Source organism: Bifidobacterium bombi DSM 19703, from assembly GCF_000737845.1.
In the GTDB taxonomy this organism is placed as follows: domain Bacteria; phylum Actinomycetota; class Actinomycetes; order Actinomycetales; family Bifidobacteriaceae; genus Bifidobacterium; species Bifidobacterium bombi.
In genome coordinates, this window is the sequence record NZ_ATLK01000001.1 from 115,344 (window position 1) to 230,686 (window position 115,343).

Genomic DNA, 115,343 nt, shown 5'->3' on the forward strand with positions numbered 1-115,343 from the left:
ATGCCAATCGCTGGGAGTTTCAGGCCTGTCCTCGGATTCTACACTTAGACATCGGTAACGCGTACCTCATGGGCTTGGGCTCTTCCTTTTGAAAGCTCATTCGGCATCTGCATTTGCGATGGAGTCTTTCGGAACCGGGGATTTCCTTCCCCTACAGATGATGAGAACCGCCGTAGGTTCTGTTGTAATCCGTTTGTCTGATTCTGCAGGCCCATCGAATGTGTGCTCACAGTCTGAAGTTTGGCAGGGTGCAACATGTGGGGGTTTGCGATATTGGTCCGTGGAATAAGGGGCATCCGTTCTGGTATCAGAGTGTCCGTATCATGGCATGACCCGATTCTGCTCTAGTTTTTTCACCCGGCGCTCTGCTTGATTGCTGTAACCGTCGCACAATGTGCACAGTGCATTTAAAGCCGCATATATGTTCTCCGTTCCCGGGTGCCGACAGGCCTTCCCCCCGTCCGAAATATTCCTTTTGGTGGAGTTGCATTCGACGCGAGAGATTGTTCAACTCGATGCGGGTATGCTCAAGCATCGCCATGCTTTGTACCAATCTAAGATGGCAGACGAGCACGGCTGCAAAATTGTTCAGCAGTAACAGGTCGAGCTGATGTTGAAGACTACCGCCTCTGGTACTTGGTCGCATCTGTTGCCCACACATCTTCAACGCTGCAGAAATCACTTCGGTATCAAGCCGTTTCGTCTTGCGTTTTGCTTCATAAGGACGAGCGATATTGGTCATGAGACAGTTCCCATGCGCTGCCGCGTTTCTCATCTGTCGTGTGATGAACAGCAGGTTGTGCTCATGGTTGGTTTTGCCCGTTATCTTGAAATACGCATCATATAGATCGGTTTGTTGCTTGAAGCTGAGCAGTTCCCATAGATGCCATATGCAGTAGCCGTGGGTATGACATCTCAATAGATCTTTCGTATAAGGGTTCCCACGAAGCGTTGTGTTTTTGTTGAGGCCGTCAGGAAAACATCTGTTTTTATACTGTGCACATCTTGCACTGACAGGGTGAAAAGCACTGATAAACGCCATCGTTGCAACGATAATAACCGTTGCAACGAAATTAATCCCCAAAACCGGTATTCTTGGGAATGGAAACGTACGACCGGGGTCAAGCTAACACATGGCTTGTAATTTTGTATTAGGGGTAGGAAATTGAGTAAAAATCTAAATATTCCAACAAGTACAGAGGGGCTTTTGCGCTCATTGGAATCTTTTTTGGACTCACTTGAAGATGAAACCACTCCAGCTACAAAACAATTTGTCAGAACTCTTATTACTAGAATCAAATTACAAGATTCCGATACTGATCCGACTTTTACATTAGAGACTTTAGCTTTAGATGTGGCTCAATCTCTTTACTACCTTGAAATTGCAAGGTTAAAATAAATTTAATTCTGTAAATTATTCGTGAGTTGTTCTCCAAGTCGTGTTATGGAAACAAATCACCCGACATTATCGAGGTTCCCATGTTCGGAACCAATGGAGGAACTGGCGCCGAAGACCAGTTCGCATGGAAGGTCATCATGCGGCTTGTGAATCAGCTGACACCCCGCAGGCGACGATGATTGTGTCCCCCTCGTCGTGGCCTTCTGGAGCGACGTGAAGCCGGGGCGCTTCATTGTTTTTCCGAGACCACCGCGTCGTCGTAGATGTGCTCCGGCGCGACGCCGGCATCGAGCAGCGCCTTCTTCTGGCTGTCCAGCGAGGTCCTCTCGTCTGCCTGGCGGGCCGTGGAGACCCTGATGTATCCGGACTTCATATCGTCCTTTCCGCATTCGAACGTTCGTCCGGATGTCATCTCTTATCTATCAATCGCCGATCGACGGCTTCCGGACATGTTGAAGATGGCTGAATGCCGCCGTCGGATGATGCCCGTCCTCTTAGTCATGGCTTTCGGACGATATTGGTTAGATGTTCATTGATTGCATTGGAAGGGCAGGTCTAGCTCCCGATCGGGGGGCGGACGCGCATCGGACTGGTGACCGGGTCTCCCGACGGATGATGCCCGGCTAGCGAGCAAGGCTCTATACAGCCAGCCCGGATGCGCGGCGACTAACAGCTTCGGCATGATGGGGGAAACGGCGGCGAGCTTAACAAGCGACCGCCCAAAGTGCCAGGATTTCGTATGCCGCCGGGGGACGCGGTCAAGGCTGGAGGTCAGCCGCGGCATTGCCGCGGTGCGCGCGATTGATGTCGATCGCGCGCTGCTCCAAGGTGCTGTGGGCCGTCACACGGGAGCGTGTGACGGATTATTGCCGAAGACAGGGCCCGGGGGCGCCTTAGCACAGGCAAAGGTGGAGGAGCGATGCCCACACCAGAATCGAGGTGGCGATAACGCCGGGCCTGAAGGACAACGACGTCTGGAGGGGGCGGGCGGAGCCCGTCGCCATTTGCATCGCCCGCCAGTCGCTTGGGGCTTTGAGAAGCCCCAAGCCGAGGGTAGGGCGCTTTATATCTAGTTAGTAGTAGCGGTGGTCACGCGCCGATTTTTTGAAAATCACCCTCCCGAGCAGCCTTGGCGACGATGCCGACGGCTCTCAGAATCGACGTCTTCAATAATCGCGGAGTCCATCGCGATTATTGACTATCGGTCGAGCCGTCGCGCTTTTTCCGCATTTCCGGCGGGGGCTGAGACAATGTCCGAATCGCGCCCAGAATCGGAATCATGCTTCTTCATTGAACCATTCATCGGTTGGAACATCATTATCTCGTAGCGCTGTCGCCGCCGTGTGCTGCTGCATGTAACGCTGGATTTCCCCGTGGAGTTGGGCGGTTGCTGCGGCCTGCGCGGACAACTGGGACTGGTAGTAGTGACGGTCCTCAATGGCGATGTTGTGGCCCATCATTGCCGCGACCAGATTTTCGTTGATGCCCGCGTCCCGTAGAAGCGTAACAGCGATGTGGCGGTTGAAGGCCATCGTCCAAGTGACTCGTTGCGATTCAAGGATGTCTTTCTGCGCCTCTGTTAGGACGCCGCGCCAAAGCTTCGAATCATCCTGTTGGCGCAGTGCTCTCCCGGTCTCGGATGTTAGGACAAGGTTCTCCATGCCCGGCTTCGGGTGCCACTGCCCGCTCTTCATCAGTTCATTGCGCCGGATCGACCATTGGAGGAATGCCGGCCACATGACATTGGGCATTTCCACAACTCGTGTCTGACCCGTCTTAGTCATCGGGACCAGCCTCAGCGTATGGCGGCGATAAAGCAGTTGGGCCCGGACTTCGAGATACGGCAGTAGAACGTATTTCAGACACCGAACGTTCGTCTCCATCTTGATGGATGTGGCTTGACGCGCTCGAGGCATGGGCGGGCGCTTCACCTTGGATAGGGTTTGCCTTGACCAAGTGATGTTCGAAGGCCCATTCGTAGAAACATATGCAGGTTCTTGTACAGAGTCCGCCGTGACTACGCGCTGGGCCGTGACGCTAGGAGTGTTTCAATATCTCCCTGTGACACCTTAGACACTGGCAAGTCGCCAAAATCACCTTGGATGTCGTTCTTGATGACGCTGCGCGTGCGGTCCATCGTGCCGTCGCTGACGTTCCACATCTCGTTCCACTTTGTCATCGCCTCGGACATGGTCGGTGCGGGTTTGGAGCGTTTCGCCTTCGGTATCGTTACCTCGGCGACGCCCCCGTATGCGCGCAGAACGGCTTTCTCGCGGGCCGCGATGGCTACTTCCGGTGTCGGGCCCGATCTCTCCTTGCCAATGTGCCTGCCTTCGATCGTTACGGTTCTCTTCGCCACACGTAATACGTGTGCGTGCCGCCGTCACGCAGGACCCGCTTCTTGGGATAGACCCCGCCGTTGCCTCGCATGAGGACAGTCTAGCTCGCGACCCACACAACTTGCCGTATGTGACCCACACAATCGAAAGCAGCCAGGAGACGGAAACGTCGGAACCACAATGATTCCGACCGGTTTGAGTGCCCCCCGTCGGACTCGAACCGACAACCCACGACTTAAAAGGACGCTGCTCTAACCATTGAGCCAGAGGGGCACAATCAACTATTATAGCGGATCCGTGGACGCGAACCACCGGTGTTTCGTTTTTCCTCATCGCAGTCGTTCAGCGTCCTTTCCAGATCCACTTATGGGTCGGAAAGGATATTCGCAAAGGAAATAAAGTCACGGGGATGTATGTTCGTAGGTGTATGAGCTCACTGAACCACAAGCCCTAAAATAATGGTGGTCGTCTCCGACCGTGTTCGCCGCATCGTCCGTTTATTGTAATTTGCACCCATTGCGAAGCGCGTTCGCCGAAAGCTCGATGCCCCAAAGCAACGTCTTTCGGACCCGCATCGCAATCCGCAGCATCAAGCCATTCTGAACTCTATTGTTGGACGTTCAGTCCTTGATCGGTACGCCGAGCTCGGTCAGTTTCGTCTTAAGGTCATTTGCGGATGGCTCCACTAGGAACGTTTCATCGGAAAACAGCACCACTGGGATGTGTTTCTGGCCGCTGATTTCGATGGCCCGTGCCTCGGCACCGTCCTCATGCTCGATGTCATGCCAGGCGTAGCTGACGCCGAAACGCTCCAGCGCGGCTTTGGCTCGTTTGCAGTCGCCGCACCAATCGGCACCGTAGATGTTCACTATCGCTTCGTTTTGCGTGTCCTGTGTGTTTTGCATTGGTTCTCCCTAGATAAGCCGCTTGCACCCTCGTGCTTGACGCGGTTGTTTTTGTTTTCTTCAATAGTATAGGTTAGGGGTTGCAATGTGACGGTGTTTGCGCGGTAGGGAATAACGGCGAGTCGTGGTAACTCAGTTAATCGGGCCAGGGTTAGGTAGAATACAGGCATGTCTTGCACAACGCTTCTTGTAGGGAAAAATGCCAGTTATGATGGTTCGACGCTCGTCGCGCGCAACGATGACAGTGGTGGCGGGCGTTATGACCCCAAGCGTTTTGTGGCGGTAAGCCCCGCTGACCAACCTCGGCATTACCGCAGCGTCATAAGCCATGTCGAGATGGATTTGCCGGACGATCCATGCGCCTACACCATCGCGCCGAACGCACTGCGAAACCGCGGGATTTTGGCCGAGGCTGGGATTTCGGAGCGTAACGTGGCGATGAGTGCCACGGAGACCATCGCCGTCAATGAACGCGTGCTTGGAGCTGATCCCTTGGTAGTGTTGCGTCCGGCGCGGGTGCGGGCCCAGCAGGCTGTCAAAAAAGTAGACGGCTTGGTTACAGACCATGTTCCGTCAGCAGTCGAGGTTTTCTGGAATGCGCACGGTGAACCCGAGGCGTACGATCCCGATGCGCTCGATACCGGGTTGAAGGTCGATGACTTGTTTGACGGCGTAACGAAAGAAGCGGAGAATGACGCCGGCAATGGCACCATTCCTGGTGGTGATCGTTGTGCCGCTGCCCAGCCAAAAGGGTGGGACATCCCTTCGGATACCGAAGCTCATGGCGAGGTGCCGGGAGGCATAGGGGAGGAGGACATCATTACATTGGTCCTTCCGTATGTGCACACCGCACGGGAGGCTGTAAGGCGTTTGGGGGAGCTGCTCCGGGTGTATGGCACGTATGAGGCAAACGGCGTCAGCATCAGCGATGGTGATGAGGTGTGGTATGTGGAGACCGTTGGTGGTCACCACTGGATTGCCCGGAGGGTTCCCGACGATTGCTATGCGGTCATTCCCAATCAGCTTGGCATTGACGATTTCGATCTCGTCGCGGCGCTCGCGGACGGCGAAGGGCAAGGCAACGAAGGTGATTACATGTGTTCCGCCGATTTGCGCGAATTCATCGAGACGAATCATCTTGACCGGTCGATGGATGAGTCGCAGGAGCACTGGCGTCATCTGAACCCACGCCAAGTGTTCGGGACGGCGACAGTTACCGATCACGTCTACAACACCCCACGCGCCTGGTATATGGAACGGTGCCTCAATCCAAGTGACGATTGGGATTCTCCCACTGCCAGTCACACTCCGCTTTCCGATGATATTCCGTGGTGCAGGGTGCCTGAAGGCAAGGTGAGTGTGGAGGATGTGCATCGTGTGCTCAGCTCGCATTATGAGGACACGCCGTATGATCCATACGGCCACGAGGGGACCGACGAGTCGCGTCACCGTTTCAGGCCCGTGGGCATAAGCCGCACCGGGCACTTGGCGATCATGCAAATTCGCCCATATATGCCGTATTCCTTCCGCTCCGTGATGTGGCTTGCGTTCGGCTCGCAACCGTTCACGGCACCCATGCCGTTCTACACTTCCGTGAGTGACACCCCTGCCTATCTGCGCGATACGACCGGAGAAGTCGATACGCACACCCTGTATTGGACCGCTCGGTTGATTGCCGTAATCGCTGATGCCCAGTACGATCTCAATGTCAGTGCAGTGGAAGCGTTTCATGAGGATGTGATGGGGCATGGCCATGCGTTTCTTGATCAAAGTGATGCCAGAGGCACGGAGCTTTTCCGACGGGCGTTGATCGGCGGTGCTGAATCGTCCGTGGATGCGGACGACGACGTACGGGCGGTGGCGGTGGAAACGACATCGGCAGATGGTTCCGTTGGGTGGTTTTCTGCTCCTTGTCCTCCCGCAGTATGCAAGGCGTTGCATGCACTGCTTGAGCGTGCGAACCAGCGTATGGCTGACTATTTGGAGCGCCGCAACAGGAGATTGCTTAGCCGTGTGCTGGATACTTCAAGCGATCACATGAAAAACTCGTTTGCTCTTTCCGACAGACCTCATTGACTTCGTTGAAGAAATTCAGGGCAAGGTCGCCGGTGTGTCCGATTCGATGACTGATCCAGCCATATGGCTGGCCTTGGTCGCAACAATGGTGTGCCTGATACGCACAACCCCGGCCAATGCGCGGATTTCGGCCTAATCGTCGGTTTGGCCGAAACCATCAGCCTGGGGTTCAGGGTCCTAATCGGTGGTTCCGGTGATGGTGTCTTCGTCAGGTTCGTCAGGTGCGGCAGCTTGCTTCTGTGCGGTTTCATCAGTTGCCTGAGCATCGTCCATATCCGCATTATGGCATTCCGCCGTCCCGTCGGCATCGTCGGCATCGTCGGTATCACCACCGGAGTGCGCCGTCTGCAATAGCCCGTCATGCCGTTCGCCTCCGGATTCCTTTCCTTCGAATCGTAGTTCCGGCTTTGCCTCAAGCCGGGAAAGCCCGTACCATGCAAGGTTGACGATGTGGGCGGCGAGCTGCTCTTTGCTGATTTTCGGGTGCCCCGCCCAGTATTGGCCCGTGAAGACGGTCATACCCACGAGCATTTGGGCGTAATATGGGGTGAATTTGACCGGTAGGTGGTGCTTTTTGAAGGCTTTGCCAAGTATCTCCTCGACGCGAAGACTGATGTCGCCCAGTAGTGAGTTGAACGAACCGGCGGGGTCGGTGCTGGGGGAGTCTCGCACCAACACTTGGAAGCCTTCCGCGTTGTTCTCGATGTATGTCAGTAGCTCCAACGCCGTGCGCTCGACGATTTGGCGGGGGTGCTCGTCTTCGTGAGAAAGTGCATTGATAAGCGTGTCTGTCAGTGCGCGCATTTCACGGTCCACCACCACTGCGTACAGACCTTCCTTGCCGCCGAAATGCTCATATACGATAGGCTTGCTTACCTTGGCCGCCGCGGCTATCTCCTCCACGCTCACCGCTTCGTATCCCTTAGCGGCAAACAGAGAGCGGCCAATTCTGATAAGCTGTTCGCGGCGTTGGTATGAAGTCATTCTCGAAGTGCTGGACATGCTACTAAGCTTAATACGGGGTGTGTTCGGTTTGCCGGTGTCAATGCTCACCCGCCATTGCCGCAGGGGCTGGACCGTTGGGTTTGAGCAGCGCTTTCGTTTTTTCTCATTCACACATTATTATTGATACAATTCGTGCCACTGATTGCGTGATTCATGCTGTTGCAACGGTGTGTGGGCGTTGTCGAAGGTATGGTCGAATTATCAGGAGCGATTGCACTCATGACTTATCGAGGAACAATGCAAGACAACGGCGAAGATGATGGTGTGGCAGCACAGAGGCTCGGGTGCCGAGTCGCCCACGATGGACATCCGAAGATATTGACGTTTGTGATACCGGCATTCAACATGAAGTCCTATCTTCCACGATGTGTGGATTCGATCACCGCCGTAGGTGGGGCTGATGTGGAAGCCATCATCGTTGACGACGGTTCCAATGACGGCACCGCACGACTGGCTGACGCGCTCGCTCACAATGCACATGGCCCGACCAGTGTGCGCGTGATCCACCAACAGAACAAGGGTCATGGCGGGGCAGTCAACACCGGTATCGCCGCGGCACGTGGGCAGTACATCAAGGTGGTGGATGCGGATGATTGGGTCGACTATGATGCGCTTGTGCGATTGCTGGGTGTACTGCGTGCACAACGTGCCCAGGGAAGCGATGTCAGGAAGGACATCAGATACAAAGAAAGTTGCGAGGCTGAACATCAAAGCCTATCGCCGGTGGATATGATCGTCACCAACTATGTGTACGACAAGGTGAACAAGCGTCGCAAGCATATAGTAAATTTCAGACGGGTTATGCGGCCGGGTGTGCGACTAGGTTGGGATGACTTAAAGCATTTTGGTATTGCGCAATATCTGATCATGCATGCACTCACCTTTCGGACCGAGGTGTTGCGTGAGGCTCGCACGAGGTTGCCCGAGCACACATTCTACGTGGACTTTCTATATGCCTACCAACCGCTGCCTTGGGTCAAGTCGTTGATGTATCTCGATGTGCCGCTGTATCACTATTTTATCGGTCGTGAAGGACAGAGCGTTCAGACCGACGTCATGATTCGCCGCGTAGACCAGCTGGTAAGGGTTAATCGGCTGATGTCGCAGGCGACGCCGGGGAAAGGGAGTGTGCCTACAGGCCTTTACCGTTACATGATTCATTTCCTTTCCATCAACTCTGTAGTTGCGAGTGTGTTCCTTATTCTTTCACGTCGGCCAACGAATTATCGGATCAAACGTGAACTGTGGCATAATCTGAGTGTCGATTCCCCAGTCAACGCCAGGTCCGTTCGGCGTCAGCTTCCCTCGCGGGCCATCAATCTGCCCGGGTCCGTTGGGCGTGCGATCATTCGCGCCGGTTATAGGGTCGCCGAGCATGTCATCGGTTTCAACTGAATGGAGTGGGGTTCTCTCCGTATTTCATCAGGGTTAATTCTCGCCCTGACCATGCCATGTCAAGGTAGGTACCGCAACTGCAATGTTCGTGTACTGGGTTCGCGGTCTTTTACATAGCGCAGGCCTATCGATTGATTTTGATTCTATGACGCGTTCGATGCCTGCCGATTGAGAGTAGGCAGCAGTCCACGATTTGGAAGAGTCTGAGCAGATTGTGAACGCATAGCAACAAGTTGTGGCAATTTTTCCGAGAGATGCCCCTTATCTTGCAAGAATGAGGGAAAATGCACAAAATGAAATCCAGTGCCGGCACTGATATGGCGGCGGGGTTTCAGGTACGTCAGACGGGCAGAGTCAGCCTTAGCTTGATGTTACGTCGATAATGGTTATCGGCCGTAGTGCTTAGTCTCGCACAGAGACAAGGGAGGAGACAAACCATGCTGCAGATTAACATGGCTGATGTCGTCAACGTCATAAAGTCACTGGTGCCTTATTTGGTGGTCATCGGTGCGCTTTTTGTCGCTGCGATCATCATCAGTGTTGCCGTCAACAAGAAGACGGTAAAAAATGAAGGTACACGCAAGTTGGTACGCAGTGAGACATGGCTGGTGGCGTTGATCGCCATCGTTGCCGCTGTTTCCGCCATGATGAGCGGACCGCTGTCCACATTGCTGAACAACGCAACGGCCAAGAAGTATGAGCTGCAAAGCTCAACGGTAAGCCGTGCGAATAAGCTTGCTGAGGACATCCAGGATGAGTCGGTCGTCATGCTGCAGAACGATGACTCCAACTTGCCGCTGGCTTCAAAAAAGGTCAATGTTTTCGGTTGGGGTTCAACAAACCCTGTATATGGCGGTACTGGATCGGGTTCCATGTCAAAGCAATATCCCATGGTCTCCATGCTGGAAGGTATGAAGAATGCCGGCCTGACTACGAACGCACGGTTGACGAAGCTGTATACGGACTACCGCAAGGACCGCCCGGATGTTTCTATGTTTAAGCAGGACTGGACGTTGCCTGAACTGCCTGCCAAGAATTACACTCCTGCGGTCATGAATCAGGCTAAGAGCTTTTCGGATCAGGCGGTGGTAGTAATTTCCCGTATCGGTGGCGAAGGTGCGGATTTGCCTCGCAACATGAAAGCCAAAGACGTCACGTATAAGGATAACTCCAAGGATTATCCTGATTTTCAAGAAGGTCAGTCCCTTCTGCAGATCGACAAGACCGAGCAAGATATGCTGGACACCGTCACCAAGAACTTCGAGAATGTGACGCTTGTCTACAACGGTGCGAACACATTGCAATTTGATTTCCTTAACAAATACCCTCAGATCAAGTCGGTGCTTTGGTGTCCGCCTGCAGGTCAGACAGGTTTCACTTCATTGGGGAAGGTCCTTGCGGGGTCCATCAATCCTTCGGGCAAGACATCCGACACGTTCCTCACTGATTTGAAGAAAGGCAACACCTACAATAACTCTGGCGATTTCAAATACGACAATGTTGAAGAATTCAAGCAGATGGTCACTGGTTTCACCGGAGAGACGTACCCGGTGAAGCCTACCTTCGTTAATTACACCGAAGGCATCTACATGGGTTACAAGTTCTATGAGACCGCCGCCAAGGAAGGGCTCATCAACTATGCCGACTATGTGAAGTATCCCTTTGGATATGGATTGAGCTACACCAAGTTCAACCAAAAGATGGGCGAGGTGTCCCGCAAAGATGGTCGAATTTCCTTCGATGTCATGGTGACGAACACTGGTACCAAGGCCGGCAAGGACACTGTGGAAGTCTATTATAACCCGCCTTACACCAATGGAGGCATTGAGAAAGCTTCGGCTAATCTTGTAAAGTTTGAGAAGTCCAAGCTTCTCAAGCCGGGTGAAACCCAGGCCGTGAAGGTGTCATTCAAGGAAGACGAAATGGCTTCTTATGATGAAAAAGGAGTGAAATCATATGTGCTTGAAGGCGGTGACTATGATGTTTCAATCAATTCCGATTCCCACACGGTGCTCGATCATAAGAATGTGAGCATTCACTCGACGATCACATACAATTCGAAGTCCAATACGCACAATGGAGACAAAGCTGTGGCGACAAACCGGTTTGACGATGCCAGGGGCGATGTCACTTATCTGTCTCGTGCGAACCATTTCGCAAATTATGAACAGGCCAATGCCGCTCCCTCTAACTTCAGCATGAGCGACAAGGCCAAATCCGAGTTCACCAACCTGGGCAACTACAAGGATAAGATCAAAGAGAGCCCTTCGGACAAGATGCCGACCACAGGCGCGAAGAACAACGTCAAGCTTGCCGATTTGCACGGAAAATCCTACAACGATCCGCAATGGGACAAGCTGCTTGATGAAATGAGCGTCAAGGACATGGACAACCTCATCGCTAATGGTGGTTACGGTACCGTCGCGGTTCCTTCCGTAGGTAAGGTTCAGATGACCGACGCTGATGGTCCGGCCGCGTTGAACAACAACTTCACCAAGGTCGGTTCCATAGGTTTCCCGTCATCGACGTCAGTTGCATGCACTTGGAACAAGGAGTTGGCGACCAAGTTCGGCGAACTCATAGGTGATATGGCGCACGATATGAACGTTGGAGGCTGGTACGCACCCTCGCAGGACATTCACCGCAGTCCGTTCTCCGGCCGTAACTTCGAGTATTTCTCTGAGGACGCCACGCTGTCCGGCACTATTGCCGCTGGTCAGATTGCCGGAGCGGAATCCAAGGGTGTGTATGCGTTCATGAAGCACTTCGCCTTGAACGATCAGGAAACCAACCGTATGAACATGCTGTGCACCTGGGCTGACGAGCAGGCCATAAGAGAGATTTACCTCAAGTCTTTCGAGATGAGCGTCAAGCAAGGGCACGCTTCGGCGGCCATGAGTGCATTCAACTACATAGGGCCTACTTGGTGTGGAGCTAATCCGGCTCTGCTTAAGAGCGTGTTGCGCGATGAATGGGGCTTCAAAGGCTTCGTCCTCACCGATTACTTCTCGGGGGCCGGCTTCATGAACGCCGATCAGGCTATTCGTGCGGGCAACGATGCCATGCTTGCCACTACAAAGACGAGCAATCATGTGAATGGCGAGTCGGCATCGACGGTTTTGGCGATGCGCCAGGCTTCAAAGAACATACTCTATGCGGCTGCGAACAGCTGGCTTTATGAGCATGGTGAGCCAAAGGCGGCAGTTCCTATCTGGAGGACCGCGATGTATGTTCTGTGGGTCCTTGCGGCGCTTCTCTTCGTTCTGCTCGAGTATGTTGCCATACGTCGTTTCATGCGGCGCCGTAAGGCAAGTAAAGTAGAGGCTGAAGCCAACGCAACGATCCAACCTGTTGGAGTGAATGAAAGCGTGGTATCGCAATCCGATTCGTCAGTACCACGGCGGTGAGGTTGCTCGATTCTAAGTGCTCGCCTATTTGAAGTTGAGCATGATGATGTACATGTGGGCGGTATACGGCTTCAGGGCCGCTGCCGCCCACTTTGCTGTCTTGAAGAAGCATTGTCCATTGTTTGTCATAGTGATCAATGTTGAGCTGTCGGTTGGGGTGGTATCTGGAAAAAATAAGGGATGCCTGATACTGGGAGACGAAGGTTTTTGGTCATTTTGGGTAAATTCTATAGATTTGTTGGATTTACTGGTCGGTCTCGTCAGGTTATGCATCAATTGATGCAGATTGGGGTTTTCCGAAGGGCTTCAAGTGCTTGAACCTGATTGCCTTGAATGAAGGCGGATTCCCGGATTGTTCAAGGCAGGCGGTCCGGAGACGTCTGAACGAATGAGCAAAACTTCCCAAGGAGGAGAACCAGATGCTCGGAATCAATATGGATGACGTCATCGCCGTCATCAAATCGATACGGGTGGAATTGATAGTGGTGGTGCTGGCATTGTTGCTTGCATTGGTCATCACTGTTGCCATCAATAAACATACTGTGTCCAATCGCAATGTGCGCAAGCTGACGCATTCGACGACCTGGGTCGTTGCGGCCGTGGCCATTGTGGCGGCCGTATCCACCATGCTGTCTGGTCCGTTGAGCAGTATGATCACGATGACGACTGCGCAGAAGCAGCATCTGTCGCAGCAAAGTATAGACAACACCAATAAATTGGCCGTCGAAATCGAGCGTGAGGGCATCACCATGCTCCAGAACAACAACCATATGCTGCCGTTGCGTACTTCGGGCGCTACCAGGAATCTGAATGTGTTCGGTTGGGCTTCCACCAATCCGGTCTACGGAGGTACCGGTTCAGGTGCTTTGGATACCACCTATCCGACGACTTCGCTGCTTGACAGCCTTCATCAAGCGGGGTACAGGACGAACACCGACCTGTCCAAGTTCTACACGGACTATTCCACTAAGCGCGGAGCCATCGAGGTGACAAAGGCTGATTGGACTCTGCCGGAACCTCCTGCAGCGCAATACTCCGATTCTCTTATGAGAGGTGCCAAGAAGTTCTCGAGCACCGCCATGGTCGTCATTTCGCGAATCGGCGGTGAAGGTACTGACCTCCCTACCGATATGAACGCCAAAAACATCACATACAAGAACAATTCCAAACAATATGCCGATTTCACCAAGGGCCAGCATTATTTGGAGCTTGATAAGAGCGAACACGACATGGTCGATCTCGTGGCCAAGAATTTTGAGAACGTCGTCCTCGTTTACAATGGCGCCAACGCCTTCAATCTGAGTTTCCTGCGCCAATACCCGCAGATAAAGTCAGCTCTTTGGGTGCCGCATCCCGGACAGGCCGGATTCAAGGCTTTGGGAGAAGTGCTTAATGGCTCGGTAAATCCCTCCGGCAAGACTTCGGACACGTTCCTTTATGATCTCAAAAACACTCCATCCTGGAACAATTTCGGAGATTTTGCCTACAACAACGTGAAGGAATTCGAGATCCAGTCCGCGAGAGGCCTCCGCTCGCCACGTTTCGTCAACTATGTCGAAGGCATCTACGTGGGCTATCGTTATTATGAGAGCGCAGCCGACGAAGGGGCAATCAATTACGACGATGTGGTTCAGTATCCCTTCGGCTATGGTCTGAGCTATACCAATTTCACTCAGCGGATGGGCGACATCAGCCGTTCGGGTGACAAGGTGTCGTTCGACGTGACCGTGACGAATTCGGGCAGCAGACCAGGCAAGGATGTGGTGGAGACGTATTCGACCCCTCCCTACACCGATGGTGGAGTGGAGAAGGCCACGGCCAATCTTGTGGCGTTCGACAAGACGAAGGAGCTTAAGCCCGGAGAGTCACAGAATATCCATGTCACGTTCAACACCGCCGACCTGGCTTCCTACGACTACCGCGGGGCAAAGTCCTATGTGCTCGACGCAGGTGACTATGGCATTTCCATTCGTTCCGACAGTCACCATGTCATAGCTTCTAGGAACCTGAGCGTCGCCCAGGCTGTCACGTACGACAAGGCGTCGAACACACATGATGGTGATAAGGTCGCGGCCACCAACCGCTTCGATGATGTGGCCGGCAACGTCACTTACCTCAGCCGTGCGAACAGGTTCGAAAACGAAAGGACGTCCACTGCTGCGCCTTCAGATTACGCCATGCCGGACAAGGTGAAGAGGACGTTCTACAACAACGGCAATTACGATCCGAAGAAGTTCGACAAGCCTGGCGACAAGATGCCGACGACCGATGCGAAGAACGGCATCCGACTCGCGCAGATGCGTGGCAAGTCCTATAACGACCCGATGTGGGACAAACTGCTTGACCAGCTGAGCATCAAGGAGATGGACGGCCTGATCGCCAACGGCGGCTATCAGAACGCTGCTGTGCCTTCAATCGGCAAGCCCAGGATGTCCGATGTGGACGGTCCGGCCGCTCTGAAGGACAACTTCACGGGAGTCGGGTCCATTGGTCTGCCCTCAAACGTGACGGTGGCGTGCACCTGGAACAAGGACATCGCCAGGAGGTTCGGTGACGCTATTGGCCGCATGGCTAGGGACATGCATATTTCAGGTTGGTATGCTCCTTCGGTCAACATCCACCGCTCGCCGTTCGGTGGGCGTAACTTCGAGTACTTCTCGGAAGATCCATTGCTCACCGGCGACATGGCAGCCGGCCAGGTGCTGGGTGCCGCCAAGCATGGCATCTACAGCTTCACCAAGCATTTCGCCCTCAATGAGCAGGAAGTGCAACGAAACGGACAATTGTGCACATGGTCGAATGAACAGGCTATGCGCGAGATCTACCTCAAGCCGTTCGAGATCGTCGTCAAGGCGTCTCTAGGCACGCCGCAGGCGATCATGGGGTCGTTCAATTACGTGGGCAACACCTATGCCAGCGGACTGAACAGCCTCAACGAGACGGTGCTGCGCAAGGAATGGGGTTTCCGTGGATTCATCGTCACGGACTACTTCTCGGGTCCCAACTATGGCTACCAGAACGCCGATCAACTGATCCGCGGCGGCACTGATGTGATGCTGGCCTCCACGCAGACGACCAACCACGTTACTGACCTGAGTGCCACCTCGGTGATCCAGATGCGTAGGGCGGCCAAGAACGTGCTGTACACGACCGTGAACAGCTGGATGTTCGAACATGGTGAACCTAGGGCGCAGACACCGACATGGAAGAAAGCCATGTATGTAGTTTGGGTGGTTGTCGCTGTGGTTTTGGTGGCGCTTGAAGCATTGGCCATACGTCGCTTTGCCCGGCGACGCAAAGAAGCCAGGAATGCGTTCGAATCCCGGTCACGGTGCTGAAGAGAGGGGCTTGGAGTCGGCTAAGTTTTGTGTGAACGAATGCAAGCTCCAGGCCCGTCGCTGCCGGCATTAACGTGAGGTGAAGCCGATCTAAGCCAACTGGGCAGTCAGGTTGGAATAGGAAGTGCTAAACGTTGGGGGCGCACCCATTCGTGCGTGTGAACCGACAAATTGCGCAGCTGCTTGGGAATATGCGTTTCTAGGCTGGTTAAATGAATGATAAATAGGTATGCGGTGCCATGGTGATGGTCTGTCTGTGGCCTTGATTGGCACCGCCTTGTTGTGACGACAAGCACAAAGGAGAGCGATGGGCGACGAAAAGACTATGAGGCTTGAGGATTTGTCGGTTGCACAGAAGGCGGCGTTGCTTTCCGGAGCATCTGAATGGGATTCTCGTGGTAGTAAGAAGGCCGACATTCCGAGCTTCGTGATGAGTGACGGGCCCCATGGCGTTCGTCGTCAGCTTGGATCAGGGGATCACTTGGGCCTGGGCAGCTCAAAGCCCGCCACATGTTTCCCGACTGCTGGAACGGTGGCGAATTCATGGGACCCTGCTTTGGCGGAGGCAATGGGAGAGGCCTTGGGGCGGGAGGCTCACGACCTTGATGTCAATGTTCTTCTCGGACCGGGTATGAACATCAAGCGCAATCCGCTTTGCGGCCGTAATTTCGAGTATTACTCGGAGGATCCCCAAGTGGCCGGACACATGGCCGCAGGTCTGATCAAGGGAGTGCAAAGCAACGGGGTAGCTTCCTGCCCCAAGCATTTCGCCGTGAACAGCCAGGAATTGCGTCGTCAGGCTTCCAATTCGGTTGTTGATGAACGAACCTTGCGAGAGCTTTACCTCACCGCCTTCGAAATCGCCGTACGTACGGCACGTCCGTGGGCAATCATGAGTTCCTACAACGAAGTCAATGGTGTTTACGCCCATGAGAACAAAAAACTTCTCACCGAAATTCTCCGTGATGAATGGGGATTTGACGGCGCCGTCATTTCCGATTGGGGCGGTTCGAATTCGGCGGTGGCTGCGGTGAAGGCCGGAGCTTCGTTGGAGATGCCTTCGCCAGGGTACACTTCCGTCCGTGAACTTGTCGCGGCCGTGCAAAGTGGTGATCTTTCCGAGGCTGATCTCACCGCACGTGCTGCCGAAGTCGCGAAGGTCGCGAAGCGTGCGCATGTCGATGGTGTTGGGCGTGATGACCTCCTGAGTGACGACATCATCAAGAAGCACCACGATGTCGCACGTCGTGTGGCCGAGGAATCCATCGTATTGTTGAAAAACGACCACGACGTTCTCCCACTCGCTTCTGGCACCAGGGTCGCGGTGGTTGGGGATATGGCACGAACGGCGAGATACCAAGGTTCTGGTTCCTCCAAAATCAATGCCACGAAAGTGGAGAATCTGCTTGACGAGCTGGACAAGGCGGATAGCGGCGTTGAGGTGTCGGGTTTTGCGCAAGGATATGATAGGCAAGGTGCGACGGATCAGGGTCTTATCGATGAGGCGGTGGCCCTTGTTTCATCCGCTGCCACTGATGTGGCAGTCGCTGTGGTAGGTCTTGATGAACGGAGCGAGTCCGAAGGCCTCGACCGCACTACAATGGCGATTCCGAAGCCTCAGAACGACCTTGTCAATGCCTTGGCGGCTACCGGAAAACCAATTGTGGTAGTGCTTGTGGCCGGTGCGCCTGTCGAGCTGCCGTGGTTTGACGGTATCGATGCCATGCTTTACATTGGGCTTTCTGGTCAAGCTGGCGCTTCGGCGACAAGCCGCGTGCTTTGCGGCAAGGTCAACCCTTCCGGACATCTTGCCGAGACCTGGCCTTTGAAGTACGAGGACTGCCCGAGTTCGCAGTGGTATCCCGCTTCCGGCCGCGATTCCATCTACCGCGAAGGTCCCTTTGTCGGATATCGATACTATGAGACGGTCGGGGTTCCAGTCCGTTTTCCCTTCGGATTCGGATTGAGCTACAGCGATTTCAGCTTGGCTGATCTTGCTCTTGACAGGCAGGGTGCTGCGTTCGTCGTAACCAACGAGTCCGATACACCAGGAAGTGCTGTGGTTCAGCTGTATGTTCATGGACCTAGAAACGGTGTGCTCAGGCCGGAGCGCGAGCTTAAAGGTTTTATCAAAGTGGCACTCGCGGCGCATGAGAGCAAAAAGGTCCGCATCGATTTCGACGAGACCACGTTCCGTCATTTCGATATCGATGAGGGGCGTTGGGGAATCCAATCAGGGGATTGGACCGTTCTTGTCGGGACAGATGTGGAGCATCTGCCTCTGAACGGACAGATTTCGATTGACGGCGACGACATATCCCGGCCCGTCGATCCGGCGTTCGGCCACTATCTCAAGGGCGACGTGAAGCATGTCACCGATGCCGAGGTGGCCCAGCTCTTCGGTCATACCGTCACGGCTGCCGTTGAGCCTACGGTGTTCGGCGCGAACGACCCCATTTCGTCATGGGTGCGTTCACCTGGCTGGACTGCACGTACCGTGGCCAGGTTCCTGAAAAAACGTGAGTTGAAGGTACGTGAGAAAACGGGTTCTCCTGACTTGAATACGCTTTTCATCCTCAACATGCCGCCTCGTGCCATGTGCAAGATGACCCAAGGGATGGTGGATCAGGATATGGTCAAGGCCGTGGTCGCCATCGCGAATGGGCATACCTTCAGAGGAATCGTCTCCCTCATTGCCGGATTCTTCCGTGGCAGGGGAGCGGAGCGACGTATGGCCAAGGAACTCGCTGACATGTGACCTATGTGCTTCCAACGTCCTTCGTGGTGACGACCGAACGATGCAATGAATGCAATAACGATGATAAGAATGGAGCGAAAATGAACGACCAACTCAACGATGATGAAAACAAGACCAGTGAGCCGACGGTGTCTACGGCCGGTACAGGTGGCGTGATGGGGACCATCCGTCTTTGGATTGATAAATATCCGAATCTTTGGGAATTCATCAAATTCAATGTACTTTCCAATATCTCGACAATCACCCGCTTCGTGTTCGTCTGGATATTCACTGCCGTGTTCGTCTCGGCCATGCATATGACCCAGCCGTTCAGCTTTCTCATTTTCAATTACAAGGATCCCCAGACCAATGGCTTAGGTGGATTCCTCACGTTCCTTATTGCAGAGATCGCTGCTCAGGCCGTCAACTTTGTCGTCCAGATGAAGTGGGTGTTCAAATCGGATTCCAGCTTCAAAGATGCTGCTTGGAAATATGTCATCCTCGCGGTCATCATCGTGGTGTGCAACCTCGTATTGCCTGGGTACATCACCAAGGTCTGCACCGGTTGGGGCTGGAACAACGCCATCTCCTCGACGATCTCGTCCGTTGTGAACACGCTTTTGGCGGTCATCATCAGCTATCCTCTTCTTAAATGGTGGATCATGCCGAAGAATAGCAAGTGATTGTCTTCTCAATGCCGTTGGTGTTCCGCCGGGCACTTCTAGAGCCCGGTTTTGAAATCACACAATGGTAAAAGCCAAACATAATATTGGGCGAAACATATCCTCGCGTTTTCGTTTCCGTATCCGGGATGAGCGGATGGTCGGCAGCATCGTCACGGCGTAGATCTGGGATTGGCGCTTGATTGGTGTGGGGTCGCGTCAACGCTTAATGGCGTAGGAGTGCGGGACTGTGGGTTGTGCGCGATTGCACAGCAGGCTTATTGGTTATTGGTCCTTGTCTCTCAGAACGGTTCGCTGCGGTCACAAGCTGGTCTGGGCCGTGTCCTGTGAGATCCATGGCCATGCACGGGGGATATGGACTGTTGTGGATTTCTTGGCTGTTTGTGCGATTTTCTATGGGAAACCTTGCCACAATCCTGGTGCGTTGTTTTAGCGGCGATCCAGGATTTCGGCCCATTCGTAAACTCGCCGGAAAGCATCGGTGCCAGGCCTTGATGACTCCTAGGTTGTGATTTGAGACTTGATCCCAACGCAGTCGTCATGGTTTTCTGGGCAGCAGTATCGTCACGGTGAACCAGTGGTTTTCCGCTTTGATGCTCATGCTGCCGCCATATTGCTGAGCGATGTGGCGAATCGATTTGACGCCGAAACCGTGGGAATGCTCATCGGTCTTCGTTGTGCGCAGATTGCCGCTCTCATCCTTTTTCAGTAACGAATCGTAATAGTTCTCCATCCGGATCACGGTTATATCGTTGTGTGCGTACAACGCCAACCTGATGAGCCGCCGTTGTGGATCCTCCAACTTCGCGGTAGCCTCGATTGCGTTGTCAAGCCCGTTGCCGAAGAGCGTCGCGATGTCCATCGAACTCATCGAATCCAGCAGTTTACCGTCCGCCACTGCCGTGAGTGTGATTGAATGACGTTGGCAGGTCTTCATCTTGGTGGTGAGAATGACATCAAGCACGGGGTTGCCGGTGTGTTGTTGCGCGCTGAGGGCGCTGACCGAGTTTTGCAGCTGTTCGAACCCCGCCGCTGCATGGTTTGGGTCAACTTCGGCGCGTAAAGCCATGATCTGGTGTTTAAGGTCATGTGCCATGCGGCCTAGTGATTCCACGTTTTCGCGAGACTGTAAGTATTCCTGATGTTCGCTGATGAGTTTCTGGTCGATGGAAGCCAGTTCCGTGCTTGCCTTGAGTGCCCGTAACTGTTCCTGTTGAGCGTACAGTATGGTATATCCGCACAGGTCCACAAGCGTTCGGATATAGAACACTTCCTGCCCTACTGTACCGGAAAAGGGCGTGTTGGTTGAGACGAAACTGAGGTTGCTCATGGCGAAGGTCGCCACGGTGATGGCTATCGTGCCGACTGTGGCGGATAGCGTGGGTAAAAATGTTTCAGTGTTGCTGAAATTTCGGCGTTCGATGGCCCATGCAATGGTGAAGCAAACAAGGTACACCAACAGCAGAAGGGCGTTATTGAATCCTGGAATGCTGTAGTCTTTCATGTCCGTACCGGCGAATGTCGCTATCTGCCAGTGCAGTGACGCGACGAGTTCGGCCAGGACGAAGGCACGCGCTGTGATATACAGTGATTCGCGTTTTGAGATTCCCGACCCTGCCATGATGATGGCGAACATCGATGCGAAGGCGAGCAGCATACCGAAGATCCAGAAGAACAGAGGGGCGATGCCATCAAGGTATTGTATGGCGATCATCAGCGCCAGCCCGAACGCCGCCGTCAGCATGGTGCGGCGTATTGACACTCGACGGTGAATGACGAGCAGGTAGACGATGCAAGCCGCCCACTCGCTTATCGCAGTGAACACACGAGGTATGTCGGGCAATGCGTTGGTGATGGTGCCGTTCATAGCGCACTGCCATTGATGTAGTCGCTCAGAGCGGTGGTGAACGCCTTTTTGCGAGGTCGGCTGATCCGCAGACGTTCGCCGTTGCTCATAACGCAGTCCTGCCCATCGATTCCGGCGACGTGCTGCAGATTGACCAGATAGCAGGAATTGGAACGGAAGAAGCCGTGTTCGGCCAGCTGAGCTTCGAGTTTCTTTAGGGTGGAGGTTATGGACACCTTGCCTCCGTTCGTATGGATGATGATGGTGTGCCGGATCGACTCTATATAGAGTATGTCACGCAATTCAAGACGAATCTGTCTGGTTCCCGTCTCCAGAAGAATGGACCTGTTCTCATTGCTCCTCGCCTGTTCGATCGAACGCGCCATCTCCTGGCTGAAAGCGAAGTAGGGAACCGGCTTGAGTAAATAGGAAAGCGCCTGCACTTCGTAGCCGTTGATGGCGTACTGCGAAGCCGCGGTAATGAAGACGATGACGACGCTTTTGTCGACGGTGCGGATGCGTCTGGCTGCCTCCATTCCATCCATATGCTTCATTTCGATGTCCATGAGGATGATGTCATATTCCGAATGGTAATTGTCAGCGATCTTCTCGCCGTCGTTGAAGGCGGATATCATGAAATCCTGCCCGTTCTCACTCTGGTAGCGTTGTAGATAGTCGAGAATCAGCGTGCAGGCTCCTGGATCGTCTTCCACCACCGCAATTCTGAGAGCGCCCATGCATCACTGCCCTTTCACTGATGTACGTCATTATGTATGAACTATCATAAACCATGATACTGTGGTTTCCTTGGTTCCTGTGAAGCATTTCGCTGCGTGTGAGGTCGGTGGCGGTTTCCATCGATGATGGCCTGTGCAATGATTCTGGAAACCGATGATGTGCATGGCGATGCAAGAGCGGCCGCATATCCGGTGCAGGTATAGTCCGGGAAACACCGACGAGCGTCAAGCGTATGTGGCCGCGAATCTGACGTAGATGTCGGATGGCGTCCATGACGTTGATTTCGAGTGTTCACGAAATTTACACGAGAAGTGTGCAATACATGTGCACGGTGGTCAGTCTCTGTTCTGTGGTGACCTCACAATGCGAATATTTGGCCTAGTGAATGATGAAGGACGTATCTTATATCGTTGTGAAGCGTTTTTGTCGAACTGCCGCGACGGGCCTCGAACGTGTAGGAGTGCGGAGGTGTTCCGTGGATGCCGGGAATCGGGTGCATGTCGTATGGCGGCGTTTGCGCCATGCCGGGCAAACGCCGCCATATACTGCAAATACATGCTGGAAAGTGGTCGTCCGTAAAGCCGGGCCATGTCGTTAAGTACTTCCCGTGGAAGGGGCGATGGTGGAAAGACTGGTACTGTGCCGAGGGCTCACGATCAAGAAGCGACTGATTCCTGGTCTGTCGCTTCGAGACTTTAGGCTGGTGACTATGGATACGAAAATAATGGTCGCTGTTCTGGTCTTGGTGCTTGTCGCAGCGGTTCTCATCGTCGCAGGAATATTAGTCGAGAGTGCGCACAAACGCAAGAACGTCGGGCAAACTGACTTAGATACGCGCGACAGCTCAGTCGGCCGGTCAGCGGGTCCGGGTTCGGTGGGGTCAGGTGCGGAGGATTACTCCCGATTGGATTCCGGAGATGTTGCAAAAGCCGGGGGTTTGAATGGTGCTGGTCAGGATGGTGGTGGCGCCGAAGGTTCTTCGGATGTGGTGCGGCCCCAAACCGGCTCTGTTTCCGGCGTAGAAGGTGCCTTGGACTCTCCGGAATCCTCGGATTCCCGCATCACGAGGCTTAAGTCACGCCTGAGCAAATCCTCGAACCCCTTCGGCCGCGTGCTGTTCAACATCCTGGCCAAGGACAAGCTCTCGGAGTCGGATTGGGAGGATGTGGAAGACACCCTGCTGCTTGCCGATGTCGGCGGCGAGGCGAGTGAGAACCTCGTCGAGGGATTGCGCAGCGATGCGCGAGTGGTCGGCACCTCCGAAGCGAAGGATGTGCGCGAGGCCCTGCGTTCGAGGCTTGTCGAACAGGTGAACTCCCAAAGCGACCGTGCGCTCAACGCCGAAAAACCCGGGGCATCCCGTCCCAGCGTCATCATCATGGTCGGCGTCAACGGTACCGGCAAGACGACTACCGCCGGCAAGCTCGCCCGTCTTTTCGTGGCCGAAGGCAAGTCGGTCATGCTGGCTGCGGCCGATACGTTCCGTGCGGCGGCTGCCGATCAGCTGGAGACGTGGGGCAGCAAGGTAGGGGTCCCTGTGGTCCGCGCCCAGAAGGACGGCGCTGATCCGGCATCGGTCGCGTTTGAGGCTTCAAAGCAGGCCAAGGAGAAGGACGTCGATGTGCTTATCATCGACACCGCGGGCCGTCTGCAGAACAAGTCGAATCTTATGGACGAGCTGGGCAAGATCCGCCGGGTCACCGAAAAGAACCTGCCCGTCAGCGAGGTGTTGTTGGTGCTTGACGCCACCACGGGGCAGAACGGCATGACCCAGGCTAAGGTGTTCGCCGACGCGATCGGCATCACCGGCGTGGTGCTTTCCAAGCTCGACGGGTCCGCTAAGGGCGGCATCGTGATTTCGGTGCAGAACGAGCTTGGGGTGCCGGTCAAATTGGTCGGTCTTGGTGAAGGGCCGGATGATTTGGCGCCATTCGACGCCGAGAGTTTCGTGGACGGCATTCTGGCCTGAGTGCGGCGTATGGTGGGACTCCCGGTCCGGAGTCCAATTGAGACATCGTATGCATGCTCCTGCTCCCCATTTATGCAGGAAGTTTTCTACGATGCAATCTTCCCCTTTGAATGACGCTCTGTATTTGAGTCTTCATGCGATTTTATAACGTAGGTCGTGCACAGCGGGCGTGTCCGTTCTGAGTGTCTGCTCTGAGTGTACGGGCCGGGCATGCAGAGGGGCACATGGCGTGTCCTCCACCTTGTTTGTTTATATATATTATATTCGATATATGCCGTGATCGTGTGGACGATGTGGTGATGGGAGGCTGCGGTGACCGGGAAACGTGTGATAGCACCAAGGAAGGTGGAGTTTGCCGACTTCTCCGTAAGATACGGGAAGCGTACGGTCCTGGACGTGCCTTCCGGCGGGTTCGACCTCAGCGGCCAGACCATCGGTCTTTTCGGGCCCAATGGTGCAGGCAAGACAACGATGATGCGTTCGATGGTGGGTCTCATCAACCGTTTTTCCGGTACGCTGAGTGCGCCCGATCTCGACTCCATTTCATATGTTCCCGATGTTCCGTATCTGTACCGGTTCTTGAATATCGGTGAGTGCATCAGGCTTTTCGTCTCCCGATATGCGGATTTCGATTCCGACAAGGCCGAACGTCTTGTCAACCACTTGGGGCTGCCGTTGGACCGTCCGCTGGGCTCGTTCTCGAAAGGCCAGTCCGAGCAGCTGCATCTGGTGCTGAGTTTTTCGCGCGATTGTAGCCTGTATGTACTTGACGAACCGCTTGCGGCCGTGGACCCGTATACCCGAGACGAGCTGCTTTCGGTGATCAAGCAATCGGCCGGTAAGGATTCCACCATTGTGATGAGTACACATATCATCTCCGAAGTGGATTCGATGTTTACGCACGTCATCATGATCAACGACGGGCGGATAGTGGCGAATGATTCCGTGGAGCGATTCAAGAAGGACTCCGGGTCGCTGGAACAGGCTTTCAAGGACAGGATGGCGAGGCGATGAAAACACGATCATGGTCGGGTATGTTTTTGCACGAAGTCGCAATTCAGATGCGCAGGTATCTGTATGTCAGCGTGACGGCGTTGATTGTATTGGTGGCTTGCGACGTATCCAGCATCCTGCTGGAAAAGAAGATGGTTGCCATGGAACTAATTTTGCTGATTCGTACGGTGGCTTGGTTTCTCGTGGTATGCTACCTTGCATTTGAGTTGTTCCACTACGGCAATGGGGAGAATGACTATCAATCGTTCACCATGCCGGGCAAGAAGGCGAACGGACTGGTGGTGAGAGCCGTGACGTTTTTCTGTATCCTGTTCGTCTACACCATCGTTGAAAGTCCTTTGCTGATTCATACGTTGTCCACGAGACTTAGTCATGCCGATATGTTCAAAGTCGTGTTGTTTGACAGGCTGTCACGGACCGCAGGGATAGCGGCGTTCATACTGATCTTTATGGTGTGCTCGTATGTGTCCTTCATTTCCAGCAATGTCGTCTTTTCCGCTATCATCGCAGTCGGTGTATATCTCATCGTAAGCATTGCGCAGGGGTGCGCCATCCTCATGCCGAAGTTGTTGCACAAGACCGGTATGGATTGGGCGTTCGGCGTCAACTTTTCATTCATCGGCAGCAGCCAGTTCGTTAACATCATACCTGTGATGGTATGGAGTAAGGGGAAAGCGGATGGCGCGTTGGCACTGAGCACGGTGTCCATTCCCACGTTGGTTATTAATGTTGCAACAATGGTCGTCTTCTACCTCATATGGAGAATAGTCAGTTCGCGCGTATCGGTGAACTATATCAAATAGGAGCGGATTGCCGACACCTGTGAGGACGACTGCGAGTGTGTTCGGGTGCGGTGTTGGGAAGGCCGGATACGCGTATCGCAGCGGTTCATATGACGGATGTCGGCGTGTGTCGAATGCATGTTTCGTTTTGAGTCAACCGCCGCCGGACGAAATGTCGCCGACGAATTCGACTTGAGTCGGTGAGGGACGGATGAGGTGTGCACCGGCTTGGACCGATTGCCGCTGTCGTCGATTGCCACTGGTTTCATCCTTGCTTCCCTTGCGCCGGTTCTTTGCTCGATGAACTTCATGGTCTACGGCTGGTGAGGGACGTGCGGATACACGTTGACGATCCGTATCCGCACGCCCTGCGGAACTCGGGGATTGGACTGGCGTGAAGACCTGCCTACTTCGCCAGTCCTGAGGCGCGCAGCGCTTCGAAACCACCCTTAAGGTCGGCGATGATGTCGTCGATGTGTTCGGTGCCGATGGACAGGCGGATGGTTCCCTCGTGGATGCCCTGGTCTTCAAGCTCCTCGGTCGTCTCCTGCGAGTGTGTGGTGGAGGCGGGATGGATCACGAGGCTCTTGACGTCTGCCACGTTGGCAAGCAGGCTGAACAGGTGCAGGTTGTCTATGAAGACGCGTGCCGCATCCTTGCCGCCTTTGATGTCGAAGGTGAAGATAGAACCGGCGCCGTTGGGGAAATACCTCTCGTACAACTCGTGATCCGACCGTCCCTCGATTGAGGGGTGTGAGACGGACTGCACCTCGGGTACGCTTTGAAGGTATTCGACGACCTTCAGGGCGTTGCTCACATGCTTGTCGACTCGTAGCGAAAGTGTTTCGGTTCCTTGCAGCAGCAGGAACGCCGCGAATGGGCTGATGCAGGCACCGGTGTCACGCAGGAGGATGGCCCGGGCACGGGTGACGAACGCGGTGCCGCCAAGCGCTTCATAGAAATTCATGCCGTGATAGGACGGGTCGGCCTCGGTGAGCGTGGGGAAGCGGCCTGGCACTTCGGCCCAATCGAACCGGCCGCCTTCCGCTATGATTCCTCCGAGGGCCGTGCCGTGGCCACCGATGAATTTGGTGGCGGATTCAATCACGATGTCTGCGCCGTGCTCCAGCGGGCGGAACAGGTACGGCGTGGCGAAGGTGTTGTCCACGAACACCGGCAGTTTATGGCGGTGTGCTATGCGGGAGATCGCTTCGAAGTCGGGCAGGTCGGCGTTTGGGTTGCCGAAAGTCTCGAAATAGACCAGTTTCGTGTTCGGCTGGATGGCGTCTTCGAAATTCTCGGGATCCGAAGGGTCCACGAACGTGGTCTGTATGCCGTCGCGTACCAAGGTGTGGGCGAAGAGGTTGAACGTACCGCCGTAAATACGTTTTGAAGAGACGATGTGGTCGCCTGCCTGGGTGATGTTGCGCACCGCATATTCTACGGCCGCCGCTCCAGAAGCCACGGCGAGTGCAGCTGTGGCGCCTTCCAGCGCGGCCATGCGTGTTTCCAAGGCGCCTTCCGTCGAGTTGGTGAGTCGTCCGTATATGTTGCCCGGATCCGCCAGACTGAAGCGTGCTTCGGCATGGTCGAAATCATGGAATACGTAGCTGGTGGTGGCGTAGATGGGCACCGCGCGCGAGTCGGTGACCGGATCGGCCTGCTCCTGTCCGGCGTGCAGCTCCAAAGTCTCGAAATGATAGTGTTGGGTGTTGTTGGCTGTGATGTCGTTAATGTCGTTCATGGTTTTTCCTTGCTCAACGTTGTGATGTATGCGGGGACCCGCTCATTGGTGACTCTAACGCTGTGCGGCGTTGTGACGCAAGCAGGTCATTATCGACATTTTCTATTGCCTCTTCAAAACCGTTGCCGTCCGTGCCTTGCATAGGAATAAGCGCTGCAGTAGTTGGGCGGGCAAGTGCATCGCGCAGCTCGGGTGTGTTTCAGAGGTACCTTTCTCAAAACCTTGTTCCTTATTCGTGCGCATAAGATGGCGCAGGTCTTCGTCATGCAGACGATATCGTTGGTGCGTGGGTTTTGCCGGTGCGCTTCTGCGGGTAAAGTGGTACGCATGCCCATGAGTCCAGAAGTCATTGCCAATCCCAAATCCGAGCGTGTGCGCCGCGTTGCGGGGCTCGATCGCCCCCAGCAACGCAGGAAGAGCGGCCGATTCCTGGTTGAGGGTCCACAGTCGGTGCGGGAATTGGTCAGATACCGACCGGACGCGGTGGTGGACTGTTACGCCCAGGTCGAGGGTCTGGAAGGATTTTCAAGTCCTACGGTGGCTTCGATTGTGGACGCGGCGCTACGACGGAAGCTGTATGTACACCGCGTCACCGCTGAAGTGATGCATAAGATGAGCACTGATTCCCAAGGGATCGTTGCGGTTGCCTCCATGGAGACCATGCGGTTCGCTGCGCCGTGTCTTGCCGGTGCCGGTGAGGTGCGCGATGGTGGTGCCTCGCCTTTGGTTGCGGCCTTTTGGCAGGTTCGGGATCCAGGCAACGCCGGCACGGTGATTCGTGCGGCCGATGCCGCCGGATGCCGTGCTGTGGTGTTCATCGATGACTGCGTCGACAGATTCAACCCGAAAGTGGTGCGTTCCACCGCCGGTTCATTGTTCCATGTACCGGTGCTCACCATGGGCACGGATGAGTTCTTCGCCTGGAGCACCTCAGCGTCCGTCGCGGTGATTGCCGCCGATGTCTACGGCACGCCGCAGGTGAGGCCCGAGTCGTTGGTGGATGTCATCAGAGACGATACAGACTCGTTAATCGCAACGGCGCACGGGAAAACGTCTTCCAATGCTGGTCCCGCCGGCACGGCTGTTCTTTTCGGCAACGAGGCGCGTGGTTTGCCTCAGGAGGTTCTGCGCCGGGTCTCACGTATCGTTTCTATACCGATCTATGGTAAGGCTGAGTCATTGAATTTGGCGACATCCAGCGCGGTCATGCTGTATGCGCTCGCCATGGCACGTTCCTGATCGGTCATGTCGAGTCGTATTGGAAGAATACGAAGCTAGAGAATACCTCGAATTTGGCGGTTTTGAGCACGCTGTCCAGGTGTTTGAACGCAAGCTTCGCAGAAAGGATACTCGTGGCAGAGGATGTGCTGTTCGATGCTGGTACGGTGACCGACGCGGTTGCCGAAGGCATCTATAAGATTAATCGTGCTTCCAATCTTGAAGAGCTGAAGGCGTTGAAAGCGCAGTACACCGGTGCGGGCTCGGCTATGGTCGCGGCGAGCAAGGCCGTGGGTTCGCTTCCCGGTGACCAGAGGAAGGGTGCGGGACAGCTGCTTGGTAAGCTCCGTGCTGATTTTGGCCGTGCCTACGGCATGGTGGAAAGCCAACTCAAGGCGGATGAGGAGGCGGCCCGGTTCGCCGACGAAACGGTGGACATGACCCTGCCTGTACGCCGCAAGCCCTTGGGAGCGCGTCATCCCTTGCCTAAACTGCTGGAGGATGTTGAGGATTTCTTCGTCTCCATGGGTTGGACCATTTCCTCAGGGCCTGAGGTGGAGAGCGAGTGGTATGACTTCGATGCCCTCAATTTTGGTCCGGATCATCCGGCGCGTCAAATGCAGGACACATTCTACGTCAAGGGAAACCAAGCCAGGGACGCCGCAGGGTTCGTCGGTTCCAACATGGTGCTGCGTACGCAGACTTCCTCCGACCAGGTCCGTGCGCTCATCTCCAAAGGCGTGCCCCTGTACATCGCTTCGCCGGGTCGGGTCTTTCGCACCGATGAGCTTGATGCCACCCACACGCCGGTGTTCCACCAGTGCGAGGCGTTGGCCGTCGATCGGCACCTGACCATGGGTGACCTTAAGGGTGTGCTCGACAAGCTCGCGGTCACCATGTTCGGTCCTGATGCCAAAAGTCGCATCCGTCCCAGCTATTTCCCATTCACCGAGCCGAGTGCCGAGATTGACCTGTGGTTCCCTGACAAGAAAGGCGGGCCTGGCTGGATAGAGTGGGGTGGCTCCGGGATGGTCAATCCGAATGTCCTTAAGTCCGCCGGTCTAGACCCGGATGAATATACCGGCTTTGCGTTCGGCGTGGGCATGGAGCGCACGCTGTTGCTGCGCCATGATATCAACGACATGCACGACCTTGTCGAAGGTGACGTGCGTTTCAGCGACCAATTTGTGATGGGGGAGTGAACGCTCATGCCAATGGTAGATATTGACTGGCTTAAGGATCATGTGGAAGTCCCGGCCGATTTGACTTATGAACGGCTTGCCGCCGATTTGGTGCGTGTAGGTCTTGAGGAGGAGCAGATCCATTCCTCGCAGGTCACCGGGCCGATCGTGGTGGGTTACGTGGTTTCGGCCGAACCCGAGCCGCAGAAGAACGGCAAGACCATCAACTGGTGCAAGGTCGACGTGGGGCCGGAATTCAATGACACCGACGATGATGGCAACAAGGTGCCGCGCGGCATTGTGTGTGGGGCACCGAACATGGCTGCCGGCGAGAAAGTCGTCGTGACTTTGCCTGGGGCGGTACTGCCCGGTGATTTTAAGATAGAGCCGCGCAAGACGTATGGACACATTTCGAATGGCATGTGCGCGTCTGAGCGTGAACTCGGTTTGGGTGATGACCATAATGGCATCATCCTGCTACGCAACTATGGATTCAGTGAAGATGAGTACGAGGCTCTTGAACCAGGCGATGATGCCATGTACCTGCTCCACCTTGATAAGCCCTTGCTGGAGATCAACATCACACCCGACCGAGGCTATGCCTTCTCTTATCGTGGTGTGGCTCGTGAATACCATCACTCCACCGGTGCAGCATATCGCGACCCGGTGTTGGAACTGGATTCGAATGCGCCGCGGGGTGCGGATGAAGCCGCGGTGACATCGAGGTCCGGATCGAGGACGATGCTCCGATTCATGGCGTTCAAGCGTGCGATAGATATTATGCCCGGGCCGTACCGGGGTTTCGACCCCGGGGCCCGTACGCCTAATTGGATGCGCCGCCGCCTGATTCGAGCCGGTATGCGCTCGATTTCGCTTGCGGTCGATGTGACCAACTACGTCATGCTCGATTTGGGCCAGCCCATGCATGCCTATGATCTCGACAAGCTCTCCGGGCCCATTGTGGTGCGTCGTGCCAAGCCCGGTGAAAAGCTGACCACCTTGGATGGTAAGGACCATGATCTGAGCGTCGAAGATCTATTGATTACAGATTCCCCGAATGGCGAGCCAGGTTCCCGCGTTCTTGGCTTGGCTGGCGTCATGGGCGGACTTTATGGCGAAGTGACTGCGGAGACCAAAAACGTGTTGCTTGAATCCGCGCATTTCGATCCAATCTCCATCGCGCGTTCGGCCCGTCGTCATAAGATTCCTTCAGAGGCTTCGCACCGTTTCGAACGCGGAGTGGACAGCGCCCTTCAGCCAGGTGCGGCCGAGATGGCCGCCGAGCTGCTGACGCGTTTCGGTGGGGGGCAGGCTTCCGAGAATCCGGTGGATGTGGATGATACCCGTCCGCGCCAACCCATCGACTTCAGATATTGCGAAGTCGCTCGTCTCACGGGGCTTGACACCGAGGATTCACGAATTCGCGATATCCTTACGGACATCGGATGTTCAGTGCATGAGGAAGGTGATGGCCGTGCCAGCGTGGTGCCGCCCACATGGCGCCCCGATTTGGCGGAGCCGTGTGATTTGGTAGAGGAGGTGGCCAGACTCGTCGGGTATGATGAGATTCCGACGACCGTTCCGCCGGCCCCGGTAAGCGGGGAAGTGGGCCTTACCATGAACCAGCTTCGGGAGCGTCAGGTGGCCGACGAGTTGGCGGAATACGGTTTGACCGAGTCGCTGAGCTATCCGTTCGTGGGACCGGCGGACTTCAAGGCATTCGGCTGCAATCCGGAGGAGATTGAACCGGTCAGCGTCGAGGTGGCCAACCCTCTCGCCGGTGACCGGCCTTATCTGCGCCGGACGATTCTGCCGACGCTTGCGCAGACCGTGCAGCGCAATATCAGGCGTGGTCTGGATAATGTGTCCCTCTACGAACTCGGGCATGTATATCTTTGGGACCCGCAGGCACCCGCTATTCCCTCCCTTCCGGGAGGCAGAAAACCATCCGATGAGCAGTTGAAGGCACTTGATGCCGGGCTTCCCGACCAGCCTCTCCATGTGGCGGCGTTGCTGACGGGCAAGGCAGAGGAGTCCGGGTGGCTCGGTGTGCACAGGGACGTCGATTGGAGCGATGCCGTCGAAGCGATGACCCGCGTCATGGATCGCCTTGGCGCAGATTTTCGTATTGATCAGCCTGAATCCGGCGATGTGCCGGCACAATGGCATCCTGGGCGTGCTGCCCGGGTGCAGGTTGGGGATGAGTTTGTGGGCATGGTCGGTGAGTTGCACCCCCATGTCTGCACGGCGCTGGGGCTTCCGAACCATAGTGCGGCATTCGAGCTGAACCTCACCGGATTGTTTGCACATCTGGACGGCCGGCCCGTTCAGGCCAAACCGATTTCGACGTTCCCGCCCGTAAAGCAGGATCTCGCGTTCACTGTGGATGAGTCCGTAAGTGACGCTAGATTGCAGTCGGTCATCGAGCAGGCAGCAGGCAGTGACCTTGAATCCATCGAGCTTTTCGATGTCTATGCCGGCGGGCAGCTTGGCGAGCATCAGAAGTCATTGGCGTATTCGGTCACCTTCCGTTCTTCCACCAAGACCTTGGCTCAGAGCGATACCGAAGCTTTGCGCGCCCGAATCGCGCAGGCGGCCGAGGGAATCGGCGCACATCTGCGGGCTTGAGCCGGTGATCCGGGTCGGTGTTCGTGGATATAAGGCATCGTAGAGGCGTGTCAAGAACTGCTGCTGAGTTGGTGATGGACACCAAGCCGCCGTGGTTGGCACGCTTTTGCCGTTTTGTGTCATATTTCACAGACCTTGTTTTCGGCTTCAATCCTTGTATCTTGAACACGAGTAAAGCTTTTCGGTGTTTTTTCAGAGAATATTGCCGACACACTCATAAACTATACATATTGTGCAGGTATGCTTAGTACGTTAGAGCTGAAGCGGTGTGTAGATGACTGCGAAACTTCTTTGTTCTGCTGTGAGACGAGGAGAATCGTGTATATGCATTTCGTGGATTAGAGTGAGTATCCTCATTACAGGAAAGCTGAATATATGGTATTCGCTTGAAGTTCTGACGGCAAGTGGATCAAGGAATGGTGAAATGAGCGATTCGGAAACGAAGGGCATGGCTTCACAGCAACAACCGCAGCAGCCTGGAGGCCTCGGGGTTGCCCAGCCTCAGTACGGCCAGTTCAAGGTGCCGGAGTACGGTGCCTTGGCGAGCCAGTTTCCTCCAGATTACAATCCTTACGTGTTCGGAGAACCGGAACCGGATACTAAGAACGACAAGGGGACGGGCAAGGAAAAGTCCTTGACCGCCGCCAATGGGCAGTCTGAAGGTGCTTTCCATGGTCAGAGGCAGAACGGCTTCCCGCCGTTTGCTGGAGGTTTTCCTTCTCCTGGGCGCAATGCGAATAATCGTGGTCCATATAACCAGAGTCCCCAATCAGGCGGTCAGCGGCCACAGAACAGTGGGGATGGCGGAACGGGTTACGGCGATCGGTACCCAGTCCAACCGGGGTCGAGCGGAAGGTTCGGAGCTCCCATGGGCAACGGGTCTGTGAATCCGAACAACGACGGACAATCTCATGAACCGGACATGGTCAATGGGGTGGATATGAACGACCCACAGCAGAACCCTTTATGGGGTCGTTGGAGTGCGTTGGCGGTCACCTCGTTCGTGCTTTCTCTGTGGAGTTTCGAGTTTCCTTTGTTGTTACTCGTAATGGGGTTGCTCGCGATGCGCCGCACCAAGGTCTTCCATATGAGAGGCCATGGCTTGGCGATTGCGACAGTAATGATCAGCATATTGGCGTTTATCGTCCAATTGTGGTTCCTGTTCCATCCTCAGGCTTTGCAAGGGATTTTGGATTCACTTTACACCATGTTGTTAGGAAGCCTGGGTGCAGGCAATGTCGGGGGTAATCCTTTGAGTGCTTGAAATGCTATGAAGAAAAGACAAATCATGATGAATCATGACTAAACAAACAATGGCACAGTGTAGACGGGTTGTTGCATGGAACCATTCACACCGTCGTTGGTACTAAAGAGTGGCACGGTGCAAAACTGGTTAGATTGTAAGGAGTAAATTTGGAAAACAATATAGATCAGATTGCCGCAGAACGTAATGTAGTTGAGTTTCAAGTCGGGGACACGAGTTATGTGAATGCTACGGAGTTGTCCGTCGACAATCGGGGTCAAGACGAAATCCGAGTCGAGAATGCGGATGAAGACGATGTCAAATCGACTGATGCCGAGGAAAGCAAGCCGGAAGGGAACGCCGACAGCACCAGAACCCGTCGTCCAAGCAACAGGGCCGCCCGTCTGAGCATGATTCAGGATTTGCTTGGCAGCACGCAGGTCGCGTCGCAGGCCCAGCTTTCCGATCTGCTTTCCGAGCGAGGTATCCACGTCACGCAGGCTACGCTCAGCCGTGATTTGGATGAAATGAACGCAACCAAAACGCGCATGAAGAATGGCAGGATAGCCTACACTCTTGGCATCGCCGCTTGGGAAGGTCAAGCGACAACCACGGAACGTATTGATAAGCAGCTTTCCCGTGGACTTTCTGGATTGATCACATCGGTGGCGGCCGCCCAGAATCTTCTGGTCGTTCATACGCCGGCAGGTGCGGCGCAATATATGGCCAGCGTCATCGACAGGCAGCCGATCGACGGCATCCTGGGTACGGTCGCGGGAGATGACACGGTGTTGCTTATCTGTGCGGATGATGACACTGCGAAGGATCGCAGCAGGTGGCTGCTTGATGTCGCTTCGAAACGCGAGGGGTAAGCGGGACGCTATAATCAATAGCGTGAAGTAAGGAACCGGACGACGCGGCGCATGAAGTTTCGATGCGCCGCGTCCGGTTATTTGTCGGTACGATTGGGGGCGGCTTCATATGGCGTTTGCGGTTGGCAGGCCATTGACTGTGATTGAGGCTTTATGGGCGCAACATCATATCCATCTTTCCGATCCACCCGGCGGTGAACCTTTTGGCGTCGAACGGCCAAGGAATGCCGAGACTTCTGATGACAGGCCGGTAACCCTGTGCGCCATCGGGGATTCGATGGTTGCCGGATGTGGCACCGACGATCAAAGCGAAGGCCTGATACCCTGTATCGCAAGGGAGCTGGCTTCATCTTGTGGCCGCTCGATACAGTGGCAGGCTCACGGCAAGCTCGGAGCCACTATGCGCAGGGTGCGCTACCGAATGATTCCTGAGGTCTCCGAGCGTTGCGACATTCTGCTGTTGTGTGCAGGCTCCAATGACATCATGGCCGGAAGGACGCTCGATGAATGGCGTGAAGACCTCGCCGCCTCGTTGGACGAGGCCGTCGGCCTTAGTGACTGCATCCTGGTTCTCAGCCCAGGACAGATGCAGAACGAAACCTCGCTGGGACGGACGCTGCGTGGCGAGCTTCTGAGGCAGATGGATGCCCAGGCGGAGGTGAGCCAGGAGGTGTGCATCGCGCACGGTGCACGATACGTCAATATGATCCACCGTGATGTGAAGGCCGATCTTCCTGATTTCTATTCGACCGATCATTTCCATCCAAGCGCTGTGGCGTACCGTAGGATGGCGGCGTCCATGGTTGAATTGCTTGGCTCGGATTTCGCCAGACAGGTCTCATCGATGTAAATCTTGCTGCTCGTGACCGCCGGGATGTTCGACGGACATCGGACTGGTGGTATGTCTGTATATGCTGGGATAATAAGGAGTTCGAACCATTTGATTTCAAGACTTGGCGTGTAGCGTTTCGTCATTGTTCAGACAGGTTTGCGGCACGTAGTTCGGCATGTACACAATCGAACAGGGAGAGATGTAGGGTATGGCTCAGGTCACGGATTACCGGCAGGCGGGTTTCGGGTCGTTATTTGAAGAGCTCACCTGGCGTGAACTGATTTCACAGTCGACCGATCGGGAACAGTTGGCGAACGCTCTGAACGGCGAGCCCGTGACGTACTACTGCGGTTTCGATCCCACGGCCGCGTCTCTACATATTGGCAACTTGGTGCAGCTCATCATCATGCGCCATCTTCAGGAAGCCGGACACCATCCCATTGCTTTGGTGGGCGGCGCCACTGGACTTATCGGAGATCCGCGCCAGAGTGGTGAACGGACATTGAATGCCAAGGAGACGGTGGCGGCGTGGGCAGGCCGCCTTAAACGGCAGATTGGCGGTATCCTCGAAGTCTCAGGCGACAATCCGGTGCGTTTTGTGTCCAACTACGACTGGACGGCACGCATGTCGGTAATCGACTTTCTGCGCGACGTCGGCAAGAACTTCCGTTTGGGGACCATGCTTTCGAAGGACATCGTCGCTCGGCGTCTGCAGTCCGATGAAGGCATTTCCTTCACGGAGTTCAGCTACCAGGTCCTGCAGGGCAATGACTTCCTCCACCTTTATGATGAGTTCGGCTGCACGCTGGAACTGGGTGGGTCCGATCAGTGGGGCAATCTCACCAGTGGGCTCGATCTCATACGCAAAGTGCGTGGTGAAGCGGTGAACGTGTTTACCAGTCCGATCATCACCGATGGGCAAGGAAAGAAGTTCGGCAAGTCGGAGGGTAATGCGCTTTGGCTTGACCCCTCGATGCTCAGCCCGTACAAGTTCTATCAGTTCTGGTTCAACCAGCCTGACGACCAGATGGAGAAGCTGCTTAAGGCCTTTACTTTCCTGCCGAAGAGCGAAATCGAAAGGCTCGTGCTTGAAACGCGGGACGATCCAGGAGCCCGTGAGGCCCAGAAGACATTGGCTTGGGAAGTCACAAGTTTCGTGCATGGCGAAGAGGCCACGAGGCAGGCTCTGGATGCGGCCGACGCCTTGTTCGGTCGTGGCGGCGATCTGGCTACGATTAGTGCTGAGATACTGGAATCAAGCATTGAAGGGCTTAAGGTCGATGATGGCGAAGGAGGCAAGTCATTCGCCACGGCCGCGCCGGGTGACCGAGTGGCTGAAGCGGGTGTGTCCGCAGGGTTGTTCCCTTCGGTTTCGACCGCCCGCAAGACCATCAAATCAGGTGGTGTCTACCTCAATAACGTACGGGTGGAGGATCAGGACCAACAGCTTGAGGCATCTGATTTTCTGTCAAATAGATTTGCATTGATCAGACGAGGAAAGAAGGCTCTGGGAGCGGTTCAGTTGCGCTGAGCGTGGCATGGATATCCATGAGGGCTTCGTGCGCAACGGGTCAGTGGTGGATATTCCTGCGGGAAGGTTCATGAGTGCGGGGACGTGGGGTCCCGGTACGTGGCGGCCGGTGCCGTGGCGATCGTGACGATCGGCTTGAGGTGCTCGGATGGAAGGCAAGGCTCGGGTAGAGATACCGGGGCGGTAATAGGGAAATAAGCATTACTTGTGGGATAACAGGTAAGGGAACGGATAAGGCTATCGATATGGCAGAAAATCAAGACAATTTACATTCCGGGAATTCGCGCGGCCGGGATTCGCGTTCCGGTGGGGACTTCCACGGAGGAAGGCCCTATGGAGGGCATGGCGGCGGCTTCCGTAAGTCCTCCGGAGGGCGTGAAGGCGGCGGGTACCGTGGTGGGTCTGGTTCGGATCGTGGCGGTTATCGTGGTCGTGATGACCGGCGTGACTTCCATCGTGATGGTGAGCGCGGTGGTTTCCATGGTCGTGATGACCGGCGTGACTTCCATCGTGATGACGATCGCGGAGGTTACCGCGGCAACGGCGGCGGGTACCGTGGTGGGTCTGGTTCGGATCGTGGCGGTTATCGTGGTCGTGATGACGCTCGTGGCAATGGTAGCTACCGGGGCAATGGTGGCTACCGGGGCAATGGCGATCGGCGTGACTTCCATCGTGATGGTGAGCGCGGTGGTTTCCATGGTCGTGATGACCGGCGTGACTTCCATCGCAATGATGGCTACCGGGGCAACAGCGGCGGACGTGACATGCGTAGGAACAATCGCGGCGGCATGCGCGACGATCGCAGAAACGGGGGCGTGGGTCCTTACCATCGCTCCGATCGCGACCATAATCATTCGAACGGGCGTGATGAGTTCATGGGTAAGGGGATTCGCCGCAATTCGGATGGCACGACCTCCTTCCCGTCGCAGAACCCCTATACGGATCGTCGGCCTGACGAGCCCAGGATGCCTCGCGGCATGGAGTGGTCCATGCTGTCCAAAGATGAGAAGGAACGTCTGAGGGGATTGTCCAAAGAGCATGCCGAGAACATTGGCCTGCATATCCTGGCGGCCTATTCGCTGGAGGAGAGCGATCCTCAAGCGGCCCTTGAACACGCGAAATGGGTGGCCCATCAGGCCTCACGCATCGATTTTGCGCGCGAGACCCTTGCCTTTGTTGCTTATCGGCAAGGGGATTACAAGCTGGCGTTGCGTGAGTTCCAGACAGCGCAGCGCATGAATGGGTTCATGGATTATCTGCCCTTCATTGCGGACTGTGAAAGAGGGTTGGGGGAACCGAAGAAAGCCATCAATATCGCCCTTGGCGAGGATGCGAAGCGTTTGCAGGGCGAGTCGAAGGCCGAGATGTTTCTGGTCTACGCGGGAGCCTTGGGCGATCTTGGTGCCTGGGATCAGGCTATCGCCGTGGTCCATAAGCTCGGTTCCTCCAATGGTTTGCCGGGAGAGTACCGTATGCGCGCGATTCAGGCGGAGCAGTATTTCCTCGAACAGGCCGGTCGCGGTGAGGAAGCCGCTGATCTAGACGTCGTTCTGGAGAAGCTGGAACTTAAGTATGCCGATGTGGATGAGGACGATGAGTCGGAGCAGCCCGTCATTGATTATGATCTCGAGGCGTTGCCCGATGAACTGATGGACGAGTTGGGTATCACTGAAGACGATGCCCAGTATGCGCCTGAAGAATACGATGAGGAATATGATGCCGGTGACTCCGCTCAGTTGGTTCGCGATGAATTGTCCGAGGTGAACGATGCGTCGGTGCGGAATGCCGATGATGAGGCTGAATCCGCCGCAGGAGAAGCCGCTCCTGAAGATGGTGTGGAGGTCATGTCTGAGGCGGAGGCGAAAGCAGAGGCTGAGGCGCACAATCCCGACGCTCCTGATGAGGATGACGAGAATCAGTTGCCAGCTGAATTGACTCAGGAGGGGGCTGGGGAAGCAGCGGAACCAGCACTGGCCGAGAAAGTTCGTGACGATGCCGACGTGACTGTGGACGCTGCCGAAAGCGACTATAGTGGTGGTATCGACGGTGACGATTCACAAGATAAAACAGACACGGAAAACACGGAGGATTGATCGGATTGCTCAGGGGCACTACGAAACCAATCAGTGAACTTTATTCCCTCGCGTTGCTCGACCTTGACGGCGTGGTGTACAGGGGCAAGGATCCTGTGCCGTACGCTTCACAGAGCATAGGGGATGCCGAGAAGCGCGGCATGGGAGTGGAGTACACGACCAATAACTCCGCACGCTTCCAGTCGACAGTAGCCAATCAGCTGCGTGGTTTCGGACTGGACGTACGTGCCGACCAAGTCATGACTTCGTCAGTCGTCGCCGCAAGGATGGTCGCACGTCAATTGCCGGCCGGTTCCAGGATATTGGTGATTGGCTCGGATCATCTGCGCGAGGAAGTTCAGAAGCAAGGTTTGACGTTGGTGGGTTCGGCTCAGGACGACCCCGATGCTGTCATCCAGGGATGGTACCCGCAGATCGCCTGGACGGATTTGGCCCAAGCGGCCTTTGCCGTGGAACGAGGTGCACGGTATTTCGTCACCAATCTCGATGCCACGATTCCGCGTGAACTCGGCATTGCGCCAGGCTGCGGGTCGATGATTCATGCCGTGGTGGCAGCCACCGGGGTGGAGCCCGAGGATTCGGCCGGCAAACCGGAATCGGCCATGTACGACGAAGCGTTGCTGCTCGCATCATCGAATGGTAGCCCCTTCGGCAAAGAACAGTGCCTGGCAGTGGGCGATCGGTTGGATACCGACATCGAGGCGGGCAATAGGGGTGGCTATGACTCCTTGGCTGTTCTCACCGGTGTTTGCGATGCCGAGCAATTGCTGTATGCACCGGCGTACCAGCGTCCTACATTCATTGCAAGTGATTTACGGGCTTTGAATGAGTCGATGCCGGAGCCGCGTCAGGTCGGCCCTCTCCAATTCAACTGTGGCCAGGCCACGGCCCGTTTGACCGAAACCGCTCTGGAGGTCAGTGACACCAGTGATATTAACGCCTTGCGTGCCGCGTGCAACCTGTTCTGGCAATATGATGAGCGCGAGGGTACGGACGCCACGGTCAAATTCGTGCTCCCGCAATTCAACCTGTGACGGAGGACGGACGGTGTCGAGCGTGAGTGAACGCTATCCGCAACTTAAGTATATGGATGGTGAAGTAGGCGATGAGCCGGGAGCCGACGCGGATGAGCAGGGACGGGCAGCGAAGGCTCTCGACGAAGCCGAGGAGCGTCGTCGAATCGAAGCGTTTCGCCTGGTCCTGAAGGATATGCGGAAAAACCTCGATCGCGAACGGGACTAGCAACGTGTCGTGGGCTACGAATAGGGCATATGGATCTGCGTTTGTTCAGTCCTCTGAACAATCAGAGCGTTATGAGCCCGTGTGGACATCGACCGGTTGCGGGGGCGATCGGGACGATGCCGCCGGAAACTGCACCGACACCGGAAGAAACCGCGAGCGTTTGGATGTCGCCTTGGTTAGGAAGGGGCTGGCTTCAAGCCGATCCAAGGCCCAGCGATTGATTCGTGAGGGGCGTGTCCTGATTGGTTCGTTGCCGGTTGACAAGCCCTCCGCGTTGGTAGACGAGCGTGCACGGCTGCGGTTGGTTGAGGGCGAGGATTATGTCTCGCGTGGAGCCTACAAGCTTCTTGGTGCGTTCGAGCGCTTTGCGCGGCTGGGACTGGGCTCTCCTGAAGGGCGAGAATGTCTGGACATCGGCGCCTCCACCGGTGGGTTCACGGATGTGCTGCTCAGGATGGGCGCCCGTCGTGTCGTGGCCTTGGATGTGGGCCACGGTCAGCTGGACCCGGTCATCGCGCGCGATCCACGAGTCGTGCAGATGAGTGGCGTCAACATACGTGACGTCACCGTGTCGGATCTGCCCTGCCCTCCTGAACTCGTGGTTTCGGATGTATCGTTCATTTCACTCACATATGTCATTCCAATAATCGCTTCCGTCGTGGCTCCGCATGCCGATGTGGTCCTGTTGGTCAAACCGCAGTTCGAAGTAGGTAGGGGCAATCTCGGTTCCGGTGGCATCGTGGAGAATCCCGAGTTGCGCATGCAAGCTTTACGGAAAGTATGCGATTGCGCTTCGGCTCATGGCCTTCGCGTCGTGTCAACGTGCGATTCTCCGATCACCGGCGCGCACGGCAACAGGGAGTATCTGCTTTATGCCTCGGCCCCGCGTGATTCCAAGAATGATTGATGTGCATTGGGATTGTCGCCTCGACCCTCCGGCCTATGTTCGGTTCTTGTCGTTCGTGGTCGTGGGTCGCCCCTCGGAGACCTTATGTCCGCTGACCTGCTTTTTCGGTATTCACGCCTGATGATGGCCGCGTACGAGGAGCTGTCGTAGCTTAGTGTATGTCGGTAATACACGCGTTTGGCATAGGCTCCTTTTTCGAGGGTCGCGGCACCGGCATAAATGGTTTGGCATGTGGTGGTCTGCATTCTGACGGTGTCAGCCCTGATTGTGGACACCGTGCTTCTTTGGGCGTAGTCATGCATGCCGAATCGAGGAAGCATCGTGGTCTGCAGTGCCGAAAGGGTGACGTGTTCGGCTTCCAGATATTGGGTCGAAACGTGCCCTGTGACGGTGATCGTCTCGTGGACCAGCACGCTGTCGGATTCCAGGCTGCCACGCACTGCGAGCGAGGTGTCGCAATCTATGGCATCGGCCTCGATGATGCCGGTAAAGTCCGCGAGCGACGCGCATTTGAGTGACCCATGCACCGAGAGTTTGCCGTACCCTGTGATGCGGCCGCAACGTAGGCTGCCCGGGCATCGTAATGAACCACCTCGAAAAATGACATCGCCTGCGTCGCCTCGGTTCACTTCGACTTCGCTTTTCACCACCAATGTGGCGAAGTCGGCCATCGTGCCGATTTGCGTCTGCCCGTGGGCGATGATGATATCATAGGTACCTGGAGGAATAATTCCCCCGTAACAATTCAGAATCATCGTTACCCCTTGCCTGGGACGTCTCAAGCATAAGATGATTATACACATATTCGTACTAATATTCATGTATGGCATGCATGTGGTGAGTAGTTACAAGGTGTCGGTGCCGAACGACTTGTAGGTGGTGTCCGATTAGGATTAGGACCATGGGTCGGGTTGTGTGAAAGGCGGGCGTATGGCTGTCAAACGGCATGTGGTGTTGGTGACGCATACGAGGCTGCGCGAGGACGGCGTTGTGGTTCGTGAGGCCATGGAGCAGTTGCGCCGAGCGGGTTTTGAAATCAGCGTCGTGGATGATCTGGTGGCACCGAAGTTCGGTCGGCCGGCTGCGAACAAGGTCGATGACGATACGGAGATGGTCGTGGTCCTTGGGGGGGACGGGACGATTCTTGGTGCCGCCGAGATGGTCTATGGGACGGACGTACCGGTACTCGGCATCAATCTGGGACATGTCGGTTTTTTGGCGGAATTCGAAAGCTTTCAGCTCAGTGAGGCGATTGGACGCATCGCAGATCGTGATTATTCTTTGGACGAGCGCATGCTCGCCGCGGTACGTGCCACTTACCCCGATGGACGGCAGTCGCAGGATTGGGCGCTCAACGATGTGACGGTGCGTGAGCCGGGTGGCGGGCGCATGGTGGAGGTGTCGGTGAGCGTGGACGATGTGGAGATGAGTTCGTTCAGTGGTGACGGGGTCGTGGTTTCCACGCCGACCGGTTCCACCGCCTATGCGTTTTCCGCGGGCGGTCCCATAATATGGCCTAACGTCAAGGCGCTGCAGCTTGTCCCACTCGCCGCCCATGCGCTCTTCGCGCGGCCGGTGATCATCGGATCGGGCTCGAAGTTCACCATCGAGGTGCTTGAGACGTCGGTGACGGATGGATGGATCTGCTGCGACGGAAGACGTAGCGACGAGTTGCCGCGAGGGACTGTCGTCGAGGTCACCGAACTTGACAACTCGCTGAAGCTTGCCCGTCTCTCCGGAGTGCCCTTTACCAATCGACTGGTGAAGAAATTTGACCTGCCAAGTGTCAGTTTGCGTACGCGGGCGATGCAGGAGGAGCGCGATAAGGAGCGCGACATAACGCAAGGCCCGCTCGTGGCGGAGCAACAGCCCGGGTGCACGGCTTGCAGGCAGCGGCCGGAGCCCGCCGTCGGACAAACGAGTGGCAGTGACCGAACGGATGCCGGTTCTTCGCATGGTCTCAAGGAGGATGACAGCGATGCTTGAGGAGCTTGAAGTTCGCAATCTTGGCCCGATTCGAGCGGCCAACCTGGCTCTTGGTCCCGGGATGACCGCCATCACGGGCGAGACGGGGGCAGGCAAGTCGATGTTGCTCAGTGCAATCCAACTCATCTCGGGGAGTGCAGCCAGCTCGGCGCGGGTGACTCCGGGAGCAGACGACGCTTGGGCGCAAGGGGTGTTCGAGGTCATGCTGAGTGGAAGGGCAGCTCGTATTTCGGGTGAGGCGGGATTGCCGCCGCAGGGTTCCGGTCGGGAGCAAGCATCGGTACATGGGCCGAGGAGGGTTGCCCTCCGGAGTGGCGCCAACCTCGATGTTGCTGACGATGCCGGCGTGGGTGAGGATACCACCGGTGAGCTGTTCCTTTCGCGTCAGGTCCCGGCTTCCGGTCGTTCCAGGGCCATACTTGACGGGCATACGGTTCCGCAGGCTCTGCTGGGTGAGGTCTCGGGCGAGCTTGTCACCATTCACGGTCAGGCCGACCAGATGCGTATGGCCTCGCCTGCGCGTCAGCGCGAGTTTTTGGACGCTGTTGCCGACTGCGAACGCGAATCGGAGGCTTATACGAAGGCCTGGGACGCGTTGCAGGCGGCGGATGCCCAGCTGAAGAAGATCATGACTCAGGAGTCTGGCGTCAGGGCGCGTGCGGATTATCTACGCGATTCCATCGCGCAGATTGATAAGGTCGACCCCAAGGCGGGGGAGGATGTGGAGCTGAAGGAACGTCGTTCTCGCATCGAAAACGCCGAAGAGATCGCGACGGGTGTCGGATCGGCTTTGATGGCGCTGGATTCTTCGCAAGTCGCTCTCGATTCCGATGGGGATGCGGATGGTGCCAGTGCCGTCGATCTGATTAACCGTGCGGTAGATTCGTTGCGCTCCATCCGTGTCGAAGGCGGTTTTGATGACGCGGCGGATCGGCTCGAATCAATCAACACCGACCTTGCGGATGTCGTATACACGCTTTCCGGTCGGATGAACGAAGTGGAGGATGCCGGGAGCCTGGATTCCATCAATTTGCGCATCCATGAGCTTGACGAGCTTATGCGCCGATGGGGGCCGGAGTTGAGCGATGTGATCACCTGGCGAGAAAAGGCCGGGTATGAGGTCGAGGATCTCGATGCGTCTCCACAGAAGGTCGAGGAGCTCAAGGCGAAACGTGCCGAACTTTTCGACGCGGCCGTAGAAGCGGCCGAGCAACTCAGTGTGAAACGTGCCGCCGCCGCTAGTGATCTGGCCGTATCGGTGACTCGTGAGTTGGGCCAGTTGGCTATGGGTGGTGCTCGGTTTGAGATTCGCGTGGTCAGGCGTCAGCACGGCGGTTCGGATGCACATTCACTGGCTGTCGACCCCGCTTCAACGGAGCCTGGATTGCGCAGGGAAGAAGGGGCGACCGGCTTCCGGCTCGATCCGCTTGACGCCCATGGCATGGACGACATCGAATTTCTGTTCACTCCGTTCCCGGGCTCGCCGCAACTGCCGATGGGCAAAAGCGCCTCCGGCGGCGAACTGAGCCGCCTTATGCTGGCGCTTGAGCTTTCCGCGGCATCGCGTCGGCAGGTCGTGAATACCGATATGACGTTCATTTTCGACGAAGTCGATGCCGGCGTCGGTGGCAAGGCAGCAGTGGAGTTGGGCAAACGGCTCGCTCAACTGGCGAGGACGTCTCAGGTCATCGTCGTCACTCATCTGCCGCAGGTCGCCTCGTGGGCGGACGCGCAATTCGTGGTGAGCAAAGGTGGCGTGCGGGAGCGTGGCGTCTCCGATTCCGGCGGGACGAATGCGGCCACTGAGACCGTCGTTCCTGCCGCCGAAGGTTCCGTTGGTCGCTCTGGTGTCGAGACGACCGTGACGAAAGTCGAAGGGGAGGCGCGTGTGCGTGAAATCGCGCGCATGCTTTCCGGAGCGGAGTCCAAGACTTCGCTTGACCATGCGCGCGAGCTGCTTGCAGCCAGCAACTTGTAGTGGAATGCGTCTTTTTGGTTTTTCGCTGTCCTGTCCGTACTGTAGACCATGGGCGGTCTTCGATGGAACCCCATCATATGAGGTGAAGTCGGGTGCGTTGCCGTTGCGGCAATGGGGCTGTACAACTTGGCCACGGTGAACGCCAGCCTGGCATTGTTCAGGTTGGATTCATCGCCGCATTCAATTCGTCGAACTGCAGCATACGGTGATGAGCAGGCGCCCTAACTGTTATATACTGTACTTGAACAGTGGATGAAGTGACTATTGTCTGCGGTCAAATATGAAGGAGTGATCATGTTCCACGGTAATGGAATGTCCGAATCTCGGTGCGACAGGAGCCGCGTCTTTTCCGGCTGCCTTGCCCTAATGGCGGCTGCAATCGGTCTTTTCATCGGTGTGGGAGGGCGTGTGTGGCACTTCGATATATGGGTTCTCTGTGTCGGTATCCTGTTGTGCTCGGTGCTGTTGTTCGTTTCTGGGATGTTCTTTGCGCGTCAGAAAGAGAGTTGTTTACGATGATGGGGCACCGGCGTGATTGCGGGCGACATGCCGCGTCGATCGAGTTGTGGAGTTGACTCAACTGTTATACTGTTATACATATCAGCAATTCAGCTGTCTGGCAAAACATGCCGGACTTATGGTTCGCTGACATCGCAGCGATGAAGAGAAAGGGACATTGATGAAACTGATCATCTCGTCCGTGTCCGGCAAACCGATCTACGAACAGATAAAAAGCCAGATTCGAGACGCCGTGCTTTCCGGTGAACTCCAACCCGGCGACCCGCTGCCTTCCCTGCGCACTCTGGCGCGTGAACTGCGTATCTCGGTGCTCACGGTCACCCGCTCCTACAACGAGCTTGCGGACGAGGGCATCGTGGAGAACCGGCAAGGCAAAGGCTCGTTCGTGGCCGAGCGAGGAGGGGAGAGGATGAGGCTCAATCTGGTGCAACAGGTTGAAGACCAACTCGACCAGACTGTCAAGGTCGCGATTGAGGCAGGAATCGGCCTTCCCGAGCTCACCGAATCCCTGCAGCAGGCGTATCGCGAACGCAGTGCCGCCAAGTGAGTCCGCGCCGATGCACGCGGCGGTCGGTTGGTGGCACTGCGGTTCGGGCGGAAGCGCCGGATTTGGTGGTACGAGGTCCGGTGCGCCGCGTCGATGCGCAATTGGTCTGTTTTGGTCGTGGAAACTATGAAAGGAGCATTGAAGATGAACGATTCACCTTCGATGTCCGATGCAATGACAAAAGTTGACGGATTCGATCCGTATGTTTCGCAGACGTCCAACGATGCCGGGTCGGGCCCCGATAGGGCGCCGGCCTTCACTGTCGGACGGGATGATGCCGACACGTCGTATGCATTGCGTGTGAGCGATGTGGGTAAGGCATACACATCAGGCTTCCGTCTGCACGACATCACCTTCGATCTGCCCAAGGGCTATATCATGGGGCTTATCGGCCCCAACGGCGCAGGCAAGTCCACGCTCATCAAGCTGATTCTCAATATGGTGCATCGCGATTGCGGCTCCGTCGAGGTTCTCGGCCTGGACTGCGTCGCTGATGAGATTGAGATCAAGCAGCAGCTAGGCATCGTCTTTGATACCAGCTATTTCCCTGAATACTGGAAGGTTGACACGGTTTGCGCGGCTTTCAGCAAGGTCTATGACGGTTTCGACCGTAGTGTGTTCGATGGTTATGTGCGCCGTTTCGACATCGATCCCAAGAAAAGAGTGAAGGACCTTTCCCGCGGAATGCAGATGAAGCTCATGCTTGCCGGGGCGCTGAGCCATGACGCGAAGCTGCTGATACTGGACGAGCCCACCAGCGGCCTTGATGTGCTCGCCCGTGACGAGCTGATGGACATCCTTTCGCAATACATCGGTGACGGAGAACGGTCGGTCCTGTTCAGCACGCATGTCACAAGCGATTTGGAGCGGTCTGCGGATTTCATCACCTATATTACCGATGGAACCATATTCTATTCCGGGCCGAAGGACGAGTTCACGGACGGGTTCTACTTGGTCAAAGGCGCGCCTGAAGATCTGGCGGGCATACAAGAGATGGCTCTCGGCGTGCACCCGCTACCCCACAGGCTTCGATGCCTTGGTGCAGGCGGAGCATATCAACCGCGTTCCTGGCTCCGGATACATCATCGAGCCGGTGAACATCGATGACATCATTCGTCTCACCAACCCACGCGGTGAGGGGAGCTTACGTGATGAGAGCTCACGCAGGGGAAACTCACTCAATGAGAGCTCACGCATCGGGAGCTCCTGCCGGGCATTCCCGGAGTCAGCAATACAGGAAAAATCAACGGAGAGGAGAGATGATGATGGTTCAGACACGCAAGGCTTTGTCCATTGATTGGTTGCGTTTGACAAATGCGGGCGGCAAAAGGTCCGGGCTCTGGTGGGGCCTGTTGATTTTCCTCATGCCGATGGTAATTATGGTAATCATACCCAACGTCTCGTCACCGTTGGCAGGCGGATTGGATGGGGGAGTTATGGGATTACTTTTCTCGATGAGCGTCATGGTGCCATATGCTCTCGCTTCGGTTACAGCCTCGGGTGAAGTCAGGAGATTCGACGGAGTCATTCCGATAAGCAAAAAAGCACAGGTGGAGGGGCGTTATCTTTTCGTGTTTCTCGCCTGCGTTCTGATCGTTATTGATTATTGCCTATGCATCGCCGTGCATATTACGTTCTCGCATCGATGGGGTGATGACTCCTATCTGTCCACCATCGTAAAAATCATATTCTGTTTTCTTGCCTTGAGCCTATTGATTAACGCCCTTCTACTGCCACTGTTATATCGTTTTACCAGCCAGCCTTTGATGAGCTTCGTGTTCTTCGGCTGCTTCTTCGGGGTCTTTCTGGTTGGCGTGTTGGTGAGCGCTGTTATACTGAAACTACCACCGTCATTCGTGCCCTGGGTCATGAGCCATACTTGGATCGATGCGCTGATAGTTGTTCTTATTGTGGTCGTGGCTTGGACGGTGTCGTTGTCCGTCTCGCTGCGTATCTACAAACGTCAGGAGCTGTGACGGGGATTGTCCACGTTTGAAGGCCGATATGTGAAGTCGGGAGTGTGCGAACCCGACGGTTCCGCGGTTGCGAGTTTGCGAACCTGGTGAGTTTCGGCATGTCCCATAGGATGCCTATGTGAGGGTGGTGAAAAGCTTCCCTTACATAGGCTTTCCCGTTACATAGATTTCCCCTTACAAAGGTCGTCTTTCGAGTAGCCGTTGCTCTCGGTGGACGGCGTTGTAATCAGGAGAGGGTATTCGCGGCGCGGATTACATATTGCGGCATCTCGGCTATGTCGATGACATCGGTGAAGCGCTCCGGCAGATCGCTCAGTCCTCGCAGCTGGTCGGGCGCCTCGGTCGAGGTGGCTTGGGCGAGGGCGTCCATGCATTCGAAATCTCCGTCCGGACAGTTAAGGCCGATGGACCGCCCGACCACACGTGGGAACTTGTAGGGGCTCGCGGTGCTCAGCAGCACCCGGGTCTTGGCGCTTCCATGTTCCTGAGTACGCTCGTGAGCTTGCTCCTGCATCCGCATGACGTGGTAGCCGCAGGCGGTGTGCGGGTCCATGAGGTAATGGTCGTGTTCCCAGCAGTCGTGGATGGCCCGGCTCACCTCGTCCTCGTCGGCCCATCCGCAGCCGAACAGCTCCTGGATTCGGGAAAGCAGCGCGGAGGGCACAGTGAAGGAGCCTCGGTGCTTCAGATCGCCCATCAATGAGTCCACCAGGTCGCTGTCGCCATCGGACATATAGTACAGCATCCGCTCCAGATTCGATGAGACGAGGATGTCCATGGAGGGCGAGGTGGTCTGGAAGAACGGGCGCTCGCGGTCGTACGTGCCGGTGGTGAGGAAGTCGTACAACACGTTGTTGCGGTCGCTGGCCACGGTGAGCCTGGCCACGGGAAGTCCGAGCCGTTTGGCGTAGTAGCCGGCAAGGATGTCCCCGAAGTTGCCGGTCGGCACCACGAACTCCACCTCGTCGCCTGCCGTGATGGCGTTGCGCTCCATGAGCTGCAGGTATGCGCAGAAGTAGTAGACCACCTGGGGCACGAGTCGGCCCACGTTGATGGAGTTGGCCGAGGAGAGCCTCACATGCGAGCCGCTCGCAAGATCCGCGGCGATCCGTTCGTCGCCGAAGATGCGTTTCACGGCGCTCTGCGCATCGTCGAAGTTGCCTCTGACCGCACACACATGTACGTTGCCGCCGCGTTGCGTGGTCATCTGCCTGCGCTGCACCTCGCTGACCTTGCCCTCAGGGTAGAAGACCGTGATGCCGGTGTCCGGGGCGTCGGCGAAGCCTTCCAATGCCGCCTTGCCTGTGTCTCCCGAAGTTGCAGTCAGAATCATGATGCGTTCACGGGCAGCCGATGCGGTTCGCATGCCGTCTTCGCGCGAGGCGTTCGCGTCGTCTGGAACGCCGTAGCCCGTTCGTGCCATGAGCCGTGGCAGCATCTGCAACGCCACGTCCTTGAAAGCGCAGGTCGGACCGTGGAACAGCTCAAGCACGTAGTCGTCACCGAGCTGTCGCAAAGGGGTTATGGAGGGGTCATCCCACTGCGAGCCGTACGCGGCATCGATGCATTCCCACAGTTCGGTGTCGTTGAAGTCGGGAAGCAGCGTTCCCAGAATCTGCCGCGCAATCCCTTGATAGTCCCCGCCTTGTAGGGACTCTACATCCACATGGCGGTTCCCCAGGTCATCCGTGACGAACAGACCGCCGTCATGCGCCAGCCCTTGCCGTATGGCTTGCTTTGAAGTCAGCATGTCCGCGTTCCCGCGTGTGCTATGGAAATAGGTTGGCATAGGAACCTCGCGCTTTGATGTTCAGGCCGGACGTCATCCGGGTTCATAACGTCATTGTAGCGGTAACGTGTGGCGTAGGGAGATCCGTATCTCATCGTGGACCGAACGTGGGCTTACAATACTCCATAGAGCAACATTCGGAAGGCCATGTTGGATGGGAATCCTGCATGGCGGCGATGGGAAGGGTGTCTACCGTGATGGACGAGGGTAATGCGCATACCGGTTCAAGGGGCCCATGGGCAGTGGTCAAGACGATGGCGAGCCGAATGATGGGGTGCGTGACATGGCTTCCGACACCGTGCCGGCGAGGGATGCTTCTCTCGGATCCGGTACGGCGGCGTCCGATGCCGCCCCAGAGGAGCGGGTCACCGAGGCGGTTCATGTGGATCTTGATCTGGCGCGTAGTCGCGGCATCGATGTGGACGACCCCTTCATCGGTCTGAAGATAGCGGCCGAACGGTTGAGCATCGTGCGCTATGTGTTTCTCGTGCAGGTAGAGGACGGCATCGCCGTTGCGGGTCATCGCGCTGCCCTGGAGTATGCCGATGCCGTGCTCATTGGTTGGCCGGAGGTGGGCGACAAGGAAATCGTCACTCTCAGTGAGCCGAACTATAGGATGATGTTGGATCTTTTGGAGGGTATGGAGCAATGCATCACCGATTTCCGCGAGCAGGAGGCGGACGGGGAGGTGGATGCCATGTCCGATTCGCTGATACGAGCCACAGGACGCGTCTCGCAGATACGCCACATGTATCAGCCAGACTTCCCTCTGCCGACCTTTGCTGAAATCCGTCGCGTCGTTCAGGACGAGTGGGAGGAGGATGTAGGCAACATCGATCCTGAGGAATCCGGCGGCACGGTGGAGGCGATTGAGCAACAGACTGAACAGGCGGATGAACAGCGTCAGGAGAACCCGGAGGCGGGGCATTCAGGGAATCAGGCATGAAACAGGCAGATCACAAGGATTCATTGCAAGCATTAGGTGTTCCGGCAGTGCCGGATTGCAGCGCGGATTCGATAGGCAACGGTCAGGCAGCCAAGGCCCGCGAGATGTCGGGGCTCTCGTCACACGGTCACCGAAGAGCGAAGGATGACCGTGCGTCAGGTCCGTCGTGTGCGGTTTCAGACGGACGTCGCCAAAGAATCGGCATCATGGGTGGCACCTTCGATCCGATCCACAACGGGCATTTGGTCGCGGCCTCAGAAGTGGCCTCGGTCTACGAACTCGACCAGGTGATTTTCGTCCCTACGGGTCGGCCTCACTTCAAACTCGACAAGAAAGTCAGCAACGCCGAGGACCGCTATTTGATGACGGTCATCGCCACTGCCTCCAATCCTAAATTCACGGTGTCGCGAGTCGATATCGACCGCCCCGGCGTAACGTATACCATCGATACTTTGCGTGACATGCGTGCTCTGTATCCTGATGCCGATCTGTTCTTCATCACGGGCGCGGATGCGGTGGCTGAGATACTCAGATGGAAGGACGCGGACCAGATGTGGTCCCTGGCCAGGTTCATCGCAGTCACGAGGCCTGGCTACTCGAATCCCGATCGGCCGAAAATCAAGGCCCAGGTCGATATGCTTGAGATTCCGGCGCTTTCGATTTCTTCGACGGATGTGCGTCAGCGTTCAGCGAAAGGCAAGCCGGTGTGGTATCTGGTTCCGGACGGCGTGGTTCAGTACATCGCCAAGCATGGCCTGTATTCCTGAATCATGCGTTCCCTGGTTCTTGGCCCGTGGTCGGCTTGTCCGTCGTGCTTAGCGGATAGAATGAAGGCAACCTAAACGTCAGACAATGTTTGGAGACATGGTGAGCACGATTCTGAGTTGCAATCCTGAAAAAAACCTTATTTTGGTGACTGGCAGGGCTCACCCCCAGCTAGCCAGTGATGTCGCCCATCAGTTGGGAATCGACGTGTTGAAGACGACGGCGTACGATTTCGCGAACGGTGAGATGTATGTGCGGTACACCGAATCGGTGCGAGGCGCCGATGTATTCGTCCTTCAGAGTCACGCCGGGGATGTGAACAAAGCCATTATGGAGCAGCTCATCATGATTGATGCCCTCAAGCGTGCTTCAGCTCGTTCCATAACCGCGGTTTGCCCGCTGTTGGGCTATTCCCGCCAAGACAAGAAGCATCTCGGACGTGAGCCCATCTCCTGCCGGTTGATCTTCGACCTGCTCAAGACGGCCGGCGCTGACCGAGTGATGAGTGTGGATTTGCATGCCGCGCAGTCGCAGGGATTCTTCGACGGCCCTGTCGACCATCTGATCGCCATGCCTGTTCTGGTTGATTATATCCGTGATCGCTTTGACGGTCGCCTGGACAACGTCGCCGTGGTCTCTCCCGATGCCGGGCGTATTCGCGTGGCGGAACAGTGGGCGCAGCGTCTGGGCGGTGGCCCGCTTGCGTTCGTGCATAAGACGCGCGACATCACACGGGCCAACTATGCCGTTGCGAATCGTGTCGTCGGGGACGTCAATGGGAAAGATTGCGTGCTTGTCGACGACCTCATTGATACAGGAGGCACCATTGTCGAGGCTTGCAAGGTGCTTAAGGAGGCCGGTGCCTCTTCCATAACGGTGGTGGCGACGCATGGTGTTCTCTCAGGTGCCGCCGTGGAGAATCTCAAGAATTCCGGTGCACGGGAGGTTGTCCTCACCGACACCGTTCCGATCAACGAATCGAAACGCTGGGACGGGTTGACTGTGCTTTCCATCGCCCCATTGCTGGCAAGTGCCATCAAGGCCGTCTTTGAAGGCGGGTCCGTCGCCAAGCTGTTTGACACGTATCCTGAGCATCACGGGCAAGGCTTCCTCTTCGCCTGATTGTTCCGTCGTATATGGCCATCTCGATTCGGACTGATGCCGTGAGGCGGATTTTCGCAAGGGTGTTTGCCCGGCGGTCCCGTGTACACACTCGATCGCTTGTGATTTCGCCGAGTGTCGCGTCAATCTAGAGTATATGGCATAATTGAGATTTGGGTTCGGTTCGTACCGTGCCCGGTCCTCCATGGTGTAATGGCAGCACACGGGTCTTTGGAACCCTTAGTCTTGGTTCGAGTCCAGGTGGAGGAACGCAAAGGCGGCCGACGAACTGGTAAAATGGTTCGTCGGCCGTTGTTGTTTGCAGTTTTGCTGATGACTTATCAGGCAAAGGAAACCGGTTTTTGCCACGCGCGGTGTGCATGGCGTAAAAGGGAAGTGACGGCTATGGCATTATCCGCAGCAATCATTTTGGCGGCAGGTGAGGGGACACGCATGCGTTCCACTAAGCCGAAGGTGCTTCACGAACTTGCTGGGAAGACGTTCCTCAATCGCGTCATGACTTCGGTGGCTGGGTTGCATCCTGACACCCTGGCGGTCGTGGTCCGCTATCAGGCCGATCGTGTGGCGCGTATGGCGCGTTCATACAATCCCGATGTCACCATCGTGAATCAGGATGACAAGCCGGGAACCGGGCGGGCTGTCCAGTGCGCCATGCACCAGCTTGATGCCGAAGGCGGGTTGACAGGCCAGGTGCTCATTGCGGCGAGTGATATGCCTTTGCTTGACACTGATACGTTGTCCCAGCTGTTGGATTTTCATCGGAGTTCCGGCAACGGAGCGACCGTTCTGACGACGCAACTCGACGATCCGACGGGATACGGGCGCATCATCCGTGCAGGTGACGGCAGCGTGCTGCGAATCGTCGAACAACGTGACGCCAACAGCAGTGAGCTGGCAGTGCACGAGATCAATACATCGGTTTATGTCTTCGAAGCCAACGTGCTGACGCGAGCGATCTCCGGTCTGAGTTCACAGAACGCCCAGGATGAGTTCTACTTGACCGATGCGTTGGAGGCTGCCAGCGAATTCAGTACGATTGGAGCCTATGCGGCCAAGGACGCCTTGTGTGTCGAAGGAGTCAATGATCGTGTCCAGTTGGCCGCACTGTCCCGCAAGCACAATGCACGCTTATGCGAGCACTGGATGCGTGAGGGCGTCACGATTCTCGACCCGTCATCCACATGGATCGAAGATGACGCACTACTTGAATCAGACGTCACCATACTTCCAGGTTGCTTCATTCAGGGGGATAGTCATGTGGGCCATGATGCGGTCATAGGGCCGTATACCACGCTCATCGATGCCGAAGTCGAACCCGGTGCGGTCGTCGAGCGTTCCCGTGTTCAGGATTCGCGTATCGGTCGGAATGCGAATATCGGTCCCTGGACCTATCTGCGAGCCGGCAATGAGCTCGACGAGGACAGCAAGGCAGGGGCGTTCGTGGAGATGAAGAAGGCCCATATCGGTGCGCATACGAAGGTGCCGCATCTCAGTTACGTCGGAGATGCGGATTTGGGTGAGCATACGAACGTCGGCGGCGGTTCCATCACAGCGAACTATGACGGGGTACACAAGAACCACACGACAATCGGTTCGAATGTGCACGTTGGGGCGGGTAACCTCTTCGTCGCTCCGGTGCGTGTGGGCGATGGCGTGACGACCGGTGCCGGATCGGTAATCCGTCATGATGTGGACGAGGACTCCATGGTGTATTCTGAGAACTCCCAACATGCCGTCCCGGGCTGGAAACCGGTTTGGGAACGGAACGAAGAAAGGAAAGCCTGATGCCGGCACTGCAAAGTTCAATAGACGCCTTGCGCATCGCCGCAGCCGCGGCCGATCGCATGAAGGCAACGGATATCGTGGCGTTTGATGTAACCGAGCCCATAGCCATCACCGATGCCATGCTCATCGCCACGGCCGCGAACGAGCGTCAGGTGCTTGCGGTGGCTGAGGAAGTGGAGAAGGATCTGTACCTCAAGGCTGGCAATCTTCAGCCACGAAGCAGGGAGGGCCTTGAGGAGGCACGCTGGGTGCTGCTTGATTATGGTGATTTCGTCATTCATATCATGCATGAGGAAGATCGCGCCTTTTACGATTTGGAACGGTTGTGGAAGGATTGCCCGCATATCGACTTGCGATTGCCTCTCCAAGATGAGCGGACCACAGGTGCAACGGCGGCTAAAGCGCACTGACACCTTCTCAGAAGGCTATATGGAGTGGTTCCATGATGTTGTCACTGCGGGTTCGTGTCTGCTGAGAACGTTGGCTGGTCTTGAACGCTTGAGTATGTCTCGGTAGCCGGTACCTTTATCCGGCTGCGTTCTGGACACGGTAGTTCAGTGCGAGGCCACAGACTCCGGTGATGATGACGTGCCTTCGGTACATATGAGTTGCGGGAGACACCAAGGAAAGGTGCTCCCGCAATTATTGATGTCCAACTCGGTGAGGCTTCATATGCGAAACCGCGACTGAGGAATCATGACCGATCGTTTACCAGACCAGTGGACCCGTGCTTGGCGGTTGGTTCCGGGCTGCTGAAGCGACGGCTTCGAAAGTGGGCATCAGTCTTTCGCGATGACGGTTCCGGCCTTCGGTCCGGCGGTGAGGTCATCGATCTCCGTGATCTCAAGAACCGGGATGCAAGCGGGCTTCTTCGTTCCGTTCTTCTCCGCAACCTTGACCTGTTCGTCGTAAATCGCGTCATCGGTGTGCAGTTTCACGTTCCCACGGAAACGGTAGCCGGTCTTGCTCTCGAGGTTTGCGCATCCGATGACCAGATCGCTTCCATCCAGAAGATTGCGGTAATGCTGTCCCGCGGTGCGCTCATGGTAAGCCAGGTGATTGTCGTCCAGAACGAACATGGACATCTTGGGGCCGATGTCGAGCTTTCCGTCTTTGCTTGAGGTGACGATCCACGACAGGTTCTTGTTCAGAAACTCTTTCATCTCTGCTGTTAATGTGGCCATAATGGCTCCTTTCGCTGTTATGCAACTTGAAGACAAGTCTACTCCGCAACGATGGTGTTCACTCAGGTGATGATGTGAAAAAAGTCACCGGATGAGCGAGTTCAATCCCACGAGGTTCCATGGGCGCGCCTTAAGGAAGGGGAGGCGGTAAATTAGCGATATACGTTTCGTAGTTCGCGCTTGCGTTGAAGGATGCGGTAAACGGTGACCGTTGTATTGCAAGAAAGGTGCTGTAGTGGACGATCAAGTTGTGTTGCCGACGGACGAGAGGGAGCCTGAAAAAAACGGCGCTCGATCAGGAACTTCGATTTCTGGCAGGGGGCTTTCGCCCGATATCGCACGAGTGATGCTGCTTGCATGCGCGGCTCTGTGGGGTGCGAGCTATCTTGTGGCGAAAGATGTCATCAGCGTCATCCCTCCACAATGGCTTATGACGATACGAACCGGTGGGGCTTGTCTGATCATGCTCTTGATATTTCACAAGCAGATCATTCCGAGTCTGAAGCCCACCATCGTCGTCCCAGCATTGGTCGTTGGTGCGACGTATTACGCCACGATGGTACTGCAGACGAACGGTCTGCGGACCATCGATTCGGGACGCAGTGCATTTCTGACGGCCTCGTATTGCGTGCTCACGCCGTTCGCCGCGTGGTTGGCCCTGCGTCAAAGGCCGGGATTGCTCAATGTCGTGGCAGCTGTGATCTGTCTGATTGGCGTGGGATTGGTCTCATTGAAGCCTGGGACGTCGTCGGTATCCCTGTCGCAGGGCGATGTCATGACCTTGCTCTGCGCCGTCATTTTCGCGATCAACCTGACCTATCTGGGGGTGTATTCCAAACGCTTCAACGCGTTGGCCGTGACTTTTGTGCAGTTCGCCGTGGCGTTCGTCTGTTTTCTCATAGGCGCTTTGTTCACTGAACCTCGTCCGACCGGGGCGTGGCTTGATGCCCCGGTGGTCACTGGCGTCCTTTATCTGTTGCTGGGGGCCACCACGTTGGGGCAGATCATGCAGAATACCGGTCTGAAATATCTCAGTGCGACAAACGCCTCGATTCTCATGTGCACGGAAAGTCTGTTCGCCCAGCTTTTTTCGTCGGTGTTCGGCGGCGAGCGCATCGGCGGCGTCACCATATTGGGCTTTGCCTTCATTTTTGCTGCGGTTCTGCTTTCGGTAGTGGGACGTGAAGCGGTGCTTAGACTGCTGCATGGCTATAGCAAACGTAAATGGCATCATTGGATGTGACGATTATGTGAAGTATTGTGCGAAACGGGTTCGCACCCAGCGAGTTCGCAGATGTGACGGCTATCATGGCAAGCATGAAGAATTTTTTCAAGGGCATATCATGGAAGCAGATAGTGGCAGGTTCTTTGGCCGCGGTCACCTCGTTCCTATTGTCCGCGAAAATCGGGGTTGCTGGTTCAGTCATCGGTGTCGCCGTCGGTTCCATAGTATCGGCCGTGGCATCTCAGATTTACCAAAACGTGTTGAACGAGTCGGGCCGGAAACTCCAGGACGCCGTGCCGTTCGGTGGGAATGACGATGGGGCTTCGCAAACTACGGACACTGATGGCAACGGTGGACGGGAACGCCGGGAAGACCGCTCTGAAACTCACTCGGATTCGGATCATGGCGCGGTTACGGTTCTTATTCCCAGCGCTGGTAGCCCGAGTCTCTCGACATTGGCTGGAGGTACTCGCAAGGGTGTTTCTGAACATGATGCATCGGCAGAGAACGGTGATAAGACTCGGATAATGAATCCCGTACGTGCCGGAGATGAGACGGGCTCCACAGCCAACATGCCTGCAATTACCAAGGCACGCTCAGCATCTTCTCAAGTAGGGGTACACCCTCATGCCGAAGCAAGTGGCATTCTCGCTCAGTCGAGAATGAAACGGGAGCAGTCGAAGCACAAACGTATGTTGATTATCATTTCAGTGGTCAGTGCGCTTTTCGCCGTGGGATTGACCGCAGGCATCATCACCCTGGCTACGGGTGGGCAAGGCACCGACGGTGTGGCGCGGAATCTGATCGAGAATTCGAGATCGCAAGATTCGAGCAACAAGGACGATGGCAATGGTACCGGTGCTGACGACTCCACCACTGACAACAAGGGTGGTCAGTCCGGCAATCAGGATTCATCCCGCACCGGAGGTACGGATTCAGGAAAGAGCGATACCGGCAATGGAGGCAGCTCATCAGGCAATGACTCGGACTCCAATAAACCCGGTGATTCCAATAAACCCGGTGATTCCAATGGCACTGGAACTGCGGGCAATGGCGGCGGTTCGACGGGCTCCAATAATTCAGGCAATTCAAATGGGTCTGCCGGCTCCAGTTCCAGTGGTGGGGCGGAAGGATCGAACGGATCGCCGTCCTCAGGAACGAATACCCCCGGTTCCTCGAATCCCGGTTCGTCTTCGCCTGGAGGAACCAATGGTGGCACTGCAGGAGGTACCGGTGGTACGAACACCGGTGGTAACGGCTGACTGCGATGCATGTCGTGCTAGATACGGGGGTCTGGAAGCCCGTTGCATCCATCGGTCATAGCGTCCGACACGCCGACTTGGTGATGGAGAAGTTATGCGCTACACTTACTAAGGCTTCGCAAGGAGCTGATAAGTAAACAAGACCGGGGCTATGGCGCAGCTGGTAGCGCATCTCCATGGCATGGAGGGGGTCGGGAGTTCGAATCTCCCTAGCTCCACGGATAGGGTTCCAAGGCATTGTCTTGGAACCCTTTTGCGTTTGTTTGATGCTTTTTGTATTTGCCTGGGGCGAGCGCGGAAATCCGGCATCGTTCACAGTTTCATGCTGGGGATATGTGTCAAAATGTGTGTCCGTTAGTCGGTGTTGTTGGGTTATGGGTTGGGGGTGTGGAGTTCGTTCCAGTCGATGGCGGTGCCGCCGTGGTGTTCCGGCATGCCGGTGGTCTCGCGGGGTCCTTGTTGGCTGTGCTGCCGGGCCAGGGTGTTGGGTCGTTCGAGGTCGGCGTCGCTGTAGGCGTGCTTGACGGGCTAGGCGTCGCTTTCGGGTTCGGGCGTGTGTTGGTGGCACCACCGGCAGATGGCCTGTATCTCGCGTTCCAGGCTCAGGCCGTTGTGGTTTCTGAGCGTGGAACGCAATTGCCGGTTCCATGGTTCGAGCAGGTTGTCGCTCGTGGGTATCGGCTCGGCGTATTGCTCGGCTATGGTGATGAACGTGCCCATGCTTCCTTCCCTGTTTCGAGGGTCCAGCAGGTTGCGTGCCCTGACCAGGCGTTGGTGGGTGTCGGCCTCGGTGGCATGAGCGATCCTATCAGTTGGTTGCGCCGCTGCTGGGTGCTGGCGCCGGCCAGCCCCTCGCGTGGGGTCCGTTTGGAGAACAGCCAGTCCGAACCGTTCCTCTGGTCAACGCCCCGGCGGTCGTAGGTGTGGCTTTTCGAGGAGCTGCATCGCTTGCACCGCCATCCGGTGCGTCCCGCGCTGGTCGTGCCGTTCCTCTTCATCGCCGCTTTGCGGACGGAGCAATCTGGTGTGTTCAGGCATCCCAAGAGAACCAAACACTCATGAACGGCTCCCGGCTCTACTCTTCCAACACCTCGAAATCGGTTTCAGACACGTTCTGGTCACCCTCAAGACTCCGCGATACCACTTACGAACAGTTCCGATCCTTACTCCCATAAGGCCCAAGAACCGATTCTGGACACACATTCTGGCGTATAACCCACCCTGAATATGTGGCCTATCTGCGTGATAGTCCGGTTTCGGTCAATTTGGAGATTGTGGCCAGGCTGAACAGTCCGATGGCGTTGGATGTGTATTGGTGACTGACGCGTCACATGTCGTATCTGCACGACCGTCAGTCCATCACCCGGCAGCAGCTCTACAACCAATTCGGCAGCGACAGTCGTCTAGCGAAGTTCAAAGAAACTTTTAAGCGTGCTGTGGCTGATGTGGTGGCGGTGTGGCCGGAGGTGCACATCACGTGCGGGCGTGAATATGTGACGTTGTATCTGTCGGCGCCGAGTTTAACGACCACCGATCAGGCCAGGAGCGTCGAGAGGGCGTCATCCCGTCCGTCTGCTGCGGGTGTCGATGGGCATTGAGTGCCAATCGCGGGCTATGGACGTGTGCGGAAATTCGGCGTCGTGCACAGGTATCGCACCGGGCGATCCAATGGGGTTCAGCTTGTTTTTTCTTGTTGGGCCAAGATAAAAAGATGCGCACTAGGAAGGTTTCCTGGGTGCCGTCATGCCGTGATTGTGGAGACACTGCGCAGTTCAAGGTTTCTTTAATGCCGTGGCTGCGGCTGCTTCGGATTTTCGGTATTTCAGTTTATGCAATCATCGTCAGTCTCGCCATCATTTATCATCTTTATTTCGTATGGCCGCAATGGTGGTTATTGCGGCCTTCTTGGCTTCGTAACCACTCGGCCTCTACGTAGGTGATAATGAAAAACCCTTGGCATGCGAATAGACGTATGCCAAGGGCGATGATGGTGCGGATGCGAATCCGCTCGGACGAACGATTCTCAGACCATCTGCATGTTCTGGGTTCTGCGTGCCCGCATGGCGCGGCGTTTGAGGGCACGACGCTCGTCCTCGCTCATACCACCCCAGACGCCATAATCCTGGTTCGTTTCAATGGCGCACTTCAAACATGCATCGATGACTTTGCATTTCCTGCAAATGGCCTTGGCTTCCTCGATTTGCTGGTAAGCCGCTCCGGTATTTCCCACGGGGAAGAACAATTCGGGGTCCTTGTCTCGGCATCCGGCTTTAGCGCGCCAATCAAAAGCTTTGTTCATGTCAGTTTTCCTCTTTCCGATGCGTTATGGTTGCGCTGAAACCGCGGTAGCGATTGTATTTGGAATCGCAGGTTTCATCAAGTTGTTTCACCATGTTCAACATAACCACGAATTGGATTAATTTTCAAGACTTTTTCATCAAAAACACGAATTGTTGCAAACGATTGTGACCACGATCATCCTCCCGTCGGCCACGAAGACCGTGTGGAGGTCATTGGGATACGTTTTCACTGAGCGAACCGACCGAACCGGGGGAGTGTGTACCAAGGGATAAGTCGTTGAACAGTTGGAGGTTTTTCTTGTCATTTAGTAATACGCTTGAACCTACCCCGTCCACGTAGTAATCGGGGTCGGACCAGTACAGGCTCCCGCTGATACCCCCTGGACCGGTCGCGTTCTTGAAGGTCTGCGCCATTTCGGCCAAGACCTTCGGGTTCGTGTTGTTGTCCACCTGCAGGGCATTCAAAGCGTTGGTGGCAAGTTTTTTCACCGTCGTGGGGTTGCTGAGAACCTCTTTGGAAGTGGCTTTCTTTATGATTGCGCCGATGACGGAGCGTTGTCGTTTTGCCCGTCCGAAATCCCCTGTCGGATCAGCATATCGCATTCTCGAGAATGCCAGCGCTGTGCCGCCGTCCGCAGTATGGCATCCTGCCGTCCAGTTAAGCCCGGAATACGGGTCGCTGACGGTGCTGTCGTAGCAGAGGTTGATGCCGCCTAATGCGTCGACGACGTTCTGTAGCCCTTCGAATCTCAGTTGAGCGACGTGGTCGATGTTCTTGCCGGTGATGCTTTCGGTCTGCCTGATCAGCTCCTTCTTTCCGTATAACTGGTCGACGGCGTTTATTTTCGTGCTATCGCCGTCCACTTCGACCAATGAATCGCGGGGGACGGAAATGAGGGAGGACGGACCGCGCTGTGGTTTGGTGAGGATGAGTATCGTGTCGGTCCTGAATCCCGGCACATCTTTGGCGGAACCGCCGATACCTGAAGAATCCCGTTCGTCTGAACCTAAGATGAGCCAGGATGTGCCCTGTGTATTGGCTGCTCCCGTGGACCAGTCCATTTTACGCAGTCTGCTGTCCACCCAATTCCACGTACTGAACGCCAGAAAGGTACCTGTAAGCAGAAGAAGCACCATCAGGATGCCGAATGTTTTGAGGATGCGATGACGGTGCCTAGGTGGCTGCGCCAGAGGGGTTGGTGATTGGCCGTGTCTCGTGCGAGGCGCATGGGGGGTACGGTTCGCCTTGGGCGGGTATGTCTGGAGGCCTTCGGATGCATCGTGCATAAGGACCGCAGAGGACCCCTCGGCTCGACGCGGTCGTACCACGGGTGCTGCGTCCGTATGTCGGCTTGCCGTCGGCCGGAAGGTGGCTGCGGAGGGGGAGTCAACGCGTGAAGGGGCAGTAGAGTTTGCTTTCCGTGCCTTCATCGGCTGGCTTGTTCTTCTGTCTTTGGCAGGTGAGAAGACAGGAGGGACGCTGCGGTCGGAAGGCTCGACCACGTCAGGGGGATTTGTTTTCAGCGGTGCGTTGCCGTCCCGCGGTTTCTCGTGATTGCCGGAACGGTGCGGACGTGAGGACGGGTTCCGGGAAGGTGCGAAACTCGGAGGCGTGTCTTGAGCCTTCGCCTCTTTCTTGGCGTTATTCATAGCTCCCCTTCATTCCCTGGTTGGCGCATCGTCGTGGGATGCGCCAACCATCATATACGTCTAGTCTTCAGCGATTCTTTGCAGGCACCCCGCACACCGTTGTCATGAGGTAGCGGTTTGCGATTCCGATGTACTGACCGGTGTTGGCATCTCTGATGGACCCGTCTTGCGGATCCACTGTTCCTCCGGTGACCGGGTCGATCAGTGTGCCGTCGGCGCGCTTGATCAATCCGGTGTTCGGGTCTGGTGCAGGTTCGGCGGGAGCCGCCGGCGCACTCGGAGCAGCGGGGGTGGAGTTCTGGGTTCCGGAATCGGTATTGCTCTGGCTGCTCTCAGGAGCGGACTTCGCGGCGCCTCCGATCTGCTCGTCGGTCAAAGGCTCGTTGTTGCGCAGTTTTTTCCATACCTCGGTTGCTCCTGTGCTCCATATCACCCTGCTGCTCGGGTCGCTTGGAGCCGGAACCACGGGAATCGTCCGAGTGTACACATGGTCTACATGAATGTTTTTTAGGCTCATGGCCAGGCCCGCCAGCACGTTCGCCTTGGACATGCCTTCGGAGATAGTGAGGGATTCGAGTGCGGAATTCGCCAACCGATACAGCTGCATGTTGTTGGTCATCAGGTTCTTCGACAAAGCCTCGCTTATCAGCTCCTTCACCAGATACTGCTGACGTGTGGTGCGCATGATGTCCGATCCGTCGGTGCCGGTTCCGTGGCGCATGCGGGCATAAGTTGTGGCGGTGATGCCGTCCATGTGGTTCATGCCCCGTTTGATGTCGAGGCTGGTGTAGTCGTCCTGGATGTCGACCGGTATGCAGAGATCCACGCCGCCTATGGCGTCGATCATGTTCTTTAGTCCGTTGAAATCCACGACGACGAACTGTTGGATGTCAAGTCCGGTCAATGAATTCACTGCGTTCGCAGTGCAGCTCGCAGCGGATGCCAAGTCGCCTCCCGTCTGCCAGCCGCTGGCGAAGATGGAATTGAACATCACGTTGTAGCGGGCGGGGACGGTGCCGTGTGTGGTGGTGCAGCTCGGGGCGTCCACCAAGGAATCGCGGGGGATGGAGACGATATTGATGTAGCTGCGGTCGGCGCTGATCTGGACGACCATGGTGGTGTCCGCGTTATGTTCACCGCCGTCATCCGGTGACGTGGCGCCCAAGGCCTGGTTGGCGCCGTCCCGGCTGTCCTGCCCAAGTACCAGCAGGTTGATGGGCTTGCCGGCGTTGGGATCAATGATTTCTACATTCTTCTGCTGGCGCTGGGGGATCAGCCGTATCGATTTTGGTGCTCTGGACAGCATATACAGGCTCATGCCGATCGCGGTGGTCACGAAGACCAACGCGGCCACGACTATGAGTGATATCGCCTTGAGTGCTCGGTGCTGTACGCGAAAGCCCCTGCTATGACGGGGCTTTTCTTGGTTCCATCCATTGACATTTGGCAGTTTGGTGCCTTTCTTGCTGTGGGATGTCAAGTCCGTGCCTTCCTGTCGTTGCTTCAGCGCCGATTTGGACGCGCCAAAAGAATTGTTCTTGTCCGTCTATGTTGCACCATTGTAAAACTAACTGCTGAGAACCATGCGATCGGTCGGATTTGTCGGTCGAATCTTCAGGCGTAGGGCTCAGCGTACACTGTTGAGTATGAGTTCCATCATGAAAACCGATGTCCAACACATTGTGTCCGATTTGATACAGGGGCGCTCCCGACGCGTACGTGAAAACGTCGATGCTCAGGTGGCTGCGGTCATCGCGGTGGAGAATGACATGCGCTTCTTCGCAACGACGGTTCGCTCGTTGCTCGATCAGGATGTGCTTCCCGGAATCATAGTGGTGGCTGATTGCTCGGGTAGTACGAATCATCCTGTACGCTCGGAGTTCAGTGTCAGGGTCGAGGGTTTCCCTGAAGGCAGAAGGCAGCCGGTCGCCAATGTCGACGTCCAGGTGGTGCGTTCGACGGGAGCGAAATCGTTCGCTGATGCGGTGAACCGTGCGATGCAATATGCGCGGCTGGGTCAGCGCACGGAAAGTCTGTGGCTTTTGCATGATGATTCCAGACCTGCCGATCGACGTTGCCTGGCTTCGCTGGTGGAAGCGAAACGTAACACCCCCACGGCTTCCTTGCTGGGGGCCAAGCAGCTGGACTGGTCGGGCGAGAATCTGCACAACGTCGGCTACTATGCCGGTAGGCATCGTCTACAAAGCCTCGTAGTGGACGGCGAAAGCGATCAGGAGCAGTATGATGCGCGCAACGATGTGTTCGCCGTATCTTTGGCCGGTGCGTTGATGCCTTTGTCGACGCTTGAGCAATTTGGGGGAATCGACCCGTGGTTCGGTTCATTCGGTGAGGCAGGGGATTTTTCACGAAGGATCTGTTTGGGTGGCGGACGCGTCGTCGTGGTTCCTCATGCCAAGATCGCCCATCGACGTGCGCGGGTGGAAGGCATCCGCTCCAAGCTGGGACAGCCGGAGGACGAGGAAGCCCCGCAGGATTCGTCGATGGAGCGAGTCAAGGCCGAGGTGCGGTATGCATACACGGACGTCCACCGTTTCCTGTGGCCTGTGATGTGGCTGCTTCATCTTCTTGTCTCTATCGTCTCCACCTTTCGTGAGATGTTTGCCAAGCGTCCATACACTGCTTGGTGCGTGTTCTGCTCACCGTGGTATTTGTTTTCCGTTTTGGTGCACTGCTCCCGGGCTCGTAGGGCGGTGAGTCAGCAGTCCGGGGTTTCCCTTTCCGATCTTTCGGTGTTGAGGGCTGACCGGCGTCAGATCAGGCAGTGGCGAAGAAGATGCGGTGATTTCGACAGCCAGCATAACGCTGTGCTGCTCAGTCCTCTGGATAAGATGCATCTGCATAGGCGGGTCGTGAAGCGATACACAGGTGCCTTGCTGATGTCCGTAGTCGCCTTCGGTGGGCTGGTTGCTTTTCAATGGGATGTATTCAGGGCTGCCCTCTCCGGTGCTTCGCTGTATTCCACATCGCTGGTTTCCAGCGCCGCCACATTTGGTCAGTTGTTCACGGCTGCGACCACGCCTTGGGCATACGGGGTAGGGGTCGGGGCGTCTTCACCACCGTCGCCCTGGCTCTTGGTGTGGCTGGCGGCATCGGTGCTGACTTTGGGGCATCCCGCAGCGGCTTTGTCCCTAATCTATTTTGCGGCGCCGCCGTTGTGTGCGTTGGCGTTCTGGGCTTTTGCCGGAATTTTTACAAGGTCGGACTACGTGCGCATCGCCGCCGGACTGCTGTGGTCGGCTGCTGGATGGGCTTTGGGTCTGTATCAGGATGCCGATCTGCCGATGCTCGTTGTCATGATCTTCCTTCCCGCCGCCTTCGCATTCGTTTTTCGAGCGGTGGGCATGTATCGTACCGAGTATCCCGTTCACGCCCGTCCTTCCATTCAGATGGCGGCTTGCTCCGCCTTGTGCTTCATTCCCGTGATGTGTGCCGAACCGCAGTTGATGTTTCCTCTGATTGTCGTCTTCCTCATTTTCATGCTGACGGTGCGTTCGCATCGTCCGATGCTGTTGCTGATCCCCTTGCCTGCGGCTCTTTCCCTGGCGCCTACTTTGGTCTATGCGGTGCATTACGCCAAGCTTGGTCTATGGCGGCAGCTCTTTGCAGACGTGACGGTGGCCGAGCTTTCAGGGGCGCGTCCCCCACGTCCGTTGAATTTCGTGCAAGTGGTCCTGGAATCGTTTGGATTGGATGCGAAGACGGTGTTTTCTACGAATCTGTGGTCGGTTCATCTTCCAGCTTTGTCGATGTTCGCCGTTTTGGTTGTGCTAGCCTGCCTAGCCTTGGTCTGCCTGGTCTTCCCCTCGGCGTTGCGTGTCTCCCGCATGATGTGGATCACCGCCATTTGTGGCATACTGCTCACGTTGGTTTCTGTCAGGGTGGCCGTGGCTCCCGGTGATGCAGGCTCCGCGGCGGGATCATCTTTGCCTGGTCTGATATTGGTCTTGTTGTCTTTGATCGCCTGTATCTGCATCATGGCAGGAAATGCCGTGATGGGAACCATGCCGCATCGTTGGGATGGCGTGGCGGTCGTCAGGGCTCAAGAGCCGCGATCCGAGGGTTTCTTTTCCGAAGAAAGCGACGGCCATGCGGTAGTCGCGAAGGTCGGCAGGTCAGTGCTGGTGGCGCTGCTGCTCGTGATGACGGGGACCTGGTCCCTTTGCGGTGCTCGCATCCGTGGCAACGACGTGCGTGTGACCTCCGAAGGTCTGCCCTTGGTGGTGGTGGATTACCTGCAACAAGGGGATAACCACCGGGTGCTGGCTTTGAAAGCGGAGTCCGGGAACAAAGTGGATTATACGGTCATGCGGACCAGGCGAGGTGATCTTATGGATGTGTCTCCCGGACAGGCCAACCAGAAGCTCGTAGGTCTGTCCGACGATGCCGATGCCAAGCTTGCTCAATCGGCGGCGCACCTTTTGGCACGTTTCGATGGTGATGCCGTTGCTACGGTGGCACGTCTGGGATTCGGGGGGATATACGTGGCCAACGACACCCACCCGAACGTGAGAGCGGTTTCACAGGCGCTCATCAGTAATGTGAACGCAAGTGATGGCACACAGGTCCTGGCGCAATCCGAGCGGGGCGTTTATTACCAGTTCTCCGATGTTGGTTTGGCACAACGTGGGGTCGCGTCGCAGGGTCGGGTCAGAGCCGAGTCGAGTCCGTGGAGATACGCTTGGTGCTACAGTTTCGCAACCGTCTTGTTCTTATATTGCCTCGTGGCTTTGCCGAGGGTGTTGCACCGTAACAGGGAGGAAGCATGACACGAATGAAGAAACAGATCGGCGGTACGTCTCGTGGCGGTTTGTGCGTGTTCATGGCTTCGGTCACGGTATTGGCCATCATCGCAGTGGTGGTGGCTCTCCTGATGTTTCCGGGCGCTGCGCTACCGGCGGATGGAATCCGTGCCACTGCGCGGACCGGCCATGAGGTGAGACAATCCCAGGTGGTCGCTTACTGCCCGGCGCAAATGGCGCTCGCTGATTCAGAAAAATATGGTGATGTCCAATTCCAGGCTTCAGAAGGCAATATTACCTCTTCGGCTTTGTACTCTTCTTTCGGGTCAGTGTATAAGGCCAGGGTCGGGTCCCTGACCGACGTCGATGGCGTGAACGGTGTGGGACGAGAACTTGAGGGGAATGGGTCATATGAAGGTCCGTCCGTCAAGGTGCTTTCGGACAGAGGAAATGCGAAGTCAAGCATCCTGGTTTCGAAACTGCTGAATTCAAAGGAGGGCACGGGGTCGGTCGCAGCCGTCGGCTCTTGGGCGACCAGCGGTGATCTCAAGGGAGTGTCCGCGGCTTCCTGCGTATCTCCGTCATTGGAGAGCTTCTTCCTTCTTCCGGCAACGGCCGCAGGTGCCACACATCAGCTCATTGTGGCAAACCCATCGGAAAAGCCCACCACGCTGCATTTGGATGTGTGGGGCACGAAGTCGGGCCGTCCGTTGGCTTTGCATACGGGTAACACCCTTACCGTGGCCGCGCATCATGAGGCCAACGTCGATTTGTCGGCGGGCGCTCCCGGTCAGGATGGGCTTTTTGTCAAGGTGACGAGCAATGAGGTGCCGGTCGCTGCTGTGGTCCGATGCGTGTTGCTCGACGGTCTGTCATCGAAGGGTTCGGATTTCGCTCTTCCTTTGGGTGAACCCGGAACATCCCAGGTTTTGGCCGGTGTGGGTCAGGGTGATGAAGTGAACGTAGCCGTCCGTTCCGATCGTGCCGCCGATGCCGAGATCTTCTGGACTCGTCATGACGGCGAGGAATCGGTGCGCAAAGTGCATTTGGAGCCCGGGAGAGTGAGCGTGACCGATTTAGGACGTGCCGGTCAGGACGTATACGGTGTTTCGGTACGTTCCGATGCCCCGGTCCAGGCACAGGCGCAGGTGGGGGATTCCGGTTCCGATGGGAGTGCCGATTTCGCGCTTATACCGGCAGCACGGCAGGCAGGTCGATCGGCCGTTGCTGTTCCAGGCGGGATGAATGGAGTATTGTCTTTCATCAACGCTTCGAATTCAGCGGTCGAAGCCACGGTTCATGGATATGATGTCAAGGGGGGCTCGGTCGGTTCTCAGCAGATCTCCATCAACGCGCATGGAGCCCAGGTTGTTCCTATGAGCGACATCAGTGATTCGGCTGTATTGTTCGAACTCGAGAGCGGCGGGAATCTGGCTTGGGGTGTGCGCGTCGGGCAGCAGGATGTCAGTTCCGCGAATCTCGCCGCCGTTGCCTACCTGTCCGCGACCGGGCTGGAACCATCGAATGCGCAGATATTCTCTGAACCCACACGGATGACGGTTCGATGAGTATTTCGTCGATGTGACGTAAAGGCGCCTTCGTGGTGTACCGGCGTCTTTGCCAATCACGTGGACTTCGTTCGACTTTGTGCGTTCGGCAAGGTCGTAGGTACGTACAGGCAAAGCTTGAACCAAAAGAGATCATTCGTCCTGATCCCATTGAGGGTCTATCTGCGATGGCCTCCTGCCATAGAGCTGCGCCAATCGCAGCACCAGCTCGTCGTGGATGGCCCATTGCAGGTCCTCGCGGTCAGGATGATGCATCTGCAGGGGCATTCGGTAGAGCACGATGCGTGCCGGTATGCCTCTGCCTGAGGGGAACGCCCGTGAAGTCAGGCTTCTGCGGCCTTCCCAGAACGCCGGTTCGGAAGGCGGAACGTCTTCGACGGCGAATTGGACTGGTTCCACCAATTCCGGCCAGGCGGCGTTCAGTCGCTTGATTTGCGAAGCCGTGATGTCATCGAAGAATCCAGCGCGCGTGCGGTACCGGGGTAGGCGGACGCCGAACTGCGGGGGTGCGTGTTCCGCGCCCATGCGCGTTGCGGTACATATGGTTCTGCCAAGGAGGTCGCAACATATGTTCAACTTTATGTCAAGGCCCGGGCAACCTATGGAATATGATTGACCGGTCGAATGAATTGCGGGATTTGAGGTGATGACGGTGCAGAATGGGCGAATCGGTCTGTGGCATGAGCATAACATGGTTGAATTCATGCAGGGGGCGAAAGTGGTGGCCTTCGATTTGGATAACACCTTGGCTCGCTCGAAAAAACCGATGCATGAAGACATGTCCAGGTTGTTCGCATCCTTGACGCGGCTGATCGACGTTGCGGTCATCACTGGAGGCCGTTTTGAACTCGTCGAAAGCCAGGTGCTTGACGTTCTGGGCGAGTGCGCCGATATGAGCCGCATCCATATCATGCCCACGAGCGGGACCCGTTATTACCGCTGGAACGAGGGTGCCTTCCGATGCGTCTACAAGGTCGATCTTACGCAGGCGCAGCGCAGTGCGGCGATGAGTTCGTTTGAACGTCACGCCAGAGAGCTTGGCATGTGGGAGGAAAAGGTATGGGGGGAGCGCATTGAGGATCGAGGCAGTCAGATCACGTTTTCCGCGCTTGGGCAGAACGCCCCGGTGGAGGCCAAAGAGCGTTGGGATCCCGACAATTCCAAAAAGAATCGTCTTGCCTCGGCCGTGGCCGCCGACCTTCCTGATTTGGTGGTCCGCTCTGGAGGGTCCACCAGCGTCGACGTTTCGGTCAAAGGCGTGGACAAGGCGTATGCGGTGCGCAAACTGTGCGCTGAGCTTGCCATTGATGTCAGCCAGGTGGTGTTCATAGGTGACCGTATGGATCCCGACGGCAATGATTATGCCGCTGCCATCATAGGTACCAGGCCCGTGCGCGTTGCCGGCCCTGACGATACGCTCAAAGTTTGCGCGCGCATCATCGAGGCTTTGGAACGGCCGTGAGTGTTCCGGGCCGTGTGTCGCACCCGTTTCATTCCTCCACAACGTTCTTTTCCGGTGTGCTAGCGTGTGCTTTGTGGCTACAGTCGGAATCGTGGATGATTCGGCCTTCAATGCATTTTCCTGCCTTTCCCGTGAATTCCTCGGTGTTCTGATGCCGAGGGGCTGTGCGGGTTGCGACGCTCCTGATGAGGTGCTTTGCCAGTCATGTCTGCGTCTGTTCTCCGGAGCGCATCGAAGGGATGTGGACCTGGGGTGTAAGTGGCCTTGTTTCTTCTGCGGTTTCTACGAGGGTGCCGTCCGCACGGCGATTCTTTCGTGGAAGGATCATGACGATGAGGAATGCGATCGGTGTTTCGCGGCTCTTCTCGCCCGTCTGGCGTTGCACGTCATAGGTCCGGCACCGTCGGAAGGTTTCCTCATCGTTCCCGCTCCGTCATCAAGCAGTTCGATGCGTCGGCGTGGGCGCGATCATCTGTTGCCTGTGGTCCGGGGCATGTCCATGATACTGCGCAGACAAGGCATCGAATCGTACGTATCAGCAGACCTGCGTATTCGCAATGTGCATACGAAATCAGTCGAGACCCGTACCGCCGCCGGGCGGTCCATAAGACTCGAAGGAAGCGTTTGTCTGATGCCTCGGTCTCGATGCTCGGGGCGCGAGGTTCTCTTGGTGGATGACATCGTTACGACGGGAACCACGATGCGGCGGTGTGCTCAGGCTTTGGAGCGCGGAGGTGCACACGTCGGTGTTTGCCTTGCTCTTGCGGGAAGTGCCAAGAACGTTGGTGCGATGGGTCTGACGGATATTCATTCCGCATGATCGTATGGCCTTGCTGGATCCGATTCGTTGGTCAGGTTTTTTTATGAAGAGGTATTACAGGGTGTGGAGCATGGTCTTGCCAGCCATGACGTCTCGTGCATGGTGATTGCATGACGCCGATGAAGAGGTCTTTGGATCACTTGTCCGGCACCGTCATCGTGCGTACGCCACCGCCAACTCATCCCAACGGGTGGTGCAGCGCGGAGAGAGCATGTCCCTGCGCATGCTCCATTGGGCGCCGGTGTCATCCCCCTGCCGGCCGGACCCACGTATGCCGCCGTAACCGATGCCGACCCGGAACGGACCGAATTTCCTTGCGGCCTGATCAAGCACGGAACCTAAATCGTGAGTGTCCTGCCGGGCCTGCAGTCCGTTCAATGTGTCGAATCTACCGGCATCACTCAAGCCGATCAGCATGACTCCGGCCCGTATGTACCGTGCATGCGCATCGAAACGTCCTTCAATGGCCGAACATGCAGCCTTGCTGATTACCAGTGGGTCATCGCTCGGATCCGTCAGCGCAGTGGTGCCATGAAGTGCTACGTAATCCTGATGGTTGTTGAACGGGCTGCTGGAACAGAACGCGGACACGTATGAGCATAGGCTGTTCTGACGTCTCAGGCGTCTGCACGCTTTCTGGGCGTAGACGCTCAGGGCCTGGCGCATATCGTCGATGCCCTGAATTGGCGTGGAGAACATTCTTGAACACAATATCTGGTCTTTGCGGCTGCCTCCGTCGGCATCGCTTTCCTCCTGCATGCATGGCACGCCGTTGAGCTCCAGCACGGTACGCTCCATGACGATGGAAAAACGGTGGCGCATCTGCAGATGATCGCTGTTTTTGAGGTCCAATGCTGTGACGATTCCCAAGGACTGGAGTTTTTTTGTCATCCTGCGACCTACGCCCCACACCTTTTCCACGGGCACGCTCCGCAAAGCGGCGTCACCGTAGCGTTCCTCGATGTCTTTCCAAAGTGCCACCCCTTGTGAGGATTGATGGTCTTTTGCCCAATGATTCGCCACTTTGGCCAGGGTCTTGGTGGGTGCGATGCCTATGCTTACCGGTATTCCGACCCCCTTGAGCACCGCCCGGCGCATGGCTTGCGCCGTTTCCACGGTCTTGTTGGCAGAAGCATGCGGCTCGAGAAAACACTCGTCAATGGAGTAGACCTCTTGGTCGGGCATGTACCGGCGCATGAGCGACATCATGCGTGCGGAAAGACTGGCGTAAAGCTCGTAATTGGAGCTGCGGGCGACGATGCCATGTCGTTGCGCCTGATCGCGAATCTGATACCATGGCGTGCCCTCCTCGATGCCGATGCGTTTTGCTTCGGCTGATCTCGCCACCACACAACCGTCGTTGTTGGACAGAACAATGACGGGTTTGTGTGCCAAGGATGGATCGAAGACGCGCTCGCAGGAGGCGAAAAACGAGTTGGCGTCCGCCAGTACATAGCGGCATTCATCGTTGTCCGTTGTGTGGTCGTGGGTTGTTGTGTGATTGTGGTCCATCGTCGGGTCGTCTGGTGTCATGTTCCTGCTGTCCGTCATGGTATGTTCGGTGTCATGGAGCCGATTGAAATGTGGCTGTGACGGTCACGACCGGTATGGGGCCGTGGTGTTCCGGGATCTTGCCATGCTCGGCATGCATTTCGCTTGATTATGATATCCGGTGCGGGCCGGGTGCGGGTCGGACGTTGCTTTTGCGGTAACAGTCACGTTGCATGTGGAAGTTACCCACTACGACGCCCCAGATCTCCAATTGCTCGGCATCTGCGGAACTGAAATCGGGGTATCGTGGGTTCTCCGCGTGGAGTACGGGCGTGGAACCATGCATCACGAGCCGTTTGACCGTAAGTTCGTCATCGAGAATCGCGATCACGACGTCACCATCACGTACTTCCAGAGAGCGGTCCACGACCAGTAGGTCGCCGTCCCAGATTCCCGCGCCCTGCATGGAATCGCCTGCTACGGTGACGATGAATGTGGTGTCGGGGTGTTGGATGATGTGTTCATCAAAGCTGAAATCGCCGGCGAAATAATCCTGGGCCACCGACGGGAAACCCGCGTGCACCGATTCCAACGTGATGGGCACCGGGGTGGGGGAGAGCGTCGAACGGTAGAGCGATGAGACGGTGCACCGCTGGGCGGGCCCCTGCGCCCGCCGTCCCGATTCCGTGTGGTGCCGCGTGTCGCCAGGCATCTGTGCCGTCTGAATGACCGGACTGCGTTGCATGTTCACCTCCAGGTATTCGAACATATGTTCGAATACCTAGTATGAATCGAACACTGGACACGGCATTTGACACGTGTCCTCGCTTGGAGCGGGCTTGGCGCAGGTCCGGCCGGGAGGTTTGCGTGAACCGTTCAAAGTGCCGCTGGGGCGGGCGAGCCTTGATTGTGGTCGCCGTCGTGGTGTTTGGGCAGCGTAATCTCGAAATCCGGGCCTCGGGCGTCATCCACGACGCGGACTGTCCCTCCGTGAAGTCCCGCGGCCCAGCGGGCTATGGAGAGTCCTATGCCCGTGCCGCCGGATTCCGTGCCCACGCCGTTGTTGCCTTTGACGAAGCGTCGGAAGATGTCGGCCCGTTCGGATCGTGGTATCTGTGTCCCGAAATTGACGACATTGGTCACCACGGTGCCGCGAATATGATCCTCATGCGCTTGGATGAGGATGTCCGTGTCGTCGTCGGAATGCTTGAAGGCGTTGGATATGACATTCGTGAACAATTGGCGTAGCCGGTCCTTGTCGCCTTCGAGGGTGATCGACCGGGGAATGCGGAAACGTACGTTGTGGTTATGTCCGGCATCGGCTATTTCGAGTGGTTCCACGGTCTCGTCAAGAAAATCAGCGAAGTTGAACTGTTCGGTGTTCAAGCTGGCGGCGCCGGCCTCCATACGCGACAGGTCCAGAAGGAAGGCGATGAGGTCGGAAAGTCGGTGCGTTTGGTCGAGGATACGGTTCATGTTGGCTTCGGTGGGCTCCACGACGCCGTCTGCCAGATTCTCAAGCATGGCCTGAAGAGCTGATACGGGTGTCCTCAGCTCGTGGCTCACATTGGCCACCATGTCTCGGCGCATTTTGTCGGCGTGCTCAAGTTCCCCGGCCATGACGTTGAATGAGCGGGCGAGCTGCCCCACCTCGTCGTTGCGCCTTTCATCGGCGTTCACACGCACGTCGTACCTGCCGTCCGCCATCGACTCGGCGGCATCCCTCATCTGTTTGAGAGGCGCTGTCAGACCGCGTGAAAACACATATGTGATGCCCAACGCCACCACCATGGTCACCGGCATGGCTATCCAGCCGCTGAGGCCTACTTTGAGCAGGAACCAGGCCATGACGAAGGCTATGGCCGTGGAAAAGACGATGATGGCGCTGAGTTCGACTTTGAGCGAAGAGAACAGCGCGACCGGGCGGCCCTTCTCCAGAAGCTTTTCGGAGCCTTCCCTGATGTTTTGCATATTGGCCTTACGCATGTGCTCGAACCTTAGAATCCAGGTGTGTCGTAACTTGGAATCGTGCCGTTGGGCATCGTACGTGAATCAGGCAGGGCACCGCCCTCCTTTGCCGTTTCACCGTCCCTGCTCCCGCCCGTCTGGTGCATCCAGCTGGAGTCGTCCTCGCCGTCGTCGGGAGGGATGAACGCATAGCCCACCCCGTGGGTGGTTCGGATGCGGGCCGTACCTATCTTGTGGCGCAGTGCCTTGACGTGGGAGTCGACGGTGCGGGTGGTGGATGAGTCATACCAATTCCAGATGCTTTTGAGCAGTTCGTCGCGTTTGAATACCGTCTTCGGCTTACGTGCCAGAGTGACGAGCAAGTCGAATTCGGTCGGTGTGAGATGTATGGGCTCCCCGTTGAGCGTCACAGTCCTTTCACCGGGGTTGATGACCAGTGAACCGAAATCCAGCACCTGCTCATGCGCATTGTTCTGTGCGATGATGCTGGCACGTTTGACCCTGCGCAGCAATGCTTCGCAACGGGCTATGAGCTCGCGAGGGGAAAATGGCTTGGTCATGTAGTCGTCGGCGCCCGCATTCAAACCGTTGATTTTGTCCGCTTCGCCGTCACGGGCGGTGAGCATGAGCACGGGGACCGGGCGCTCTTCTACGATGTGCCTGGTGGCGGTGATGCCGTCCATGATCGGCAGCATGATGTCCATGATCACAAGATCCGGTTTGATGGTTCTGGCCGCGCGCACCGCGCTCGCTCCGTCGGACGCCACCCGCGCCCTCCATCCCTTGGCCGCGATTCGTTGGGCGATCGCGGTGGCCAGATCGGGTTCGTCCTCGACCACCAGGATGGTCACAGGATCCGTATGTTGAGCCAAGCCGCTGTCCATGAGCGTGCCGCCTTTCCGTAAAACAAGCTTCCGGGGGAGGATGGATGAAATCCGTTTCCCTATGTTTTCTAGAGTAGTATCACCGCTTCCTCATGTAAAAAGTCGTTACCTTATGGGATTATAGGCAGGATTGAGGTGGAATCTCTACGGAGGGTGCATGGAGTATCAGATTGGTGATGTGGTCGTGTATCCACGCCACGGGGCTGCTAAGGTCGTCGCTTTTACGGAGCATACGGTGAAGGGAGTGACCCGCCAATACATGCAGTTGTCGGTGCTTTCCTCCGATGGTCTCAACATCGAAGTCCCTATGGACAACGTCAAGAAAGTCGGCATTCGTAATGTCGTCGATGGCAAGCAGGTCTCCAAGGTTTTTGAGATTCTCCGTACCCCCGTCGTCGAAGACGAGAAGATGAACTGGTCCAGGCGCTATAAGCTGAATGTGGAGAAGATCGCCACCGGTGAAGTCAATAAGATAGCCAAGGTCGTGCGGGACCTTTCGCAGCGCAATGTGGATGAGCATGGTCTTTCCGCAGGGGAGAAGCGCATGCTGACCCGATCGAGGGGCATTCTCACTTCGGAGATTGCCTTGGCGGAGAAGATTGACGAGGATGAGGCCCAGCGCCTGCTTGATGTCAATCTGGGGTTCGCTCCGGCGGAACCCGGGGACGACAGACATCATACGAAGTTCCCTGACGAGCCTGCCAGCAAAACCTTGGCGCGTGTGGCCGCCGAGGCTGCTGCCGCTAAGGCCAAGGATAAGAAGAAGTAGGTCCGTGCGGCGGATCGTTCCTGCAGGAGTTCCGTTTACGGGTACTGGTTTCGTCGTTGATGACGTGGTTTTTGTGCTACCCTGCTCGTTCGGGATCCGCCCACTTGGCCGGTCCTTCAGGCTTTTGCATTTCCTGTGTGGTCTCAGTTTGAACCGCGTACCACTGTTGCGCGATTTTCCGCTTCCTTGTGCCCGTGTCCGGTGTCGGACGGAATTCCGTGTACCGTTGCGCGTCGTTTACGTGCCTGCTCGTCGTGCATTTCGTGCTTCCTGATGGGGCGCAGAAGATGCCCACTTCTCCGTGTATATCTGCGACGATCCCGCTGCGTTGTGGGCCGCCGTGCGTGTCAGTGGATGTGTGGTGTCAGGGAGAAGGTTAGGGCCTATGGTCGAGTTGCGGCTTCAATGAAGGTGCGAAGGTCATCTCCTGGATTCGTTTCCAGAAGAGGTCCTTGCCGCTACTTGGAGAACGGAATGCCGAAGTGCGACCAGTCAAGATATTTCCTGATGGAAACGACGGTCGTCCGTTGAATGGAAGCGACGTCGGTACGTGGTGTCCTGGCATCGGGTTTGAGCCTATGAACGGTACGTTCCGGCTACGCCACGAACTCGACCGGGGACTCCAGTTCCACGCCTGAGGCATCGCGGCGCATGTCGGGCTTGGGCAGTTCCACTGGAGAGCCTGCGGAACTGCTTGCATGCAACGGATATGTTCCCACGCACGCGATGGTCAGGGTGTCCTGTCCCTTGAGGAAACGCTGTGAGCGCACGCCACGGGTGCCACGACCTTTGGTGGGGTACATCTCCAAAGGCGTTACCTTGGCAGCACCTGTTTCGGTTCCCGGCAAAGCCGACGAATCTCCGGCGACCGTGAGCACCACGGCTCCCGATGCCGAGTACAGGCCGTTTTCGCCTTCCTCATAGTTCCAAGCTACCTTGCCGGCAGGCACCACGCCGAAGGCGGACACATGGCGTCCCGCCGCCAGTCTGATGCCGTTCATGCCGGCCGAGGCGCGCCCTTGGGGTCTTACCTCGGCGGCGTCGAAGGTGAGCAACGAGGAATCCGACGCGATGAACACGAGCCGATCGCCGTCTGCGGCGGGCGCCGCGCCGATCACGCTGTCGCCGTCCTTGAGTTCGATGACCTGCCATGAATCCATGGTGCTCGGCGACTCCCGGTTCCAGCGCTTGACGATGCCTTGAGCCGTTCCGATGGCCAGTGGCGTGCTGCTTTGGTCCGTCGGCCCCGCCGTGCGATCATCCGCGCCATCGGCGGAAGTTATGCCATCCATCACGCCGTTCTTCGCGTTGCCTGTCGTTTTCTTGCCCTCGCCGATTGCGATGGCAGCCACCACGCGCTCGGCGGGGACCGGTTCCGTGCTTTGGGTCCCGAACAGCAGCTCCCGGGCCGCCACGCCGCCTGTGAGATCGGGTACATCGACGATGTCGAGCGCCGGTAGGTCCGCCACGTGGGCCAGCACAAGCCTCCCTTGCGAGGTGATCAGTCCGTATCTGGACCGCGTGGTCGTGGCGAACAGCGAGACGATCTGGTCGTTCGGGTGCCGCCTGTCGGAGGCCGAACGACTGTTCCATAGGTCCAGCGCGGCTTCAGGCAACCTCGCCACCAGGCCTGAGGTGCTCAAGCCGACCGTGCACGGTGAATCGTCTAGCTGCAACGCCTGCAGCGCGACCTCGTCCTTGCCGGCTTTGCGCGCCGCGTTCGCCGCTGCTATGTCGGCCGCCGCGGAAGAGACCACTTGCGCCGTCCTGATTGCCTTCAAAGCGGTTGTGCTGACGCCCGGTTTGGTGCCCGCACCGTCGGCTCCTTCCGCATGCACGGGGCTCAGCGTGCCGTCTTCGGCTTTGTCGAGCAGCACGGTGCGCCGTGGGTCGCCCCACTGTGCCACCGCTTCGTCCATCTCGCCCTCGATGACCTCATCGAGCCGTTCGGGGGAGGCCAGGATCTCGTTGAGCTCCTCGATGCGCCGCTTCAAATCGTCGCGTTCGCCTTCAAGCTCGATGCGGCTCATTTTCGTGAGCCGGCGCAGCCGCAGGTCGAGGATGTATTGGGCCTGGGTCTCATCAAGGTCGAAGACGATCATCAGCGCCTGTTTTGCCGCGTCGGCGTCTTCCGATGACCTGATCACCTGGATCACTTCGTCTATGTCCACCATTGCCAGCAGCAGGCCCTCCACGAGGTGCAGCCGTTCCTGGGCCTTCCTGAGCCGGAATTCACTGCGGCGATGTACCACGGTGCGCCGGTGCTCGACCCAGACCTCAAGCATCTCCTTGAGGCCCATGGTGTGTGGTCTTCCGTGCACGAGCGCCACGTTGTTCATGGCGAAGTTGTCTTGCAGCGGTGTGTTCGCGAAAAGCTGGGCGAGTACCGAAGCCGGGTCGAACCCCGTTTTGATCTCGATGACGATGCGTGTGCCGTTGTGCCGATCCGTCAGATCGATGGCACCGGACACACCTTCGATCTTATGGTTCTTGACGCCGGCCGATATGCGCTCCAGGACTTTTTCCGGGCCGACCATGAACGGCAGCTCGGTGACGACAATCGCCTTCTTGCGGGCGGTCACGTTCTCGACGTGTGTGGCCGATCGGGTGGTGAGAGTCCCGCGCCCGGTCTCGTAGGCCTCGCGGATGCCGTCACGGCCGATGATGATGCCGCCGCCTGGCCAATCGGGGCCGGGCACGAATCGCATGAGGTCGTCCAACGTCGCGTCCGGATGTTTCATTAGGTATTTGGCGGCGTTCACCACTTCACCGAGGTTGTGGGTGGCCATGTTGGTCGCCATGCCGACCGCGATTCCCGAGGCGCCGTTGACCAGAAGATTCGGTATGGCTGCGGGAAGTACGTCGGGCTCCTTCAGTTTGTTGTCATAGTTGGGCGAGAAATCGACCGTGTCCTCATCGATGTTGGCGTTCATGCCGAGTGCGGCCGGTGCCAGGCGTGCCTCTGTGTAGCGCGACGCCGCCGGTCCGTCGTCAAGGGATCCGAAGTTGCCGTGCCCGTCCACCAGCGGCAGTCGCATGGCGAATGGCTGCGCCAGACGAACCATGGCTTCGTAGATGGAGGAATCGCCGTGAGGGTGTAGTTTGCCCATGACCTCACCCACGGCGCGTGCCGATTTCATGTAGGCCTTGTCCGGTGTGAGGTTCATCTGGCCCATTTGGTAGATGATGCGTCGCTGCACTGGTTTCATGCCGTCGCGGGCGTCCGGTAGGGCGCGGGCGTAGATCACCGAGTAGGCGTATTCCAGGAACGACGTGCTCATTTCCTTGTTCAACGGCGTTTCGACGATGTTTTCCTTGACGGTGCGAGGGTCATACCCCGGTTTCGTGGGTTTGCGGCGTACGGCCATGATTCCCTCCCCAGACGCGTCGTTAAATCCCAACCATACTAGCCGAAAACCTCGCCAAATCGAAGAAAACAGGTTTCGGAAGTCTTGCCGACCGGACGCTCGTGGCACGCGCGGCGCATGCACATCGGCCGGGTGCCGAGCCATGGAGGCATGGGACTTGCCTGGGGCGGAGGTGATACCGATTCATTGGTGACGCTTGAAATTATACGGAGTCGTTGTCCGGGGCAGTCTGTAGTCGGGGCTTGTGCCAGTTCCTCAAAACGGATGCATGCAGGTGTATAAATGGAAGTATGAGTATTGAGATTCCGAGTATGACGCAACTGCTCGACCATGCACCGTTGGCCGCGTTCGGTGACGAGGACACAGGATCGGCCGCAGACTGCGGGCATGCGGGATTGGCCGGTGCCGAGCTTGAAAACGACCAGTGGAGGAATCGGGAGTTTGGGCAGTCTGGATCCGATGGGCGTCAACGCGGGGGAGCGTTGCATTTATCCGCCTTGTTGCCGGCGTTGAGTGCCGCCATCGGTTTCCCGGTCAAGACGAGCGTCCATGACGATTCGGAAGGTTGCCGGAAGGCACTGGGGCTGCCTCAGGCGAGTTCGGCCGTGGTGGTCCTCATTGATGGTCTGGGCTATTGGAATCTCAATATGAGAATCGGCCATGCGCCGTACCTGCGTTCCCTGATGAATCGCAGTGAAAATCAAAGACCCATCAGCACTTGCGTGCCGAGCACGACAACGGCGGCTATGGGCACGTTCGGAACGGGAACATGCCCTGGAGTGACCTGCATGACCGGCTATACGCAACGCAACCCGCAGACAGGACAGTTGGCTCAGCTCATCAGCTTCAAGGGGGCGGGTGAACCATTCGATCTGCAACGCGAACCTACGGTGTTCGAGCGTCTCAAAGAGCGAGGCGTCAGGGTTACCAGTGTGGGGCTGCGTGAATTCTCGGATTCCTCGCTCACCAAGGCGGCACTTCGTGGTCCGGATTATATCAGCGCGGGCACAGCCAGGGCGCGACTCATGAAAGCCGCCAAAGCTGCGCGCGAGCCCGGACTGACTTACTTTTACCTGCGCGACATCGACAAAACCGGTCACCGGGAAGGCTGGGGCGAAGAGGCATGGGTGGCGTCATTGGAAAACGTGGATGCGCAGCTTGGCCTGCTTTCGCGCAGCGTCCCTTCGGGTACCCTGATTGTCATCACCGCTGATCACGGTATGGTGGCGGCTGACCCGCGACGACGCATGGACATCGCCGGTTGCGGCGAGCTTACCCGCGGGGTCGCGCAGGTGGGCGGCGAACCCAGAGCGCCGATGTTGTATGTGAATCCAGGGGTCGATCCGCACGATGTGGCGGGGCGCTGGCGGAAGGTGCTCGAAGGGCGGGCCGTGGTGCGGACCAAAGATGAAGCGGTTGCAGCAGGAATGTACGGGCCGGTAAGCGAACGCGCCATGTCGGTGTTGGGTGATGTCATCGTCCATGCGATGGGCGAATCGACCATCGTTGATTCACGCATCCAGGGCGAAGGAGAGATGAGTCTTCCCGGGGTGCATGGTTCGTTGAGTCACATGGAGTCCGACATTCCCTGTCTGGTCGATGTCGTGGACTGATAGGAGCGTCGGGATTGCGAGCATGCGGTGGCTCCATCAGTCCCCGAAGATGATTTCGTCCCAACTGGGCATGGCTGATCTTCCCGATTTGCGTTTGGCGTGTTGCTGGACCGATGGCTCGTTGCCGTCAATCGATCGCGGAAGTGAAGGATTCGGTGCCTGTGAAGATTGCTCGGTGTCACGCACAGCACCCCAGAGACTTCCCTGTGTCTTGTTGAATCCATTTTCCGCATCGTTGCCGGCTGCCTGCCGGTCATACGGTGAACCGGCGGCGTCATTGGCGGATTGTCCGTTAACAGGGGGACGGGTGTCCGTCGTTGCGCCGTGCGATATGTTCGGCGTCTTTCCATTGGTCGTGGAGTTGCCGACGGATGCATCATGGCGTGTCCTTTCTATCGGTGTTCGGGATTCTCGCTGGTCGAATGCATAAGGCATCTGTACCACCCTTTGCATACGTTGTGCATCGGTGTCTTGAGGTGCCGTGAGTGGTGCTGAGGTCATGGGCAAGCGCTCGTCGCCCTGCGAAGAGACGGTTCCTGTGGTCGCGCTGCTCTGCTCATACGGCCGGTAGGGAGGCAGTGGATCATACGTTTTGGGGTTGCGCATGTTCGACTCGTCTTGTGATGATGCGGGCGCGCGTGTTGAGCCCTCCCCGTCTGACTGCGGGGGTGCGGGTTTTACCCTTTCGCCCAGCAGTATCCTGGAGGCCGCGTTCATGCATTCCACACCGTTATCTCGGATGTTCCAGCTCCAGATCGCGCGTACCGAATTATGCGGCGTCTGGAATTGGGCACAAATCATCCAGGGCTCTCTCCCACGGCGTGTCGCGTTCCATTTGACGGATTGTGGGTCGACTTTGGCTGCGGTCAGCGTCGACTCTATCAGGTCCCCGATGGTGCGCATCCGACTGCCCTTGGGTGCGTTCACCGCCAGGAATTGCTCTATCGCGTCTTGCTTCTCCGTCTGCACCGAGGACGTGAACCGGCGCACCAAGGTGGCGCTGAGATCATAACGCTCAGCGACTTTGCCTGGTTCTTCGCCGGCCCTGATAAGAGCCTGAATCTTCGATATCGGCAGGGTTTTGGTCTCATGCACGCCTGCCGCGTCCGAGTTCTCCTGCTGGACTTGCCTCGCTTCCAGTATGGCCCGCTCGAGTCTGTCGTCGACGCTGACATGAAACGCCGAAGTCTCGGAGAGAAACACCAACTCGCCGGTGTCGTCAATATGATCGAACCTAGCTTGCACACCTGATTTGGCCGGCATTCGTCACCCTTTCGCTGGAAAAAGAACCGATATTTTTTATGCTAGTCCTATAATGCCCCACGTGTCGTATTTTACCTTCTCCACAAATCGTGTATTCTGTAGCGCATAAAAGTGTTATCGTCCATGTCGGATGATTCACGAAGGTCGATGAAAGGAGTGCATTATGGCTCAGGATTATGACTCTCCACGTAATAAGGACGAGGATGAGGAGTCGCTGCAGGAACTCGGCAAGAGCTCGCAGAACGAAAACACCGATATCGATGATGACGAGAACGCCATCGCAGAGGACTATGAACTGCCGGGCGCTGACCTGAGCAATGAGGATTCCTCGGTGACGGTGATCCCCATGCAGGGGGACGAATTCATCTGTTCGCAGTGCTTCCTCGTCAAGCATCGCAGCCAGTTGGCCTATACCGATGAATCGGGGCAGCCGATCTGCAAGGAGTGCGCCGCCTGATGGCTTGGGATGAGTCTTATAACAAACCTGAACAGGTTGAGGTGCTGGTCAAGGCCGAGAACGGTGATGTGCCGGCGCTTCGGTATGCCCACGCCGGCGATGCCGGCGCCGATCTGGTCACGACCGAGGAGGTGACGTTGGAACCCTTCCATCGGGCGCTGGTGCCTACCGGGGTCCGCATCGCCCTGCCCGCCGGGTATGTGGGTCTGGTCCACCCACGCTCGGGGCTCGCCGCCAAGCAAGGGGTGACCGTGCTGAACGCCCCGGGGACCATTGATGCCGGTTATCGCGGCGAGATCAAGGTGCCCCTCATCAACCTCGATCCGCAGAATACGGTCGTGTTCCATCCCGGGGACCGCATTGCGCAGCTGGTCATACAACGCTATGTCGAGGCGCGTTTCGTGCTGTCCCGGAAATTGCCGGGTTCGGACAGGTCGGAACGGGGGTTTGGCTCCACCGGTCTGGGGTCGCATTGAGGCTCGCGGCCCGTGCGGTGGGGGCATGGCCGGATGAATGATGATGCTCACGGCTCCATGTCGATTGCGTCGCCTCACTGCGGCAATCGCGTGACGGCATGACCGCAGGGCCGGCTGAGGTATCGCATCTGCGGCCGCGCGGTGCAGGTGTCGGTTTTTACCGCTATGATGGGCATGAAAAGCGAAGGGGGACTGCATATGGCGGACCAGGAATACGAGAGCCGTTCTGCCAGGATGCTCGGCTGTGAAATCAGCACCGATCCTCTAGACCCGTTGGAGCCCATCGTCATGCTTTGCTGCCAGCATCATCCCGATGCCGATATGGAAATACTTGAGAGGGCATATCGCCGTGCTGTATGGCAGCACCGCAACCAGCGTCGCCGTTCGGGAGAACCCTACATTATCCACCCACTCGCAGTGGCCCAGATTTTGGCCGATCTCGGTATGGGGCCCGTGGTGGTCGCGGCTGGATTGCTGCACGACACAGTGGAGGACACCGATTACACGCTTGACCAGTGCCGTGAGGAATTCGGTGATACCGTGGCCGGTTTAGTGGACGGCGTCACCAAACTCACCAACATGGAATACGGCGATTCGGCACAGGCCGAGACCATCCGCAAGATGGTCGTGGCCATGAGCGCTGATGTGCGCGTCCTGGTCGTGAAGCTCGCTGATAGGGTGCATAATGCGCGTACGTGGCGATACGTCAAACCATCCAATGCTCAACGCAAGGCCCGCGAAACCCTTGATGTCTATGCGCCGCTGGCGAACCGCCTCGGAATCAACGCCATCAAGACCGAGCTTGAAGAGCTGAGCTTCAAAGTGCTGTACCCGAAGATCTACAACGAGATCGTGGTTCTCGTCAGCCGCAGGGCCGGACAGAGGGACGTGTATCTCAAGCAGATCCTCGAAGAGATCAATGAGGATTTGGACGAGATCCATGTCAAGGCGAGCGTCACCGGCCGTCCAAAGGATTATTTCTCGATTTATCAGAAGATGATCGTGCGCGGGCATGATTTCTCCAACATATACGACCTCGTCGGCGTGCGTATCATTGTCGATACGATTCAGGACTGCTATGCCGCGCTCGGTGCCGTGCATGCGCGTTGGAGTCCGGTTCCCGGGCGCTTTAAGGACTACATCGCCACGCCGAAGATGAATATGTACCAGAGCTTGCACACCACGGTCGTGGGGCCGGGCGGCAAGCCGGTGGAGATACAGATCCGGACTTGGGACATGCACCGCCGCTCGGAATTCGGCATCGCCGCCCATTGGAAGTACAAGGAGAACGGTCAGGCGGGGCGTAAGCTGAGCGCACCCGACAAGGACGATAAGAAGCGCGAAGGTTCGACGGCTGAGTCCCAGGACCGCAGCGAGATGGATAATCTTAAATGGATTCAGCAGCTCGCAGACTGGACCAGCGAAACTCCGGACTCCGATGAATTCCTCGGCTCGCTCAAAGAGGACCTCGGATCGGATGAAGTATACGTCTTCACGCCCAAGGGCAGGATCGTCTCCTTGCCGGCTAAGGCGACGCCGGTGGACTTTGCCTACGCGGTTCATACCGAAGTCGGGCACCGTACCATGGGCGCTCGCGTCAACGGAAGGTTAGTGCCGCTGGACACCGTGCTCGAAAGCGGCGACACCGTCGAAGTGCTCACGTCCAAGTCAGACACCGCAGGCCCTTCGCGCGATTGGCTGAGCTTTGTGAAGAGTCAGAAGGCACGCAACAAGATCCGTCAGTGGTTCAGCAAAGAACGGCGCAGCGAAGCCATCGATGAAGGCCGTGATGAGCTTACCCGTGCCATGCGCAAACGTAATTTGCCCGTCAACGCTCTGCTTACGCCTGAGGCCCTGGTCGGCCTTGCCGATGAGCTCAATTACGATAACGCGGATGCCGTGTTCGCGGCTATCGGTGAGGGGCAGGTTTCCACACAGAATGCCATCACGCATCTGGTTCACGATGTGGGAAGCGAAGAGGTCGAGGACAACGCTGAGCAGGCCGAGCTGCAGCTTCCTTCGAAAGGGCAGCGCTCCGCCAAGAAGAACAGTTCGTTGGGCGTGGCCGTCAAAGGCGTGGGTGATGTGTGGGTCAAGCTTGCCGGATGCTGCACCCCGGTTCCAGGTGACAAGATCGTAGGCTTCATCACCCGCAACGAGGGTGTTTCGGTGCATCGCGCGGATTGTCAGAACCTGCTGGACCTCAGGAAACACCAGCCGGAACGGATCATCGAAGTTAGCTGGACCAGCGCCAAAGGCCTGTTCATGGTCAAGATTCAGGTTGAGGCGTTGGATCGTCCCCATCTGCTCACGGACATCACCCAAGTGCTTTCCGACAATGGCGTCAACATCATCAGCGCCACGGTGTCGACGGGCTCCGACCGCGTCGCCATCAGCCAGTTCTCCTTTGAAATGGCTGACCCTCAACACATGGCCACGCTGCTTTCTGCCGTGAGAAAGGTGGATGGGGTCTTCGACGTGTATCGCATCACCGGGGCCAAGGATTCGCAGGAGCCGCGGATGCGTAAGATGCGCAATGGCGCGGATTGATGGGTTTAGACTGGCCATTGCGGGCAGGCTCCGTCATGATGTGTCGGCTTGAAAGGCGCGCGCCCATTGGGCTGATGGCGCCGATGGGGCAGTTGCCGCGTCGAAAGTTCGTTTCACGAGGTTGACCATCATTGCGTGAGATTCATTCCACGGTGGTGTGGACGTTCCTTGGCTCCATGGTGGCATCGCTGAAAGGGCGGCAGCACATGGGAAGAACCTGTGCCGCCGCCCTTTCAGCGTTCGTTGGAAATCGTCATGATCTCATTTGACTTCCACGGAGACGATGATGGCCGGTTCGGTGGGTCGGTCGCTCCGGTCCGTGGGCAGGGCTTCTAACTTATCGACCACCTTTTTGGAATCATCATCGGCCACTTCACCGAAAATGGTGTGATGTCCGTTGAGCCATGGCGTGGCGACGGTGGTGATGAAGAACTGTGAGCCGTTGGTGCCATGCATCTTTCCGTCGCGTCCAGGGTGCACCCCGGCATTGGCCATCGCGAGTTTGTAAGGTTTGTCGAATTTCAGATCGGGGTCGATCTCGTCGTCGAATTCGTAGCCTGGACCTCCGGTCCCTGTTCCCAGAGGGCAGCCGCCCTGAATCATGAAGTCCTTGATGATACGGTGGAAGGTGAGTCCATCGTAGAATCTGTCGTTTGATTTCTCACCGGTGGCGGGATTCGTCCATTCCTGTTCGCCCGTGGCCAGGCCGATGAAGTTCTTCACGGTCTGCGGAGCCTTGTCGTCGAAAAGGTTCAGGGTGATATCGCCCTCGGATGTATGCATGATAACTGTCGTCATGGTCTTATTTTCACACATGCGTCAGACGGTTCCGATGGTTCGAGGTTCGTCTGCGATGCGAGACGCTGACCTCTCTCCTTTTGGTCGTTCCTGCGATACCGGTCGCCGGTGATGTCGGGCGTTGTACGCCAGCTATAACAAACACGAATAAGCTGAGCACTGATTGTGGTGGAATATGGCGGTTTTTTCGTTATCCTTGCCTTCTAAGGCGCTTTAATTCGTATCGTGGTATTTTCCAGGTCAGCCAGCACGGGAGTAAACAATGAGTGAGCGTATCGGGATTTCGCCGCAAATCGTGTCCATCCGGCATCATTTGCACCAACATCCGGAACTTGGGTTCAAGGAGTTCGAGACGACGGAATTTCTGCGCAGGCAATTGCGCCGTCACGGCATCCAGGTGTTGGACACGTCGTTGCCGACCGGACTCATAGCTCAGATCGACGGAAAGTCCTCGGGGCCGAGGATCGGGCTGCGTGCCGACATCGACGCGCTTCCGATCCAGGAAGAGACGGGCCTGGAGTTCGCTTCCGTCAATAATGGGGTGATGCACGCCTGTGGACATGATTTTCATGCGGCGGCATTGCTTGCTGCCGCCTTTTGGCTGGCGGAGCATCGTGACCTCATTCATGGTTCGGTGGTCTTGGTTTTCCAACCTTCGGAGGAAAGCGCGATGGGCGCGAGGAAGGTGGTGGAGTCGGGCGCATTAGGTCATCTTGACGCCATGATAGGTCTGCACAACAGCCCAAGTCTTTCCCCCGGCCAGATAGCGGTGGGTAGTGAGACCATGATGGCCGGATGCGTCAAATTCGATGTCACGCTGCGCGCGCAAGGGGCTCATGGCGCTCATCCCGACCACGGCACTGGTCCGATCGAGGCTTTGGCTTCGATGGTTCTCGCGCTGCAGACCGTGGTCTCGCATGACGTGCAGGCGTTCCATCCGGCGGTCCTTTCGGTCACTTCCGTACGTGGCGGGAATGTCTGGAATGTGATACCGGCGGAAGCGGGCTTCCTCGGCACGGCACGTTACTTCCGAAAAGAAGATGGCGAGTTGATGGAGGAGCGTTTCCGTCGAATCGTGCAATCAACGGCTCGTGCGTTCCGGATTGATGCTGATATCGCTTGGCAGGAGCTCACAGGTCCTGTGGGCAGTGATCCGCGACTGGCATCCATCGTAGAGCAGGACGTGAAGGATTATGCCGAACTGGTGCCGATCACCGCGTCCATGGGAGGTGATGATTTCGGCAATTACCGTGGCATCGCGCCGATGGTTTTTGCATCGGTGGGTTCGGATGGGCGAAGCGGCCACGCCTCGCTGCACAATTCGCATTTCGTCGGGTCGGACGCCACGCTGCGTCCTGAGGCGGAGTTTTATGTCAATGAGGCGCTTTCCGTGGCGAACGCGCTTGAGCAGGGATTGCCTGACGATACCGATGATGGCTCCGGCCGATGATTCGGGTGGTTGTTGTGGTCGGCGGATTCGGAAGGGGAGTTCGTACGACGGTCTGTGATCGCAGGATGAGGTACGAAGTCTTCCTTTGGTGGATTCGGGGCAGATGTAGCTGCGACCCTTCAGTGATGATGCATTCGTATTGTGCCGCGACCGCACGCATGGCAGGCGCGACGGCTTGACATCGAAGGTCAGGTGACTTGTTGATCATTTGTCCTCGTTGCGCGAGAGGTTACCAGGGTGCAATAAGATGGACGCATGACTCAACTTCGTTTCGCCTTGGCACAAATCGACACTTGCGTGGGGGACTTGGAGGGCAACGCATCCTCGGTTCTGCAATTCAGTCGAATGGCCGCGGCTCACCATGCGGATGTCGTCGTCTTCCCCGAGATGACCCTGACCGGGTACCCGATCGAAGATCTGGCATTGCGCCGTACGTTTCGTGAGGCGCCTTGGAACAAGGCCGATCAGTTGGCTGGCGTCTTGCGCGACGAGGGGCTTGGTAACCTGTACGTGGTGGTCGGCACTGTAGGCAGCGCCCAGCCGCTCGCTCAGACGTCCGCAGGCGAACGCAAGGACGAGGAGACTGCACGTGGCCCCCGTGATGTCGAAGACGAATCCAAGGCCGAAGGCAAGCCCACCAACCGCCTCGTGGTGCTTCATGATGGTGTTGTCTATGCAGGTTATGACAAGCATTTTCTTCCCAATTACGGCGTGTTTGACGAATTCAGGATCTTCCAATCAGGAACACGAACCACCATTCTTGAAATCGGCGGCGTGAGGATAGGATTCGCCATATGCGAGGATATATGGCAGGACGGCGGCCCGGTGGCGGTGCTGGCGACTTGCGGCATCGATGTACTGCTTACCATCAATGGTTCGCCTTATGAGGAGGGCAAGACCCACACGCGCCTTGAATTGGCCGCGAAACGTGCGGCCCAGGTGGGTGCCCCGCTGATCTACGTCAACCAGGTGGGCGGGCAGGACGACCTTGTGTTCGATGGCGGGACCTTCGTGGTTGATGCGGACGGTACCTTGCTTGAGCGCTCGCCGATGTTTATGGAGGATTTGGGATACTTTGATTTCGATTCTCAGGCGCGGCGCCAGAAACCGGGCAAGATCCATGAACTGCCCGATCCGGACGAGGAGGTCTACACCGCGTGTGTGCTTGGTCTGAGCGATTACATGACCAAGAACCATTTCACCGGCGTCACGCTGGGGTTGTCCGGCGGCATTGATTCCGCGCTCGTGGCGGCCATGGCGGCCGACGCCTGCGGTGGTGAGCACGTGTGGGGAGTCTCGATGCCGAGCATGTACTCGTCTGACGGTTCAAAAGATGATGCGGCAGATCTCGCCCGCAACATCGGCGGGCATTATGACGTCCAACCGATAGAGCCGTTGTTTGATGCTTTCCAAGGTCAACTTAACCTCGAAGGGATTGCGGCGGAGAACCTTCAGGCGCGCATCCGCGGGGTCATCGTCATGGCGTATTCCAATTCCAAGGGGCTGCTCGCCTTGGCCACAGGCAACAAATCCGAGCTGGCTTGCGGATATTCCACCATTTACGGTGACGCGGTCGGCGGCTATGCGCCTATCAAGGATCTGCTCAAGACCCGTGTCTGGGAGCTGGCCAGGTGGCGAAATAAAGCGACTGTTGCGGGTATGGGGATCGGTGGGCTCCATATGGTGGGCAACGAGTCGGGCAATCGTGGTATCGAGCCGGATGGTGGCGTCATTATTCCCGTAAACAGCATCGAAAAGGCGCCCAGCGCCGAGTTGCGTCCCGGCCAGAAGGATTCCGATTCGCTGCCGGAGTATGCGATGTTGGACAAGGTGCTTGCCGCATACATCGAGAAGGCTCATGGACGCGCGGACCTGATCGCCGATGGTTTCGACGAGCGCACCGTGGATACGGTGATGCGTTTGGTTGATCGGGCTGAATGGAAACGTCGCCAGTACCCGTTGGGGCCTAAGGTGACGGCACTTGCTTTTGGTAGGGACCGTCGCCTTCCTGTGACCAGCGCGTTTGCGGAATGAGCCGCGGGGCATCCAAGCCCGGGTGCGAATGGACGGCGTCATGATGCGGGCGGGATCATAGGCAATGTCGTGCACGTGCTCGCAAGACCTCGTTTACTACGTCGTGTCCTCTCTAAGCCGCGCCGGCGACCGGTCCCGTGGTGCGGACCTGTGTGTGATGTCGTGTGCATTATAGCGGCAGAATTCCTCATCGGTACTAAAGTGTGATGCAGCTCACCACTTTTTTTCTCATATTTTCGCGGGTTGCTTCTTATAATGGTGGTAACGCAACGTAATGATGCGTTACTAAGTTATCAAGGAGTGATACATGACCGCAGTTGATGAGAAGGCACCGAGTGCCGAAGAGCTCAACGCGAAGGCTTGGAACGGCTTCGTAGCTGGCGACTGGCAAAAGGGCATCGATGTCAGGGACTTTATTCAGAAGAATTACACACCGTACGACGGGGATGAGTCTTTCCTTGCCAAGGCCACCGATAAGACCAAAGAGATGTGGAACTACCTCGATACGCATCAGCTTGCGGTCGAACGCAAGCAGCGTGTCTATGACGTGGAGACCCACATTCCCGCAGGCATCGATAACTTCAAGCCGGGCTACATCATGGATAAGGAGCACGACAATGTGATAGTCGGCATCCAGACAGATGAACCCTGCAAGCGCGAGATGATGCCAAATGGTGGTTGGCGTATGGTCGAGCAGGCCATCGGTGAGGCCGGCAAGGAAGTCGACCCCAACATCAAGACCATCTTCACCAAATACCGTAAGACGCACAATGATGGCGTGTTCGGCGTATACACCAAGCAGATCAAGCTCGCGCGCCATAACAAGGTCCTCACCGGTTTGCCCGATGCTTACGGTCGTGGCCGTATCATCGGCGATTACCGTCGAGTGGCACTCTATGGCGTCAATTACCTCATTGAGCAGAAGAAGATTGACAAGGACTCGATTCCTTACCGCAACGATTTCACCGAGACTGAGGTCGAGCACTGGATTCGGTTCCGCGAGGAGCACGCCGATCAGATCAAGGCGTTGCAGGAGCTCATCGCTCTGGGCAAGACCTATGGTCTCGATCTTTCGCGTCCGGCGCAGAATGCCCAGGAAGCCGTGCAGTGGACCTACATGGGTTACTTGGCCTCGGTCAAGAGCCAGGATGGTGCAGCCATGAGCTTCGGCCGCAATTCCGCCTTCTTCGATTGCTACTTCGAACGCGATTTGAAGAACGGCACGCTTGATGAAGTCCACGCTCAGGAGATCATCGACCAGATCGTCCTCAAGCTGCGCATCGTCCGCTTCCTGCGTACCGAGGAATATGACCAGGTCTTCTCCGGCGATCCCTACTGGGCCACTTGGTCCGATGCGGGCATGGGTGATGACGGCCGTCATATGGTCACTAAGACCTCGTTCCGTCTGCTTGCCACCTTGACCTTGGACCACTTGGGGCCGGGGCCGGAACCGAACATCACCATTTTCTGGAACCCGAAGCTTCCTGAAGCCTACAAGCGCTATTGCGCCCGTATCTCCATCGAGACCTCCGCCATCCAATACGAGTCCGATCCTGATATCCGCGGCCATTGGGGCGACGATGCGGCGATCGCCTGCTGTGTGTCCCCGATGCGCGTAGGAAAGCAGATGCAGTTCTTCGGTGCGCGCGTGAACTCGGCCAAGGCCCTGCTTTACGCCATCAACGGTGGTCGCGACGAGATGACCGGCATGCAGGTCATCGACAAAGGTGTCATCGATCCGGTTCGTCCCGAGGCTGACGGCACCCTTGACTACGAGAAAGTCAAGGCTAACTACGAGCGTGCCCTTCAGTGGCTCTCCGAGACCTACATGGAAGCGCTCAACATCATCCATTACATGCATGATAAGTATGCTTACGAGGCCATCGAGATGGCTTTGCACGACAAGGAGATCTACCGCACCATGGCCTGCGGCATGTCGGGTCTGTCCATTGCGGCGGATTCGCTGTCCGCGCTGAAATATGCCAAGGTGTACCCGATCACGAACGCGCAGGCCAAGGACATGCCTGGCCATGAGGACGAGTACGTCGAAGGCGTGGACGATGACCTGATCGTCGGCTATCGTACCGAGGGTGAGTTCCCGCTGTACGGCAACGACGACGACCGGGCCGATGACCTCGCCAAGTGGGTCGCAGCGACGGTCATGAGCCAGCTCAAGAAGCTGCCGGTGTACCGTAACGCGGTCCCCACGCAGTCCATCCTCACCATCACCTCCAATGTGGTGTATGGCAAGGCCACTGGCTCCTTCCCGTCCGGGCACAAGAAGGGCACCCCGTACGCTCCTGGCGCCAATCCGGAGAACGGCATGGACACCCATGGCATGCTGCCCTCCATGTTCTCGGTAGGCAAAATCGACTATGACGATGCGTTGGACGGCATTTCGCTTACCAACACCATCACTCCCGACGGCTTGGGCCGTGACGATGAGGAGCGCATCACCAACCTGGTGGGCATCCTCGATTCGGGCAACGGTCACGGTCTGTATCACGCCAACATCAACGTGCTTCGCAAGGAGCAGCTTGAGGACGCGGTGGCGCACCCCGAAAAGTACCCGCACCTGACCGTGCGCGTCTCGGGATATGCCGTGAACTTTGTCAAGCTCACTCGCGAACAGCAGCTTGACGTCATCTCCCGTACGTTCCATCAGGGTGCGGTGACGGACTGATTGCAGCGCGTGCCGTGAAAGGCGATGCGCCAAGATAGATTCAGGGGCGACACCTTAGGGGTCGCCCCTGAACGTTTTTATTGTGAAAGAGGTCACAATGCATGCTCGCATGGTTCATTGTGACGCTTCGCCGTTGAGCCTTCGACTACAATGATAGAGGAAGCAAAAGGAGTGCGACGATGACTGCCACCACACCAATGAAGATGGAGACCTCCGCAAATGGCTCCACGACGCGCGTTGAGGTTTCTTCTGGTGCGTCCCGCGATTCGGAGAATACGGGATTCCGCACCACGACGCCTCATATGCTCAAGACCTCCAAGGTATATGCCAAGCGTGCCCTGATGGGTGGGCTCTCGGGTTTCCGTTCGCCCGTGGGAATGGACAGGCGCGACCGTGTCCAAGCCATGAGAACGGGTGATATCGGCTTCGTGCATTCCTGGGACATCAACACTTCAGTCGATGGACCTGGTACGCGCATGACGGTGTTCATGAGTGGTTGCCCGTTGCGCTGTCAGTTTTGTCAGAATCCGGATACATGGAAGATGCGCGACGGCAAACCTGTCTATCTGGACGATATGGTTGGACATATCGTGAGATATAAGGACATATTCCAATCCACTGGTGGCGGCGTCACCGTGTCCGGTGGGGAATCGATGATGCAGGCCGCATTCGTCTCTCGGGTTTTTCACGCTGTCAAGAAGGAGGGTGTCGGCACCTGTCTCGATACATCGGGTTTCCTCGGCCGCTCATGGACCGACGAGATGCTTGAGGATGTGGACATGTGTTTGCTTGACGTCAAAAGCGGCGACGAAGAGACCTATCACAGGGTCACCGGTGCGGCGTTGGCGCCGACGATTGAGTTCGGAGAGCGCTATGCGAGGCTCGGCAAGAGGATCTGGGTGCGGTTCGTTCTAGTTCCCGGTCTGACCGATAGTGTGGAGAACGTGGAGAATGTGGCGAAGATATGCGAGCGTTTTGGAGATGCGGTCGAGCATATCGATGTGCTCGGTTTCCACCAGCTTGGCCGTCCGAAGTGGCATGAGTTGCGCATCCCCTATCCGTTGGAGACGTGCGAGGGACCGAGCAGGGAACTCAAGGATCGGGTAAGGCAGCAGTTCCGCGACCACGGTTTCGTGGTGTACTGACCGCATTGCTTCTTCGTGTCGGGACTTGCCTGCAGCGATTGTTCCGGTCAAGGCCGTCAGGCAGTCAATACGCCGCTGTTGCGGACTCCGCAGTCTCCTGTAGCCTGCGGAGTCCGCGTTGTCCATTGTCGGTATCCGTGGTCGTGTGGTTTGTGTACGACCGGCATATGGTGTTGGTTTCGTCGCAAGGCGTGGCATGTGTTACGTTTCGACAATGGTTCGGCGTAGTGTTGTGGGCGGTTGGATCGGCGGTGGAGGTTGAACCGTCGCAACGAACTGAAACAGCCCAGAATACACAGGAGAATGAGGTTGAGCGCTGAACCCAAGCTGCTTGCGGAACCACGTGGGGGCGTTCCTGAAGTGGTGGATACCTTGCGGGGTTTCGAAGAGGCATGCGATCGTCTGGCGTCGGCTGACGGCCCCTTGGCGGCCGATGCGGAGCGTGCGTATTCTTATCGCTATTCACATAAGGACTGGCTCATCCAATTCAAACGTGAGGGCGCGGGCATCGTACTGCTTGATCCGGTGGCGCTGTCGGAGTTGGGTGTGCATTGGGATGTGTTCAATCAGGCCGTAGGCGGTGCCACATGGATATTGCATGATGCCATGCAGGATCTGCCCGGCTTCAATGAAATAGGTTTGAAGCCCGCGTCGTTGTTTGATACGGAGATCGCCGCCAAGCTTTTGGGGCAGCGTAAATTCGGCCTCGCCGCTGTAACAGAGCGCTACCTTGGAGTGACGCTCGCCAAGGAGCATTCGGCCGCAGACTGGTCGTATCGGCCTTTGCCACGTGATTGGCGTAATTACGCCGCGCTCGACGTCGAAGTGCTCATCGAATTGGAGGAAGCGCTTCGCAGGGATCTTGAGGCCGAAGGCAAGTGGGAATGGGCCTTGCAGGAATTCGAAGATATCCTGCGAAAAGGGTTCTCCAGGAAGCGACCAAGCCCAGACCCGTGGATGAACATCTCGCATTTCACTGCTTTGGGACAGGACAGGCGGGCGCAGGCGGTCGCGAAGGCGCTTTGGGAGAAGCGTGATGCATTGGCCCGTGGTTTTGACATCGAGCCGACGCTGCTCCTTTCCGATGCCGCCATCATCGAAGCCGCACTGAAAAAACCTCACAACGCCGCTCAATTTCGTGCCATACGCTCGCTTAATGAACGTGTTCGGCGTAACGCCAGCGGTGAACAGGCGAAGATGTATGAGCGATACGCCCCGATTCAGCGCAAGGTGAAGCCTTCGGTATGGAAACAGGTCATCGAGCAGGCGCTTGAGTTGCCGCGCAGCAAATGGCCGAAACAGGTGCCCGGCAAGGAATCGCGACATGGAAAGGCGCCAAAATCCATGTCGTATTGGGCCAAGCATCATCCGGAACGTCTCGATCGCCTGCGGACGGTGAGAAAGGCTGTGGGGCAGATTGCGGCCCGGACGAGGACACCTGATTCCATGGTGATAAAACCGCAGATATTGCGTAATCTCTGCTGGCGCGATGACGTCGATCGTTTTGACGAAGACGACGTGGCTTCGTTCTTTCGGGAGCAGGGTGCTCGTCAGTGGCAGATAGACCTCACTGCAGAGTCCGTAAGTCGAGCTATCATATGTGGGTTGCCTTAAGGCATAAGTAGTCGTTATCAACAGGAGACCAGCGTGAAAATCAGCGTTAGAAATCTCGAGCCCACCAAGGTGAAGCTCACCGTCACAGTAGACCCAGAAGAGTTTGAGCCGTACATGGACAATGCTCGTAAGGAGATTGGCAAGCAGATCAATATTCCGGGCTTCCGTAAGGGCCATGTTCCGGGCAAGATTGTCGATCAGCGCGTTGGTTATCAAGCGGTGGCCGGCGAGGCTGCAAACAACGCTGTTCCGGAGTTTTATAGCAAGGCGCTGGAGGAGAAGAAGATCAGCGCCATGGCTCAGCCAGAGCTGGACGTTGCCGATCTGCCTTCCTCCGGCAAGGACGACACCAAGCTCAAATTCACGGCTACCGTGGAGCGTCGCCCCGATATCGAGCTTCCGAAGCTTGATGGCATGGTGATTGACGTGGAGAAGGTGGAAGTCACCGATGAGGACGTCGACAAGCGCCTCGACAATCTGCGTCAGCGGTTCGGCACTTTGGTCGGTGTCGACCGCCCAGCCAAGAAGGGCGATTACGCGAACATCGATCTCGATGCGCAGATTGACGGTGAATCGGTCGATTCCCAAGAGGGAGTGAGCTATGAGTTGGGCAGCGGCACGTTGCTCGACGGCATCGATGAGGCACTCGACGGTCTTTCGGCGGGTGAGGAGACCACGTTCGAAGGTACGCTTGAAAGCGGCGAACATGAGGGCGAAAAGGCCCAGATCAAGGTGAAGGTCAATTCGGTCAAGGCTGAGGAGCTTCCAGAACTTGACGATGACTTCGCCCAGGAGGCTTCCGAATTCGATACCTTGGATGACCTCAAGGCGGACATCCGCAAGCAGAGCGAACGCGACAGCGAGGGTCGTCAGGCCAACAACGCCCGCGATGCGTTCATTGCCCGTCTGGAGGACGGCTTGGATATCCCGCTTCCCAAGGGCATCAAGGAGCAGATGGTCTCCGACCAGCTCAAGCAGGTCACGGCGGATCCGGACAAGGCCACTGCCGAGCAGAAGAAGCAGGCTGTGGAGAGCGTCGAGAAGGAGCTGCGTGATCAGATTGTGCTCGACACGCTCTCCGAGCAGATGGATGTTCAGGTGTCCCAGATGGATGTGATGAACTTTCTGATGTCCATTGCGCAACAGTACGGCATGGATCCCAATGCGTTCATCAGCGCCATCGTGAACAACGGACAGTTCGATTCCGCGGTACAGGAGGTTCGTCGTTCCAAGGGGCTGCTCGCGGGCATGCGCGCAGTCAAGTTCACCAGCGATGGCAAGGATCTTGATTTGAGCGCCTTCCTGAACGACGAGGAGTCCGAAGTTGAGGAAGAGGATGAAAGCGTCGAGGCCGCGACCGCTGCCGCTGCAGTGGCTGACGAGATCGCCTCGTCCGATGCGGACAAGACCGAGTGATCGATCGGTTGTATCAATGAGTATGCAAAGGGCCTGAGCCATGTGCTTGGGTCCTTTTTGGTTCGTATGATGTTATCAGCGGACGTTCTTGTACCTGATGCCGGATAGGGATTCAGGCAGGGCCGATTGTTGTGTCTCGTTGTCCGTGTTGCGTACGGGCCACAACATGATGGACGCGGTTCCGCAGGCTCGTGCCGCAGACGGATGAAAAACAATGTATGGCCTGCTTCTTCGACGGCCTACGGTGGGAGGCTCCAATGAAACGGACGGATGCCAGTGGCGTCAGACGCGGTTTGACGACTTTGACGCTGCTTCTCGCTCTTGGCGTGGTCATAGGCTTGGCCTCTGGCCTGCTCGCCGTCATGCTCAAGGTCGTGGAACGCTTCATGATGGGCTACAGTGAGACCGCAGATGTGCCAGGACCGTATGCAGTCGCTTCTTGGCGTCGTGTCACCTCTGTCGTGTTGGGTTCGCTGTTCGCCGGCTTCATCTGGTGGCTGTTGCGCACCCGTACGAGACGCGTTCCTTCCGTCTCCAAAGCGGTGGAGGGCGAAAGCCTGCCGGTCTGGCAGACCACTGTCCATGTCCTGCTACAGATCTTCATCGTGGGTTCCGGCTCGTCGATTGGAAGGGAGGTGGCGCCACGCGAGTTCGCGGCGATGCTCGCACAACGTATGTGCAAGGCGTTCGGCATCGACGGACGTCAGGGACGCGCCATTGTTGCGTGTGCGGCCGCCGCTGGTCTGGCCGGTGTCTATGACGCGCCGCTGGCCGGGGCTTTTTTCGCTGTCGAGATTCTGCTTGTCGACATCAGTATCAGGACCGTTGCGTTGGCTTTGGGAATGTGCGCGGTCTCGGCCTACGTCGCTTCATTCATCAAAGGCGATGCCGTGTTTTACGATATGCGCCTCATAAAGGGTTCGATACCTGACTGGCGGCTGGTCGTATTCGCTGTGATTTGCGGTGTCTGCGCAGGCATGGTCGGCTTGCTTTTCCGTAAGGCGTCATCGTGGGCTCAAACCAACCAGGCGCAGGGAATCGGCATCGTCTGGCAGATGCCATTGGCTGCAATGTTTACGGGCGTGGTTGCCATATGGTTGCCGCAGGTGATGGGCAATGGCAGGACTGCGGCGCAATTCGCCTTCTCTACGGCACCGGGGGGCAAAATGTCGATAAACGCAGGATCGACGCCGGCGACTGCTCCGTCCTTACGATGGGTTGCGCTTGTTATGCTGGCGGTGCTGTTAGCCAAAATGGCGCTTACCGTACTCACGATTCGATCAGGAGCTTCCGGTGGCGTGCTTCAGCCGGGCATAGCCCTTGGTGCTGTTTTGGGTGGTCTGCTTGGTATCTTGGCGTTTCTGGTCTTTCCGGGCTTTGCTGCCCATCTCTCCGTCACGGCGTGTGCTCTGGTGGGTGCCGCCGGTCTTTTGTCGGTGTCGCAACAGGCGCCTTTGATGGCGATGAGCTTGGTGATGGAGCTGACGAACGCACCCTCCTCATACTTACTGCCCATGGCAATCGCCAGTGTTACCGGGTTGGTCGTATCGTGGTGGTTGGAAGCGTCCTTTTCTTCACGTCCTCAGCTCAAAGAGCCTCGGTGTCGCGGAGTTCAGGGTAAGATTTCATAACGTAACAACCGTAGGAACAAGGAGATATGGTGGCAGGATTGCTGACATCTACGCCGTTGATGGCGGCTCCCTCGATGGACGATGGGGACAGCGCCCCGACCGCCATCACGGACCCGATTTTCAACAGGCTGCTCAAGGATCGAATTATTTGGCTTGGTGATGAAGTCAAGGATGCCAATGCCAATGTCATCTGTGCCCAGATGCTGATGCTCGCGGCCGAGGACCCGAAGAAGGATATCTGGCTTTACATCAATTCGCCCGGCGGATCCATCACTGCAGGCATGGCCATCTACGACACCATGCAGCTCATTGAACCGGATGTCGCCACCGTGGCCGTCGGTATGGCAGCGTCGATGGGACAGTTCCTGCTTTCCAGCGGTACTAAGGGCAAGCGTTTCGCAACAAGCCATGCGCGCATCCTTATGCATCAGCCTTCAGGCGGCATCGGTGGCACCGCGACGGATGTGCGCATCAACGCTGAGCTCATCATGGATATGAAGAGGACATTGTCGCAGCTCACTGCTGAACAGACGGGGCACACCCTTGAGGAAATCTATCGGGACAACGAGTATGACCATTGGTACACGGCTCAGCAGGCTTTGGAATATGGTTTCTTCGACAAGATCGTGACCACTCCGGGCACCATGAGTACCTCGGATGCCGCAGGTAAGGATGGTGAATGAGCATGGCCAGTGAAGAGGCGAAATTCGTCGAGCGTGCAAACAGGCTCGCGGGTCCGGCGGGTGTGGCTGGATCGGGCTCACCGCTGAACCGTTACGTCATGCCCCAGTTCAGCGAGAAGACACCTTACGGCATGAAGACCCAGGATGCGTACTCGAGGTTGTTCGAGGACCGTATCATCTTCATGGGCGTGCAGGTGGACGACACCTCGGCCGACGATATCATGGCGCAGCTGCTTGTCTTGGAAAGCCAGGATCCCAATCGCGATGTCATGATGTACATCAATTCGCCCGGCGGTTCGATGACCGCCATGACGGCGATTTACGACACCATGCAGTACATCCAGCCTGACGTACAGACGGTGTGCCTAGGTCAGGCGGCTTCAGCGGCGGCGATTCTGCTCGCGGCGGGAACGAAGGGCAAAAGGCTCATGCTTCCCAACGCCCGCGTGCTCATCCATCAGCCGGCCATTGACCAGGGATTCGGCAAGGCCACGGAGATCGAGATCCAGGCCAAGGAGATGTTGCGCATGCGCGAGTGGTTGGAGGAGACCCTCGCCAAGCACACCGGCCAAAGTGTCGAACGCGTCCGTAAGGACATCGAAGTCGATACCTTCCTTACCGCTGAGGAGGCCAAGGAGTACGGCATGGTAGACGAGGTTCTCGAACGTCGTAAGTGACGGCCTATGGGCTCGGACCGAGCGAATATATGCACCATACCCCGGCGTTCGCGCGTCCGGGGTATTCTGTTGATACTAGCATCGTAAGGAGTTGGTCATGGGGCGAGTGGTGAGCTACAACGAAGACGTGCCGCATTGCACGTTTTGCGGTAAGTCGGAACGACAGGTGCACAAGCTGGTCACCAGCCAGGCGGCCGCCATATGTGACGAGTGCATCGGGTTGTGCGTCGACATCATCTCCGAGGAAGGTCGCGGTGACGCCGAAACGAATATGCTCCGCCTGCCCAAGCCTTCACAGATATACGATCATTTGGACGAGTACGTGGTGGGGCAGAGCGACGCCAAGCGTACGCTGTCAGTGGCCGTGTACAATCATTTCAAACGCGTGAACATGGAGCTTAGGGAGGCCGCCCATCCGGACATACCATCCACGGCGATGCGCGGGGTCAAGGTGGCGAAGTCCAATATCCTGTTGCTGGGGCCGACTGGTGTCGGTAAGACGTATTTGGCGCAGACGCTGGCCGATGTCATGAATGTGCCCTTCGTCATCACAGATGCGACTACGCTCACCGAAGCGGGGTATGTTGGTGACGACGTCGAGACCGTGCTGCAACGTCTGTTGCAGGCGGCTGACGGTGATGTTGACCGTGCCGAGCATGGAATCGTTTACATAGACGAGATCGACAAAATCGCACGCAAAAGCGGAGAGAACACGTCCATAACGCGTGATGTGAGCGGGGAGGGCGTCCAGCAGGCGTTGCTGAAGATTCTTGAGGGGACGATTGCCTCCGTGCCGCTGGAGGGCTCACGCAAGCACCGCGAGGTGGAGAGTGTCAAAATGGACACCAGGGGCATCCTCTTCATCTGCGGTGGTGCGTTCGTAGGCCTCGATGACATCATCAAGACCCGTCTTGGCGCACGCGAAAGTGGGTTCACCGCTTCATGGCGCGAAGGTTCCGGCAGCGCAGTCGAGGCGCATGAGTTGCTCAGCCGCGTCTGTGCGGATGATCTGGTGGAGTTCGGACTTCTCCCGGAGTTCATCGGCCGACTTCCCGTCGTGACCGTATTGGATGAGCTGACCGAGGCCAACCTGCGCGATATCCTCACTAAGCCGGCCAACGCGCTGGTGAAACAGTACGTCAAGCTGTTCGCGGAAGATGGCGTGGAGCTGGAGTTCACGGACGAAGCGGTGGCGGCCATTGCCCATACCGCCATGAGTGAGGGCACCGGTGCTCGAGGACTGCGTTCCATCATCGAGAAAACATTGGAAGACACGATGTTCCGTCTGCCGGAGATGGAAGGTGCCCGGCGGGTGGTCGTGGACGAAGCGCCTGTGGGCACGACTGATGAGCCACGGTTGGTAGTCCGTGAAGGTGTGGACGATGATGGCAAGCTCGGCCTCCTTCGTCGGAAGGTCGCCTGAACTTCGCGCATGGCCCGACTAAGTCGTCTGTCTTATAGGTTGTGTCCTATGTACGGTTGCTTTCGGCCCGGAGCGTTGGAGTTACCTGCCGCCTCGCTAGGTGAAGATGCGGCCTATTAGCATTTCATCGTCCGCCATTCATGCCGGTCATCGCCATCTCGCCGGGTGGGAATCTTGTCGCCATCCGTGGGTGTTCGTTCAACGTTGCAGTCATCGAAAAGCATGTCAGCCGAGCGATGTTGGATGTTTTGCTGGTGTGTCGGTCATGTTCCGGGGCGTGACGGCGATTGCATCGCCATCGGGAAGGAACGCAGTAATGTGATACGCGCAGGACGGGGTTATTGCAGGTCAAGGATCCCGTCATGGCATAGTTTGCAGTCATATAATGGTCACAGGAGCGTTGGGGAGGATCATTATGATCGTTCCCTTCGGTGGAAGCGATGCGACATGCTGCGACACGCTGTTCTTGCGCGACGGTCGGTTGAGCGCTATAGTAGACGAGTTGTCAGGATGAAGTTCCTGATGATGCGCGCCAGTAGCCCAATGGATTAGAGCAGCTGACTACGGATCAGCAGGTTGCAGGTTCGAATCCTGTCTGGCGCACAGAAGGTAATGGTTCCAAGGTTTTATGGCCTTGGGGCCTTTCTTTTTTCGGAATCGGGCACATTTCGGGCACATCGTATGTGCAGGGTCCCCCCCTCAAGCTCACTCCGGCCGCACCGTGTTGCGGCGTATCAGATTCGTCACATCCTCGGGCCGGTATCTGACCTGGCGCCCTATATGCACATACGGAAGCTCGATTTTTTGCGCTCTCCAGGCGTTCAGGGTGCTTACCGGGATCACCAGGATCTCGGTTACCTCCGCAGGAGTGAGCAATTTGGCCGATGTCGCGGCCGTGTTTTCGTTCGTTGGTTCTTGTGTTTGGCTCATACCTGTTCCTATGCGTCAGCGTGCGCCTCCATGAGTTCGAGCTGGTTATCGCTAAACGGAACGAGTTGTTGTCTGACGCATAGAGGTTGGTATGGCAAAAGCATGGATACATGACAAATGGTTGAAGTCCGCCCAGGTCACGACGGCGGATGGGCATAGCAGGAAAGTAGAGCCCCCGTCATCCGTGAAGCGATCGTTGGCGATGTACGCCGACGAGCCGGGGAAGGCGAAGGTGCCCGATGACTTCAGGTCGAAGGACTTCGGTAAAGGCGCGCGCTGGGAGGTGCGCTGGAGGGTTGATGGCACGGGCCGGCGCAAGCTCTTCCGCTACCGGGCCGACGCCGAGGCGTTCATGGCCGAGATCGAGGATAGGATACGGTCGAACCGGTACACGGACCCCAGGGACTCCCGCAGGCCGTTGAGCGAGGTGGCTGACCTGTGGCAGCAGGGGCTGGCGGGCACGGTCAAGGGCTCGACGGAGGGACGGTACCGGCGCGAGCTGCGCTGCTGGGTCCTGCCCAAATGGGGGGAGGTCGCATTGAAGGACATCACCACGGTGGGGATCCAGCACTGGTATGTTGAACTGGCGGAGGGGACGGCACCCTACGCCGGCAAATGGGGCTCCGGCTCCCCGCTGTCCGCGTCCTCGATCCGCTCGGCGGGCAAGATAGTCCTGGGCTCCATCCTGGACGTGGCTGTGGAGAACCGGTGGCTGGAGGCCAATCCCGTGGCCAAGGCGAAAGTGCCGCACAACAGGGCCGTCCAACGGCGAATATACCTGACCCCGCAGGAGATCAAAACCATCGCGGGGCAGATGGACGAGGTCAACGCCACGGTCGTCTACCTGCTCGCGTACACGGGACTGCGCATCGGCGAGGCCCTGGCCCTGCGGTGCGGGGACGTGGGTCTGAGCCGGAACCGGATCAACGTCCTGCGCACCCAGTCGGTCGATGCCAACTACCTCCTGGTGGAGACCCTGCCGAAGGGCAACAGGACCAGGTTCGTGCCGATACCCAGCCAGCTGCTGCCCAGGGTCAAAGCCCTGCTGGAGGGGCATGGACCGGAGGAGTACCTACTGCGCGGGCCCTGGGGAGGAAGGCAGAACACCGCGAACTGGCGGAACCGGGTATGGGCCCCGGCCCTGCAGGACGCGGGCATGAAGGACATAGAGGGCCTGGTCATCCACTCCCTGCGCCACACCTACGCCTCCCTGGCCATCAAAGCCGTCGCGGACGTGAAGACCCTCCAGGCCGTACTGGGCCACGCCTCGGCCACCGAGACCCTGGACACCTACGCGGACCTATGGCCCAATCGCACCGGGGAGGTGGCGGAGGTGATCGGCCAGGATATCCGAATCTGACCGGCACGGAGCTATCTCCATGCAGCGAACATGCTGATAGGTAGCCAGTCTGAGAAGAAGATCGAGGCCCGGATGGCACTTCCATCCTTTTATGAACAGAAGCGCCATCCGTGATTACTTGATGCTTGCCTATTCCTTAATCTAGGAGATGTGGCTTGCTAACCAATTTAATCTTGACATGTTGGCAAGCTTTAAAGTTGAGGCATGACACGAGATGACTATGAGAAAACGCGATTCCGTCAAACTATGGCTGAATATCTACGGCGCAGCGGAGTTCGGGGGTGCGGGGGAATACTTGGGCACACGGTGTTGTGTCGTGTTTTTAGGGTATCAGTCCTTGTGTCTTGCGGTATTGGCTGGGGCATTTGGAACCCAGTGGGCGTTTGATGCGGGTGGTGTTGCGCCAGCCGTGCTTGTGCAGTTTGGACTCAATCCAATCGAGTCACTGGCAGCGTCCCTCGGTGCGGCAGGAATGCTGGCTTAGATTCGGCAACCCGAGATTTAGCAGGTCGAGGATACGTTCGACCAGGGCCGGGTCAGAGTGGTTACCAACTGTTCAGATAACGTTCACGCCGCCTTGGTGCTACAGATGGTTTTCCTAGTAGTTTTCATTGTTGACTGTCCGATCGAAGCTAGAGGAGCAATCGGCAGCTGAATCAGTCTTTCCCAAAGATGTCGAATACTGTAAGATATGGTCAGCGTACCCTGAGCGGGCGTGTCATTTGTGGATTGCGGCCCCATTGCTCTGAGAACATGATGATTAACTGAGGGAATAGCTGCATCTCCTCATCGCCATAATTGCGTAAGCAACAGCATTTGCGTGTAATCACTCGAACCGGGTGTAACCAACAGAAAATTTCTGGCACGAGACACCCACAAACATCCTTTTGCTTTAAAAAGTTGAAAAGTTCTTCATAAATGCAGACTGATATACGCGTTTAGCGTTTGAGCATACTTGACTGCTGTGAAATAGCATGATATACTTTCTCGCAAGTTGATATATCGTGGGTTTGTATCAAGTTACCTAAGGTATCGGTCGCACATAGAAGTGTCTTATATCAAAAGGAGCAATTATGAATAACGTACTTTCTCTTCAACAAACAAGCACTCGTAAGACAGGAGCATCGCCCGATTCGATTTTTTCGCTAGTTTCTGTGGCCGGATGCGGTTGGACAACGCTTATGCCATATAGTACTGCTAGCGTAGTCTTCTGCTAGGAATGGTGCCTTTATGAGGAAGAAACTTGTTGGCACAGTTTTAGCTGCTTTAATTGGTGTGATCATATTTTCCGGGTGTGATGGCACCAACCGGGCTGATCCGACCGTGGATGATGTGGTCAACCATTTTTCGTCTATGGCCAGATACGAAGTGGCAAATGACGGCAGCAAGACCGCTATTTCTGCAGAAAAATCGGGGACCTTATTTGTTCTCGCAACAAGGCAGAACCTCAAAAAGGTAAATGCCAAACGATGCAGAGTAAATGGCAAGGCAATGCATGGTTCTTCTTCAGATTTGAATTATCCAGCAGGTAACGGGCAGAATTATTTCCCCTTTGCTCGAATTCACATTGATCGCAGTGGTGACTATGAACTCACTTGCAGCCAGCCAGATAATGTTAGTTTGATTGCGTTGCTTGATCCCACTGGATAATAACGTAGCTGGACCTCGGAGGCAGGCGTGATATTATGGAGATACAAATTACCCGCTCTGTAGGATTCTTATCCTTTAAAAAGTGGGGCATCTGGTTTCCTGCTGGTTTATCGACCTGCAACTGGGTTTGCGGCGATTGTTATGTCTTTTCCTGTGCAGCCCACAGTATTTGTATGCCGGGAAAGACCCCAATGTTTCATACCATGCGTTTACAAATGAGGGCATTCGGGGCAGATTCAATTGAATTAAGTTATCTTTCTCATTCAAAGATATGCAGGATATTTTTCTCATTTTAATGGTAAATTCTCTTTAATGTAAGAATTGGGCGAAACTTAAAATAGGAGAGACTGATGCCATTAGATAATTTAGGATACCTAAAAATGATATGGAAAAGAAAAACTGGACAATTTGCAGCTTTTTGTTTTATTACAAAAAAGTAGAATATATTGTACTTGTAAAGCGCTTCGTCGGTGAGGAAACAAAAGTAAGTAAATATGCTTTAGTAAAATTACATTTTATGAGGTCCGGTGACTTACAAAATGATTTGGAAGTAGAAGCAAATAGAAAGGGATTACTTGTTGACGCGAAAACACTGCGTGTTTATTTCGGAATAGATTACCAAGAGAATTTGGGGGATATCATCCGTCAGTTTGCTGAAGCGCTCGACAGCGCGATTCCTACTTCCGTGCCTGATAACTTATCGGATGAAGAAAAAAGTGCAATGGTACGGTCTCTTAGCAAAAGTGATTCTGAGGATCCGAGTAAAGTCTACTGTACTAAGGTGAGAAGGAATCCGAACGGTGGACGCCGGAGTGAATTTAATTCTGATAAAACAAAGTTATTGAGACCAAATTTATTCGAGTACCTGAGCAATGATCCAGGAATCAGTTTTTGCTATTCTGCTCAGGCATCCCAAGAAAATGATGATGACACAATCTTGAAACACTTTACAGAGAGCAATGCAATGTGAATCCATCAATCAATGGGGAGCAATGAAATGATGCACAATGCATGTGTAACTGATTGACGAGAACACCTATCAAGTTGGTATGGGTGATAAGGCAATTCCTGCGCTCGATTAATGCCAAACAGAGGGATGGGTGGAGCTCCTCAAAGTTCATGTCCTGCCAAAGATGTCCCTGGGGAACGAGACTGATGGGTAGGGAGGCAAGCTTCACTACGGCACGTACGTGCCAAAACTTCCGCGGTTTTGCATATTCCTAGCTTCGCAAGAACTTTTCGTGGAGCAGTGGTCATCTCCCACAGTTTTCTGAAGTTACAGGAAAAAGTGATGAGAAGATCTGGTATTTCTTGATGTTGGGATATTCGGTCTGCTTCTTGGAACACAGAGTACATGGAGACTCTCCATTGCAATCGGGATCCAACTTTGGTCTGGATTGATGTTTTTGGTGACGGTCTGCAGGTGATTTAGCCAAATTCGACACGACCGCCGACCGTCAGGAAGCTCAAGACAAGGGTGCTCTACCTCTCTACGCCCATTCCATGGACGGAGCCATAGGCTCATCTGTGTTTGAACACCATCCATTGCTGTGCTCTATAAGGCCGTCCTGTCTTCTCCCATGATTTAGCCTCAAATCGTTGGTTTGCTCACTTGGTTAGCCTTGCCTGGACTGATTGTCGCCTGCGGCCTGGTGTTGGGCAACAGACGTGTACCGGGCCGCCTCTTCGGAAGTTTCGTCAGTATCGGAATTGCGCATTCGCGTCCCAAGGCGGGCAACAATTTCCTTTCATCGTTTTTGGATTTAAGATAGTAAAAGTTATATTTTCTGACTAATGCTGAAACTCGTAAAGCGCAAAACTAATGGTTGACTTTTGCTGGCATTCAACTTTTTGACCGGGTTTTCTTTAATGGCAGTTCAGTGTGCTATAAATTATATTGTTAGCTGCAAGCATTGGGTACATTTGGAAGTTCTTTTTCGATTCCACTTGCTTCGGATGTTTTCAAAGATCTTTTATAATATTTACGCTCTGATTTAACCTTGACATGATGGCAGAGCTTGGCGTTGAAAATCCAATCGGGCACATTGATACACTAACGTACCCGTTTCAGCTCGCATCAGTTAATACTTGGAATGTGCTATCACCGGCAGTATTCCAGTCGTTATTACTAACAGTTAAGGGTAGCTAGCATGTACACATACAGCAGCCTTTCTCAACAGCAGGTTGCAGGTTCGAATCCTGTCTGGCGCACAGAAGGTAATGGTTCCAAGGTTTTACGACTTTGGGGCCATTTTTCTTTTCGCAATGGGGTGTATTGTAACTGTCTGGTTATTTTTTGAAGTTGCATTTGCACACCGTCTTTTGAGTCGGCACAGTCGTCCTGAATTCCTCGGGATAACTGTCATTCACCGTCATCGCATGCTGGTTCATATGAATACGATTAAGGCGGTTCATCATGGGGCGGATGTCTGATTGTATCCGCATCTCCATTGCCGTAGACGAGTCTTCCGAACCTGTCTTCGCCTTGGTCTTAAGTATTCTCAACTGACCGTTCGCATGGGTCTGTAGCCTGAACTCCTGCCGAGCCAACTCGGCTTGACCGCCCTGTCGTCAAAGTGCTCCAGGACAATACCTTACCGTAGACGGCTTGCCCTTCAGCCTGGGGCCTCGGATAGAAGCAGCGGCGGGTTGGCATTCTGGTTTTTGATGCATCAAGCTACCGGCTGGATAATCTGACAAGACGTTGAGCGGGTTGAAAGCAGCAACGTTGGTGGCATCTTGCGTCAGGGGAGAGGGAGCTTCGTTGCCGGATTGCCAGATGGGTGGCGCCTGCGATTTCGCAATCTGTGTCTTTTGAGGGTGATGCTGAGGGGGCGGTGACTCTGTTATGTTCCTGCACCAATGGGTGCCGTCTTGTTATGGGTGATGCCTTGTTTTTTGCAGGAAAGGTTCCACCTTGGTCAAGGACCCTCTCAGGCCTTTTGCCTCCAGGGAACTGCAAAGGTGCCCCGGATGGGGTTGCCCCACCCGGAGTGGTGGGGCCTCTCACTGGGGGGGTGACGCCAGTGAGGCAGAAATCGGGTTTGACGGGGTTGTTTCGGGGCGGACACAGTTCCGTCAAACGAGCCGGAGGTTGGTGATTTCAGATTCGTGTTGCGATGAGCAGACCCGTCCCCGTGGCTGTGAGGACGGAAGTGAAATCGTCACTGGCTTCTACGCTTTCCATCAGGTTCCGCATTATGGCCGGTTTTGTGTTGTCCGGAGTTGAGACGCCGGAGCCGATGATGTCCGTGAAAATGATGAATCCTCTGTCTTTCAAGAGATATGAGGCCTGTTTGAAAGTGGGCAGGTAGTTGTCTTTGTCTCCGGAGACGACAATCAGGTCATAGCTTGATGGGTTGAGGCGTGGCAGGAATACCGACGGATCGGCGTTGACAGCCCGCAGGGTGATGTGCTTCTGCCGCTTTTCGGAATCGTCTTCGCCGCCTTGCAGATCGTCGGGTCGGGCATTGATTTTCCCGATTTGCTCCCGTATGGCCGTGATGCCGCGTGCCGAGGAGTCGACGGCCGTCAACTGGCCGTTGTCATCGAGCCCCGCTGCCAAAGCAAGGGCTTCAAGTACTGAACCTGTTCCTACGCTGATGACGCTGGTGGCATGTAGTGCCTTGGTCATGAAGGTCAATAGTTGATTCTGTGCGGCGGAGCTCAGCGGCCAATTCGACTGTTCGGCCTGTGTGCGAGCTCGTTTTTGCGCTTCGGGCTCATTGGCCTGGGCTTGTTGTTCCGCGAGCGCCCACGCCGCGCCTGCACTCTCCTGTGTGGTTTCTGTCATGCTTCACATTCTAGTACCTGCCCTGGCTTGTGAGTTCTGGCGAGGTCTTCCGACTGCGGTTCCTGATTGTGGTTTTCTGATTACCTAGGGCTGGGTCTGCGGAACCGTGTGTAAAGTGGTCGTGCCTGTGCTTTGAGGAGGGAACCGAAGAAAAATCCTACAACAGCGTTGTTCCTGTCTTTTGGCTTAATCGTGAGTTCATGTCGGGACGTTGCTCTCTTCGCTGGGTTTTGTCCGGCTGGTCTTGTCTGGTCACGTCCGGCTGACTTGACTCATACGGTTTCGCCGCTTTGGTTCTCCCCGCTTTACCATGTCAAGTCTGTTTCATTGAGTCAGGCTTGCTTGTGTTGGTGCCGTATGCTGGTCGTCGCGTCGGTTGTGCCGTCGTTTTGGCTGTTCGTTGTCTCGACGGTGCCTCTTCTTGAGGCTATTGTGGAATCCATGTTACTGGCGCTCATTGGCTTCAGTGACGAGCCTCCATATTTCTTCGCCTACGTCGATGCCCTGCGGGCAGGGGCGGCTGCAGGCTCGAATGGATTGACAGGCGTTGATGCCGTCATTGGTCTGTATGCTTTGCAGACGTTGAGTCGACTGGCCATCACGGGAATCGTTGATGAATCGTGATGCCGTGATGAGTGCTGCGGGTCCGACGAATGCTTCTCCGCCCGAATAGACCGGACAGCTCGCTTCGCAGATGCCGCACGAGATGCAGTTGGTCAGTCGTTCGTAGCGTTCGAGTTCTTCAGGGCGCTGCAGGTGTTCGACCATGTCGTGTTCCTCGCCCATACGCTTGTCTACATGGTCCTCATGCCCGGCTGATTCGAGGTATGGCTTCAGTGAACGAATCTGGTTCATCATGCGATCGGTGTCCACGATAAGATCCCTCAATACGGTGAATCCGGCTAATGGTTTGATTTCGATTATCCCGTAATCGGGGATGTCGCATCCGTCTTGTGGAGTTCGGATGTTGGCCTGCGGCGTTTCACCGTCATCGTTTTCGGTAGCAGTACGTCTGAATCCAGATGCGTCCGTTCCCCGCTTTCCCGTTGGGTGTACGGCGTATTCAGCCACGCTTGAAGTACACAGCAAAGCCGCCGTGCCGTTGATCGTCACGGCATCCGCACCACAGATGCCGTGACCGCACGAGTGTCGGAAGGCAAGCGTGGGATCGATGTGGCGTTGTATCTCCAGCAGACAGTCAAGAATCGTCTCGTTGCCATGGACCCTTAGGCTGTACTCCTGCGTCCAGTGTCTCCCGTGAATTCGGTTGGTTGAGGTACGTGCGGCGAAGGGACTCCGGCGTGAGGCAAAAGGATTGCTGCGCCTTGTCGCAAAGGGGCTTCCTGAACGTTGCGCCTGGGATTGTGAAGCACCGGTGTGGGGCGCGAATCGGCTGATTCGCAGTGTCAGCAGGCCTGCTGCTGTAGGTTCTGCCGGGTTTGGTGTGCTGTTTGTTCCGGTTCCGGAAGCCTTGTTCAAGGCGGCAGGTTCATTCTCGACACGAGTCTGCGATTGCCTTGTATGAATGTGGATTCCTTCTGCGCTCATTGTCCGTTCTCCTTCAGTAGACCCGCTGTTTCGGCGGCATGTCGACTATATGCACTGGCTGCCATGATATCGAACCATTCTGGTCTATCATGCTGTGGGCAAGGAAGCCATCATCGTCACGTCCAGTGAAGTCGTTCCTATGGAAGGCCCCGCGTGATTCATGTCGCGATGACGATGCGTTGAGCATTGCCTTTGCCATCGTGATGAGGTTGCGCAATTCCCATATCGCCGTAAGCTCCTGGTTGAAGGACGCACCGGAGTCATGAGCGATCAGGTCTTCGGAGCGTGGGGCAAGATCGTTCTCTATCTGGTCCAACGCAGATTGGATGCCGTCGCCGTCGCAGCGTACGGCGAGTGCTTCGTCCATGATGGTGCCGAGCTGCTGGAGCAGAACATATGGATTGTCTTCACGTTCGGTATGTCCTGCATTATCTGCGGTGCTGTCTGTGCTGGCAGTGACAGCACCGGTACGGATTTCGGCCCGGCTGATGTCTGTCTGAGCCGCATCGCTGTTGGTCGTGGAAGGTGATGAAGCGTGGGAAGGTGTGCACACGGTATCGGAGCGCAACAGTGCCTTCATGTCCTGCAGACGTTTCATGGCAACGCGCTCGCATGCCAGGTTGTTTGCCTCGCAGAGCCGTTCGTCGTCGGAACTCTCCGTCGTGTTTTTCCTTGAAAAAACGGCTTGCGCGATGGACAACCCTGCGCGTTCGCCGAACAGGCAGGCATCAAGTAAGGAATTGCCGCCCAGTCTGTTGGCCCCATGCACGCTGACGCAGGAGCATTCACCTGCTGCATAGAGTCCCTTGACTTCCTTGCGCTGGCCTTTTGTCCAGCGGTAGACATGTCCTTCCGTGGTTATAGGGATGCCGCCCATGGTGTAGTGCGCTGTAGGTTTGACTGCAATCCACTGCACGGTGGGATCCAGTCCGGCATAACGCCGTATGGTTTCGAAGACCTGAGGTAGAGCCGTGTTCATACGTCCCGCGTCGATTCCCGTCATATCGAGCCAGACACAGTCCTTGGGGCCGGTGGGGTCCAAGGGGTCGGGAATACCCCGTCCGGCATCGATTTCAGCCATGATCGAGCGGCTTACTACATCACGGGCGGCCAGATCTCGATGTTCGGGCGCGTAGCGTTCCATGAACGCTTCGCCTTCGGCGTTGCGCAACACGCCGCCTTCTCCCCGTGCCGCTTCGGAAAGCAATATGCCAGTATGTCCCAGACCAGTGGGGTGGAACTGCATGAATTCGATGTCCTCCAGTTGCAAGCCGGCTTTAAGTGCTAGAGCCATGCCGTCCCCCGTCAGATCCCACGAATTGGACGTGGTATGGAACAGTCTTCCCGCGCCTCCGGTGGCGAGCAGCACGTTGTTTGTGACTATGGAGTGTATCGTCCCGGAACGGGTGTCCAAGGCGACGATACCTTGGACACCCGGTTCGTCTGTGACGTCGACGGCATGGTTTGCGATATCTTCGGCTGCATTTGCGATGCCGTTCTTGATCTTCGTGCCAAGGCTGGCCGGTCCTGTCTCTACCACCAGGTCGGTTACATACCATTCCTCAGCGAATTCGATTCCGGCGTGGACGCATTGCTGCCACAGGGCGTAAAGAATTTGATGGCCGATGCGATCGGCCGCATATGCTGCGCGTCGTACCGGCTTTCTGCCGAAATCGGCTGTATGACCTCCGAATTTACGCTGCGCGATATGTCCGTCTTGCGTTCGTGAGAACGCGACGCCGTCGTGCTCGAGCGAGATGACGGTACGGGGCGCCTCTTCCGCGAGAATCCGTGCAGCATCCTGATCGACGAGCCAATCACCGCCCTTGACGGTGTCGTAGTAGTGCCAATGCCAGTCATCGTGTTCCACATTACCCAGACTGGCGGCAATGCCGCCTTCGGCTGATCCGGTATGCGAACGCAGTGCCTGCAGTTTGCATAGAACAAGTATTCTTGGCTCCTTGCCCTGCTCTCGTAGACGCTCGAACTGCGTGGAATGCGATATGGCCAAAGCGGCGGAGAGCCCGGCCGCCCCGGCGCCTACGATCACTGCGTCGTATTTGTCGTTCACTGTGATTTCGCTCATGCTTCGATTTTCCCACAAGCCTTGACTCGTGGATCGACGTGGCGACGTGCGACCTTTACCGTGGGATAATGGTGGCATGTCAGGAACGTTTAATGCCAAGGTGTATGAAGTGGTCAAGGATATCCCTGAAGGTATGGTGGCCACGTACGGACAGGTGGCCGAGCTTGCCGGCGCACCAAGGAACGCCCGTTTTGTAGGCTTCGCTCTCCATCGCAACCCCGAGCCCGGCATCATACCATGCCATCGTGTGGTGTTCCGGGATGGTTCGCTTGCCCCGGGCTTCGCATTCGGTGGACCTGACGAACAGCGGCGGCTGTTGGAAAAGGAGGGTGTGACGTTCATTGCCCCTCCGAATCAGCGCAAGAACCAAGGTCAGGATGGATTCGTGGTAGATCTCGCCCGTTGTCAGTGGCGGCGGTAGGGGAGGAGACGATGCGAAGGCAACCTCTTCGTGTTTCCAGCATTCCAAGCAGCTCCAGCTCGCCCAGGATCTCATTCATGCCGTACACGTCCCATCGGGCGTTCCTTGTCCTGCTTGCCGGACCTTTGGGGGTCGTCCTTTCGTTGAGCATCCTTAAAACGTTGTCATGGTTGGCGATGATGCCTGCTTTCCCACATTGTCGTATGGCCGTGAGCAGTTCTTCCTGCCGCTGATGATGCGGATTTCGCTCATTCATAGAACCGACGCTCTCCACGTCTTCGGAGCATTCAATGCGGCATGGTCTTTGTGCGGTGCGCTCGCCGTCCACTGCGCCTTTTCGGGCTTTGCCGCACTCAAATGAACCATGTTCGTCGGTGTGTGGTGTCATGGAGTCCAGCCCATGCGTGGTCCGTGCCGCGTACCTTTCGCTGATTCGCGTTCCGCTGTCCGTGCAATCTCGGCTTTTCGGTGCGGTCACTCTTTTCTCTTCCGTGGTGTGATTCTTCACGGCGTACATGTTTTCCGCGGGGGATTCTCGGGCTTCGGACGTCGTCGCCCACGTCATAGTGATGGGCTTATGTGGGCTGTGGCATATCTGGTTGACGTCATGTGCCGACGTAAGCAGCATCGCGCGGTTTTCGCTGATGAGATGATTGCAACCAGTATTGTGAGGGGTGTTGATATCCCCAGGGGCCGCGTAGACCTCGCGTCCCAGCTCGCACGCCCACGAAGCGGTATTCAGGGCTCCTGAACGAATCCGAGCCTGCGCCACCACCACAGTGGACGACAGCGCGGCGATGATGCGGTTGCGTAACAAGAACCGTCGTGCCTCGGGAATGGTATCGGGACATAATTCGCTGAGCAAAGCCCCGCCGGAAGCGGTGATTTGCTCGAAGAGCCCTTTGTTGCGTTCAGGGCCGACATGATCGAGTCCTCCGGCGAATATGGATACGGTTTTCCCCGAGTTTTCGGCTCCTAGTCTGGTCCTGCTCTCCAGTGCTCCCCAATGAGCTGCCGCATCGGCCCCATAAGCGCCGCCGGATACGACCAGATGCCCGGCTTCTGCGGCATGTTCGGCAATGTTGCGAGCTACATACCTGCCATATTCATCCACTCCTCTGGATCCAACTATGCCTATGGGCTTAGGGCAGCTCGTCAACGCCGACGCATCGCCATATCCCCACAGACACAATGGGGGAGCCCATTGGCTGCGTATGGCTAGGTCATCGAGTTGCCGTGGCCATAAGTGGCTGCTAGGGCCGATAATCCACAACCTTCCTGATTCGGTAAGCCAGTCGATGAGACTTTGAGGGTCATAGCTGGGAAGTTGTCTAAAACGCGACTGCCACCGCTGTAGGGCACGGTGGAACGCCTTCATGCCTTGGGAATTAACTTTTCGCCCCCAACGTGCCGTACCGGTGGCGAAAGTCCGATCGAGGCATTGTGAGCTGCTGTTGCGTTCATCGTTGTTTGCAAGTGAGATGAGTTCAAGGGTCTGCATAGCGTTTTCACTTCCCTTGATTGTCGCATACATCAACGCATCAGCGCCGTCGATACAGAAGGTCAGCACAGCACGAGCCAAGGTGTCTTCATCGATTCCAAGGCGGGTCGGTACGTCTGCCTTACGGTTCTGTAAAGAATCGACGCGGGTCATGCAGGCTTGCCGACCACATCGATTGGCGTTGTCGTGTCTTTGATTTGTCAGGATTACTGAATCCGGGGCGTTCTTCATTTGTTTTCTTTGTTCTGTTTGCATTCAGTGCTCTTTCGTTCGAAGTGTAATGCTTTGCAGGATTTCCTCGCGGCCTGGCGAAGTCCTTCCGTTAAGATCCGCCAGTGTCCATGCGAGACGAAGGGAACGATCTGCCCCACGAAGGCTAAGACGATTGGCCGTCATCGCGTGGTCAATTATGCTGATGACTGCCCTTGATGACTTGGAGCGCAACCAAGAACCTGAAGCTTGGGCGTTGCAACACCAATGTTGGTCGGAGAAACGTTCTTGTGCTGCCTGTCGCGCCAGCATGACCCGTTCGCGCATTCGCATGCTTGACATTCTTGGTTCGCCGGTATCGATGATATGTTCGATTGGAGGAATTTCGATTTGAATGTCGATACGGTCCAGAATAGGTCCTGAAAGTCGAGAAAAATATCGAAGTCGTTCCCTTTCGCTGCAGGTACAGCGTTCCCCAGTTCCGTACGCGAAGCCGCACGGGCAAGGGTTGGCGGCCATGATTAATTGGAATCTTGCCGGGTAACATGTCGTGCTGTGCGAGCGGGAAAGCACGACGTAGCCCGACTCGAGCGGCTCCCGCAGGGTTTGCAACGCCCGTGGTGAGAATTCGGGCGCCTCATCCATGAACAGTACGCCGCAATGTGCTTTCGTAATCGCCCCGG

Annotated in this window: 84 protein-coding genes, 4 tRNA genes and 4 pseudogenes (1 of these 92 only partly in view); 62 read left to right on the forward strand and 30 right to left on the reverse strand. The window is 56.5% G+C overall.

Annotated features, from left to right (window positions below; translation table 11 throughout):
• Positions 1-307: 307 nt before the first annotated feature.
• Positions 308-1,084 carry a hypothetical protein gene (locus BBOMB_RS00425; RefSeq protein ID WP_044087903.1) on the reverse strand — a complete coding sequence of 259 codons (777 nt, stop codon included), beginning with the start codon at positions 1,082-1,084 and terminating at the stop codon, positions 308-310.
• Between the two features lie 81 nt (positions 1,085-1,165).
• Here BBOMB_RS00425 and BBOMB_RS07980 point away from each other — a divergent pair, with 81 nt between their 5' ends.
• Positions 1,166-1,399, forward strand: coding sequence for a hypothetical protein (locus BBOMB_RS07980; RefSeq protein WP_152570171.1), 234 nt, complete (start codon positions 1,166-1,168; stop codon positions 1,397-1,399).
• 229 nt (positions 1,400-1,628) lie between these two features.
• Here BBOMB_RS07980 and BBOMB_RS00430 read toward each other — a convergent pair whose 3' ends face one another.
• The 5 genes from BBOMB_RS00430 to BBOMB_RS00455 all read right to left on the reverse strand — a co-directional run bounded on the left by BBOMB_RS00430 (position 1,629) and on the right by BBOMB_RS00455 (position 4,643).
• Positions 1,629-1,811 (reverse strand): recombinase family protein, encoded by a 183-nt coding sequence (locus BBOMB_RS00430; protein WP_044087901.1) that lies wholly within the window; start codon positions 1,809-1,811, stop codon positions 1,629-1,631.
• An 865-nt stretch (positions 1,812-2,676) separates the two neighbouring features.
• Positions 2,677-3,183 carry a hypothetical protein gene (locus BBOMB_RS00440; protein ID WP_152570170.1) on the reverse strand — a complete coding sequence of 169 codons (507 nt, stop codon included), beginning with the start codon at positions 3,181-3,183 and terminating at the stop codon, positions 2,677-2,679.
• A 233-nt stretch (positions 3,184-3,416) separates the two neighbouring features.
• The gene (locus BBOMB_RS00445) at positions 3,417-3,758 is read right to left on the reverse strand and encodes a hypothetical protein (protein WP_044087899.1); all 342 of its coding nucleotides are present in this window, start codon (positions 3,756-3,758) and stop codon (positions 3,417-3,419) included.
• A gap of 180 nt (positions 3,759-3,938) precedes the next feature.
• Positions 3,939-4,011, reverse strand: a tRNA-Lys gene (locus BBOMB_RS00450).
• Between the two features lie 347 nt (positions 4,012-4,358).
• A complete protein-coding gene (locus BBOMB_RS00455; RefSeq protein ID WP_044087898.1) occupies positions 4,359-4,643 on the reverse strand; it encodes a glutaredoxin domain-containing protein in 285 nt (94 codons plus the stop codon).
• 168 nt (positions 4,644-4,811) lie between these two features.
• Between BBOMB_RS00455 and BBOMB_RS00460 the strand changes: the two genes are divergently transcribed.
• A complete protein-coding gene (locus BBOMB_RS00460; protein WP_052377312.1) occupies positions 4,812-6,719 on the forward strand; it encodes a C69 family dipeptidase in 1,908 nt (635 codons plus the stop codon).
• Positions 6,720-6,896: 177 nt separating this feature from the next.
• Here BBOMB_RS00460 and BBOMB_RS00465 read toward each other — a convergent pair whose 3' ends face one another.
• Positions 6,897-7,721, reverse strand: coding sequence for a TetR/AcrR family transcriptional regulator (locus tag BBOMB_RS00465; protein WP_044093260.1), 825 nt, complete (start codon positions 7,719-7,721; stop codon positions 6,897-6,899).
• A 222-nt stretch (positions 7,722-7,943) separates the two neighbouring features.
• On the opposite strand from BBOMB_RS00465, the gene BBOMB_RS00470 reads away from it, so the two are divergent.
• The 5 genes from BBOMB_RS00470 to BBOMB_RS00495 all read left to right on the forward strand — a co-directional run bounded on the left by BBOMB_RS00470 (position 7,944) and on the right by BBOMB_RS00495 (position 19,284).
• On the forward strand, positions 7,944-9,119 hold the full coding sequence (locus tag BBOMB_RS00470; RefSeq protein ID WP_269146608.1) for a glycosyltransferase: 1,176 nt from the start codon (positions 7,944-7,946) through the stop codon (positions 9,117-9,119).
• 437 nt (positions 9,120-9,556) lie between these two features.
• Positions 9,557-12,526 carry a glycoside hydrolase family 3 protein gene (locus BBOMB_RS00475; RefSeq protein ID WP_044087896.1) on the forward strand — a complete coding sequence of 990 codons (2,970 nt, stop codon included), beginning with the start codon at positions 9,557-9,559 and terminating at the stop codon, positions 12,524-12,526.
• A gap of 419 nt (positions 12,527-12,945) precedes the next feature.
• Positions 12,946-15,864, forward strand: a complete 2,919-nt coding sequence (locus BBOMB_RS00485) for a glycoside hydrolase family 3 N-terminal domain-containing protein (protein ID WP_044087893.1) — start codon at positions 12,946-12,948, stop codon at positions 15,862-15,864.
• A 325-nt stretch (positions 15,865-16,189) separates the two neighbouring features.
• Entirely contained in the window at positions 16,190-18,622 is a 2,433-nt protein-coding gene (locus BBOMB_RS00490; RefSeq protein WP_044087919.1) for a glycoside hydrolase family 3 C-terminal domain-containing protein, read from the forward strand.
• 155 nt (positions 18,623-18,777) lie between these two features.
• On the forward strand, positions 18,778-19,284 hold the full coding sequence (locus tag BBOMB_RS00495; RefSeq protein WP_044087918.1) for a GtrA family protein: 507 nt from the start codon (positions 18,778-18,780) through the stop codon (positions 19,282-19,284).
• Positions 19,285-19,822: 538 nt separating this feature from the next.
• Here the strand turns inward: BBOMB_RS00495 and BBOMB_RS00500 are convergent.
• Positions 19,823-21,151, reverse strand: a complete 1,329-nt coding sequence (locus tag BBOMB_RS00500) for an ATP-binding protein (RefSeq protein ID WP_044087892.1) — start codon at positions 21,149-21,151, stop codon at positions 19,823-19,825.
• Positions 21,148-21,867: a LytR/AlgR family response regulator transcription factor gene (locus tag BBOMB_RS00505; RefSeq protein WP_044087891.1), complete on the reverse strand. Its 720-nt coding sequence runs from the start codon at positions 21,865-21,867 to the stop codon at positions 21,148-21,150. The genes BBOMB_RS00500 and BBOMB_RS00505 overlap by 4 nt, the downstream gene beginning before the upstream one ends.
• A 1,058-nt stretch (positions 21,868-22,925) precedes the next feature.
• Here BBOMB_RS00505 and ftsY point away from each other — a divergent pair.
• The 3 genes and pseudogenes from ftsY to BBOMB_RS00520 form a co-directional block, all read left to right on the forward strand.
• Positions 22,926-23,837, forward strand: a pseudogene (gene ftsY / locus BBOMB_RS00510) (signal recognition particle-docking protein FtsY); the annotation flags it as partial.
• Positions 23,838-24,149: 312 nt separating this feature from the next.
• Positions 24,150-24,851 (forward strand): ATP-binding cassette domain-containing protein, encoded by a 702-nt coding sequence (locus tag BBOMB_RS00515; RefSeq protein WP_081867186.1) that lies wholly within the window; start codon positions 24,150-24,152, stop codon positions 24,849-24,851.
• Complete coding sequence (locus BBOMB_RS00520; protein WP_044086302.1) at positions 24,848-25,654, forward strand: hypothetical protein; 807 nt, start codon at positions 24,848-24,850, stop codon at positions 25,652-25,654. Before BBOMB_RS00515 ends, BBOMB_RS00520 begins: the two co-directional genes overlap by 4 nt.
• A gap of 385 nt (positions 25,655-26,039) precedes the next feature.
• Here the strand turns inward: BBOMB_RS00520 and BBOMB_RS00525 are convergent, their stop codons facing one another.
• Positions 26,040-27,377, reverse strand: coding sequence for an O-acetylhomoserine aminocarboxypropyltransferase/cysteine synthase family protein (locus tag BBOMB_RS00525; RefSeq protein WP_044086305.1), 1,338 nt, complete (start codon positions 27,375-27,377; stop codon positions 26,040-26,042).
• A 327-nt stretch (positions 27,378-27,704) separates the two neighbouring features.
• Here BBOMB_RS00525 and BBOMB_RS00530 point away from each other — a divergent pair, with 327 nt between their 5' ends.
• The 11 genes from BBOMB_RS00530 (at position 27,705) to BBOMB_RS00580 (ending at position 41,124) form a co-directional block, all read left to right on the forward strand.
• The gene (locus BBOMB_RS00530) at positions 27,705-28,616 is read left to right on the forward strand and encodes a TrmH family RNA methyltransferase (protein WP_044086775.1); all 912 of its coding nucleotides are present in this window, start codon (positions 27,705-27,707) and stop codon (positions 28,614-28,616) included.
• Positions 28,617-28,729: 113 nt separating this feature from the next.
• Positions 28,730-29,797 carry a phenylalanine--tRNA ligase subunit alpha gene (gene pheS, locus BBOMB_RS00535; protein WP_044086307.1) on the forward strand — a complete coding sequence of 356 codons (1,068 nt, stop codon included), beginning with the start codon at positions 28,730-28,732 and terminating at the stop codon, positions 29,795-29,797.
• Between the two features lie 12 nt (positions 29,798-29,809).
• Complete coding sequence (gene pheT, locus BBOMB_RS00540; protein ID WP_238549838.1) at positions 29,810-32,404, forward strand: phenylalanine--tRNA ligase subunit beta; 2,595 nt, start codon at positions 29,810-29,812, stop codon at positions 32,402-32,404.
• Between the two features lie 424 nt (positions 32,405-32,828).
• A complete protein-coding gene (locus BBOMB_RS00545; protein ID WP_052377314.1) occupies positions 32,829-33,668 on the forward strand; it encodes a hypothetical protein in 840 nt (279 codons plus the stop codon).
• Positions 33,669-33,889: 221 nt separating this feature from the next.
• Positions 33,890-34,519 carry an arginine repressor gene (gene argR / locus BBOMB_RS00550; RefSeq protein ID WP_081867346.1) on the forward strand — a complete coding sequence of 210 codons (630 nt, stop codon included), beginning with the start codon at positions 33,890-33,892 and terminating at the stop codon, positions 34,517-34,519.
• Between the two features lie 109 nt (positions 34,520-34,628).
• Positions 34,629-35,369 (forward strand): SGNH/GDSL hydrolase family protein, encoded by a 741-nt coding sequence (locus BBOMB_RS00555; protein ID WP_044086308.1) that lies wholly within the window; start codon positions 34,629-34,631, stop codon positions 35,367-35,369.
• Positions 35,370-35,559: 190 nt separating this feature from the next.
• On the forward strand, positions 35,560-36,882 hold the full coding sequence (gene tyrS, locus BBOMB_RS00560) for a tyrosine--tRNA ligase (protein WP_044086309.1): 1,323 nt from the start codon (positions 35,560-35,562) through the stop codon (positions 36,880-36,882).
• Between the two features lie 245 nt (positions 36,883-37,127).
• Positions 37,128-38,975 carry a tetratricopeptide repeat protein gene (locus BBOMB_RS00565; RefSeq protein WP_044093261.1) on the forward strand — a complete coding sequence of 616 codons (1,848 nt, stop codon included), beginning with the start codon at positions 37,128-37,130 and terminating at the stop codon, positions 38,973-38,975.
• Positions 38,975-40,009, forward strand: a complete 1,035-nt coding sequence (locus BBOMB_RS00570; RefSeq protein WP_193786678.1) for an HAD-IIA family hydrolase — start codon at positions 38,975-38,977, stop codon at positions 40,007-40,009. Before BBOMB_RS00565 ends, BBOMB_RS00570 begins: the two co-directional genes overlap by 1 nt.
• Positions 40,010-40,031: 22 nt before the next feature.
• Positions 40,032-40,217, forward strand: coding sequence for a hypothetical protein (locus BBOMB_RS00575; RefSeq protein ID WP_152570080.1), 186 nt, complete (start codon positions 40,032-40,034; stop codon positions 40,215-40,217).
• 160 nt (positions 40,218-40,377) lie between these two features.
• On the forward strand, positions 40,378-41,124 hold the full coding sequence (locus BBOMB_RS00580; protein WP_044086782.1) for a TlyA family RNA methyltransferase: 747 nt from the start codon (positions 40,378-40,380) through the stop codon (positions 41,122-41,124).
• On the opposite strand, the gene BBOMB_RS00585 is transcribed toward BBOMB_RS00580, so the two are convergent.
• Positions 41,088-41,879 (reverse strand): hypothetical protein, encoded by a 792-nt coding sequence (locus BBOMB_RS00585; protein ID WP_044086314.1) that lies wholly within the window; start codon positions 41,877-41,879, stop codon positions 41,088-41,090. The genes BBOMB_RS00580 and BBOMB_RS00585 overlap by 37 nt on opposite strands.
• Positions 41,880-42,054: 175 nt before the next feature.
• Between BBOMB_RS00585 and BBOMB_RS00590 the strand changes: the two genes are divergently transcribed.
• The 5 genes and pseudogenes from BBOMB_RS00590 to BBOMB_RS00615 all read left to right on the forward strand — a co-directional run bounded on the left by BBOMB_RS00590 (position 42,055) and on the right by BBOMB_RS00615 (position 48,130).
• A complete protein-coding gene (locus tag BBOMB_RS00590; protein WP_081867188.1) occupies positions 42,055-43,110 on the forward strand; it encodes an NAD kinase in 1,056 nt (351 codons plus the stop codon).
• Complete coding sequence (locus BBOMB_RS00595; protein WP_044086315.1) at positions 43,103-45,088, forward strand: DNA repair protein RecN; 1,986 nt, start codon at positions 43,103-43,105, stop codon at positions 45,086-45,088. Before BBOMB_RS00590 ends, BBOMB_RS00595 begins: the two co-directional genes overlap by 8 nt.
• Before the next feature lie 679 nt (positions 45,089-45,767).
• Positions 45,768-46,154, forward strand: coding sequence for a GntR family transcriptional regulator (locus BBOMB_RS00605; protein WP_044086318.1), 387 nt, complete (start codon positions 45,768-45,770; stop codon positions 46,152-46,154).
• Between the two features lie 294 nt (positions 46,155-46,448).
• Positions 46,449-47,319 (forward strand): annotated as a pseudogene (locus BBOMB_RS00610) (ABC transporter ATP-binding protein); the annotation flags it as partial.
• 94 nt (positions 47,320-47,413) lie between these two features.
• The gene (locus BBOMB_RS00615; RefSeq protein WP_162176037.1) at positions 47,414-48,130 is read left to right on the forward strand and encodes an ABC-2 transporter permease; all 717 of its coding nucleotides are present in this window, start codon (positions 47,414-47,416) and stop codon (positions 48,128-48,130) included.
• A 226-nt stretch (positions 48,131-48,356) separates the two neighbouring features.
• Here the strand turns inward: BBOMB_RS00615 and thrC are convergent, their stop codons facing one another.
• Positions 48,357-49,919, reverse strand: coding sequence for a threonine synthase (thrC, locus tag BBOMB_RS00620; protein WP_044086323.1), 1,563 nt, complete (start codon positions 49,917-49,919; stop codon positions 48,357-48,359).
• Positions 49,920-50,154: 235 nt separating this feature from the next.
• Here thrC and BBOMB_RS00625 point away from each other — a divergent pair, with 235 nt between their 5' ends.
• The 6 genes from BBOMB_RS00625 (at position 50,155) to rsfS (ending at position 54,947) form a co-directional block, all read left to right on the forward strand.
• Complete coding sequence (locus BBOMB_RS00625; RefSeq protein WP_238549839.1) at positions 50,155-50,865, forward strand: phosphoribosylglycinamide synthetase; 711 nt, start codon at positions 50,155-50,157, stop codon at positions 50,863-50,865.
• A 104-nt stretch (positions 50,866-50,969) separates the two neighbouring features.
• Positions 50,970-51,632 (forward strand): nicotinate-nucleotide adenylyltransferase, encoded by a 663-nt coding sequence (gene nadD, locus BBOMB_RS00630; protein ID WP_081867347.1) that lies wholly within the window; start codon positions 50,970-50,972, stop codon positions 51,630-51,632.
• Between the two features lie 97 nt (positions 51,633-51,729).
• Positions 51,730-52,752: a ribose-phosphate diphosphokinase gene (locus BBOMB_RS00635; protein WP_044086324.1), complete on the forward strand. Its 1,023-nt coding sequence runs from the start codon at positions 51,730-51,732 to the stop codon at positions 52,750-52,752.
• Positions 52,753-52,930: 178 nt separating this feature from the next.
• Positions 52,931-53,001 (forward strand) — tRNA-Gln (locus BBOMB_RS00640).
• 135 nt (positions 53,002-53,136) lie between these two features.
• Complete coding sequence (glmU, locus tag BBOMB_RS00645) at positions 53,137-54,537, forward strand: bifunctional UDP-N-acetylglucosamine diphosphorylase/glucosamine-1-phosphate N-acetyltransferase GlmU (RefSeq protein ID WP_044086326.1); 1,401 nt, start codon at positions 53,137-53,139, stop codon at positions 54,535-54,537.
• Complete coding sequence (rsfS, locus tag BBOMB_RS00650) at positions 54,537-54,947, forward strand: ribosome silencing factor (RefSeq protein WP_044086327.1); 411 nt, start codon at positions 54,537-54,539, stop codon at positions 54,945-54,947. Before glmU ends, rsfS begins: the two co-directional genes overlap by 1 nt.
• A 369-nt stretch (positions 54,948-55,316) precedes the next feature.
• On the opposite strand, the gene BBOMB_RS00655 is transcribed toward rsfS, so the two are convergent.
• Entirely contained in the window at positions 55,317-55,721 is a 405-nt protein-coding gene (locus BBOMB_RS00655; RefSeq protein WP_044086329.1) for a pyridoxamine 5'-phosphate oxidase family protein, read from the reverse strand.
• A gap of 235 nt (positions 55,722-55,956) precedes the next feature.
• Here BBOMB_RS00655 and BBOMB_RS00660 point away from each other — a divergent pair, with 235 nt between their 5' ends.
• The 5 genes from BBOMB_RS00660 to BBOMB_RS00680 all read left to right on the forward strand — a co-directional run bounded on the left by BBOMB_RS00660 (position 55,957) and on the right by BBOMB_RS00680 (position 59,806).
• Complete coding sequence (locus BBOMB_RS00660; protein WP_238549840.1) at positions 55,957-56,964, forward strand: DMT family transporter; 1,008 nt, start codon at positions 55,957-55,959, stop codon at positions 56,962-56,964.
• Positions 56,965-57,038: 74 nt separating this feature from the next.
• A complete protein-coding gene (locus BBOMB_RS00665) occupies positions 57,039-58,208 on the forward strand; it encodes a hypothetical protein (protein ID WP_044086793.1) in 1,170 nt (389 codons plus the stop codon).
• A 145-nt stretch (positions 58,209-58,353) separates the two neighbouring features.
• Positions 58,354-58,426, forward strand: a tRNA-Ala gene (locus BBOMB_RS00670).
• A 169-nt stretch (positions 58,427-58,595) separates the two neighbouring features.
• A complete protein-coding gene (locus BBOMB_RS00675) occupies positions 58,596-59,129 on the forward strand; it encodes a hypothetical protein (protein WP_044086331.1) in 534 nt (177 codons plus the stop codon).
• 410 nt (positions 59,130-59,539) lie between these two features.
• Positions 59,540-59,806, forward strand: a complete 267-nt coding sequence (locus BBOMB_RS00680; protein ID WP_052377316.1) for a hypothetical protein — start codon at positions 59,540-59,542, stop codon at positions 59,804-59,806.
• A 425-nt stretch (positions 59,807-60,231) separates the two neighbouring features.
• On the opposite strand, the gene BBOMB_RS00685 is transcribed toward BBOMB_RS00680, so the two are convergent.
• The 3 genes from BBOMB_RS00685 to BBOMB_RS00695 form a co-directional block, all read right to left on the reverse strand.
• Positions 60,232-60,507, reverse strand: a complete 276-nt coding sequence (locus BBOMB_RS00685; protein WP_044086332.1) for a WhiB family transcriptional regulator — start codon at positions 60,505-60,507, stop codon at positions 60,232-60,234.
• Between the two features lie 211 nt (positions 60,508-60,718).
• Positions 60,719-62,158, reverse strand: coding sequence for an LCP family protein (locus tag BBOMB_RS00690; protein ID WP_044086334.1), 1,440 nt, complete (start codon positions 62,156-62,158; stop codon positions 60,719-60,721).
• A 67-nt stretch (positions 62,159-62,225) separates the two neighbouring features.
• Positions 62,226-63,464 carry an LCP family protein gene (locus tag BBOMB_RS00695; RefSeq protein WP_238549841.1) on the reverse strand — a complete coding sequence of 413 codons (1,239 nt, stop codon included), beginning with the start codon at positions 63,462-63,464 and terminating at the stop codon, positions 62,226-62,228.
• Positions 63,465-63,816: 352 nt separating this feature from the next.
• Between BBOMB_RS00695 and BBOMB_RS00700 the strand changes: the two genes are divergently transcribed.
• The gene (locus BBOMB_RS00700) at positions 63,817-66,945 is read left to right on the forward strand and encodes a glycosyltransferase family 2 protein (protein WP_161787674.1); all 3,129 of its coding nucleotides are present in this window, start codon (positions 63,817-63,819) and stop codon (positions 66,943-66,945) included.
• A complete protein-coding gene (locus BBOMB_RS00705) occupies positions 66,942-68,486 on the forward strand; it encodes a DUF5719 family protein (RefSeq protein ID WP_044086340.1) in 1,545 nt (514 codons plus the stop codon). Before BBOMB_RS00700 ends, BBOMB_RS00705 begins: the two co-directional genes overlap by 4 nt.
• Positions 68,487-68,618: 132 nt before the next feature.
• On the opposite strand, the pseudogene BBOMB_RS00710 reads toward BBOMB_RS00705, so the two are convergent.
• Positions 68,619-69,054: pseudogene (locus tag BBOMB_RS00710) on the reverse strand (metallopeptidase family protein).
• A 123-nt stretch (positions 69,055-69,177) separates the two neighbouring features.
• Between BBOMB_RS00710 and BBOMB_RS00715 the strand changes: the two are divergent.
• Positions 69,178-69,948, forward strand: a complete 771-nt coding sequence (locus tag BBOMB_RS00715) for an HAD-IIB family hydrolase (RefSeq protein WP_238549842.1) — start codon at positions 69,178-69,180, stop codon at positions 69,946-69,948.
• Positions 69,949-70,021: 73 nt separating this feature from the next.
• Positions 70,022-70,768, forward strand: a complete 747-nt coding sequence (locus BBOMB_RS00720) for a ComF family protein (RefSeq protein ID WP_152570081.1) — start codon at positions 70,022-70,024, stop codon at positions 70,766-70,768.
• 153 nt (positions 70,769-70,921) lie between these two features.
• On the opposite strand, the gene BBOMB_RS00725 is transcribed toward BBOMB_RS00720, so the two are convergent.
• The 4 genes and pseudogenes from BBOMB_RS00725 to BBOMB_RS00740 form a co-directional block, all read right to left on the reverse strand.
• Positions 70,922-72,319 (reverse strand): Y-family DNA polymerase, encoded by a 1,398-nt coding sequence (locus BBOMB_RS00725; protein WP_238549843.1) that lies wholly within the window; start codon positions 72,317-72,319, stop codon positions 70,922-70,924.
• A 109-nt stretch (positions 72,320-72,428) separates the two neighbouring features.
• A complete protein-coding gene (locus BBOMB_RS00730; protein WP_238549844.1) occupies positions 72,429-73,004 on the reverse strand; it encodes a LexA family protein in 576 nt (191 codons plus the stop codon).
• A gap of 131 nt (positions 73,005-73,135) precedes the next feature.
• Entirely contained in the window at positions 73,136-74,230 is a 1,095-nt protein-coding gene (locus BBOMB_RS00735; RefSeq protein WP_152570100.1) for a sensor histidine kinase, read from the reverse strand.
• Between the two features lie 167 nt (positions 74,231-74,397).
• Positions 74,398-75,111, reverse strand: a pseudogene (locus tag BBOMB_RS00740) (response regulator transcription factor); the annotation flags it as partial.
• Between the two features lie 157 nt (positions 75,112-75,268).
• On the opposite strand from BBOMB_RS00740, the gene BBOMB_RS00745 reads away from it, so the two are divergent.
• Positions 75,269-75,880, forward strand: coding sequence for a CarD family transcriptional regulator (locus BBOMB_RS00745; protein WP_044086349.1), 612 nt, complete (start codon positions 75,269-75,271; stop codon positions 75,878-75,880).
• A 596-nt stretch (positions 75,881-76,476) separates the two neighbouring features.
• Here BBOMB_RS00745 and BBOMB_RS00750 read toward each other — a convergent pair.
• Positions 76,477-79,248 carry a DNA gyrase/topoisomerase IV subunit A gene (locus BBOMB_RS00750; RefSeq protein WP_044093263.1) on the reverse strand — a complete coding sequence of 924 codons (2,772 nt, stop codon included), beginning with the start codon at positions 79,246-79,248 and terminating at the stop codon, positions 76,477-76,479.
• A 290-nt stretch (positions 79,249-79,538) separates the two neighbouring features.
• On the opposite strand from BBOMB_RS00750, the gene BBOMB_RS00755 reads away from it, so the two are divergent.
• A complete protein-coding gene (locus BBOMB_RS00755) occupies positions 79,539-80,861 on the forward strand; it encodes an alkaline phosphatase family protein (protein ID WP_081867193.1) in 1,323 nt (440 codons plus the stop codon).
• Positions 80,862-80,897: 36 nt separating this feature from the next.
• Here BBOMB_RS00755 and sepH read toward each other — a convergent pair whose 3' ends face one another.
• Entirely contained in the window at positions 80,898-82,124 is a 1,227-nt protein-coding gene (gene sepH, locus BBOMB_RS07440; RefSeq protein WP_052377318.1) for a septation protein SepH, read from the reverse strand.
• Between the two features lie 163 nt (positions 82,125-82,287).
• Between sepH and BBOMB_RS00765 the strand changes: the two genes are divergently transcribed.
• The 3 genes from BBOMB_RS00765 (at position 82,288) to BBOMB_RS00775 (ending at position 85,607) form a co-directional block, all read left to right on the forward strand.
• Positions 82,288-82,581, forward strand: a complete 294-nt coding sequence (locus BBOMB_RS00765; RefSeq protein ID WP_044086353.1) for a DUF4193 domain-containing protein — start codon at positions 82,288-82,290, stop codon at positions 82,579-82,581.
• On the forward strand, positions 82,581-83,057 hold the full coding sequence (gene dut, locus BBOMB_RS00770; RefSeq protein WP_044086355.1) for a dUTP diphosphatase: 477 nt from the start codon (positions 82,581-82,583) through the stop codon (positions 83,055-83,057). Before BBOMB_RS00765 ends, dut begins: the two co-directional genes overlap by 1 nt.
• Positions 83,058-83,255: 198 nt before the next feature.
• The gene (locus tag BBOMB_RS00775; RefSeq protein WP_044093301.1) at positions 83,256-85,607 is read left to right on the forward strand and encodes a RelA/SpoT family protein; all 2,352 of its coding nucleotides are present in this window, start codon (positions 83,256-83,258) and stop codon (positions 85,605-85,607) included.
• 261 nt (positions 85,608-85,868) lie between these two features.
• Here BBOMB_RS00775 and BBOMB_RS00780 read toward each other — a convergent pair whose 3' ends face one another.
• Complete coding sequence (locus BBOMB_RS00780; protein ID WP_044086805.1) at positions 85,869-86,405, reverse strand: peptidylprolyl isomerase; 537 nt, start codon at positions 86,403-86,405, stop codon at positions 85,869-85,871.
• A gap of 262 nt (positions 86,406-86,667) precedes the next feature.
• On the opposite strand from BBOMB_RS00780, the gene BBOMB_RS00785 reads away from it, so the two are divergent.
• From BBOMB_RS00785 to BBOMB_RS00835, 11 genes are all read left to right on the forward strand, one after another.
• Positions 86,668-87,855, forward strand: coding sequence for an amidohydrolase (locus BBOMB_RS00785; protein WP_044086358.1), 1,188 nt, complete (start codon positions 86,668-86,670; stop codon positions 87,853-87,855).
• 255 nt (positions 87,856-88,110) lie between these two features.
• The gene (locus tag BBOMB_RS00790) at positions 88,111-89,889 is read left to right on the forward strand and encodes an NAD+ synthase (RefSeq protein WP_044093264.1); all 1,779 of its coding nucleotides are present in this window, start codon (positions 88,111-88,113) and stop codon (positions 89,887-89,889) included.
• A gap of 307 nt (positions 89,890-90,196) precedes the next feature.
• Positions 90,197-92,572 (forward strand): formate C-acetyltransferase, encoded by a 2,376-nt coding sequence (gene pflB, locus BBOMB_RS00795; RefSeq protein ID WP_044086362.1) that lies wholly within the window; start codon positions 90,197-90,199, stop codon positions 92,570-92,572.
• A 302-nt stretch (positions 92,573-92,874) separates the two neighbouring features.
• On the forward strand, positions 92,875-93,717 hold the full coding sequence (gene pflA, locus BBOMB_RS00800) for a pyruvate formate-lyase-activating protein (RefSeq protein WP_044086806.1): 843 nt from the start codon (positions 92,875-92,877) through the stop codon (positions 93,715-93,717).
• Positions 93,718-94,020: 303 nt separating this feature from the next.
• The gene (locus BBOMB_RS00805; RefSeq protein ID WP_081867194.1) at positions 94,021-95,331 is read left to right on the forward strand and encodes an HRDC domain-containing protein; all 1,311 of its coding nucleotides are present in this window, start codon (positions 94,021-94,023) and stop codon (positions 95,329-95,331) included.
• 33 nt (positions 95,332-95,364) lie between these two features.
• Complete coding sequence (gene tig / locus BBOMB_RS00810) at positions 95,365-96,747, forward strand: trigger factor (RefSeq protein ID WP_044086365.1); 1,383 nt, start codon at positions 95,365-95,367, stop codon at positions 96,745-96,747.
• Between the two features lie 257 nt (positions 96,748-97,004).
• Positions 97,005-98,378: a chloride channel protein gene (locus BBOMB_RS00815; protein ID WP_081867351.1), complete on the forward strand. Its 1,374-nt coding sequence runs from the start codon at positions 97,005-97,007 to the stop codon at positions 98,376-98,378.
• A gap of 59 nt (positions 98,379-98,437) precedes the next feature.
• On the forward strand, positions 98,438-99,061 hold the full coding sequence (locus BBOMB_RS00820) for an ATP-dependent Clp protease proteolytic subunit (protein ID WP_044086810.1): 624 nt from the start codon (positions 98,438-98,440) through the stop codon (positions 99,059-99,061).
• A 2-nt stretch (positions 99,062-99,063) separates the two neighbouring features.
• Positions 99,064-99,738: an ATP-dependent Clp protease proteolytic subunit gene (locus BBOMB_RS00825; protein WP_044086811.1), complete on the forward strand. Its 675-nt coding sequence runs from the start codon at positions 99,064-99,066 to the stop codon at positions 99,736-99,738.
• A gap of 97 nt (positions 99,739-99,835) precedes the next feature.
• On the forward strand, positions 99,836-101,161 hold the full coding sequence (clpX, locus tag BBOMB_RS00830; protein WP_044086367.1) for an ATP-dependent Clp protease ATP-binding subunit ClpX: 1,326 nt from the start codon (positions 99,836-99,838) through the stop codon (positions 101,159-101,161).
• Between the two features lie 529 nt (positions 101,162-101,690).
• A tRNA-Arg gene (locus BBOMB_RS00835) sits at positions 101,691-101,764 on the forward strand.
• Between the two features lie 102 nt (positions 101,765-101,866).
• Here the strand turns inward: BBOMB_RS00835 and BBOMB_RS00840 are convergent.
• Entirely contained in the window at positions 101,867-102,091 is a 225-nt protein-coding gene (locus tag BBOMB_RS00840; RefSeq protein ID WP_044086369.1) for a helix-turn-helix domain-containing protein, read from the reverse strand.
• Between the two features lie 202 nt (positions 102,092-102,293).
• Between BBOMB_RS00840 and BBOMB_RS07445 the strand changes: the two genes are divergently transcribed.
• The 4 genes from BBOMB_RS07445 to BBOMB_RS00860 all read left to right on the forward strand — a co-directional run bounded on the left by BBOMB_RS07445 (position 102,294) and on the right by BBOMB_RS00860 (position 106,071).
• A complete protein-coding gene (locus BBOMB_RS07445) occupies positions 102,294-103,451 on the forward strand; it encodes a tyrosine-type recombinase/integrase (RefSeq protein WP_238549906.1) in 1,158 nt (385 codons plus the stop codon).
• Between the two features lie 220 nt (positions 103,452-103,671).
• Positions 103,672-103,935: a hypothetical protein gene (locus BBOMB_RS00850; protein WP_044093265.1), complete on the forward strand. Its 264-nt coding sequence runs from the start codon at positions 103,672-103,674 to the stop codon at positions 103,933-103,935.
• 746 nt (positions 103,936-104,681) lie between these two features.
• On the forward strand, positions 104,682-105,101 hold the full coding sequence (locus BBOMB_RS00855; RefSeq protein WP_044086374.1) for a hypothetical protein: 420 nt from the start codon (positions 104,682-104,684) through the stop codon (positions 105,099-105,101).
• A gap of 370 nt (positions 105,102-105,471) precedes the next feature.
• On the forward strand, positions 105,472-106,071 hold the full coding sequence (locus tag BBOMB_RS00860; protein WP_330934722.1) for a DUF6037 family protein: 600 nt from the start codon (positions 105,472-105,474) through the stop codon (positions 106,069-106,071).
• A 2,133-nt stretch (positions 106,072-108,204) separates the two neighbouring features.
• Here the strand turns inward: BBOMB_RS00860 and BBOMB_RS00870 are convergent.
• The 3 genes from BBOMB_RS00870 to BBOMB_RS00880 all read right to left on the reverse strand — a co-directional run bounded on the left by BBOMB_RS00870 (position 108,205) and on the right by BBOMB_RS00880 (position 112,528).
• The gene (locus BBOMB_RS00870) at positions 108,205-108,894 is read right to left on the reverse strand and encodes an O-methyltransferase (RefSeq protein WP_044086380.1); all 690 of its coding nucleotides are present in this window, start codon (positions 108,892-108,894) and stop codon (positions 108,205-108,207) included.
• Between the two features lie 444 nt (positions 108,895-109,338).
• Positions 109,339-110,442, reverse strand: a complete 1,104-nt coding sequence (locus tag BBOMB_RS00875; protein WP_081867195.1) for a succinate dehydrogenase/fumarate reductase iron-sulfur subunit — start codon at positions 110,440-110,442, stop codon at positions 109,339-109,341.
• Positions 110,443-110,455: 13 nt separating this feature from the next.
• Positions 110,456-112,528, reverse strand: a complete 2,073-nt coding sequence (locus tag BBOMB_RS00880; RefSeq protein ID WP_044086382.1) for an FAD-binding protein — start codon at positions 112,526-112,528, stop codon at positions 110,456-110,458.
• Positions 112,529-112,604: 76 nt separating this feature from the next.
• Between BBOMB_RS00880 and BBOMB_RS07795 the strand changes: the two genes are divergently transcribed.
• Positions 112,605-112,949 (forward strand): MGMT family protein, encoded by a 345-nt coding sequence (locus BBOMB_RS07795; RefSeq protein WP_044086385.1) that lies wholly within the window; start codon positions 112,605-112,607, stop codon positions 112,947-112,949.
• Here the strand turns inward: BBOMB_RS07795 and BBOMB_RS07450 are convergent.
• Together BBOMB_RS07450 and BBOMB_RS00895 are read right to left on the reverse strand one after the other, a co-directional pair.
• Positions 112,867-114,705 carry a DNA-processing protein DprA gene (locus BBOMB_RS07450; protein WP_052377320.1) on the reverse strand — a complete coding sequence of 613 codons (1,839 nt, stop codon included), beginning with the start codon at positions 114,703-114,705 and terminating at the stop codon, positions 112,867-112,869. The genes BBOMB_RS07795 and BBOMB_RS07450 overlap by 83 nt on opposite strands.
• Positions 114,706-115,343: the final stretch of a YifB family Mg chelatase-like AAA ATPase gene (locus BBOMB_RS00895; protein WP_044086386.1), read on the reverse strand. 892 nt of this gene lie beyond the right edge of the window; only the last 638 of its 1,530 coding nucleotides appear in the window; the start codon falls outside the window, past its right edge — the gene reads right to left on this strand; the stop codon is at positions 114,706-114,708.

Bases quoted from the DNA above. Each gene is read 5' to 3' on its own strand.
- BBOMB_RS00430 (WP_044087901.1), bottom strand. From the start codon at position 1,811: ATGACATCCGGACGAACGTTCGAATGCGGAAAGGACGATATGAAGTCC.
- BBOMB_RS00440 (WP_152570170.1), bottom strand. From the start codon at position 3,183: ATGACTAAGACGGGTCAGACACGAGTTGTGGAAATGCCCAATGTCATG.
- BBOMB_RS00455 (WP_044087898.1), bottom strand. From the start codon at position 4,643: ATGCAAAACACACAGGACACGCAAAACGAAGCGATAGTGAACATCTAC.
- BBOMB_RS00460 (WP_052377312.1), top strand. From the start codon at position 4,812: ATGTCTTGCACAACGCTTCTTGTAGGGAAAAATGCCAGTTATGATGGT.
- BBOMB_RS00465 (WP_044093260.1), bottom strand. From the start codon at position 7,721: ATGTCCAGCACTTCGAGAATGACTTCATACCAACGCCGCGAACAGCTT.
- BBOMB_RS00470 (WP_269146608.1), top strand. From the start codon at position 7,944: ATGACTTATCGAGGAACAATGCAAGACAACGGCGAAGATGATGGTGTG.
- BBOMB_RS00475 (WP_044087896.1), top strand. From the start codon at position 9,557: ATGCTGCAGATTAACATGGCTGATGTCGTCAACGTCATAAAGTCACTG.
- BBOMB_RS00485 (WP_044087893.1), top strand. From the start codon at position 12,946: ATGCTCGGAATCAATATGGATGACGTCATCGCCGTCATCAAATCGATA.
- BBOMB_RS00490 (WP_044087919.1), top strand. From the start codon at position 16,190: ATGAGGCTTGAGGATTTGTCGGTTGCACAGAAGGCGGCGTTGCTTTCC.
- BBOMB_RS00495 (WP_044087918.1), top strand. From the start codon at position 18,778: ATGGGGACCATCCGTCTTTGGATTGATAAATATCCGAATCTTTGGGAA.
- BBOMB_RS00500 (WP_044087892.1), bottom strand. From the start codon at position 21,151: ATGAACGGCACCATCACCAACGCATTGCCCGACATACCTCGTGTGTTC.
- BBOMB_RS00505 (WP_044087891.1), bottom strand. From the start codon at position 21,867: ATGGGCGCTCTCAGAATTGCGGTGGTGGAAGACGATCCAGGAGCCTGC.
- BBOMB_RS00520 (WP_044086302.1), top strand. From the start codon at position 24,848: ATGAAAACACGATCATGGTCGGGTATGTTTTTGCACGAAGTCGCAATT.
- BBOMB_RS00525 (WP_044086305.1), bottom strand. From the start codon at position 27,377: ATGAACGACATTAACGACATCACAGCCAACAACACCCAACACTATCAT.
- BBOMB_RS00530 (WP_044086775.1), top strand. From the start codon at position 27,705: ATGCCCATGAGTCCAGAAGTCATTGCCAATCCCAAATCCGAGCGTGTG.
- pheT (WP_238549838.1), top strand. From the start codon at position 29,810: ATGGTAGATATTGACTGGCTTAAGGATCATGTGGAAGTCCCGGCCGAT.
- BBOMB_RS00545 (WP_052377314.1), top strand. From the start codon at position 32,829: ATGAGCGATTCGGAAACGAAGGGCATGGCTTCACAGCAACAACCGCAG.
- BBOMB_RS00555 (WP_044086308.1), top strand. From the start codon at position 34,629: ATGGCGTTTGCGGTTGGCAGGCCATTGACTGTGATTGAGGCTTTATGG.
- tyrS (WP_044086309.1), top strand. From the start codon at position 35,560: ATGGCTCAGGTCACGGATTACCGGCAGGCGGGTTTCGGGTCGTTATTT.
- BBOMB_RS00565 (WP_044093261.1), top strand. From the start codon at position 37,128: ATGGCAGAAAATCAAGACAATTTACATTCCGGGAATTCGCGCGGCCGG.
- BBOMB_RS00585 (WP_044086314.1), bottom strand. From the start codon at position 41,879: ATGATTCTGAATTGTTACGGGGGAATTATTCCTCCAGGTACCTATGAT.
- BBOMB_RS00590 (WP_081867188.1), top strand. From the start codon at position 42,055: ATGGCTGTCAAACGGCATGTGGTGTTGGTGACGCATACGAGGCTGCGC.
- BBOMB_RS00595 (WP_044086315.1), top strand. From the start codon at position 43,103: ATGCTTGAGGAGCTTGAAGTTCGCAATCTTGGCCCGATTCGAGCGGCC.
- BBOMB_RS00605 (WP_044086318.1), top strand. From the start codon at position 45,768: ATGAAACTGATCATCTCGTCCGTGTCCGGCAAACCGATCTACGAACAG.
- BBOMB_RS00615 (WP_162176037.1), top strand. From the start codon at position 47,414: ATGATGATGGTTCAGACACGCAAGGCTTTGTCCATTGATTGGTTGCGT.
- thrC (WP_044086323.1), bottom strand. From the start codon at position 49,919: ATGCCAACCTATTTCCATAGCACACGCGGGAACGCGGACATGCTGACT.
- BBOMB_RS00625 (WP_238549839.1), top strand. From the start codon at position 50,155: ATGGGCAGTGGTCAAGACGATGGCGAGCCGAATGATGGGGTGCGTGAC.
- nadD (WP_081867347.1), top strand. From the start codon at position 50,970: ATGTCGGGGCTCTCGTCACACGGTCACCGAAGAGCGAAGGATGACCGT.
- BBOMB_RS00635 (WP_044086324.1), top strand. From the start codon at position 51,730: ATGGTGAGCACGATTCTGAGTTGCAATCCTGAAAAAAACCTTATTTTG.
- glmU (WP_044086326.1), top strand. From the start codon at position 53,137: ATGGCATTATCCGCAGCAATCATTTTGGCGGCAGGTGAGGGGACACGC.
- rsfS (WP_044086327.1), top strand. From the start codon at position 54,537: ATGCCGGCACTGCAAAGTTCAATAGACGCCTTGCGCATCGCCGCAGCC.
- BBOMB_RS00655 (WP_044086329.1), bottom strand. From the start codon at position 55,721: ATGGCCACATTAACAGCAGAGATGAAAGAGTTTCTGAACAAGAACCTG.
- BBOMB_RS00665 (WP_044086793.1), top strand. From the start codon at position 57,039: ATGAAGAATTTTTTCAAGGGCATATCATGGAAGCAGATAGTGGCAGGT.
- BBOMB_RS00680 (WP_052377316.1), top strand. From the start codon at position 59,540: ATGTCGTATCTGCACGACCGTCAGTCCATCACCCGGCAGCAGCTCTAC.
- BBOMB_RS00685 (WP_044086332.1), bottom strand. From the start codon at position 60,507: ATGAACAAAGCTTTTGATTGGCGCGCTAAAGCCGGATGCCGAGACAAG.
- BBOMB_RS00690 (WP_044086334.1), bottom strand. From the start codon at position 62,158: ATGAATAACGCCAAGAAAGAGGCGAAGGCTCAAGACACGCCTCCGAGT.
- BBOMB_RS00695 (WP_238549841.1), bottom strand. From the start codon at position 63,464: ATGCTGTCCAGAGCACCAAAATCGATACGGCTGATCCCCCAGCGCCAG.
- BBOMB_RS00700 (WP_161787674.1), top strand. From the start codon at position 63,817: ATGAAAACCGATGTCCAACACATTGTGTCCGATTTGATACAGGGGCGC.
- BBOMB_RS00705 (WP_044086340.1), top strand. From the start codon at position 66,942: ATGACACGAATGAAGAAACAGATCGGCGGTACGTCTCGTGGCGGTTTG.
- BBOMB_RS00715 (WP_238549842.1), top strand. From the start codon at position 69,178: ATGGTTGAATTCATGCAGGGGGCGAAAGTGGTGGCCTTCGATTTGGAT.
- BBOMB_RS00725 (WP_238549843.1), bottom strand. From the start codon at position 72,319: ATGACGGACAGCAGGAACATGACACCAGACGACCCGACGATGGACCAC.
- BBOMB_RS00730 (WP_238549844.1), bottom strand. From the start codon at position 73,004: ATGCAACGCAGTCCGGTCATTCAGACGGCACAGATGCCTGGCGACACG.
- BBOMB_RS00735 (WP_152570100.1), bottom strand. From the start codon at position 74,230: ATGCAAAACATCAGGGAAGGCTCCGAAAAGCTTCTGGAGAAGGGCCGC.
- BBOMB_RS00745 (WP_044086349.1), top strand. From the start codon at position 75,269: ATGGAGTATCAGATTGGTGATGTGGTCGTGTATCCACGCCACGGGGCT.
- BBOMB_RS00750 (WP_044093263.1), bottom strand. From the start codon at position 79,248: ATGGCCGTACGCCGCAAACCCACGAAACCGGGGTATGACCCTCGCACC.
- BBOMB_RS00755 (WP_081867193.1), top strand. From the start codon at position 79,539: ATGAGTATTGAGATTCCGAGTATGACGCAACTGCTCGACCATGCACCG.
- sepH (WP_052377318.1), bottom strand. From the start codon at position 82,124: ATGCCGGCCAAATCAGGTGTGCAAGCTAGGTTCGATCATATTGACGAC.
- BBOMB_RS00765 (WP_044086353.1), top strand. From the start codon at position 82,288: ATGGCTCAGGATTATGACTCTCCACGTAATAAGGACGAGGATGAGGAG.
- dut (WP_044086355.1), top strand. From the start codon at position 82,581: ATGGCTTGGGATGAGTCTTATAACAAACCTGAACAGGTTGAGGTGCTG.
- BBOMB_RS00775 (WP_044093301.1), top strand. From the start codon at position 83,256: ATGGCGGACCAGGAATACGAGAGCCGTTCTGCCAGGATGCTCGGCTGT.
- BBOMB_RS00780 (WP_044086805.1), bottom strand. From the start codon at position 86,405: ATGACGACAGTTATCATGCATACATCCGAGGGCGATATCACCCTGAAC.
- BBOMB_RS00785 (WP_044086358.1), top strand. From the start codon at position 86,668: ATGAGTGAGCGTATCGGGATTTCGCCGCAAATCGTGTCCATCCGGCAT.
- BBOMB_RS00790 (WP_044093264.1), top strand. From the start codon at position 88,111: ATGACTCAACTTCGTTTCGCCTTGGCACAAATCGACACTTGCGTGGGG.
- pflB (WP_044086362.1), top strand. From the start codon at position 90,197: ATGACCGCAGTTGATGAGAAGGCACCGAGTGCCGAAGAGCTCAACGCG.
- pflA (WP_044086806.1), top strand. From the start codon at position 92,875: ATGCTCAAGACCTCCAAGGTATATGCCAAGCGTGCCCTGATGGGTGGG.
- BBOMB_RS00805 (WP_081867194.1), top strand. From the start codon at position 94,021: ATGAGGTTGAGCGCTGAACCCAAGCTGCTTGCGGAACCACGTGGGGGC.
- BBOMB_RS00815 (WP_081867351.1), top strand. From the start codon at position 97,005: ATGAAACGGACGGATGCCAGTGGCGTCAGACGCGGTTTGACGACTTTG.
- BBOMB_RS00820 (WP_044086810.1), top strand. From the start codon at position 98,438: ATGGCGGCTCCCTCGATGGACGATGGGGACAGCGCCCCGACCGCCATC.
- BBOMB_RS00825 (WP_044086811.1), top strand. From the start codon at position 99,064: ATGGCCAGTGAAGAGGCGAAATTCGTCGAGCGTGCAAACAGGCTCGCG.
- clpX (WP_044086367.1), top strand. From the start codon at position 99,836: ATGGGGCGAGTGGTGAGCTACAACGAAGACGTGCCGCATTGCACGTTT.
- BBOMB_RS00840 (WP_044086369.1), bottom strand. From the start codon at position 102,091: ATGAGCCAAACACAAGAACCAACGAACGAAAACACGGCCGCGACATCG.
- BBOMB_RS07445 (WP_238549906.1), top strand. From the start codon at position 102,294: ATGTACGCCGACGAGCCGGGGAAGGCGAAGGTGCCCGATGACTTCAGG.
- BBOMB_RS00850 (WP_044093265.1), top strand. From the start codon at position 103,672: ATGAGAAAACGCGATTCCGTCAAACTATGGCTGAATATCTACGGCGCA.
- BBOMB_RS00855 (WP_044086374.1), top strand. From the start codon at position 104,682: ATGAGGAAGAAACTTGTTGGCACAGTTTTAGCTGCTTTAATTGGTGTG.
- BBOMB_RS00870 (WP_044086380.1), bottom strand. From the start codon at position 108,894: ATGACAGAAACCACACAGGAGAGTGCAGGCGCGGCGTGGGCGCTCGCG.
- BBOMB_RS00875 (WP_081867195.1), bottom strand. From the start codon at position 110,442: ATGAGCGCAGAAGGAATCCACATTCATACAAGGCAATCGCAGACTCGT.
- BBOMB_RS00880 (WP_044086382.1), bottom strand. From the start codon at position 112,528: ATGAGCGAAATCACAGTGAACGACAAATACGACGCAGTGATCGTAGGC.
- BBOMB_RS07795 (WP_044086385.1), top strand. From the start codon at position 112,605: ATGTCAGGAACGTTTAATGCCAAGGTGTATGAAGTGGTCAAGGATATC.
- BBOMB_RS07450 (WP_052377320.1), bottom strand. From the start codon at position 114,705: ATGCAAACAGAACAAAGAAAACAAATGAAGAACGCCCCGGATTCAGTA.